99 protein-coding genes and 2 tRNA genes are annotated in these 115,343 nt (G+C 46.3%); 34 read left to right on the forward strand and 67 right to left on the reverse strand.

The window, feature by feature from the left end:
* Positions 1-97 precede the first annotated feature (97 nt).
* From A1OO_RS08460 to A1OO_RS08475, 4 genes are all read right to left on the reverse strand, one after another.
* Positions 98-174: transfer RNA gene (locus A1OO_RS08460), tRNA-Val, on the reverse strand.
* Positions 175-206: 32 nt separating this feature from the next.
* Positions 207-283, reverse strand: a tRNA-Val gene (locus tag A1OO_RS08465).
* A 189-nt stretch (positions 284-472) separates the two neighbouring features.
* Complete coding sequence (locus A1OO_RS08470) at positions 473-1,495, reverse strand: DUF3080 domain-containing protein (protein ID WP_241819076.1); 1,023 nt, start codon at positions 1,493-1,495, stop codon at positions 473-475.
* Between the two features lie 133 nt (positions 1,496-1,628).
* Positions 1,629-2,999, reverse strand: coding sequence for an MATE family efflux transporter (locus tag A1OO_RS08475; RefSeq protein WP_016962063.1), 1,371 nt, complete (start codon positions 2,997-2,999; stop codon positions 1,629-1,631).
* Positions 3,000-3,270: 271 nt separating this feature from the next.
* Between A1OO_RS08475 and A1OO_RS08480 the strand changes: the two genes are divergently transcribed.
* Positions 3,271-3,879 carry a riboflavin synthase gene (locus A1OO_RS08480; RefSeq protein ID WP_017002715.1) on the forward strand — a complete coding sequence of 203 codons (609 nt, stop codon included), beginning with the start codon at positions 3,271-3,273 and terminating at the stop codon, positions 3,877-3,879.
* A gap of 97 nt (positions 3,880-3,976) precedes the next feature.
* Here the strand turns inward: A1OO_RS08480 and A1OO_RS08485 are convergent, their stop codons facing one another.
* The 8 genes from A1OO_RS08485 to hutC all read right to left on the reverse strand — a co-directional run bounded on the left by A1OO_RS08485 (position 3,977) and on the right by hutC (position 12,630).
* Entirely contained in the window at positions 3,977-4,180 is a 204-nt protein-coding gene (locus tag A1OO_RS08485) for a CPXCG motif-containing cysteine-rich protein (protein ID WP_016962065.1), read from the reverse strand.
* A 318-nt stretch (positions 4,181-4,498) separates the two neighbouring features.
* Positions 4,499-5,149 (reverse strand): hexitol phosphatase HxpB, encoded by a 651-nt coding sequence (gene hxpB / locus A1OO_RS08490; RefSeq protein WP_017002716.1) that lies wholly within the window; start codon positions 5,147-5,149, stop codon positions 4,499-4,501.
* Positions 5,150-5,252: 103 nt separating this feature from the next.
* Positions 5,253-6,119, reverse strand: a complete 867-nt coding sequence (locus A1OO_RS08495) for a fructosamine kinase family protein (RefSeq protein ID WP_017002717.1) — start codon at positions 6,117-6,119, stop codon at positions 5,253-5,255.
* A 207-nt stretch (positions 6,120-6,326) separates the two neighbouring features.
* Entirely contained in the window at positions 6,327-7,862 is a 1,536-nt protein-coding gene (hutH, locus tag A1OO_RS08500; RefSeq protein WP_016962068.1) for a histidine ammonia-lyase, read from the reverse strand.
* A gap of 9 nt (positions 7,863-7,871) precedes the next feature.
* On the reverse strand, positions 7,872-9,566 hold the full coding sequence (hutU, locus tag A1OO_RS08505; RefSeq protein WP_017002718.1) for a urocanate hydratase: 1,695 nt from the start codon (positions 9,564-9,566) through the stop codon (positions 7,872-7,874).
* On the reverse strand, positions 9,566-10,570 hold the full coding sequence (hutG, locus tag A1OO_RS08510; protein ID WP_017002719.1) for a formimidoylglutamase: 1,005 nt from the start codon (positions 10,568-10,570) through the stop codon (positions 9,566-9,568). The genes hutU and hutG overlap by 1 nt, the downstream gene beginning before the upstream one ends.
* Positions 10,560-11,768 (reverse strand): imidazolonepropionase, encoded by a 1,209-nt coding sequence (gene hutI, locus A1OO_RS08515; RefSeq protein WP_017002720.1) that lies wholly within the window; start codon positions 11,766-11,768, stop codon positions 10,560-10,562. The genes hutG and hutI overlap by 11 nt, the downstream gene beginning before the upstream one ends.
* A 154-nt stretch (positions 11,769-11,922) precedes the next feature.
* Entirely contained in the window at positions 11,923-12,630 is a 708-nt protein-coding gene (gene hutC, locus A1OO_RS08520; protein ID WP_017002721.1) for a histidine utilization repressor, read from the reverse strand.
* A 281-nt stretch (positions 12,631-12,911) separates the two neighbouring features.
* Between hutC and A1OO_RS08525 the strand changes: the two genes are divergently transcribed.
* Positions 12,912-14,123 carry a glycerophosphodiester phosphodiesterase family protein gene (locus A1OO_RS08525; RefSeq protein ID WP_017002722.1) on the forward strand — a complete coding sequence of 404 codons (1,212 nt, stop codon included), beginning with the start codon at positions 12,912-12,914 and terminating at the stop codon, positions 14,121-14,123.
* Positions 14,124-14,209: 86 nt separating this feature from the next.
* Here A1OO_RS08525 and A1OO_RS08530 read toward each other — a convergent pair whose 3' ends face one another.
* Together A1OO_RS08530 and A1OO_RS08535 are read right to left on the reverse strand one after the other, a co-directional pair.
* On the reverse strand, positions 14,210-15,025 hold the full coding sequence (locus tag A1OO_RS08530) for a hypothetical protein (RefSeq protein WP_017002723.1): 816 nt from the start codon (positions 15,023-15,025) through the stop codon (positions 14,210-14,212).
* A 639-nt stretch (positions 15,026-15,664) separates the two neighbouring features.
* Positions 15,665-16,099 carry a hypothetical protein gene (locus A1OO_RS08535; RefSeq protein WP_017002724.1) on the reverse strand — a complete coding sequence of 145 codons (435 nt, stop codon included), beginning with the start codon at positions 16,097-16,099 and terminating at the stop codon, positions 15,665-15,667.
* 236 nt (positions 16,100-16,335) lie between these two features.
* On the opposite strand from A1OO_RS08535, the gene A1OO_RS08545 reads away from it, so the two are divergent.
* The 11 genes from A1OO_RS08545 (at position 16,336) to btuD (ending at position 27,933) form a co-directional block, all read left to right on the forward strand.
* Complete coding sequence (locus tag A1OO_RS08545) at positions 16,336-16,794, forward strand: RNA methyltransferase (RefSeq protein WP_016962077.1); 459 nt, start codon at positions 16,336-16,338, stop codon at positions 16,792-16,794.
* A gap of 302 nt (positions 16,795-17,096) precedes the next feature.
* On the forward strand, positions 17,097-19,025 hold the full coding sequence (gene thrS / locus A1OO_RS08550; RefSeq protein WP_016962078.1) for a threonine--tRNA ligase: 1,929 nt from the start codon (positions 17,097-17,099) through the stop codon (positions 19,023-19,025).
* A gap of 3 nt (positions 19,026-19,028) precedes the next feature.
* A complete protein-coding gene (infC, locus tag A1OO_RS08555) occupies positions 19,029-19,577 on the forward strand; it encodes a translation initiation factor IF-3 (protein ID WP_083248043.1) in 549 nt (182 codons plus the stop codon).
* Between the two features lie 102 nt (positions 19,578-19,679).
* Positions 19,680-19,874 (forward strand): 50S ribosomal protein L35, encoded by a 195-nt coding sequence (gene rpmI, locus A1OO_RS08560; RefSeq protein WP_016962080.1) that lies wholly within the window; start codon positions 19,680-19,682, stop codon positions 19,872-19,874.
* Between the two features lie 41 nt (positions 19,875-19,915).
* The gene (rplT, locus tag A1OO_RS08565; RefSeq protein ID WP_016962081.1) at positions 19,916-20,269 is read left to right on the forward strand and encodes a 50S ribosomal protein L20; all 354 of its coding nucleotides are present in this window, start codon (positions 19,916-19,918) and stop codon (positions 20,267-20,269) included.
* Positions 20,270-20,719: 450 nt separating this feature from the next.
* Positions 20,720-21,703 carry a phenylalanine--tRNA ligase subunit alpha gene (pheS, locus tag A1OO_RS08570; protein WP_016962082.1) on the forward strand — a complete coding sequence of 328 codons (984 nt, stop codon included), beginning with the start codon at positions 20,720-20,722 and terminating at the stop codon, positions 21,701-21,703.
* A gap of 19 nt (positions 21,704-21,722) precedes the next feature.
* Positions 21,723-24,110: a phenylalanine--tRNA ligase subunit beta gene (gene pheT / locus A1OO_RS08575; RefSeq protein WP_017002725.1), complete on the forward strand. Its 2,388-nt coding sequence runs from the start codon at positions 21,723-21,725 to the stop codon at positions 24,108-24,110.
* 410 nt (positions 24,111-24,520) lie between these two features.
* Positions 24,521-24,817: an integration host factor subunit alpha gene (gene ihfA, locus A1OO_RS08580; RefSeq protein ID WP_016962084.1), complete on the forward strand. Its 297-nt coding sequence runs from the start codon at positions 24,521-24,523 to the stop codon at positions 24,815-24,817.
* A 258-nt stretch (positions 24,818-25,075) separates the two neighbouring features.
* Positions 25,076-26,131, forward strand: coding sequence for a succinylglutamate desuccinylase (locus A1OO_RS08585; protein WP_016962085.1), 1,056 nt, complete (start codon positions 25,076-25,078; stop codon positions 26,129-26,131).
* 63 nt (positions 26,132-26,194) lie between these two features.
* Positions 26,195-27,181 carry a vitamin B12 ABC transporter permease BtuC gene (gene btuC / locus A1OO_RS08590; RefSeq protein WP_017002726.1) on the forward strand — a complete coding sequence of 329 codons (987 nt, stop codon included), beginning with the start codon at positions 26,195-26,197 and terminating at the stop codon, positions 27,179-27,181.
* Positions 27,178-27,933: a vitamin B12 ABC transporter ATP-binding protein BtuD gene (gene btuD / locus A1OO_RS08595; RefSeq protein WP_016962087.1), complete on the forward strand. Its 756-nt coding sequence runs from the start codon at positions 27,178-27,180 to the stop codon at positions 27,931-27,933. The genes btuC and btuD overlap by 4 nt, the downstream gene beginning before the upstream one ends.
* A gap of 35 nt (positions 27,934-27,968) precedes the next feature.
* Here the strand turns inward: btuD and A1OO_RS08600 are convergent, their stop codons facing one another.
* The 3 genes from A1OO_RS08600 to A1OO_RS08610 all read right to left on the reverse strand — a co-directional run bounded on the left by A1OO_RS08600 (position 27,969) and on the right by A1OO_RS08610 (position 30,868).
* Positions 27,969-28,427, reverse strand: coding sequence for a TerB family tellurite resistance protein (locus A1OO_RS08600; protein WP_016962088.1), 459 nt, complete (start codon positions 28,425-28,427; stop codon positions 27,969-27,971).
* 291 nt (positions 28,428-28,718) lie between these two features.
* Entirely contained in the window at positions 28,719-29,126 is a 408-nt protein-coding gene (locus A1OO_RS08605) for a VF530 family DNA-binding protein (protein WP_017002727.1), read from the reverse strand.
* 137 nt (positions 29,127-29,263) lie between these two features.
* Complete coding sequence (locus tag A1OO_RS08610; RefSeq protein WP_016962090.1) at positions 29,264-30,868, reverse strand: ABC-F family ATPase; 1,605 nt, start codon at positions 30,866-30,868, stop codon at positions 29,264-29,266.
* A gap of 564 nt (positions 30,869-31,432) precedes the next feature.
* Between A1OO_RS08610 and A1OO_RS08615 the strand changes: the two genes are divergently transcribed.
* The 3 genes from A1OO_RS08615 to A1OO_RS08625 all read left to right on the forward strand — a co-directional run bounded on the left by A1OO_RS08615 (position 31,433) and on the right by A1OO_RS08625 (position 35,817).
* A complete protein-coding gene (locus A1OO_RS08615) occupies positions 31,433-32,494 on the forward strand; it encodes an AraC family transcriptional regulator (RefSeq protein ID WP_017002728.1) in 1,062 nt (353 codons plus the stop codon).
* Positions 32,495-32,688: 194 nt separating this feature from the next.
* Positions 32,689-34,146, forward strand: a complete 1,458-nt coding sequence (locus A1OO_RS08620) for a coniferyl aldehyde dehydrogenase (RefSeq protein WP_017002729.1) — start codon at positions 32,689-32,691, stop codon at positions 34,144-34,146.
* A 90-nt stretch (positions 34,147-34,236) separates the two neighbouring features.
* Complete coding sequence (locus A1OO_RS08625; RefSeq protein WP_017002730.1) at positions 34,237-35,817, forward strand: AMP-binding protein; 1,581 nt, start codon at positions 34,237-34,239, stop codon at positions 35,815-35,817.
* Between the two features lie 282 nt (positions 35,818-36,099).
* Here the strand turns inward: A1OO_RS08625 and A1OO_RS08630 are convergent, their stop codons facing one another.
* The 6 genes from A1OO_RS08630 to A1OO_RS08655 all read right to left on the reverse strand — a co-directional run bounded on the left by A1OO_RS08630 (position 36,100) and on the right by A1OO_RS08655 (position 43,776).
* Positions 36,100-37,359: an outer membrane protein transport protein gene (locus A1OO_RS08630; RefSeq protein ID WP_017002731.1), complete on the reverse strand. Its 1,260-nt coding sequence runs from the start codon at positions 37,357-37,359 to the stop codon at positions 36,100-36,102.
* A 332-nt stretch (positions 37,360-37,691) separates the two neighbouring features.
* Entirely contained in the window at positions 37,692-38,060 is a 369-nt protein-coding gene (locus A1OO_RS08635; RefSeq protein WP_016962095.1) for a hypothetical protein, read from the reverse strand.
* Positions 38,061-38,106: 46 nt separating this feature from the next.
* On the reverse strand, positions 38,107-40,272 hold the full coding sequence (locus tag A1OO_RS08640; RefSeq protein ID WP_017002732.1) for a lipoxygenase family protein: 2,166 nt from the start codon (positions 40,270-40,272) through the stop codon (positions 38,107-38,109).
* Positions 40,273-41,070: 798 nt separating this feature from the next.
* Positions 41,071-42,054, reverse strand: coding sequence for a rhodanese-related sulfurtransferase (locus tag A1OO_RS08645; RefSeq protein ID WP_016962097.1), 984 nt, complete (start codon positions 42,052-42,054; stop codon positions 41,071-41,073).
* A gap of 210 nt (positions 42,055-42,264) precedes the next feature.
* Positions 42,265-42,678: an OsmC family peroxiredoxin gene (locus A1OO_RS08650; RefSeq protein WP_016962098.1), complete on the reverse strand. Its 414-nt coding sequence runs from the start codon at positions 42,676-42,678 to the stop codon at positions 42,265-42,267.
* A 261-nt stretch (positions 42,679-42,939) separates the two neighbouring features.
* On the reverse strand, positions 42,940-43,776 hold the full coding sequence (locus A1OO_RS08655; protein ID WP_016962099.1) for a calcium-binding protein: 837 nt from the start codon (positions 43,774-43,776) through the stop codon (positions 42,940-42,942).
* Positions 43,777-44,222: 446 nt separating this feature from the next.
* Between A1OO_RS08655 and hrpA the strand changes: the two genes are divergently transcribed.
* From hrpA to A1OO_RS08675, 4 genes are all read left to right on the forward strand, one after another.
* Positions 44,223-48,125 (forward strand): ATP-dependent RNA helicase HrpA, encoded by a 3,903-nt coding sequence (gene hrpA / locus A1OO_RS08660; RefSeq protein ID WP_016962100.1) that lies wholly within the window; start codon positions 44,223-44,225, stop codon positions 48,123-48,125.
* A gap of 336 nt (positions 48,126-48,461) precedes the next feature.
* Complete coding sequence (locus A1OO_RS08665; RefSeq protein ID WP_017002733.1) at positions 48,462-49,073, forward strand: murein L,D-transpeptidase catalytic domain family protein; 612 nt, start codon at positions 48,462-48,464, stop codon at positions 49,071-49,073.
* 193 nt (positions 49,074-49,266) lie between these two features.
* Positions 49,267-50,220, forward strand: coding sequence for a DNA ligase (locus A1OO_RS08670; protein ID WP_017002734.1), 954 nt, complete (start codon positions 49,267-49,269; stop codon positions 50,218-50,220).
* Positions 50,221-50,362: 142 nt separating this feature from the next.
* Complete coding sequence (locus A1OO_RS08675; protein WP_016962103.1) at positions 50,363-51,385, forward strand: substrate-binding domain-containing protein; 1,023 nt, start codon at positions 50,363-50,365, stop codon at positions 51,383-51,385.
* 13 nt (positions 51,386-51,398) lie between these two features.
* On the opposite strand, the gene A1OO_RS08680 is transcribed toward A1OO_RS08675, so the two are convergent.
* The 4 genes from A1OO_RS08680 to A1OO_RS08695 are packed head-to-tail and all read right to left on the reverse strand — an operon-like array spanning position 51,399 to position 57,152.
* The gene (locus A1OO_RS08680; RefSeq protein WP_017002735.1) at positions 51,399-54,278 is read right to left on the reverse strand and encodes an FAD-binding and (Fe-S)-binding domain-containing protein; all 2,880 of its coding nucleotides are present in this window, start codon (positions 54,276-54,278) and stop codon (positions 51,399-51,401) included.
* Between the two features lie 2 nt (positions 54,279-54,280).
* Positions 54,281-54,955, reverse strand: a complete 675-nt coding sequence (locus A1OO_RS08685) for a LutC/YkgG family protein (RefSeq protein ID WP_017002736.1) — start codon at positions 54,953-54,955, stop codon at positions 54,281-54,283.
* Entirely contained in the window at positions 54,952-56,382 is a 1,431-nt protein-coding gene (locus tag A1OO_RS08690; RefSeq protein ID WP_017002737.1) for a LutB/LldF family L-lactate oxidation iron-sulfur protein, read from the reverse strand. Before A1OO_RS08690 ends, A1OO_RS08685 begins: the two co-directional genes overlap by 4 nt.
* The gene (locus A1OO_RS08695) at positions 56,379-57,152 is read right to left on the reverse strand and encodes a (Fe-S)-binding protein (protein WP_017005947.1); all 774 of its coding nucleotides are present in this window, start codon (positions 57,150-57,152) and stop codon (positions 56,379-56,381) included. Before A1OO_RS08695 ends, A1OO_RS08690 begins: the two co-directional genes overlap by 4 nt.
* Before the next feature lie 151 nt (positions 57,153-57,303).
* Here A1OO_RS08695 and A1OO_RS08700 point away from each other — a divergent pair, with 151 nt between their 5' ends.
* Positions 57,304-58,209, forward strand: coding sequence for a LysR family transcriptional regulator (locus A1OO_RS08700; RefSeq protein WP_017002739.1), 906 nt, complete (start codon positions 57,304-57,306; stop codon positions 58,207-58,209).
* Positions 58,210-58,307: 98 nt separating this feature from the next.
* Here the strand turns inward: A1OO_RS08700 and A1OO_RS08705 are convergent, their stop codons facing one another.
* The 6 genes from A1OO_RS08705 to A1OO_RS08730 all read right to left on the reverse strand — a co-directional run bounded on the left by A1OO_RS08705 (position 58,308) and on the right by A1OO_RS08730 (position 63,998).
* Positions 58,308-59,132 carry an HDOD domain-containing protein gene (locus tag A1OO_RS08705; protein WP_017002740.1) on the reverse strand — a complete coding sequence of 275 codons (825 nt, stop codon included), beginning with the start codon at positions 59,130-59,132 and terminating at the stop codon, positions 58,308-58,310.
* 171 nt (positions 59,133-59,303) lie between these two features.
* Positions 59,304-60,023, reverse strand: a complete 720-nt coding sequence (locus A1OO_RS08710) for a DUF3581 family protein (RefSeq protein ID WP_016962110.1) — start codon at positions 60,021-60,023, stop codon at positions 59,304-59,306.
* A 146-nt stretch (positions 60,024-60,169) separates the two neighbouring features.
* Positions 60,170-60,619, reverse strand: a complete 450-nt coding sequence (locus tag A1OO_RS08715) for an NUDIX domain-containing protein (RefSeq protein ID WP_016962111.1) — start codon at positions 60,617-60,619, stop codon at positions 60,170-60,172.
* A gap of 77 nt (positions 60,620-60,696) precedes the next feature.
* Positions 60,697-62,325 carry a diguanylate cyclase domain-containing protein gene (locus A1OO_RS08720; protein ID WP_016962112.1) on the reverse strand — a complete coding sequence of 543 codons (1,629 nt, stop codon included), beginning with the start codon at positions 62,323-62,325 and terminating at the stop codon, positions 60,697-60,699.
* The gene (locus tag A1OO_RS08725) at positions 62,309-62,743 is read right to left on the reverse strand and encodes a hypothetical protein (RefSeq protein WP_241819077.1); all 435 of its coding nucleotides are present in this window, start codon (positions 62,741-62,743) and stop codon (positions 62,309-62,311) included. Before A1OO_RS08725 ends, A1OO_RS08720 begins: the two co-directional genes overlap by 17 nt.
* Position 62,744: 1 nt before the next feature.
* Positions 62,745-63,998, reverse strand: coding sequence for a hypothetical protein (locus A1OO_RS08730; RefSeq protein WP_241819078.1), 1,254 nt, complete (start codon positions 63,996-63,998; stop codon positions 62,745-62,747).
* 177 nt (positions 63,999-64,175) lie between these two features.
* Here A1OO_RS08730 and cobB point away from each other — a divergent pair, with 177 nt between their 5' ends.
* Positions 64,176-64,892, forward strand: a complete 717-nt coding sequence (cobB, locus tag A1OO_RS08735) for a Sir2 family NAD+-dependent deacetylase (protein WP_017002741.1) — start codon at positions 64,176-64,178, stop codon at positions 64,890-64,892.
* Between the two features lie 121 nt (positions 64,893-65,013).
* Here the strand turns inward: cobB and A1OO_RS08740 are convergent, their stop codons facing one another.
* The 4 genes from A1OO_RS08740 to potA form a co-directional block, all read right to left on the reverse strand.
* Entirely contained in the window at positions 65,014-66,057 is a 1,044-nt protein-coding gene (locus tag A1OO_RS08740; RefSeq protein WP_017002742.1) for an extracellular solute-binding protein, read from the reverse strand.
* A 130-nt stretch (positions 66,058-66,187) separates the two neighbouring features.
* Complete coding sequence (gene potC, locus A1OO_RS08745) at positions 66,188-66,958, reverse strand: spermidine/putrescine ABC transporter permease PotC (RefSeq protein WP_016962117.1); 771 nt, start codon at positions 66,956-66,958, stop codon at positions 66,188-66,190.
* On the reverse strand, positions 66,955-67,809 hold the full coding sequence (potB, locus tag A1OO_RS08750; RefSeq protein ID WP_017002743.1) for a spermidine/putrescine ABC transporter permease PotB: 855 nt from the start codon (positions 67,807-67,809) through the stop codon (positions 66,955-66,957). Before potB ends, potC begins: the two co-directional genes overlap by 4 nt.
* Positions 67,796-68,893 (reverse strand): spermidine/putrescine ABC transporter ATP-binding protein PotA, encoded by a 1,098-nt coding sequence (gene potA / locus A1OO_RS08755; RefSeq protein ID WP_017002744.1) that lies wholly within the window; start codon positions 68,891-68,893, stop codon positions 67,796-67,798. Before potA ends, potB begins: the two co-directional genes overlap by 14 nt.
* Positions 68,894-69,253: 360 nt before the next feature.
* Between potA and A1OO_RS08760 the strand changes: the two genes are divergently transcribed.
* Genes A1OO_RS08760 through A1OO_RS08770 form a run of 3 tightly spaced genes read left to right on the forward strand, consistent with a single transcriptional unit; the run spans position 69,254 to position 71,481 of the window.
* A complete protein-coding gene (locus A1OO_RS08760; RefSeq protein WP_016962120.1) occupies positions 69,254-70,063 on the forward strand; it encodes a hypothetical protein in 810 nt (269 codons plus the stop codon).
* Positions 70,064-70,840 (forward strand): glucosaminidase domain-containing protein, encoded by a 777-nt coding sequence (locus A1OO_RS08765; RefSeq protein ID WP_017002745.1) that lies wholly within the window; start codon positions 70,064-70,066, stop codon positions 70,838-70,840.
* The gene (locus A1OO_RS08770; RefSeq protein ID WP_017002746.1) at positions 70,837-71,481 is read left to right on the forward strand and encodes a DUF2987 domain-containing protein; all 645 of its coding nucleotides are present in this window, start codon (positions 70,837-70,839) and stop codon (positions 71,479-71,481) included. The genes A1OO_RS08765 and A1OO_RS08770 overlap by 4 nt, the downstream gene beginning before the upstream one ends.
* A gap of 76 nt (positions 71,482-71,557) precedes the next feature.
* On the opposite strand, the gene ttcA is transcribed toward A1OO_RS08770, so the two are convergent.
* The 11 genes from ttcA to ccoN all read right to left on the reverse strand — a co-directional run bounded on the left by ttcA (position 71,558) and on the right by ccoN (position 81,614).
* Positions 71,558-72,490, reverse strand: a complete 933-nt coding sequence (gene ttcA / locus A1OO_RS08775) for a tRNA 2-thiocytidine(32) synthetase TtcA (RefSeq protein WP_026023780.1) — start codon at positions 72,488-72,490, stop codon at positions 71,558-71,560.
* A 189-nt stretch (positions 72,491-72,679) separates the two neighbouring features.
* Positions 72,680-73,630, reverse strand: coding sequence for a universal stress protein UspE (uspE, locus tag A1OO_RS08785; protein ID WP_016962125.1), 951 nt, complete (start codon positions 73,628-73,630; stop codon positions 72,680-72,682).
* 141 nt (positions 73,631-73,771) lie between these two features.
* A complete protein-coding gene (locus A1OO_RS08790) occupies positions 73,772-74,515 on the reverse strand; it encodes an FNR family transcription factor (protein ID WP_026023781.1) in 744 nt (247 codons plus the stop codon).
* A 66-nt stretch (positions 74,516-74,581) separates the two neighbouring features.
* Positions 74,582-75,253: a sulfite exporter TauE/SafE family protein gene (locus A1OO_RS08795; protein WP_017002749.1), complete on the reverse strand. Its 672-nt coding sequence runs from the start codon at positions 75,251-75,253 to the stop codon at positions 74,582-74,584.
* Complete coding sequence (ccoS, locus tag A1OO_RS08800) at positions 75,253-75,453, reverse strand: cbb3-type cytochrome oxidase assembly protein CcoS (protein ID WP_017002750.1); 201 nt, start codon at positions 75,451-75,453, stop codon at positions 75,253-75,255. The genes A1OO_RS08795 and ccoS overlap by 1 nt, the downstream gene beginning before the upstream one ends.
* A gap of 2 nt (positions 75,454-75,455) precedes the next feature.
* On the reverse strand, positions 75,456-77,849 hold the full coding sequence (locus A1OO_RS08805) for a heavy metal translocating P-type ATPase (protein WP_017002751.1): 2,394 nt from the start codon (positions 77,847-77,849) through the stop codon (positions 75,456-75,458).
* Positions 77,846-78,337, reverse strand: a complete 492-nt coding sequence (locus A1OO_RS08810) for a FixH family protein (protein WP_016962130.1) — start codon at positions 78,335-78,337, stop codon at positions 77,846-77,848. Before A1OO_RS08810 ends, A1OO_RS08805 begins: the two co-directional genes overlap by 4 nt.
* A gap of 77 nt (positions 78,338-78,414) precedes the next feature.
* Complete coding sequence (ccoP, locus tag A1OO_RS08815; RefSeq protein ID WP_017002752.1) at positions 78,415-79,383, reverse strand: cytochrome-c oxidase, cbb3-type subunit III; 969 nt, start codon at positions 79,381-79,383, stop codon at positions 78,415-78,417.
* On the reverse strand, positions 79,380-79,553 hold the full coding sequence (locus A1OO_RS08820; RefSeq protein ID WP_016962132.1) for a CcoQ/FixQ family Cbb3-type cytochrome c oxidase assembly chaperone: 174 nt from the start codon (positions 79,551-79,553) through the stop codon (positions 79,380-79,382). Before A1OO_RS08820 ends, ccoP begins: the two co-directional genes overlap by 4 nt.
* Before the next feature lie 9 nt (positions 79,554-79,562).
* The gene (ccoO, locus tag A1OO_RS08825; RefSeq protein WP_016962133.1) at positions 79,563-80,174 is read right to left on the reverse strand and encodes a cytochrome-c oxidase, cbb3-type subunit II; all 612 of its coding nucleotides are present in this window, start codon (positions 80,172-80,174) and stop codon (positions 79,563-79,565) included.
* Between the two features lie 12 nt (positions 80,175-80,186).
* Positions 80,187-81,614, reverse strand: coding sequence for a cytochrome-c oxidase, cbb3-type subunit I (gene ccoN, locus A1OO_RS08830; RefSeq protein WP_016962134.1), 1,428 nt, complete (start codon positions 81,612-81,614; stop codon positions 80,187-80,189).
* A gap of 275 nt (positions 81,615-81,889) precedes the next feature.
* On the opposite strand from ccoN, the gene A1OO_RS08835 reads away from it, so the two are divergent.
* On the forward strand, positions 81,890-82,300 hold the full coding sequence (locus A1OO_RS08835) for a hypothetical protein (RefSeq protein ID WP_017002753.1): 411 nt from the start codon (positions 81,890-81,892) through the stop codon (positions 82,298-82,300).
* A 115-nt stretch (positions 82,301-82,415) separates the two neighbouring features.
* On the opposite strand, the gene A1OO_RS08840 is transcribed toward A1OO_RS08835, so the two are convergent.
* Positions 82,416-83,057, reverse strand: coding sequence for a hypothetical protein (locus A1OO_RS08840; protein ID WP_017002754.1), 642 nt, complete (start codon positions 83,055-83,057; stop codon positions 82,416-82,418).
* A 154-nt stretch (positions 83,058-83,211) separates the two neighbouring features.
* Between A1OO_RS08840 and A1OO_RS08845 the strand changes: the two genes are divergently transcribed.
* A complete protein-coding gene (locus tag A1OO_RS08845; protein ID WP_017002755.1) occupies positions 83,212-84,405 on the forward strand; it encodes an FIST signal transduction protein in 1,194 nt (397 codons plus the stop codon).
* Positions 84,402-86,489 (forward strand): ATP-binding protein, encoded by a 2,088-nt coding sequence (locus A1OO_RS08850; RefSeq protein ID WP_017002756.1) that lies wholly within the window; start codon positions 84,402-84,404, stop codon positions 86,487-86,489. The genes A1OO_RS08845 and A1OO_RS08850 overlap by 4 nt, the downstream gene beginning before the upstream one ends.
* A 126-nt stretch (positions 86,490-86,615) precedes the next feature.
* Here A1OO_RS08850 and A1OO_RS08855 read toward each other — a convergent pair whose 3' ends face one another.
* The 5 genes from A1OO_RS08855 to A1OO_RS08875 all read right to left on the reverse strand — a co-directional run bounded on the left by A1OO_RS08855 (position 86,616) and on the right by A1OO_RS08875 (position 92,875).
* Positions 86,616-87,509, reverse strand: a complete 894-nt coding sequence (locus A1OO_RS08855) for a LysR family transcriptional regulator (RefSeq protein ID WP_016962140.1) — start codon at positions 87,507-87,509, stop codon at positions 86,616-86,618.
* Between the two features lie 67 nt (positions 87,510-87,576).
* Positions 87,577-90,072, reverse strand: a complete 2,496-nt coding sequence (locus tag A1OO_RS08860; protein WP_017002757.1) for a nitric oxide reductase activation protein NorD — start codon at positions 90,070-90,072, stop codon at positions 87,577-87,579.
* Positions 90,073-90,105: 33 nt separating this feature from the next.
* Entirely contained in the window at positions 90,106-90,927 is an 822-nt protein-coding gene (locus tag A1OO_RS08865) for a CbbQ/NirQ/NorQ/GpvN family protein (RefSeq protein ID WP_016962142.1), read from the reverse strand.
* Positions 90,928-91,035: 108 nt separating this feature from the next.
* Positions 91,036-91,395, reverse strand: a complete 360-nt coding sequence (locus tag A1OO_RS08870; protein ID WP_016962143.1) for a ribulose bisphosphate carboxylase small subunit — start codon at positions 91,393-91,395, stop codon at positions 91,036-91,038.
* Positions 91,396-91,456: 61 nt separating this feature from the next.
* Positions 91,457-92,875 carry a form I ribulose bisphosphate carboxylase large subunit gene (locus A1OO_RS08875; protein WP_016962144.1) on the reverse strand — a complete coding sequence of 473 codons (1,419 nt, stop codon included), beginning with the start codon at positions 92,873-92,875 and terminating at the stop codon, positions 91,457-91,459.
* Positions 92,876-93,404: 529 nt separating this feature from the next.
* Here A1OO_RS08875 and fba point away from each other — a divergent pair.
* The 4 genes from fba to A1OO_RS08895 are packed head-to-tail and all read left to right on the forward strand — an operon-like array spanning position 93,405 to position 97,459.
* The gene (gene fba, locus A1OO_RS08880; protein WP_017002758.1) at positions 93,405-94,469 is read left to right on the forward strand and encodes a class II fructose-bisphosphate aldolase; all 1,065 of its coding nucleotides are present in this window, start codon (positions 93,405-93,407) and stop codon (positions 94,467-94,469) included.
* A gap of 49 nt (positions 94,470-94,518) precedes the next feature.
* Positions 94,519-95,445 carry a phosphoribulokinase gene (locus A1OO_RS08885; protein WP_017002759.1) on the forward strand — a complete coding sequence of 309 codons (927 nt, stop codon included), beginning with the start codon at positions 94,519-94,521 and terminating at the stop codon, positions 95,443-95,445.
* Between the two features lie 10 nt (positions 95,446-95,455).
* A complete protein-coding gene (locus A1OO_RS08890) occupies positions 95,456-96,508 on the forward strand; it encodes a class 1 fructose-bisphosphatase (protein ID WP_017002760.1) in 1,053 nt (350 codons plus the stop codon).
* A 39-nt stretch (positions 96,509-96,547) separates the two neighbouring features.
* Positions 96,548-97,459: an inositol monophosphatase family protein gene (locus tag A1OO_RS08895; protein ID WP_017002761.1), complete on the forward strand. Its 912-nt coding sequence runs from the start codon at positions 96,548-96,550 to the stop codon at positions 97,457-97,459.
* Here A1OO_RS08895 and A1OO_RS08900 read toward each other — a convergent pair.
* From A1OO_RS08900 to matP, 8 genes are all read right to left on the reverse strand, one after another.
* Complete coding sequence (locus A1OO_RS08900) at positions 97,456-98,511, reverse strand: FUSC family protein (protein WP_241819079.1); 1,056 nt, start codon at positions 98,509-98,511, stop codon at positions 97,456-97,458. The genes A1OO_RS08895 and A1OO_RS08900 overlap by 4 nt on opposite strands.
* Before the next feature lie 965 nt (positions 98,512-99,476).
* Entirely contained in the window at positions 99,477-99,938 is a 462-nt protein-coding gene (locus tag A1OO_RS08905) for a GNAT family N-acetyltransferase (RefSeq protein ID WP_017002764.1), read from the reverse strand.
* Positions 99,939-100,059: 121 nt separating this feature from the next.
* Positions 100,060-100,593 carry a phosphotransferase-like protein gene (locus A1OO_RS08910; RefSeq protein ID WP_017002765.1) on the reverse strand — a complete coding sequence of 178 codons (534 nt, stop codon included), beginning with the start codon at positions 100,591-100,593 and terminating at the stop codon, positions 100,060-100,062.
* A gap of 423 nt (positions 100,594-101,016) precedes the next feature.
* Positions 101,017-101,682 (reverse strand): class GN sortase, encoded by a 666-nt coding sequence (locus A1OO_RS08915; RefSeq protein ID WP_017002766.1) that lies wholly within the window; start codon positions 101,680-101,682, stop codon positions 101,017-101,019.
* The gene (locus A1OO_RS08920) at positions 101,679-103,826 is read right to left on the reverse strand and encodes a marine proteobacterial sortase target protein (RefSeq protein ID WP_017002767.1); all 2,148 of its coding nucleotides are present in this window, start codon (positions 103,824-103,826) and stop codon (positions 101,679-101,681) included. Before A1OO_RS08920 ends, A1OO_RS08915 begins: the two co-directional genes overlap by 4 nt.
* A gap of 373 nt (positions 103,827-104,199) precedes the next feature.
* Positions 104,200-104,604, reverse strand: a complete 405-nt coding sequence (locus A1OO_RS08925) for a PPC domain-containing DNA-binding protein (RefSeq protein WP_017002769.1) — start codon at positions 104,602-104,604, stop codon at positions 104,200-104,202.
* Entirely contained in the window at positions 104,604-104,894 is a 291-nt protein-coding gene (locus A1OO_RS08930) for a DUF3634 family protein (RefSeq protein WP_017002770.1), read from the reverse strand. Before A1OO_RS08930 ends, A1OO_RS08925 begins: the two co-directional genes overlap by 1 nt.
* 9 nt (positions 104,895-104,903) lie before the next feature.
* Complete coding sequence (gene matP, locus A1OO_RS08935; protein ID WP_016962157.1) at positions 104,904-105,353, reverse strand: macrodomain Ter protein MatP; 450 nt, start codon at positions 105,351-105,353, stop codon at positions 104,904-104,906.
* A gap of 248 nt (positions 105,354-105,601) precedes the next feature.
* Here matP and A1OO_RS08940 point away from each other — a divergent pair, with 248 nt between their 5' ends.
* Positions 105,602-107,275 carry an AAA family ATPase gene (locus tag A1OO_RS08940; protein WP_017002771.1) on the forward strand — a complete coding sequence of 558 codons (1,674 nt, stop codon included), beginning with the start codon at positions 105,602-105,604 and terminating at the stop codon, positions 107,273-107,275.
* 63 nt (positions 107,276-107,338) lie between these two features.
* On the forward strand, positions 107,339-107,857 hold the full coding sequence (gene fabA / locus A1OO_RS08945) for a bifunctional 3-hydroxydecanoyl-ACP dehydratase/trans-2-decenoyl-ACP isomerase (RefSeq protein ID WP_026023782.1): 519 nt from the start codon (positions 107,339-107,341) through the stop codon (positions 107,855-107,857).
* Between the two features lie 259 nt (positions 107,858-108,116).
* On the opposite strand, the gene rmf is transcribed toward fabA, so the two are convergent.
* From rmf to rlmKL, 5 genes are all read right to left on the reverse strand, one after another.
* Complete coding sequence (gene rmf / locus A1OO_RS08950) at positions 108,117-108,287, reverse strand: ribosome modulation factor (RefSeq protein WP_016962160.1); 171 nt, start codon at positions 108,285-108,287, stop codon at positions 108,117-108,119.
* 163 nt (positions 108,288-108,450) lie between these two features.
* Positions 108,451-110,295 carry a DUF3466 family protein gene (locus A1OO_RS08955; protein ID WP_017002772.1) on the reverse strand — a complete coding sequence of 615 codons (1,845 nt, stop codon included), beginning with the start codon at positions 110,293-110,295 and terminating at the stop codon, positions 108,451-108,453.
* A gap of 2 nt (positions 110,296-110,297) precedes the next feature.
* Entirely contained in the window at positions 110,298-112,226 is a 1,929-nt protein-coding gene (gene uup, locus A1OO_RS08960) for an ATP-binding cassette ATPase Uup (protein ID WP_017002773.1), read from the reverse strand.
* Positions 112,213-112,467, reverse strand: a complete 255-nt coding sequence (locus A1OO_RS08965; protein ID WP_017002774.1) for a glutaredoxin family protein — start codon at positions 112,465-112,467, stop codon at positions 112,213-112,215. The genes uup and A1OO_RS08965 overlap by 14 nt, the downstream gene beginning before the upstream one ends.
* Complete coding sequence (gene rlmKL, locus A1OO_RS08970; protein ID WP_026023783.1) at positions 112,467-114,605, reverse strand: bifunctional 23S rRNA (guanine(2069)-N(7))-methyltransferase RlmK/23S rRNA (guanine(2445)-N(2))-methyltransferase RlmL; 2,139 nt, start codon at positions 114,603-114,605, stop codon at positions 112,467-112,469. Before rlmKL ends, A1OO_RS08965 begins: the two co-directional genes overlap by 1 nt.
* Positions 114,606-115,343: the final 738 nt, after the last annotated feature.

Raw genomic sequence — 115,343 nt, forward strand, 5'->3', positions numbered from 1 at the left:
TGCCGACCCCTGCCATGTCAAGGCAGTACTCTAACCAACTGAGCTACGGACGCATTGCATTGTTATCTTTCGATAACGTTGTTTCTAAGGAGAAGCTTGGTGCGTCTAGGCAGACTCGAACTGCCGACCCCTGCCATGTCAAGGCAGTACTCTAACCAACTGAGCTATAGACCCAAATTCTGATTCCATCCTGGTTAGGGAAGGAATGGTGCGTCCGGGCAGACTCGAACTGCCGACCCCTGCCATGTCAAGGCAGTACTCTAACCAACTGAGCTATAGACGCATACCGTGCTGAACTTCAGCGAAGCTTTCCGTGAAAGCGGGATGAATATTAGCGAGTAGGAGGAACGCGCGCAAGCGTAAAACCTGACTTTTTTGTGCTTCTGCGTTCGTTTGACGATTTGGTGAACAAATTGGTGCCTCTGTGTGCACGAAAGCTCAAGTATTTGGTTTCTGAGAAGTAAGGCTCAGTCTATTTTTTCGCCTGATTGCCTACTTGTAGCTGACAACGTTTGAAAAGGCGTTGCCAATAGCCGACGTGATTTTTGATGGATAGCTGAAAATCTTGATAATGAGCGCCACCCAGATAGGCATCGCTATACGCTAAAAATGGCGTTGTTTTAGGCAGTTGTCCATCCAATGCCTCAAGAGCCGGTTGTACATCAAGGTATAGACTGTTGATTTTGGAAAGATAGGGCTGTATGTCACCCACGAAAAACGTGTCAAAAACATTTCGCAGATAATTGAGTCGTGTTTTGTCGCGGTTGGCTCCGCAAATCACTTTGCTATCATCGCGCTCAAGTTGCTGTGTGATTGTGTTTAGCCAGCGCGTACTTTCATCCATGGAATAAAACAACGCACCGAGATAGCGCTGTTTTTCGATCGGTTCTTGCATGGCGATGATACTGAGGTTGGAACTGGGCGATATAATCGCATTGGTGTATGCAGTGATGGCGAGCAAGGCATCGCTATGTGGAAGAGGGGCTTCAGGCGGGATCATTGCCGAGTTTGGCGGTGTGAGCTGTTTTCGCCATGCATCACTGGCAACAAAGGTATTCCAATATACGGTTTGTATTTGACGTTGCTTATGCGCCTGAATCTCTTTTAATGTTGCAGTGAGAGTTGGGTCTTCAACCAAGTCTAAACAACGTTCTAATGTACGAAGCAGTTTCACTTCGTAGTCCAACTGGCGAAACGCATCCTGAACTTTGCCAAGAATCGAATTCCTGTCTGCGACAAGTTGAAACAAGCCGCACTCTCTTAGTTCATAAGCATCCAATAAGCCCATGCGGACATCTTCGAGGGGCAAAACAAGATCCCGTTTTCTGGGGAGCGCAATAACAACGGCTTTATGCAGAGGAAGTCGTTCGGTATCGAGTACATTGGCGAGTCGTTGTTGATAGTTGGAGAAGTTTTCCACCGCCGGATCTGTGCCAAAGCAACCATTCAACGTCGCAACTATCAGGGTATTCACTAAAAGGAGTGAGATCTTCAAGCCAGCAGTATTCCATTATTTCAAATCACTATTAACGTTTACGAAGTATATGAAAAGCAGGATCGAAAATCGTGGCACACAAAGAAAAATCCCGACATGACGTCGGGATTTGAGAAGTGAGGAAGCGTTACGATTACTTTTCAGCCATCGCCAACTGATAGGACTCAGGCTGCTTGCGAATCCAATGTAAACGCATTCCTAGCATGATCGCGGCAGACGTTAGGCCAACGATAATACCTATCCAGAAACCGTAGGCGCCCATTGGCTCCACGATCCAGTCGGTCATACCTAAGATGTAGCCCATCGGTACGCCGAGGATCCAATACGCAATGAACGTGCGCTCAAAAATAGCGCGCATGTCTTTGTAACCGCGCAATGCACCCGCAGCGACCACTTGGATGGAATCGGTACATTGATAAATAGCTGCCAGCAACATCAGATTCGCAGCAATGGTGACAACCTCTGTATTCTTGGTATAGAGGTGAATAATAGGCTCTCGCAACAACACGGTGAGTGCTGCCGTGATCAACGCGGTGCCAAAACCAATCAGAATACCGAGTTTAGCGGCGCGTGCTGCACCCTCTATAGAGCGTTCGCCCAACTGATGACTAACACGAATGCTTACTGCCGTTGCCAAGCTCATTGGCAACATGAACACCATGGATGAAAAGTTGATGGCAACTTGGTGTGCCGCGACAACCATTGAACCTAGAGGCGCAATCAGAAGGGCAACAACGGCAAACAGAGTGACTTCAAAGAAAATGGCAGCAGCAACAGGCAAGCCCATTTTGAAGATACGCCAAAGCGCTGGAACGTCTGGTTTCGAAAATCCATTGAACGCTTCAACACGGTTAAGACGTTTGTTGACCTTGATGTAGATAAGCATTGCTACCAGCATCAGCCAGTACACGATTGCAGTTGCAACACCGCAACCGACACCGCCGAGTTCTGGGGCACCGAATTTACCGTAAACGAAAATCCAGTTTAGCGGCACGTTCGCTGCTAAGCCGATAAAGCCAATCACCATTGCTGGGATAGTGAGGGACATGCCTTCGGCTAGGTTTCGTAGTGCTTGGAACAACAAGAACGCGGGCACGGCCCAACTGATGGCATGTAAGTAGCCAATGGTTTTTTCAGCCAGTGCAGGTTCTACGTCCATATAGTTAACGATGTAACCGGCGTTAATCAGCACCAAGATAATAGGCACGGACATGATTAGCGCCATGTAGATGCCTTGTTGCACTTGAAACGGAATCTTACTTTGACGACCAGATCCATGCAGTTGAGCAATGATGGGAACCATGGCAAGCAAAATGCCGATACCGAACAGTATAGAGGGCAACCAAATGCTGGATGCAACGGCAACCGCAGCCATGTCTGTGGCGCTGACGCCACCTGCCATCACGGTGTCAACGAATCCCATTGAGGTTTGCGCAAGTTGCGCGATAAAGACTGGGATCCCCAACTTAATGATGGATTTGGCTTCTAGGCGATAATTTTGCACCTATAACTCCGAAATAGAAAAGAGGCAGGAAAAAGGACAGCGAATTATACGCCTGCCGAGACTTTCGGCAATCAATACAACGGAGAAAGTACTACATATTTATATATGATGTTGACTCAAGACGGTGACACTGGCGTAAGATGTTGTTTAACGAGTTTATTGTTTGCTTTTGATGATGGACGCCGATACGGGCGTACTGTCACTGGGTATCAGTTTTCGCGATAGATAGAATAGACAAAGCAGCGCTTTTTATGGGTATCAGGGGGCAAACATGTTTACAGGAATCGTTCAGGCTACAGCCGATGTTGTTCATATTGACAAGAAGACAGACTTTCAAAGCCATGCCGTGCGCTTTACCGAAGAGTTATTAAAAGGGATAACTCTCGGCGCGTCGGTCGCACATAACGGCTGTTGCCTGACTGTCACTAAAGTGGATGGCGATCTTGTGTGGTTTGATTTAATGCAGGCGACGTTAAACCTGACAAACCTTGGCACTTTGGTTGAGGGTGACAAGATTAACCTTGAAAGAGCCGCCAAGTTTGGCGATGAAATTGGCGGCCACTCCATGTCAGGCCACATCATGTGCACGGCGCAGGTTTCAGATGTGATTGATAGCGAGAACAATCGCCAAGTGTGGATGGAATTGCCTCAGCACATAACAAAATATGTGTTTGATAAAGGCTATATAGGCATTGATGGCATCAGCCTTACGATCGGTGAGGTGAGAGATAACTGCTTCTGCGTCAATTTAATCCCAGAAACGATGCAGCGAACAAACATGGGTTGGCGCAAGGTGGGAGACAAGGTAAACATTGAAGTCGACCCGCAAACACAAGCCGTTGTTGACACAGTAGAGCGAGTGTTGGCGGCCCGCATGTAATTGCGTCACTATTTTTTGTTCTATTCGACGTGAAGCACGAGACGTAAAAAAGCCAGCAATGCTGGCTTTTGACGTAACCTATATGTGTTTGGGCAATTTAAAAAATTTGCTCGTCATCCGCGTCGACAAATAAGTTGATCGTCTTGTGCTGCGAGTCAATCTGCAAATTGAGGTGAATAGCGTGGCAGCAAGATGGGCAATCGTCATAGAACTCTTGGTCGCCACCACTTGTATCCAATGTAATGCGAATCTTGTGTCCACAATGCGGACAGTCGATCCCTCTTTCAGTATAATTTTGCATGTCCAACTCCCTATCTGAACCGCGAGCTTCTCAACATGATGGTGAAAAGGTAGCTGTTGCCTGAACCAATCATGTGTTCCCATTCTAAGAAATGAAGAATCTTTGCTCAGTGAAATAAGGTCAAACTATGACCCGAGACCAGAATTCACGCTAAAGCATTCATTTGCATAATGTGTTTGATCGAAATGATTTTCTGGTTGTTATGGGTTACGTAACTAAACGTTGCTAGGTGTGTGTGGGTATGTCGAATTGCGAGCGGGATTCAGAGAATGGATGAAAAAAGGGCGTAATTTGGTGAAAATCACGCCCAATTCAGTGTTATCGCGTCAATATTTCCGTGGTTAATTCGTTAAGCGACGTAAGTTTGACGTCACTGATCACCCAGCGAGCTTGGTCGGCAACTGCATGTTCTGGCACAACAATGGTTCGCATTTGCGCTGCTTTCGCGGCTAATAAACCCGTAAACGAATCTTCAAGTGCTACGCAATTTTCAGGGGAGATACCAAGGCTGTCTGCGGTATTGAGATATACCTCTGGATGAGGTTTACCGTACTTCAAATGCTCAGCTGAGTGGCATTGCTCGAACCAGTCTTCCAAATCCAGCGCTTTGAGCGTGGTTTCTATCAATCGAAGCGGCGACGAAGACGCCAGTGCAATACGAAGGTTGGCAGCTTTGCATAGCTCGAGAGCGTGAATCACACCTGGCATAATGGGCTTGTGAATTGCGACTAGTTCGATCACTTTATCCAAAATCATGTCACACACTTGGTCACAAGATGGGCCTTGCCAGCCTTGTGTTTCGTAATAGTGCTTAACGATTTGATCGATACGGATGCCGGTGGTGTCGATGGTGTCTTGTCGGGTGAGTTGTACACCCAGTTCACTCAGTACAGCTAACTGAGCGTCTTGCCAGAAAGGCTCTGAATTAACGATCAGGCCATCCATATCAAAAATTGCAGCTTGAATCATAGGAAATACCATCTGTCGGGCGGAAGAAAAAGCGCACAAGATCGAAAAGGGCGCCAATATGCGCCCACAATTTAATTCAATTCGATGTAACTCGTAAACGACTTTATTCAGTTAACCCCAGTTTGTTGATCAAAGCCTCTGTCTCTTCGAGATAGTGCCCGCCAAACATCAGGCAATGGTTGATCATATGGTAGAGATTGTAGATGTCTTTGCGCTGCTCAAAGCCTTCATCAAGTGGGAACACTTCGTTGTAACCTCGATAGAAGTCTTGCGGGAAACCGCCAAAAAGCTGTGTCGTGGCGACATCAACTTCTCGATCACCCCAATAACAAGCGGGGTCAAAGACAACCGGGCCGTTAATGGTCGCTGATGCGTTGCCTTTCCACAAATCCCCGTGAAGTAAGCTGGCTTTTGGTTGATGGCCGACAAGCCGGTCTTTTACGGCTTCAACAATCGTCTCTACGTCGCCAAACGACATGCCACGTTCTTCGGCTAATTTTAGCTGCCACCCAATACGGTGATCCGCAAAAAAGTTAGCCCACTTTCTGTGCCAGCTATTTCGCTGTTCCGTTGTGCCGATGAAGTTATCAATGTCGAAACCGTATTCCAGTTGTTCACCCCACTGATGCAATAGCGCCATGTCTTTACCCAGCAAATAGGCGCTTTCGTCATCAAGCGGTTTCATGGGCAAATAATCCAACACCAATACAGCTTTCTCTTTAATCACGCCCATATAGATAACTTGCGGGACGGAAACCTCTGCACTGTTTGCTAAATGGCGCAAACCCTCTGCTTCCGCTTCATAGATTGGGAGGTTTTCACGTGAATTGATTTTGACGAAGAAACGAATTTCGCCGCTACTGATAGCGTAACATTCATTAATATCGCCACCGTCAATCGGCATTTTTTCTTCGACTTCAAACTGCTGACCGAGAGCGAGTGAAAGCTGAACAGAAAGCGAATGCCACATAGGGAACCTCTGCATTAAGCGTGCAAATTTGGTGTGATAACAAAATAGTAGCGCAATCTGTGCAGAGTGAGGTGTTGCAAAGCTTGCAATATATGATGGATATTCGGTTTTTGTAAAAAAATCAGCGGAGCCTTTACGGTAAAGGCTCCGGTAAATGTTCAGTGAGAGCTTAATCCGTGGCTTTTATAATCCAAAATACGGCCATGACTATCTGATGCTTGGCAACAACTGTGCTGGCATGAACTTGTTATGGCTGGCATTTTTGAGATGATTGTTGGCACTTTCTATGTCTGGCGCAAAGTAACGGTCTTTGTCGTAGAAGCTAACATGACTTCTTAGCTCCGCTTTGATCTGCTCTAGCTGTTTTGTGCTTTTTAATGGTGCGCGGAAATCCAAACCCTGACAGGCTGAAAGCAATTCAATGGCAAGAATACCTCGTGTGTTTTCAGCCATTTCGGTGAGTCGGCGGCCTGCGAAAGTCGCCATGGAAACATGATCTTCTTGGTTGGCAGACGTAGGTAGGCTATCAACTGACGCAGGGTGTGCGAGTGTTTTGTTTTCGCTTGCCAGTGCTGCCGCGGTGACTTGTGCAATCATGAATCCGCTGTTAACGCCGCCATTGTCGACTAAAAATGGTGGAAGCTTGCTCAGACCACTGTCGATCAGCAATGCCATACGACGCTCAGACAAGCTGCCAATTTCTGCAATGGCGAGGGCGAGATTATCTGCCGCCATTGCGACTGGCTCTGCGTGGAAATTGCCGCCAGAAATAATGTCACCATCGTCGCTAAACACCAAGGGGTTATCGGACACGGAATTAGACTCAATTTCTAGTACGTCGGCTGAATTGCGGATCTGTTGCAAGCAAGCGCCCATCACTTGTGGTTGGCAGCGCAGCGAGTAGGGGTCTTGCACTTTTTCGCACCCTTGATGGCTGTTGCCAATTTCGCTGTCGTTTTCTAATAAATGACGATAAGCCGCGGCGGCGTCTATTTGACTGCGATGCCCGCGTACGCGATGAATGCGCGGATCAAACGGGCGGCGACTTCCTAGCGCCGCTTCTACTGACAACGCACCACATGCTGTGGCGGATGCGTAAAGATCTTCCGCTGCAAATAAGCCTTCAAGCGCAAATGCCGTTGAAGCTTGTGTGCCGTTAAGAAGTGCCAGACCTTCTTTAGGGCCAAGGGTGATAGGCTCTAATCCCGCTATTTTCAGTGCAACAGCGCCAGAAATTATCTCGCCTTTATGTCTTGCTTGTCCTTCACCTAGAAGCACCGTGCTCATGTGAGCCAGTGGGGCGAGATCGCCAGATGCACCGACAGAGCCTTTCTTTGGAATACAGGGGTAGACGTCTGCGTTAATCAGCGTTGCCAATGCCTCAACGACGGAAAATCGAATACCGGAATAACCACGAGCGAGACTGTTTATTTTCAACACCATCATCAGACGGACGGTATGATCGTCCATGAAAGTGCCAATGCCAGCAGCGTGTGACAACACAATAGAGCGTTGAAGTGTTTCCAGATCCTCGGCATCAATGCGCGTGTTTGCCAACAAGCCAAAGCCTGTGTTGATACCGTAGACCACGCGCCCTTCGGATAGCACATTGGCGACAGTATCAATGCTTGGCTGCATGTGTTCTTTTACGCCGCTTGTGAAAGAAAGTTGTACGCCTTCGCGGCTGACCGCGCGAAGTTGTTTCAGGGTAAGTTCGCCCGGGGTCAATGTTAGTTTGTACATGGTTATTCCTTACTTAATCACGGGCACATTTGGGACATCAAGCAACGGTAAATCCAGTTGCTGTTCTTTGGCGCAGTTGATAGCAATGCCATAGCCTGCGTCTGCATGGCGCATCACACCTGTGGCCGGGTCGTTATGCAGTACCCGTCCGACGCGTTTGGCGGCATCTTCGGTACCGTCACAGACAATGACAACGCCAGAATGTTGCGAGAAACCCATGCCCACGCCGCCACCGTGATGGAGTGACACCCAAGTCGCACCTGAGGCAGTGTTTAAAAGCGCGTTCAAGAGCGGCCAATCTGAGACGGCGTCTGAGCCATCTAACATGCCTTCGGTTTCACGGTTTGGACTGGCGACTGAACCAGAATCAAGGTGATCTCGACCAATAACGATAGGGGCTTTCAACTCGCCATTTTTGACCATTTCATTGAACGCTAAACCAAGACGAGCACGATCTTTCAAACCAACCCAACAGATACGCGCGGGCAATCCCTGGAACTGAATGCGCTCTCTTGCCATGTCTAGCCATTGATGAAGATGCGGATTATCAGGGATCAGTTCTTTGACTTTTTGATCGGTTTTATAGATGTCCTCTGGGTCGCCAGACAGTGCGACCCAGCGAAAAGGGCCAATGCCTTGGCAGAACAATGGGCGAATGTACGCAGGCACAAATCCGGGGAAATCGAACGCGTTCTCTACACCTTTTTCCAGCGCCATCTGACGGATATTGTTACCGTAATCGAGCGTCGCCGCGCCGCGTTCTTGCAATGTCAGCATGGCTTTGACTTGCTCTGCCATGGAAATTTTGGCGGCATTTACTACGCCCGCTTCATCAATTTTGCGCTGTTCGGCGGCGTATTCCATGGTCCAGCCTTTTGGCAGGTAGCCATTGAGTGGATCATGCGCCGAGGTTTGGTCGGTAACCACATCTGGCGTGATACCGCGTTCCACGAGTTCTGCAAAGATGTTCGCAGCATTGCCTAACAAACCAATAGAAATAGGTGTGTTGTCGTCGAGTGATTGCTGAAGCAGGGCTAAGGCACCATCGAGGTCGATGGCCTTTTTGTCGACGTAACCTGTGCGTAGGCGATAATCTATACGGCTTTCATCGCAATCGACGGCGATCATTGAGAAGTTAGCCATGGTGGCAGCGAGGGGCTGTGCACCACCCATGCCACCTAATCCGCCCGTCAGAACCCACCGACCTTTCGCTTCGCCACCAAAATGCTTTTTCGCCACAGCGACGAAGGTTTCGTATGTGCCCTGAACAATGCCCTGTGAACCAATGTATATCCAACTTCCTGCTGTCATCTGGCCATACATCATCAAGCCTTGCTTATCGAGCTCGTTGAAGTGCTCCCAGTTTGCCCAGTGCGGTACCAAGTTCGAGTTAGCGATCAAGACGCGAGGCGCATCTTTGTGGGTAGGGAATACGCCCACAGGCTTACCGGATTGAACCAACAAGGTCTGGTCATCTTCGAGTCGAGTCAGCACGTCAACAATTTTGTCGAAACATTGCCAGTTTCTGGCTGCTCGGCCAATACCGCCGTAAACCACCAGCGCATGCGGGTGTTCAGCTACATCGGGGTGAAGATTGTTCATTAACATTCTCAGCGGCGCTTCGGTAAGCCATGACTTGGCGGTAAGCGTTGTGCCTGTTGGGGCTTCTATAGTCCGCGAGAGATCCAGACGAGGGTCGTTCATTACATCACTCCTTGAAAATGGGTAGGACCAGAAAGGCTGCGAGCAATTGTCCAAATAAGACGGGCAGCAAGGCGAGCAGTGTGGTTATCAATGTCATATCGCGGATTAAGTTCTGCGATATCGGCAAGGGTAAGTTTCATTGTTCCGTCGCTATTTTCAGCAGACAGAATGTCTTCAATTAATGACTCCACCAGTGGGTAAGCCACGCCATGAACGGCAGGTGCACTGACGCCTGGAGCGGTTGATGCAGGAAACACGTCAATGTCGATGGTGAGGTAAAGCGCATCGACCTGTGACATGAAACCCTGAAGTTTGTCTCGCACTGTCGATAGCGATTCCGCAGAAATATGCTTGTCTTCAATGGCCAAAACCGACAGTAATTCAGCACGATCAAAAAGAGCTTGAGTATTGCTGGCTCTGCTGACACCTATGCACGCATAGTGAAACGGCCAACCACGGTGTTGGCAGAAATCGGCAATCTGTGAAAACGGGGTACCTGAACTGCCTTGAGCGCTTTGCCCTGACGGCGCACGAAGATCAAAATGCGCATCAAAATTGATGATGCCAATACGCGGTGGGGTGGTCGTGTTTTTTTGTAGGCAGTGGTTGGCGAGCCCTTGAAACGTGCCCCATGCTACTTCATGGCCTCCTCCCACTATAATGGGGAAGTGCTTTTGTCTGAGAGCATCGGTAACGTTTTTTGCCAGTAGCTTCTGAGCTTTTGCGAGATCGTGATCGTCACAAGGCGTATTGCCGTTGTCGTAAAACGGACGTGAGTCGTACCACGGTAGGTTTGCCAACATTTTACGAACTTCATTGGGCGCAGCATATGCGCCGACGCGGCCTTTGTTGCGTGAAACACCTTCGTCGCACGCAAAGCCCATCAGCATAATGCCGGGCTCGCTCGCTTTGTCAGCAGGTTGAATTTTTTGATGAAGCCGCGCACCTTTGTCACCGTCTTCTTCATCAATGCGACCTTGCCAAAGCGACATATCAATGGTCATTGGCTTTTACTCCATTGAGGTAGCGAGCATGGAGGCCTGTCACTCCAATCTGGTAGCTCAGTTCAGCGGGCTCGGAAAGATCCCAAACCGCAAAGTCTGCATCGGATCCGATGGCTAGCTGACCTTTGTTCAGTCCCAATGCTTGGGCGGCATGTTTGGTGACGCCATAAAGGGTTTCTTTGGGAGTTAGGCCAAAGAATGTCGACGCCATGTTCATCATCAGTGTCAGGCTGGCAAACGGTGAGGTGCCGGGATTGAAATCGGTGGCTATTGCCATTGGGACGTGATTTTTTCGTAGCAGATCAATAGGTGGCTTTTGAGTCTCTCTTAGAAAGTAAAACGCACCGGGAAGCAAGGTCGCTACGGTGTTGTTAGCGGCGAGGGCTTCCACGCCACTTAAATCTATGTATTCAATATGATCGACGGAGCGCGCGCCCATTTGGGCAGCAAGAGCGCTACCGCCCAGATTGGAAAGTTGCTCAGTATGACCTTTGATTTTCAGGCCATGTGAAAGGGCCGCCTCGAACACACGCTGCATCTGTATCTTGCTAAAACCAATGCCTTCGCAGAACACGTCCACGGCATCGGCTAGATTATCTTCTGCGGCAGCGGGGATCATTTCATTGCACACCAGATCGATATAATCGTTGCCTCTTCCAGCAAACTCAGGAGGAAGTGCATGTGCGCCAAGCAACGTTGTCGTGACGTGGATGTTTGCTTCTCGTCCTACCATTTTCGCGGCGCGAAGCATTTTCAGTTCGTCATTAACCGTTAGGCCATAACCACTCTTGATTTCTACAGTTGTGACGCCGTCACTAATCAATGCTTTTGCACGTGGTAACGCGAGTTCAATGAGGGATTCAAGACTTGCTTTGCGTGTGGCATTAACCGTCGCAAGAATACCGCCACCTTGTGCGGCAATATCTTGGTAAGAAACGCCATTGAGGCGCTGCTCGAATTCGTTGGCGCGGTTACCAGCGAAAACCAAATGGGTATGGCAATCAATGAGACCGGGCGTGACAAGTCGATTCTCGAGTGAGACATGTGTGAAGCCGTCTGATGGCAATGACGAACCGAGGGCGCTAATAACGCCATTTTCAACCGCAATCATCATGTTTTCTTGCACTTGGTAACCTTGTTGTTCGGTTACGTCTGTGTGCAAACTGACGATACGGCAGTCAGTGAACATTGTTTTCATCTACCACTGCGCCTGTAATCTATATGTCTATACAAATGTATAGACAATTAAATCAACGGGTGCAAGATACTGTGTTACATGAATGTGATCAAAAGTGTAAATCTAAGTGGCCAGTGAGTATTTTTGAGATATTTGTCAGCATCTTGTCGCTGGCTTAATCGAGAACGGCTCTCGCGCTGAGCTTGTAGCGATCGCCAGGGTGATACAGTAACGCCGCACTGATCAATTGGCCTTCACTCCACGTTCTTCTATGCAGCAACAAGCAGGGGTGTCGGCTGTCCATACTAAGGTGTAAGGCAACGTGCGGGGGAGGGAGAATTGCTTCAACAGTATGCTCTATCGTACTCAGAGGGCATTGAGAAACCAGATACTGATTGGGTGTGATGGTTGAAAAATTCTGCTTTAAGTAATCGGGAGCGTGCGCGGGGTTCACCCAACGGATTTCAAGTTGAATGGGCATATCATCGGCGAAATGTACGATTTCACTTTTGTAGACTTCTGACCCTAGCATCATGCCTAAACGCATGGCGACATCCTCAGGCGAACTGATGCTTTGCAGTGAGACAATCTCACTGTGATAGCGTTGCCCGCGTTCCTGAACTTCGTCGGCGATGTTACGAATATCCATCAGAGGACTTTCAGCTTTCTTTTGACACACAAATGTACCAAGCCTTGGTGTGCGCTCTAGCCAGCCTTCATTAACCAGATCCCTCACCGCTTTGTTAACCGTCATTCGGCTTACTGAAAATTGTTCGCACAATTCCGCCTCAGTAGGAACGCGTGTCCCTACTGTCCATTCTCGTGATTCAATTTTCTTCTGCAGGTATTCCTGAATTTGTTTAAAGCGAGGCGTAGCTGTCATATGAACACCGTGACTATTCGTATATACAAATAAGAGTGTATGACTTGGCGGCGAAAATCAAGTGTGGTTTTTTAAGGGGCGAAGAAGTTATGTGCCTAGCAAGTCAGGGTGAAGGTGTTGCGATTCAAAGACAAGGCTGAACTTAACATCCAATCGTCAAGCTTTTGTCTCAAATTAGTCATATTGAAAGCACAGAATGCCGTTCGATTACGGTTATATCGCTATTCTTATATCGCAAATGTTATTAGATATCGCACTTTACCCTCTAGGGAGAAAAGACCATGAAAAATATCGTCAGCTTTGGCGTTCTATTTTCGATATTCGCAACAGGCAGTGTGATGGCTGCCGACCCTGTCACTTTAGGGCCTCGTCCTTTTTATCTGGTCGCCGACATGGACAGTGGTCCGCTCAAAGAAAAGCTTGAAGCATGCTTTTCAAATTCACCGAAGAAAAGCACCTTCTCAATTGGTCATCGCGGGGCTTCATTGCAGTTTCCCGAGCACACGAAGGAATCCTATGTGGCTGCAGCGCAAATGGGCGCGGGGATCATAGAGTGTGATGTCACCTTTACCAAAGACAAGCAACTGGTGTGTCGTCATTCTCAAAACGATCTGCACACCACGACGGATGTGTTGGCTTATCCAAAATTAGCCGAAAAATGCACCGTACCATTCACGCCTGCCAATCCTCAAACGGGCGAGAAAGCAACGGCGGAATGCCGCACGTCAGATTTCACTTTGGACGAATTTAGACAACTCAAGGGAAAAATGGATGGTGCGAATCCCATGGCGACAACACCAGAAGAATACATGAATGGTACGGCAGATTTTCGTACTGACCTGTATGCCAGTCGTGGCACCTTGATGACGCATGCAGAGAGCATTGCACTGTTGAAAAGTTTGGGCGTGAAAATGACACCTGAACTAAAAGAGCCCAAAGTTCCTATGCCCTACAATGGCTTTACGCAGCGCGATTACGCACAAAAAATGATTGATGAATACAAAGAGGCAGGTGTAAAAGCGTTGGACGTTTATCCGCAGTCTTTCAATACTGATGATGTGGATTACTGGGTCGCCAATGAACCTGAATTTGGTCAACAATCGGTCTACTTAGATTCACGTATGTACGATGATGAAAGCTGGAAGTCGTCGTTAAAAGACATGAAAGCGCTGAAAGAGAGCGGTGTGGGATATATATCGCCACCACTTTATGCATTGGTCACTGTCGATGAGAAGGGTAACATTGCGCCGTCTGATTATGCTAAACATGCCAAAGCAGCGGGGTTAGGCATCATTACTTGGACGTTGGAGCGTTCTGGTCATCTTGGCAATGGTGGCGGATGGTATTACCAATCAGTGAAAGACGTGATCAATAACGACGGTGATGTCATGACTTTGCTGGACGTATTGGCGCAAGATGTTGGGGTAGTGGGGGTATTTTCAGACTGGCCAGCAACCACCACGTTTTACGCAAACTGCATGGGGCTAGAATAGATAAAAAACGGCTTCATGCTGAATGCGATGAGGCCGTTTTTAGCGTTGACTTGGACGCTTTAAACGCCCAGATGTTACTTAATGGGTTACACCCACATAAATTCGTCAGCCACAGCTGGCATTGTTGTGTCACCACAACCACATCCGTTGTTATGGTCAGTTCCATGGCCCATATCACTACTGTGACCAGTATCAGGACCCATTCCGTGGTCTGTTGCCCAACCCATGCCCATGTCAGCATGTGAAAGTTGATCGACCACGTTGCCAAACACGTGATTGTTGGTAACCGCCCATGCGTCGACAGCGGGCTCAAGGATGCCTTCGTGAATGACAGTGTCGAACACAAAGCTTTGAGCGTCATCTAATAGAAACGGTGCTTGAGAAATGTCATTGTGACCGATGATGCCCGTTAATAGCTCACTGGATGCTTCTGCGACCATTTCGAGTGGGATTTGAAGTAATTCGATATCATGCTCAAGGTGCATCGCAAGATGTTGATCAGCAGTTTCTACTATCTCACCAATACCATCTTTAATGATCTCGGGGATACATTCTGTATTACCTTCGCAAACGGCATCAACCACGTCACCTGTTGTTGAGATGACGGTTCCTGTCGCTTGACCAACTTGCGCTACATTCATCATAAAGTGATGTGTGACGATTTCGGCTGCATCAGTAACGCCATCAATGACTGTCGCGACTGCTGCGGTAATGCCGTTGACTATCGGTATGTCGGCGGTGGCATCAGCGATTTTATCACCAACGTCGCTAATAAATTCATCAACGACGCTGACTGCTGTGCTGACCACATTGGCGATCCCCGTGGTTACATCAGCAATTGCATCGCCAACGGCGCTAATAGCATCCCCAATTCCCTTAAAAAAGTTTGTAAACCATCCCATGATATTTTTCCTTAATGTTGTGAATTTACCTTCACGTTCCTTAGATGCCTCGTACTGCTTGACCGAGACGTTTAGATAGCAACTCGTCGAAAAGCGCCTATCTGAGAGAGCATCAGACATCGAGACGAGTGGCAGACTTTTTTATTGCGAATGACTAACGCAACGAGCATTAATTGATATCAGCGTGATAAAAAACACCATTCAATATTTTTAGAAAATACTGCAGGTGTCTTTGCTATATCGCAAGGTGCGCTGGGGGGTGAAGGTGTATATTTAACGATGCATTTTATGCAGGGGTCAGTTGTCTCAGATACTTGATGGTAGTGTGAAATATTATTGAAACATTAAGCGTGATGAGATTGTAACTATCTGTTATTGCTTGTTGTAATCAGCCGAAAATAGGAAAAATCTACGATTTATGAGGGCTTTTAACAGTTTGATATGAAAGTGAGTGGGTCGCCTAGGAAACTTTTGACGACGAGGTGAAGAGAAAGACATTCATTTATCAGTCGTTGTTGATGCCTTTTTTCGTGGCGAAGTTATAAGCCGGAAAAAGAGGCCTCTTTGACGAACGCCATGAAGGCCCAAGCGATAGCAGTGCAACATTAAATTCCTCTACGTAGACGTAGGGGAATGAGTTCACTTTGACTGCGAATCAATTTCTGACAGTTTCATCGCGTACTTTATATAGGCACGGCGCTCATCACTCGGCAGCTTACGATTCACGGCGAGAAACGAAATGAAGCTATCAACAATAGGCTCTAGCTGGGTTTGAGCGGGTGCATCACAATCAATGTACCTTGGTAAAAGCTTATGCATTTGCTCGAGTAGGCTCGGTGTAACCGTATATTGGCGGTCCATTACTTGCGCATTGGCAAGAGCGCTAGACATCTTACGAAATGCGTTTTGTTCTCTGTCTTGTTGAGTGACTTGTGTTGAACAGGTCTCTGCAATGAGCTGGCTGTAATGTAAAGAGTGAGAAGACAACTCGGTCTCTGCTGTTTGACTGTCAGCAAAAGCAAAGAAAGGAAAAAGTAGCGACAAGAACAGGGGGGAAGTGGACGTTGATGGCATTACAAGAAAATCTCTGTATGACGATTTAGCAAGCGACGTTTATACCATTATTTTATGTCTATTCCTTTCAAAACCCGCGGCTTTTAATCAAAAACATCCCGCCCAAGTGCTTTTTATTGCCTCAATACTTTGGCGTTTCAAAGACTGTTTTTTCCTGAAAACGTTTTTCAAGCAGCAAGGGCTTTCAGAATTCATGTAGAATGTCGCCAATTTAAATTTTGGCGTTATTGGAAAAAATGAAACAAGGTTACAGCTGTATAGGGTTAGTAAACCCAAAATCACCCGAAAATGTCGGTTCTGTTATGCGTGCTGCTGGCTGTTACGGTGTGAACTCCGTGTTTTACACCGGAACCCGTTACGACAGGGCGGCAAAGTTTTGTACCGACACGAAAAACAGAGTGTTAGATACGCCGCTTATTGGTGTTGATGATCTCAAAGCCGTTGTGCCGGTTGGTTGTATTCCAATTGCCGTTGAGTTGGTGGAAGGCGCAAAACCGCTTCCTGACTACAAACATCCTGCTCGTGCGTTTTACATCTTTGGCCCAGAAGACAATTCGCTGAAGAAAGAGATCACCGAGTTTTGTGCGGAAACTATCTACATTCCTACGAATGGCTGTATGAACCTGGCTGCTTGCGTCAATGTCATCCTTTATGACCGCATGGCCAAGGGCACGAATTTCTCTGGGCACCTGTAACTGCTATACCAGCATATTGACATTGCGTAGGTATATACAGGAAACAGTAGTGTATCCAACACAATGAAAAACCGTGGTGATTTGTTGATTTGACACAATTGTGTATTGATACGAATTGATCACGGGCAGGGGCGCGGTTACAATCGCGTCTCGCTTCAGGTGCGCCCGTTTTGATTGGTATTAAAATGAGCACCTAACGAAGCACTCTCTAAGACGTCTATTCAATACTCCTCGAGTTCAGACGCCAATAACTAAAACAAGTGCTACTTCGTGTGTAGCACCACTGTAAATAGGACATAAAAATGCCTGTAATTACTCTTCCTGACGGTAGTCAACGTTCTTTTGACAACCCGGTTTCTACTTATGATGTTGCTTTCGACATCGGCCCTGGTCTTGCTAAAGCTTGTATCGCTGGTCGTGTTGACGGAAACCGTGTTGATGCGTGTGATTTGATTGAACACGACGCTAAGCTAGAAATCATCACCGCAAAAGACGCAGACGGTCTCGAAATCATTCGTCACTCTTGTGCTCACTTGCTGGGTCATGCGATCAAGCAACTGTTCCCTGATGCAAAAATGGCGATCGGTCCGACCATCGACAGCGGTTTCTACTATGACTTAGACTTGGATCGCTCGTTGACCCAAGAAGACCTTGATGCGATTGAAAAGCGCATGAAAGATTTGGCAAAAACCAAATATCAGGTCATTAAGAAGAATGTAAGCTGGCAGGAAGCGCGCGATACGTTTGAATCACGCGGCGAGACTTACAAAATTGAAATTCTGGACGAAAACGTTTCTCGAGACGATCGCCCAGGACTTTACCACCATGAAGAATACATCGACATGTGCCGCGGTCCGCACGTGCCGAACATGAGCTTCTGCCAAAACTTCAAGATCTTAAACGTTGCTGGCGCTTACTGGCGTGGTAACAGCGACAACAAGATGCTGCAGCGTATCTACGGCACAGCGTTTTACGATAAGAAAGAATTAAAAGCGCACCTTGTTCGTCTTGAAGAAGCGGCAAAGCGTGACCACCGTAAACTAGGTAAGCAACTTGATCTGTACCACATGCAGCAAGAAGCGCCGGGTATGGTGTTCTGGCACCACAATGGTTGGACTGTTTTCCGTGAACTGGAAACGTTCGTCCGCGAAAAACTGACCGAATATGAATACCAAGAAGTCAAAGGCCCGCTGATCATGGATCGCGTTCTTTGGGAGCGTTCTGGTCACTGGGACAAATACGCTGACTACATGTTCACCACGCAATCTGAAAGCCGTGAATATGCGCTTAAGCCGATGAACTGCCCAGGTCACGTACAGATCTTTAACCAAGGTCTGAAGTCATACCGTGATTTGCCGCTGCGTATGGCGGAGTTTGGTAGCTGTCACCGTAACGAGCCATCAGGTGCATTGCACGGTCTGATGCGTGTTCGTGGCTTCACTCAGGATGATGCTCACATCTTCTGTACGCCAAACCAAGTTCAAGATGAAGTGACATCTTGCATCTCTATGGTTTACGACACATACAAAACATTCGGTTTTGATGAGATTGTTGTGAAGCTATCTACACGCCCTGAACAGCGTGTTGGTTCTGACGAAATGTGGGACCGTGCAGAGAAGGCATTGGCTGAAGCACTTGAGTCAATGGACATCAAATTTGAGATTTTGGAAGGCGAAGGTGCTTTCTATGGTCCTAAGATTGAATTTACTTTGCATGATTGTTTGGATCGCGCATGGCAGTGTGGTACTGTTCAGCTCGATTTTGCTCTGCCTGAGCGTTTGGGCGCAACGTACGTTGGTGAAGACAACGAACGCCATACCCCAGTCATGATTCACCGTGCGATTTTGGGTTCTCTGGAACGCTTCATTGGCATTTTGATTGAAGAATACGCGGGTCATTTCCCGGTATGGCTGGCTCCTCAGCAAGCGATTGTCATGAATATCACCGACAATCAGGCTGATTATGTTCAGGAAGTAGCAAAAAAACTGCAAAAAGCAGGTTTTAGAGCGTCAGCGGACTTGAGAAACGAGAAGATTGGTTTTAAAATCCGTGAACACACTTTGAAGCGCGTACCTTATATGTTGGTTTGCGGTGACCAAGAAATGGAAGCCGGTGAAATCGCGGTACGTACACGCAAAGGTAAAGATTTGGGTAAATATAAAATTGACGAATTCATTTCTCTGCTCGAGAACGAAGTTCGTACCCGAACGCTCAATATTTTGGAGGAATAAGGTATTAAAGGCGCAACAAGAAAAGTCCCAGTTAAACAAAATGCTCATCGATTGAATGACGAAATTCGCGGTATTAGCGAAGTTCGTTTGACCGGCCTAGACGGCGAAGCCGTTGGCGTAGTTTCAATCGAAGACGCTCTAGCAACTGCTCAAGAGGCAGGTGTGGATCTGGTCGAAATTAGCCCTAATGCCGAACCACCTGTCTGTCGCGTGATGGACTACGGTAAGTTCATTTACGAAAAGAGCAAGGCTACGAAAGAGCAGAAGAAAAAACAAAAGGTTATTCAGGTTAAGGAAATTAAATTCCGTCCTGGTACCGATATTGGCGACTATCAGGTAAAACTACGCAACCTGGTTCGCTTTATTGAAGAGGGTAACAAGGTCAAGGTTACAATCCGATTCCGTGGTCGCGAAATGGCGCACCAAGAAATCGGTGTTGACGTTTTGAATCGCTTGAAAGAAGACACTGCTGAAATTTGTTTGGTAGAAAGCTTCCCAACGCGAATCGAAGGTCGTCAAATGATCATGGTTCTTGCCCCTAAAAAGAAGTAATTTCGGCATACAAGTAACGTAAGAGGCTATGCCTTCGGGTGTAGCCTCTTTGTTCGCCGGATTACATTGTTATTAACATGCAACAATGCGGAGTTATTCATCATGCCTAAGATGAAATCAAACAAAGGTGCAGCTAAGCGTTTCAAGAAAACTGCTGGCGGCTTCAAGTTCAAGCACGCGACTAAACGTCACATCCTGACTAAGCGTACTACTAAGAACAAACGTCAACTGCGTCCAAATGCAATTCTGCCTAAGTGCGAAGTTGCTGCAGTTGCTCGTATGCTTCCATACGCATAATTTTTCTTAGTTTATTAACGATTTAGTTTAGGAGAGAGTCCATGGCTCGCGTAAAACGTGGTGTACAAGCTCGTGCACGTCACAAGAAAGTTCTAAAACAAGCTAAAGGTTATTACGGTGCACGTTCACGTGTTTACCGCGTAGCTTTCCAAGCAGTTACCAAAGCTGGTCAATACGCTTACCGTGACCGTCGTCAGAAGAAACGTCAATTCCGTCAACTTTGGATTGCACGTATCAATGCTGCGGCTCGTCAGAATGGTATGTCTTACAGCCGTTTCATCAACGGTCTGAAGAAAGCGTCTATCGAAATCGATCGTAAGATCCTTGCTGATATCGCTGTATTCGACAAAGCTACTTTCTCTGTACTTGTTGAGAAAGCGAAAGCTGCTCTGTAATTATACAGAATAGATTTTGCAAGAAAGGGGAGCTTAGGCTCCCCTTTTTTACATCTGAAATTTGTATGCCTGATTAATGTTAACTGCAGTATTCTGAGGTTACTCAGGTATAAACCCAGTCTAATTCTCTTCGCTTTACCTCTTCAGCGTCCATTTTTACATGCTCCGATGCGGATAATTGAGTCTTCTCCTTTCATGAAAAGGCCAACTTCTTCGCGATTTACATGATTCAACCATAAATGTGGTGATGAAATAGGCATGACAAGCACTTGATGTCACTTTCAGTTTGGCTTTAGTTCACGGTTTATTTACTATGTACCGTTACGTCTATACCAATTCTCAGAGCAAAATTCGCCGATGCGAGTCGCGATTGGTTCACGTATTTTGTTACGAGAATTGGTATATCTTTTACTCCGTAAGTAATCGCCTGAAAGGGTGGATGAGGAAACGATGCAACAACTAGAAGACATTCTATCCAGCGCAACGGCAGCTATCGAATCGGCTGACTCTGTTGTGGCTTTGGATGAGGTACGTGTTAAGTACCTAGGTAAGAAAGGCGAGCTAACTACGCAACTTCAAGCATTGGGCAAATTGCCGCATGAGGAACGCCGTGAAGCGGGCGCAAGCATCAATAAAGCGAAGCAGGCAGTTCAGCAAGCGATCTCTGAGCGTAAAAATGCGCTAGAAAGTGCTGAACTTGAAGCGAAGCTGGCTGCTGAATCTATCGATGTGACCCTGCCTGGTCGTCGCATTGAAAATGGTGGCATTCACCCGGTAACTCGTACCATTGAACGCATTGAAAGTTTCTTCGGTGATTTGGGCTTTGACGTAAAAACAGGTCCAGAAATCGAAGATGCATTCCACAACTTCGATGCACTGAACATTGCAGAAGATCATCCAGCACGTACTGATCATGACACCTTCTTCTTTAACCCAGATTTGATGCTTCGTACGCACACTTCAGGTGTTCAGATCCGTACCATGGAAGAGAGCCAGCCACCACTACGATTCATTGCGCCTGGCCGCGTTTACCGTAATGATTACGACCAAACGCACACGCCAATGTTCCACCAAGTTGAAGGCATGCTGGTTGACGAAAATGTTAACTTTGCGCAGCTAAAAGGCATCCTTCATGACTTCCTGTGCAACTTCTTTGAAGAAGATCTTGAAGTGCGTTTCCGTCCTTCTTACTTCCCATTCACTGAGCCTTCTGCGGAAGTGGATGTTCGTCGTAAAGACGGTAAGTGGTTGGAAATCCTTGGCTGCGGTATGGTTCACCCGAACGTACTTCGCGCAGTAAATATCGACCCAGAGAAATACTCAGGTTTTGCCTTTGGTATGGGTGTTGAGCGTCTAACCATGCTGCGTTACGGCGTGAATGACCTGCGTGCGTTCTTCGAGAACGATTTGCGTTTCCTGAAACAATTCAAGTAAGCATTGGGGTAATTGAGAAATGAAATTCAGTGAATCCTGGCTTCGCGAGTGGGTTAAGCCTGCTGTCAATAGCGAAGAACTGGCACACCAAATCACCATGGCTGGCCTAGAAGTCGACGACATTGAAGCTGTTGCCGGTGAATTCACCGGCGTAGTCGTTGGTGAAGTGGTTGAATGTGGTCAACACCCTGATGCGGACAAATTACGTGTTACCAAAGTAAACGTCGGTGGCGAAGAGCTGCTGGATATCGTTTGTGGTGCATCAAACTGTCGTTTGGGTATTAAAGTTGCTGTAGCAACCGTTGGTGCGGTTCTGCCTGGCGATTTTAAAATCAAGAAAGCGAAACTTCGTGGTCAACCTTCTCACGGTATGCTGTGCTCGTTCACCGAGCTTGGCATTAACGTTGAATCTGACGGCATCATGGAACTACCTGCAGACGCGGTTCTGGGTACTGACTTCCGCGAGTTCCTGTCGCTAAACGATGTCACTATTGATGTTGATCTGACGGCAAACCGAGCTGATTGCTTGAGCCTTAAAGGCATGGCTCGTGAAGTGGGTGTATTGAACCGTGCTGAAGTATCTGAGCCTGCGTTTGACAACGTAGCACCGTCAATTGATGACAAGATTTCTGTTGCTATCGAAGCGCCTATCGCGTGTCCACGTTACTTGGGCCGAGTGGTTCGCAACGTGAACGTGAAAGCGGCATCGCCACTTTGGATGCAAGAAAAGCTGCGTCGTAGCGGTATTCGCTCTATTGATCCAATCGTCGACATCACTAACTACGTGATGCTTGAGCAAGGCCAACCTATGCATGCATTCGATCTTTCTAAGATTGAAGGTGGCATCGTTGCGCGTATGGCGAAGCAAGGCGAGAAACTGGTTCTTCTGGACGGTAATGAAGCTGAGCTAAACGACAACACGCTTGTTATTGCTGACCACAACAAAGCACTGGCTATTGCTGGTATCTTTGGTGGTGAGTTCTCGGGTGTGACTACCGAGACGACTGACGTATTGTTAGAAGCTGCATTCTTTGCACCTGATTCAATTCGTGGTCGTGCACGTAGCTACGGCTTGCACACGGATTCATCACACCGCTTTGAGCGTGGTGTTGATTCAAGCCTTCAGTACCACGCCATGGAGCGTGCGACACAACTGCTGATTGATATCTGTGGTGGTGAAGCGGGTGAAATCGTCGGTCAAGAATCTGAAGAGAATCTCCCTAAAGCGAAAACCATTTCTCTGCGTCGCAGCAAATTGGATCGCCTTCTGGGCCACGCCATCTCTTCTGACGATGTTGTGGAGATCTTGACGCGTCTGGGTTGTGACGTAGAAACCACAGAAGCAGGTTGGACAGCGAAAGCACCGTCATGGCGTTTTGATCTGGCCATTGAAGAAGACTTGGTTGAAGAAGTAGGGCGTATCTTCGGTTACGACAACATTCCAAACCAAGCGCCTGAAGCGCACCTGACCATGAACGAATATAAAGAGGTCAACCAACCTCTGAAACGCGTTCGTGATTTGCTGGTTGACCGTGGTTACCACGAAGCGATTACTTATAGTTTTGTTGAGCCTTCTCAACAGGCGCTGATCGTGCCAAACGTTGAGCCACTGATCTTGCCACACCCAATCTCTGCTGACATGTCAGCAATGCGTTTGAGCTTGTGGACAGGTCTGCTAAACACAGTGACGTACAACCAGAAACGTCAGCAACCACGTGTGCGTCTGTTTGAAGCAGGTCTGCGTTTTATTCCTGAAGCGACTGCTGAAAACGGCATGCGCCAAGAAATGATGCTGGCAGGTGTGATTGCCGGTGCGCGTTCTGAAGAGCACTGGGACATTGCGACTAACACTGTCGATTTCTTTGACCTTAAAGGCGATCTGGAAGCGGTTCTGGAGCTAACTGCTAATGAGTTGGCATACAGTTTCAAAGCGTCTAAGCATCCGGCGCTGCACCCAGGTCAGAGCGCGGCGATTGAAGTCGACGGCAAGATTGTCGGCCACATTGGTACGGTTCACCCTGAGCTTGAGCGTAAGTTTGGCCTGAATGGTCGCACTATCGTGTTCGAAATCGAGTGGGCTGCTATCAATCAGCGTGTGATTCCGGAAGCGGTTGTGATTTCTAAGTTCCCAGCGAACCGTCGTGACATCGCGGTGATTGTTGCTGATGACGTAGAATCAGAAGCAGTTGTACGCGCATGTTTAGATACCGACAATGCACTTATCAAAGGCTCTAAGCTTTTCGACCTTTATAAAGGCAAAGGCGTTGAAGAAGGTAAGAAGAGTCTGGCTATCGCTCTGACGCTACAATCTACTGAACGTACTTTAGAAGAAAGTGATATTTCTGAGGCGGTTGCGGCAGTTGTTGCGACACTTGGCGAAAAATTCGGTGCTCACCTTCGCGACTAATGCGAAAACTATCAATAAAAAGCAGCCTTCGGGCTGCTTTTTTTATGTCCAAAAGTTCTAACACCTATCGTTTTGATAAACCTAAGTTTTATCAAAACGATAACAGACCTTGGTTTTTAACTGTTTAAAACTCGAATAAAAACATCATCTAAACAGGATTTTGCCATCGTCATGTCTCATTTTTTATGCATGACGCAAGAATGAAATCCTCATAAACAGAGCACTGTTCTAAATAATGATATGGAAAAAAGTTGGCGCAAATCAGCCAGTTGGCTTACACTGTTCGTAAGTTACTGATGCGGAATATGCTGCCCGACAGTGGAGCAAGTGAATATTTCCAATGCAGTGCAATTGGTAGTGAAGATACGATGTATCTCATTTATGTTTAACATTTCTTGAGGGAATGACCTATGGCGCTCACTAAGGCCGATCTGGCTGAGAACCTGTTTGAAAATGTCGGGATGAGCAAGCGGGACGCCAAGGACACCGTCGAAGCGTTCTTCGAAGAAGTTCGAAAAGCACTCGAAGGTGGCGAGCAAGTTAAGCTGTCTGGTTTCGGAAACTTTGATCTTCGCGAAAAGAACGAACGTCCAGGCCGCAACCCAAAAACGGGTGAAGATATTCCAATTACTGCTCGTCGAGTAGTAACGTTCCGCCCGGGGCAAAAGCTGAAAGCACGCGTAGAAAACGCAAAAATCGACAAGTAATTCTCGATGGTAATTTTAGAAGAAAGTCTGTTCCGAAGACAGTTACTTCTTAGTTAATTTGCTTCTATGCCCTGGCATGTTAAGAACCGTAGCTTTTTGCTGCGGTTTTTTATTGGGTAAAAATCACGCACCACCTGATAAACATGCCTTTCAATCTCTCAATTCTTACACCACGTAATAACACAAACATGAATCCTAATATTGTTCGGGTATAGTAGTTAGCGAGATACGAAAATAATAAATTAGGAAGTTTTGAAAATGGACAGTCAACTCTCCGGTGGCTTTCTCAAGCACACTTTGTCTTCGCCGATGACATTCAAACCGTATTCATTTCAACTGCCAAATGGTCTCGATATTATTCATCATGACGTTGGCGTATTGGAGGTTTCACCAGAAAACGCGAATCGCGCCATTGTAATTTCTTCTGGTATTCATGGTGATGAAACCGCACCGATTGAGCTGGTTGATGATTTGGTGAGTGAAATACTGAATGGCGCGTGGGTTCCTCAATCACGCACTCTTTTCATCATTGCGCATCCTGATGCGATTCATGCTCACACGCGTTTTATTGAGGAAAATTTGAACCGTCTCTTTGCTGATGTTAACGCCGATCGCAATGCAGAATGTCAGCTGGCTAATCATCTTCAAGAGCATGTTCGCCGCTTCTTTGTCAATACCAAAGACAATGATGAGAAGTGGCACTTTGATATGCACAGCGCCATTCGTGATTCCAAACACTACATGTTTGCCGTCGTGCCTGCTTCAACAAAGACAACCGATGTTCGCCCTCTTATTGGCTTCCTAAAGTCGGCACAGATGGATGCTATGCTGTTAAGCCGCACGCCATCTTCAACATTCAGTTGGTGGAGTGGTGAGAATTTCGGTGCATTGGCCGCAACCTTTGAAATGGGTCGTGTCGCGCCTTTGTATCAAAACGATATGTCAGAATTCGCGCCGCTTAAACAAGCGCTGATAAACTTTCTATGTGATTGTGAAAACGTCGAAGCCGCGATTGAACATGATCTTTCTATCTATAAGGTGACGCGCACCATTACCAAAACCGACGATGCATTCTCTTTGGCCTTTAGTGGTGATGCAGCAAACTTCACTTACTTCAAGGAAGGCGAACAGCTGGCAGAAGAAAACGGTACGCTATACGTGGCGCAAAAAGGCGGGGAGGCGGCTGTGTTCCCCAATGCCAACGTCGCGGTAGGTCAGCGCGCTTGTTTACTGGTGACACCTTTTGTTCCGGATGAATCGAAACCCCTTTTTGTTAACGTGGGAAGCGAGCCAGGGCCGATCGCAATCAGTTAGCACTTTTCATTGTTCTGCGTTCTCTGTATGGTTGGCGGCTATTGACGTTTAAACTATAAAACCATGCATTTACTTCAACTTGTTCAGCGTCGCACTCGGCGCTGGCATACCGCTCTCATTACCGCTGTCGCACTGCTTATTGTGTGCTCATTGCTTTCACTGGCGGCAGGTGAGATCTGGATTTTCCCTTTCCATGTTGATTCTCCTCTAGCGCAACAATTGTTGATGGAGCTTCGTGTCCCGCGCGTTATTGCTGCCATCTTGATTGGCGCCTCTTTGGCGGTGTCTGGTGCGGTGCTGCAGGTGTTACTGGGTAATCCATTGGCAGAGCCCGGCGTGTTAGGCATTTCCGGTGGTGCAAGCCTTGCCCTTGTGCTTGTTATGTTTTTCTTCCCGGCGTTAGCCACTCAGTACGGATTAATGTCTGCTGCGATGCTTGGGGCGCTATCTTTTACTGGCGTACTGGTATGGTTAGCTCGCAAGCGAACTATGTCGACAGCAAGGCTATTACTGATTGGTGTTGCACTGGGTATTCTCTCCGGCGCCATCGTAACGTGGACATTCTATTTCAGTTCAGACCTTAACCTTCGTCAGCTACTTTACTGGCTGATGGGAAGCCTTTCAGGTGTGCATTGGGCGCAGCTAACGCTTGCCGTGGTGGTTGTGCCTGCTGTGCTTTGGCTGTGTACGCAAGGGCATAACCTGGATCTGATGATGCTGGGTGAAGCGCCAGCGAAGCAGTTAGGATTGAATATTCAAACGCTCAGATGGCAGCTGATCTTGATGGTCAGTGTGCTTGTTGGCGCGTCGGTTGCCATGGCCGGTGTGATTGGCTTTGTCGGCTTAGTGGTTCCGCATTTTTTGCGACTTTGGCTAGGGACAGAAAACAGGTATCTTCTTCCGCTTTCAGCGCTCGCTGGTGCTTCACTGTTGTTAGTGGCTGACACGATAGGGCGTATGGCAATTGCTGAAGCAGAGTTACCTGTAGGTGCAGTGACAACGTCACTTGGTGCGCCTCTATTTATCTGGATGTTATTGAGACGCGCATGATTGAAGCTAAGAATATTGCATTAGGTACGCGTCTTCTTCCGTTAAGTTTTTCTGTTGGGCAAGGCGAGATTGTTCATCTGCTTGGTGCAAACGGAAGCGGGAAAAGCACGTTGTTGGAATTATTGTCTGGTTTAACGGAAGGCCAAGGCAACGTTTCCTTAAATGGCATCGCACTGGCGGATATAGACAGCAAAACCTTAGCAAGACAACGAGCGTATTTGAGCCAACAACAAAAGCCTGCTTTTGCCATCGGCGTTTATCAGTACCTCAGTTTAAGTTTGTCCGCGTTGACCAAAAGTAATCCCATTGAATTAGATGCGGCCGTCAAAGACATATGCTCAACCTTGAGGATTGAAGATAAGCTGAATCGCAATACTGAGCAGCTTTCGGGTGGGGAATGGCAGCGCGTAAGACTTGCCGGTGTGTGCTTACAAATTTGGCCTGATATAAATCCCGATGGAAAACTGCTTATTCTCGACGAACCAGCAAGCGCACTCGACATCGCTCAGCAAAGCGTGATGTACAAGATGATTCGTCGCATTGCTGATCGTGGTATTGCGGTGATCATGTCCAATCATGATATCAATCGAACACTCAGTGATGCAGATAGGGTGATGTTACTTAAAAATGGCCACCTTGTATCTCAAGGTAGTCCTAGGGAAGTGATGCACGTGGACACGCTGGAAGCGGTGTTTGGCACTCGCTTACGTCGAGTAGAAATTGACGGTCAACTGCTGATGTTAAACACCTAGCACGATGTCTCGCACTAGGTTTGATGAACGTTAACTTAGTGTTTGGCGTCGGCTTGCGCTTCAAGTTTTGCTTTGATGAACAATGCGTGGTCGAGATATAACAATTCCGACGTTTTTCGGATCACAGACTCTTCTAGCGGATCGAGCTTACCGTCCGCATACGCGACTTCCCACATCGCTTTGACCAAGCTGAATCGCTGTTGCTGATCTAGCTGGCGCAACTTGTCTGTGTAGTCATAGAGTGACACGGAGTTTGATGCATCGACGCGCGCTTCATTGACGAGTGAGTTTGACGCCGCTTCTTCAATCCCTAATAACTCACCAAGCATTCGTGTTTTAGCTGCCTCTTCACGAGGGTCGAGTTCGTTATCGGCACTGGCGACTTCGCACAATAAACCTGCCATCGCACGTTGATAACGGTGTTCGTTTGAAGCGGCACTGCCACCTTCTTCAGTAAAGACTTCTCTTAGAATCGAAGACAGTTTTGAAAACATGTAGGTTACCTAGTGAAGTTTATTGATGAGCTTTATCAGTATGAATCAGCTTTTGAGTACATATGGCATATGGCTGAGTGAAGTCACACCCACCAATACATATAGAATAAGAGTATGAGGGATAATTTGAGAAGTTGTCAGCGACTTGCTGGTGCTTCTTATCTTTCAGACGGTGAAAAAGATGAGAGGTTCACTAAAAATATCGTCTTAGGCTCAATGACCTAGGGCAGAGCAGGGCAACACGTAACAAGAAAGCCAAACCCACAATAAAGTTTGGCTTTTTTTGAAATATTAACGGCGACTAGGACGACGGCCGGTTCTTTCTTTATGCGCAGATGCAGCTTTTGCTTGGGAAAGCAAAATGGACTCAACTGTCAGCTCCATCGGCTCTCTCGGCTTTAAACCATGTGCAAAGGTACGTGAGCGAGCTGGCATCTCAAATTCAGCTTCAGACGCTTTAGGCATGCGTTTAAAACGGTACAGGTAAAAGTTTTCTACTTTCTCTCTCGCCCATTCCGTTTTCTTTAAGTATTTCAAGCTGCTAGCGATGCTTGGCTTGGTATTAAAGCAGTTCAAACGCATTGCAGTATCAAGTATTTCCCAGCCGTAATGATCAACAAGCTGAGTGAGCATGTCTTCCATTTTTAGGCCATGCAGCGGGTTGTTTTGCTGCAGTTCAATTCTTTCTTGTTCAGTCATGAAGAGTTTCTCCATTACTCGTGGCTGGGATGGTGAGTTAATCCACCCTCCAAGCCACTAAGTGTTTATTCTAACGACAGTTTATGTCGCATGTTTCTACGTTGTACTTTTGCGTCGTACATTGTCAGTTTGTGGTGTTATGCCACTTGAAGCAATTTCTGTTGGTGATCGAGGTACTCATCATAAGTGCCTTGGAAGTTAACCAGCGTCTTGCCTTTCACTTCGATAATAGAAGTGGCAAGAGACGAGACAAACTCACGGTCATGGCTAACAAAAATAAGCGTACCTTCGTAAACTTTCAATGCATTGTTTAGCGCTTCAATCGCTTCCATGTCCATGTGGTTGGTTGGTTCGTCCATGACAAGCACATTGATGTCTTGCATCATTAACTTACCAAACAACAAACGGTTCTTTTCACCACCTGAACAGTTCTTCGCTTTCTTGTTCACATCATCGGCAGTGAACAGCAAACGGCCTAAAATACCGCGAACCATCAAATCATCGTGTTTCACTGTGCGCCACTGCGAGATCCAATCAAAGATGCTTAGATCGTTGTCGAAGTCAGCAGTGCTGTCTTGTGGGCAGTAACCAACTGATGCGTTTTCAGACCACTTAACAATGCCGTGGTTTTGTTCGATTTCGTTCACGAGGCAGCGCAACAGTGTTGTCTTACCCACGCCATTCTCGCCAATAACGGCTAAACGAGAACCAGCTTCAAGTAACAAGTTGCCGTTTTCAAACAGCAACTCGTCGTCAAAAGAGTGACCTAGATTTTGCAGTTCAAGGGCTTGACGATGCAGTTTCTTGCCTTCACCAAAATTAATAGACGGGCTCATGCGGCTAGACGACTTAACGTCGTCTAACTTAATTTTATCCATCTTCTTCGCACGAGAACTCGCTTGTTTCGCTTTAGATGCGTTCGCACCAAAACGGTTAACAAAGTCCTGCAATTCACTTATCTCAGCCGCTTTTTTCGCGTTACCTGATAAGAGCTGATCGCGGATCAAGCTAGACGCCTCAAGGAAGTACTCGTAGTTACCTGGGTAAATACGTAGCTCACCGTAATCAATGTCTGCCATGTGGGTACATACAGAGTTCAAGAAGTGGCGATCGTGCGAGATGATGATCATCGTACACTTACGCTGGTTCAACTCTTCTGCAAGCCAGTTAATGGTGTGAATATCCAAGTTGTTGGTAGGTTCATCTAGCAACAAGATATCAGGGTTGGCAAACAAGGCTTGTGCAAGTAGCACACGCAGTTTCCAGCCTGGCGCAACGTGTTGCATCAGACCAAAATGCAATTCTTCTTCGATGCCCGCTTGAAGTAGGATGTCACCCGCGCGGCTTTCGGCGGTGTAGCCACCCATTTCGGCGAATTCGCTTTCTAGCTCAGCGACCTTCATACCATCTTCTTCACTCATTTCTGGCAGTGAGTAGATGCGCTCGCGCTCTTGTTTAACTTCCCATAGCTTGCGGTCACCCATGATCACGACGTCGATAACGTTGTTTTGTTCAAAGGCAAATTGGTCTTGGCTCAGTACGCCAAGCTTTAACCCAGGGGTGATTGATACGTTGCCCGAGCTTGGCGTCAGCGCACCGCTAAGAATCTTCATGAACGTTGATTTACCACATCCATTAGCTCCGATTAAGCCATAACGATTACCGTTACCGAACTTAGCAGAAATGTTTTCGAATAATGGCTCGGCGCCGAATTGCATGGTGATGTTAGCGGTTGAGATCAAAGAAGTATTCCTAGGTATATAAGATTGGCTAATCGCTGAATGAGAGTTGCCAAATCAACAGAAATTAAAGCACGAATGAATAGGCGGGGAATTATACAGATTTATTTAACAAATAACAGATGTGAGAGCTAAGTCACGTATGGGTATTTAAGACTATGTTTGTGGCGGTTGCATGGTCTATTAGCTATGCGTGTCTAGATTTGAAGTAGGCTGCATGCTGTTTGACGAAAACGCCCTTCTTTTGCCTTAGTCACAAAGCATCAAAAAAGACGCATTTTTTCTAAAGGTTTAATGGTGTTCTACTGTGTACTAGCTCGTATCGATGTCTTATAGACGTGGTATGAAGCGCTCATCTCAACAATGTCAAAGTGACATTAAAGCACTGAAATTATAAATATTTATTTGCGAGAAATAGACGGCCAACTTGATCGGCTAAGCGAATGGACTCGCAAAGAGCATGCGCTAATCTAAACGTAATCAACACTTGCTTAACCTCCATTCGTTAACTTTACATCCTGCAACATTGTTGCAACAATTTGAGTGTTGTAGTTGGAAGTGGCTCAAATGAATGCATATTACTCTACGTTAAGTGGTTGGATTATCCCTGTTACTCGAGCAATGAAATCGCTAGATCTCGATCCAGTGAAAACATTGGAGATGTTTGATATCGACCCTGCAGAAGTTAACGATCCGGAAGGGCGGATTTGTGTCGAGAGTCTAGGGAATCTTTTTACCTTCTGTAATAAGCGTGTGGGAAACCGTCAATTCAATATAGAAGTGGCGCGTTCTTTTCACCCTTCGGCGTTGCACGCGTTGGGTTATGCCGTGCAGTCGGCGTTCAGCTTGCAAGAAGCGTTAGAACGTGTGAGCCAGTACAAGCGAGTTGTATCGAATTGCAGCAACATGGACACCTACGAATCGGGCGATGAACTTATCGTTGAACTCGTCGTATATCGCTATACCGATAGCGGTAGATTGGTGCTATCTCCAGACCTTATCGAGTCATTTCTAGCGACACTTGTGCAGCTATCGCGAGATTTGGTAGGTGGCGATATCGACCCTATTAAGATCCAATGCACCTTTGAGCGTTCAAGTGATGATTGCCCTGTAGTTTCTGAGTTCTTCAACTGCCCAATCGAATACGGCTGCGAACGCAATGCTGTAGTGCTTGATTTAGAGCAAGCCAAAGAGCGGGCATTTGGCAATAATCCCGCCATTAATCAGTTGCACATCGAAATACTCAATAAGTTCATGAGCCGAGTGGATAAGACAAACCTGACTTACCTCATCGAAAGTAAAATCCTAGAAGAATTACCCATGGGCGCACCTTCACAAGCCGATGTCGCGAAACAACTTGGGTTGAGTTTGCGTAATTTGCAACGCAAGCTGAGCGAACAGGGCACCTGCTACAAAGAAATTCTGGATAACACCCGTAAACGATTAACACTGAGCTACATTAAACAACCCCACATGAGTATCAGCGAGATTGGCTATTTGGTTGGTTTTTCCAATGTGGCCAACTTTAATCGTGCTTTTCGTCGTTGGGAAGGGTGTGCACCTGGGGAGTATCGTCACAATTATCTTTCTACAAACTCAATGATCGAGCACATCCATCCTAGAGCTTAACGACTCACACTCCCGCCCACTTTAAAGCCAAGTCGACTGGTCTTTGATCCTCTATTTTCACATTTCCTATCATCGTTTTAATTCTGCATCGTCGCGTGTGGGATAAGTCTTTGGCGCAAATTAACAATCAGATCTGATCTCGAATACTTCATATTGGAACCAAGCGCACTGCCGTACCAATACAAGGAGTTCCTATGAGTAATGCAGAGCAAATCCCAGATAGCGTGATAGCTGAAAGTTTGGTAGCAACGGCAAAAACGCAAATGGTCAGTTTGTTTGAGCGCCAGAAAATGGCGTTTGATAAAGACCGTTTTCCACGTTACGAACAGAGAGTGCGTGAGCTGAAACAGCTTAAGCAGGCAATTTTGATAAACAAACAAGATTTGCTTAATGCGCTAGAAACGGATTTTGGTTACCGCAGTCATGATGAAAGCATGTTGGGTGACATTTTCTCTTCTATTTCTTCTGTGGATTACACACTGAAGCACTTACAGCGATGGATGAAGCCACAAAAACGTGCCGTTGGCATCGTGTTTCAGCCGGCACATGCGAAGGTTGTTTATCAACCTAAAGGGGTGGTAGGTATTATTGCGCCTTGGAACTATCCGGTGTTTCTTACCATCGGGCCTTTAGTGGCGGCACTGGCTGCGGGTAATCGCGCCATGATTAAAATGTCCGAATACACGCCAAACACCAATGCTGTATTGGTGAAGTTATTAGCAGGTATCTTTGATTCCAGCAAAGTGGGCGTTACCTTGGGAGAAGCGGAAGTGGCGCAGGCTTTTTCTGGTTTACCGTTTGATCATCTTCTGTTTACAGGATCAACGGAGGTCGGTCGACATGTCATGAGGGCGGCGGCTGAAAATTTAGTTCCGGTAACACTGGAATTGGGGGGTAAATCACCCGTGATTATCGATGACAAAATCCCGCTCGGTGAAGCGGTTAAGCGCTTTATCTATGGGAAAACCATGAATGCAGGTCAAACCTGCGTGTCACCAGATTATGTGTACTGCCCTAAAAGTCGGGTGAATGAATTGGTTGCTGCCATACGGTTGCGACATGAATCGATGTATCCGTCACTTGATGGCTTTTCAAAACGAACGCGCATTATCAATCGACGGCAACATGGCCGATTAGTGGGCTATTTAGAGCAAGCCAAATCACTCGGCGCGGAAGTGATCCCTTTGGGGGAAGTGCCCACGGACCAGGATGAATGTTATATGCCGTTGACCTTGATCATTGGAAGTGATCGAACAATGACAGTGATGCAAGAAGAGATATTTGGGCCCATATTGCCCATTATTGGATACGACGACTTGAGCCAAGTGATTGATAGTATAAATGCCAACTCGCGCCCGCTGGGGCTCTACATTCAAAGTTTCGACAAACACTTTCAGAATACGGTATTGAACAACACCCATGCAGGTGGTGTGTGTATCAATGATGCGGCATTTCATGTGGTGGTGGATGACCTACCTTTTGGGGGAACAGGTGATTCAGGCTTAGGCAGCTATCACGGTGTAGAAGGGTTTCGAACTTTCTCTCATGCGAAGTCCGTGTTTAGTCGCGGTAGGCTGTTCTTCGCTGACATGCTATTTCCACCCTATGGAACGCGACTGCATCAATGGTTTTATCGGTTTTTTGTCCGCTAATCATATGCTCTCTTCGCTAGATTAGGGAGAGACCTCTGGCGAGACAGTTGCCCTAGCTTGGGTTTGGTTTGACGAAAAGGAGAATTCCCCGTGTTTCGAACTGACAGTGAAAATAACAGTAAAAACCTAGCGCGCTATATCGTGCAGGCATGTGAAGAGTACGGTGACAAAACAGCGTTCTATTGTGGGCCCGCACAACTTAGCTATCGTGATGTGGAAGAGAGATCGAGAGCGTTAGCGTGCTGGTTCCAAACTCATACCGCGTTGCAACCGGGTGATCGCATTGCCATTCAGCTACCTAACATTCTTGAGTTTCCTATTGTCGCGTTTGCAGCATTGCGAGCGGGCCTGGTGTTGGTGAATACCAATCCTTTATATACACAGCGAGAAATGCTGCACCAATTTTCTGATTCAGGCGCCAAAGCCATTGTGATTTTTTCTCCGTTTGCAGAAAAGCTTTCGGGGATTATTGATCAAACCGATATCGAGGTGGTGATTTACACCACCGCAGGCGAGTTACCAAATATTGAATGCCAAAAAGACATTAATCAGACCGATTTAAACAGCGCCTTGGCTGCCTGTGAAGGTGAAACATTAATGCCTGTTATCGTTCCGCCCGATGCCGTGTGCATGTTGCAATACACTGGGGGAACCACAGGAAGGGCAAAGGGCGCTTGCTTGACCCATCACTCTGTACTTAGCAATGCGATGCAATTGTCTGAAAGGTTATCTACCACGATTGAGCCGGGTAAAGAGATCTTTGTCTGTCCCTTGCCGCTGTATCACATTTACGCGTTTGCGGTGAATTTGATCCTGTTTTTCTCTCAAGGGCATGCCAACATCCTGATCCCAAACCCAAGGGATTTGGATAGCTTCGTTGCCTTGATTAAACCCCACAAATTTACAGGTATGGCTGGCATTAATACGTTGTTCGTTGGTTTGTGCCAGCACGCGGGCTTTCGTGATCTAGATTTTTCCCATTTGAAAATGACGGTATCGGGTGGCACCGCGCTTATCGATAGCGCCAGAATGGCGTGGAAAGAGGCGACGGGCGGGGAGATCACCGAAGGTTATGGCATGTCTGAAACATCGCCAGTGATTAGCATCAATTACCCCGGTAAAGAGCATTATGGGACAGTGGGGCAGGCTCTGATTGGAACACAGGTCGAGATCTGGGATGTAAATGATTCGCCAGTGCCGCAGGGAGATGTGGGGCAAATCGTTGTAAAAGGCCCACAGGTGATGAAAGGCTACTGGAAGAACCCTGAAGAAACCGCAGAGGTTTTAACCGCTGATGGTTACTTTAAAACCGGAGATATGGGAATGATTTTGGATGATAGCTGCATTCAAATTGTTGACCGACTCAAGGACATGATTTTGGTGTCCGGTTTTAACGTTTACCCCAGCGAGGTTGAACAAGTGTTGTGTTCACATCCTGACGTTATAGAAGTTGCCGTGGTTGGTGTGCCAGACCCGGTCACTGGCGAAGCCGTCGACGCCTATATCACAGCAAAAGAATCCATTGATATTGGCGAGATCAAGCAATACTGCCGTGAGAATCTAACTGCCTACAAAATACCAAAAAAGATCACTGTCGTTAACGAACTGCCTAAATCAGCCGTGGGTAAGATTTTACGACGTGAGCTGAGGGTGAAACCCAATGCGCTTTGATTAACCAACGCAGCAAATCCTTTCTTTGTCCTTTACTGTTGCTATCGCAACAGTTTTACGCCCCAGCATGAGCCTGTTGGGGCTTTTTTTGTGAATAGTTTTAGTCCATAGAAGGTGGCACATTGGGTACCGAGTTTATGTTTCTTAAAGCGGTGCAGCGGCACATACATCAGAACCATATGTTAACGTAACGACATAAAAAAGCCCGGTAAACCGGGCTGAGTCAAAGTGGTAACGTGTTTTTGGACGTGCTTATACAAAAAGCGTATTCAAAAACATCTATTAAAAACGATAGTTCGCTTGAGCCCCAAGGATCACGAGGTAACCTTTGGTTTGATAGTCTTGCTCTCCCACAAACAAACTCGTTTCCGTATAGCTTTCGTTTGATCTATCCATATATGCAAGGCCAAGATCAAAAGACCATTCAGCGCTGTGTTGGTAATTTAGGCCAGCGGCATACCAAAAGGCGTCTTGATCGGGAATGCTTAATGTCGTCGTGCCTGCCTTTTCATCTAATGCCACACCCGCTCTGAGTTTGATTGCTTGATTGAGCTGATATGTCGCACCAAAGGACCAGCGCCAGCTATCGTCGTACGTTTCTGGCTTGTTAAAACAGGTGCCACCAGTAACAGAACAACCCGTGCCAGTTGCTTTGAATTCGGTGTAGTCACTCCATTGTGTCCATAGCGCACTGTAGTGCACAGCGAATGTATGGTTCAGTTGATGAAAGCCGGAAAATTCAACGGTAGCAGGTAAGGGGACGTCTGATTGACTGTCTACAGATCCTCCGCCGGGGATAGCGACTAAGCCAGGGGTATGGTCAGTGAAATCACCACCGAGTTCCAGATCAACACCGGCGCGATAAGCCAAGCCAAAGCGATTGTTCTCATCAAGTTCAACCAATGCACCCAAATTCCAGCCTAACGCCCAGTCATCAGCTTCCCAACTAAGAATTTTACTTGAAGGAGACACAGGATTTACTGCGCCGTAATGGCGGTTAACTTCACCGGTTGCATAGATAAGGCTGACACCAGCACCCACACTAAACATAGGATTGATACGGTAAGAGATTGAAGGATTAAGATTTACTGACAGCAATGAGGTGTCGCCACCAATGTCACCTGCGGCAAAATCATCTTTTAAATCAGTTCCTAGCCCATAGTTTGAGTAAAAGCCAAGCCCGAAGGCCAGTTGTTCATTGAGAGGTTGGACATAGTAGGTGGAGGGCACAAATTGTGAGGGCACCGTGTCATCGGATGAAAGCGCATCTGAACTTCCTGTGACATCAATATCCGCATCGAAGTAGATCATGGCGCCAGAAATTTCGGCCTGCTTAAACAGGGCCATGAGTGCTGGATTTCGTCCCATGGCAGCCGCAGAGTCGCCAATCGCCGCTTCACCTGCGTACGCGCGTCCTAGCCCGCTGACAGAGTCAAAGGCGATCTGATAGCCAGCTGCGTTTGCATTACCAAAACTTAGTATTGATGCAACGAGCAGTGCCGCTTGTGACAACTTAACTTTAGGGGAGTGTGACATTAACATTTTGACCTCCATGGTTTCGATTAGTTAATGCAAATGCTTTCCGTGTTATAGAAAGGTGCATATTGATGTTAAGTGCCAACTGAATAATCGGTTTGTCTTGGTGTGCCAGAAGACTATCAGCAACCAAAGAATGCCTTTGTAGCGGCAGGTGTAGAGTGCCGAAATAGTGCCAAAAGGTATGATATGACGTGATTTCTTAGCAATTTGCTGCGTAGACCATACACCGTTAATTGGGGAGCATAAAAAGCGGGGAGATCGAAGGTATCGCTCAACGGCGCAAAAAAATGAGGCCATGATGATATGGCCTCATTGTATGTTGGTTCTAACCAATATTAAGCATGGATATAGCGAATAAAATATTCCATCAACTGGAACTCTTGCTGCAAGCCAGCAAAGGCTTTTTTGAAATCAGTGCCAGGTGGGCTGGTTTCAACCATTCCTTTTGCAAATTCCGCTATCTGTTCATCTTTTACTGTTTTTGAGTACGTCAGGTTTTTCTTTATTGCGACGAACACGTCTTGCTCAGGGGACGATAATTCGAACTCCTCAGCCGCAGCAAGCGATTTAGCATTGTCTGTCGTTGACGCTAATGCACGTTTTGGCTGCTTCCAAATGTTGATTTGAGACAGCGCCAGACAAGATCCCCCTGCAATGAGAAGGGTTCGCATCGTTGCTCTTCGTGTTAAATCAATTTGTTTCATATTGGGTCTCCAAAAACTTCAATGTCAAAGCCGTCGTTCCAAGTCATTAATTCCAAGGACTGACCGTGATGGTTGAAGGCATTCTCAAATCATAACTCCAGCGGCGTTCTGAGTTCTTCGCACGTATTTCGTCATCGAGATCCTGAAGTTGTGATTGGAAAACATCGAGTAACGGATAGACATTGTAATCATGCTTGAACTGGCCTTTGGGGTATTTACCCAAAGAGCGGTGCCAGTCTTCGGGCAGATCCGTAAAGATACGAGAAAAGAAGAACAACCCTGCGCCAACATTCATTGGTGGACATACGTTGAGCCAATCTCTTTCTGAATAAGGGTGAGTCGGCTCTATAGGGTGACCACGATAAAAACCGAGTGCGCCTAACTTCATGAACGATGCAAGACTGGTGAAACCATGGTTGACGGACATCCAGTAAACAATCCTTGCGACAATATCGACAAGTTCTTCGATTGAATCTGCATTGTCGGGGAAACCGCGAACTCTGCCTTCATGAGTGGTTTCATAAAGGAAAGCTTGAACCTCATTGTCATCACGGACATCTTGGTCAGAGTGGTAATACAAGCGAAGGTAGCCATCGACCCATTCATGGATGATGGGCATTAAACGATTGTCATCATGTTGTGGGTAGTCGTCCAATTGAGAGAACGCAGGATCTTCCATTCGATCAAACGGTGTGCTGTGTTCGAAGAAGTGGTAATGGTTTTTCCTTCGCACAGTGGCGTTTAAAAATGTGGTGCTACTGAAACCAGACAGACGCTGAATAGCGCCAGTCAACAGACCGTTATAAGGGTTGCCATAAGGGTCGGCCTCGCCAATAACTTGAACACCTACCTCTTCAAAGATCCCTGTATGGTTATTGGTTACCAGCGCCATCAAGTGCGTGTCCAGCAGTGGACGCAAAGGATGGTGATTGGGGATGTTTCGGAAATAGGCAACAGGAATTGGACCGAGGTAAACGTGCGTAGACAAGTGGTCCACCACCGCGGCCATGGATGTCATTGTCGTGATGCAGTTCTTCGCCATTTGCCATGCCCAGTAGTTATCTGCTGGGGTGATAATTCTTGATGCTGGGGATTTTTGATTGCCATAGCCAAAGATATTGAGGAAGAACCAGTTGTAGTTGTCCCAAAATGAATGGCCGATAGGGGTTTGAGTTGGCTGTATGGCAATTGTTTTTAGTGTGCCTCCGTTCGATGGGATAGCGAACAAAGCAATACCGGCATGTAACCTTGCACCTGAATTATCCCAGTTACGTGGCGCGACGGTTTCATCATGGAAATCTTTGAAATCCAAAATGAACAGTCGGTCTTCTGCCATCGCTTGGTCTAAATCATCAGACTCAAAACCCGCGACGCGTTTGAAATGTTTGTCCGTAACTGGAAAGTTTCTCTGATGTTGTGTGTAAGGCTTCAGATAATTGAACACTGGCGTAGGCGCTGCCGTCATCAACCATCCAACAACATCATCAGAACGAAAATCATTGTCATATGACGCTTTTGGCCATTGATTAATCCGCTGCTCATACTGTGGGTGCGTGGTACAAAAGTCGGGATAGAAATCCAATTCATCCACGTTGTTGCACTTTCTGCTCGGAAAAGTCAGCAGAATAGGATCCATGATTTCAAAGGTGATACGCCCTGGTCTGTTATCGGCCAGAGAGCTATAGATAACGGTGAGGAGGTTGATAAACTTTGCCGCGATATCCGGAGAAAGCACTATCGTTAAAAAGTTTTTTTCAAGATAGGCAATAGTGCCTTCAAACAGTCGGACGCCTGCAAAGTCAGGGTCAGCATCATTCACACCGAAGTTATACTCAGCTTCTTCTAAGCCACCTCGGTAACGCCACTCATTAGCATCTTGTACGTCAGTCGTGGTGACGTTTCCGTGTATAACAGCGCCAGGTAACTTGGCGTATTCAAAAAAGTTATCTATTTTTGCTTGCTCAAGCGCTTGCTGCCTTTCACTCAGCGTAACGCTATCATATTGCGGCAGTGAAACCATGGGGTATGGCGCTAACCATTTCTCGATCCCGCCAAGCCCAACCTCCGGCCCTCCTTGCACAAAATCTGTGCCGTCGTAACACTGTTTGTTGAAAAATCGAGCAGACCGGGTCAAATTGCTGGTGCTGCTGTCGGACTCTGGGCTTGGTGCATTAATTAGTGCTCTGAGCTCCGCTATTTTATCATCACTCATTGTTTCATCCCTTGATTGCTGGTGGATACGTCACTGATTGATTTCAATCGCAATAGATGGTGACGATGTCGTTTCGCCAATCACCGCAGTTTGGACTGAAAAAAATCACAACCTGTTGTTATGCAGTCATTGCGTCTATCTCAAATAACCACTGCGCAGGTGCACATTCGCAGAGGGGCTGCTTCTTATTGGTGGATATGTAATTAAGAAGCCGCTATGTCACGTTAACAACAGTCACGAAAATACCTGTTATCCAAACACGAAGAACTCTTGTCCTAACAGGCACATTAATGAAACGTTGATTGATTGCTGAAATTCCCTGACCTACATCGAGTGTAAATATTTTTTACAATTTTCATTTCTCAATAATGAGAGTGGCAGGTTAATCGATTACATTTCGTATGAGATTTAAGTGTGGGGTGTGTGACTTGCTGGGCGAATAGCGATGGATGTGTGTTGTTTATGCTGAACGTAGTAGCTGTCACGGTAAAAAAATATACACCGAAGCAGGATGGGTGGCTTTGTTCATCAAGAATTTGCTTGGGAATGCTTTTAAGCCGAAGACAGGGAGCATGGCATGTTATCGCGCTTTTTTATCGCTCGCCTTGCTCACAGTGAGCAAAGATATCTAAATCTGGCTGATACAGCGCAGTGGAAACAGACATCATGCCAAGTAAGGTATGGAACAAATCATATCGTTCGGTAAAAATTGAGGTGATGGAGACTGAGGGGGCGTGATTCTCAAAAGCTTAACAGAGCAAAACTGGCCGAGGGGATCGGCCAGTGTTTTTAATCGTTTTATTTACGGCGCGAGCGTTGCTTTTCTTTTAGCGATAACTTTTGTGCACGTTTTAAGTTTTTATGCTTGATGGCGTCAGCGCCGACATGGACTTCACCGCGTTGTTTAGCGAGTTGAACTTGTTTTTCTCGCTCTCTAAACCCTGCTATTTGTTCATCAGTGTGAGTGCCAAAACATTTCGGGCAGCTTACGCCGTGTTCAAACTGAGGACTCTGTTTGTCTTCTTGCGTGATTGGCAGGCGACACGCATTACAAAGCTCATAGTCGCTTTGTTCTAACTGATGATTAACGGCAACGCGACCATCGAAAACATAGCAATCACCATTCCAAAGGCTGTTTTCTTCTGGCACTTCTTCAAGGTATTTCAGAATACCCCCTTCAAGGTGATAGACCTCGTCAAACCCTTGCTCTTTCATGTAGGCTGTTGATTTTTCGCAGCGAATACCGCCGGTACAGAACATGGCCACTTTTTTGTGTTTCTTCGGATCCATGTTCTCTTTAACATAGTCGGGAAACTCACGGAAGGTTTCAGTGTGTGGGTTAACTGCGCCTTCGAATGTACCTAGCTCAATCTCGTAATCGTTGCGCGTATCAACAACAAATACTTCAGGATCGGCGATCAGCGCGTTCCATTCCGCTGGTTTGACGTAAGTGCCAACCACATGACGGGGGTCGATGCCTTCTATCCCCATGGTGACGATTTCTTTCTTCAATTTCACTTTGCTGCGGTTAAAAGGCTGCTCATCAGAGAACGATTCTTTGAAATTGATACCGGAAAGGCGTGGGTCTGCGTTAAGGTTAGCGAGGAAAATATCAATACTTTCACGAGGCGCAGCAACCGTGCCGTTAACCCCTTCTTGTGCCAGCAGTAAAGTGCCTCGTATTTGGTGCTTTTCCATCAACGCCGTTAATGGCGCTTGAAGGTCTTGGTAATCTTTTAATTCAACAAACTTGTATAACGCGCAGACAACAAACTGACTCACAAGGTTTCCTTTCTGTGACTATTTGGTAATTGAGACGCATTGTAGCCGAGGTTATTGTTAACAAACATGTATAAATTGTAGGGATATTAAGCGTGGCCTAAAACGACTAACAGGGCATAACAGCATTTGTGTTTGCAATAGGCGTCTAAATATAAAAAACGCCGAGCACAAGCCCGGCGTATACCTGTTTGAAAATGACGCAGGACAGTCCTAAATCAGAGATAAAGACAGAGTGATTTCAGTGCCGGTAAACAGTCGTGAAATTGGACACTTTTGCTTTGCGATTGCACCGAGTTCTTGCAATATCTCGTCTGTGAGCCCTTCCGCTGACACCTTAGATTCAAGCTGAATCAAGGTGATCTTTGGGCCGTCATCTTCACCTAAATGAACTTTGGCCGATGTTTTAATCGTTGGGTCAAAATGCTTCTCTGAAAGCAGTGCTGAAAGAAACATGGAATAACATCCAGAATGCGCTGCGCCAACGAGTTCTTCTGGGTTAGTGCCTGCACCATTTTCAAATCGTGATGCAAACGTAAATGGGCCCGTTACGTCCCCATACTTCATAGTGCCTTTGCCTGATTTCAGCGTTCCTTCCCAAACCGCGCTTGCATGTTGTGTAGGCATCTTTTTCTCCTTGAATGATCGTTTCAACTGACATTATTGAGTTGTTAACGAAGGGTGGGGCACGTTGCGTTGGCTTTCGTTAACATATCTATTGTTTCCATCGGCAAAGATTCACGCAAGAAACAAAATATTTAGCGAAGACAAAGTATTTTTGCCATTGGACAAGGTGAATGCGATTTGCAGGAGGCGTTGACCGAGAAAAGAACGAAAGAAAGGCAAACTACAGCCTTTCTTTTTTAGGAAAGGAAAGGGATTTAGCCGCTATGCGTTGTAGAAAATAAAATCATCATTCGAGAAATCGGTTAGCTGTGCATTGTTAAATGTGACTGCATGCGAATCGGAGAGGTTCAAAACAACGGTTGATCCGACTTGATTGATGTCTAAATCATCAAAGTCATCTGCCATATTCAACAAAAACACCATGTCATTGTCTTGCTCAAAATCAACGATACGATCTTGGCTTTGCTCGCCTTCCATTAGCCCAGAGAACATGAAGTAATCTTGCCCGTCACCACCAATATAGAAATCATTGCCACTGGTACCGACGAGATAATCAGTGCCGTCATTTCCGAACAAGCGATCGTTACCAATGCCACCAATCAGAACATCGTTACCAACGCCACCAAGTAAATCATTATTACCAGCCAGACCGATGAGAATATCGTCGCCGCTACCACCTCCTAGGTAATCGTCCCCTGCACCACCATAAACAATGTCATGTCCTGTGCCACCCGTAAGAGTGTCATCACCACCGAACGAGGCGATGTGATTGAGAAACGCCGGGTTTTCCGCAATGAATTGCTGAACGCTTGAAAGTGCCATGTTCACGTCTTCAGGTGATACCCATGAGAAATCTTGCTCTTTGAGCGATTCATACAGCGCACTCAAGGTACCTTCCAACGCCTCGGCTTCGGCTTCGAAATACTCATCGATGGGAATGTCATCCCCGAATATAACGTCATCGCCGCCAAAACCAATGATCCCGTCGTCTCCGTCCAGCCCATTTAAAAAATCACTGCCGTTCATGCCTTCAAACGTATCGTCTTCGTCAGATCCTAAAGCGACATAATCAAAGTCAATTCCATACACTGTTGTCATTGTTATCTCCATCGTGGTCCAGCTAGGTATGTCGTACGATAAAGTGTAATTGGCATGCAAATTTTGGCTGTCTCACATAGATGATAATCGTCATGAGGAAGAGAGTTGATACGACCGTTCTATCGTTAAGATTGTTTCTTTCGCGATTCACTATTCCTGTGGGTAGAGCTAGTGCGGATTGGCGCATAACCCAAATGCGCTAGCGAGGTGATGAAAGCTTAACGATATGCAGTAAATACAGGGCTCTGCTGATTTCATGCTAACGCTTTATTTCAAGTGATATTCATGGATTAGACGAGAGATGACGTGACAGAGATTGAAGAGGGCGTTTAAGAAGGTCTGTGGTAGAATCGTCGCAATTTTTAAGACGGTATTGCGCACATTTGTTCTGCGACTACGTACCGTGTATGTATCTTCATTATTAACAGCATTTCTTGGATACCGTTTTGACCGCTTCAAATCATCAAAATAACGAAAAAACCCTGTTCGCGGCACTAGACGATTGCATGATCAAAGACAGATTTCGTCTGAGCAAACGCATCAAAGGGGCACAGCGCATTAAGAAAGACGAAGCCCGTCAGGCCGTCTTTGAAGAGCTGGCTTTAGACATTGCGCGTTCAATGCAAGTGCGTATGCAACGCCTGCAATCTATGCCAAAAATTTCTTACCCAGAGCAACTGCCCGTTAGTCAGAAAAAAGATGACATTGCAGAGGCCATTGCCAATCACCAAGTGGTGATCGTGGCGGGTGAAACCGGCTCGGGTAAAACCACCCAGTTGCCGAAAATATGTATGGAGTTGGGGCTGGGTGTCTCTGGTCTGATTGGCCATACGCAGCCAAGACGTCTTGCCGCCCGTACCGTTGCGAATCGTATTGCGGAAGAGCTCGACACTGAGTTGGGCAAAACCGTCGGTTATAAAGTGCGGTTTAACGATCAAGTCTCGGCGGAATCGAAAGTTAAGCTGATGACAGACGGTATCTTGCTGGCAGAAATACAGCATGATCGCTTTCTGAGTCAGTATGACTGCATCATTATCGATGAAGCACACGAACGTAGTCTGAATATCGATTTCATTCTGGGTTACTTGAAGCAATTGCTGCCGAAGCGCCCAGACTTAAAACTGATTATTACGTCCGCAACCATTGATCCGGAACGTTTTTCTAATCACTTCCGTGGTGCACCCATCATTGAAGTATCTGGCCGTACCTATCCGGTTGAAGTGCGTTATCGTCCATTGGTTGAAGACAGCGATGATAACGATCGCGATCAACTTCAAGCCATTTTCGATGCCGTGGATGAGTTGCATGACGAAGGGCCGGGCGACATTCTGATCTTCATGAATGGCGAACGAGAAATCAGAGATACTGCGGATGCGTTGGAAAAGCGCAATCTTCGTGGCACTGAAATTTTGCCGCTATACGCACGTTTGTCATCGGGTGAGCAAAATCGCGTGTTCCAGACGCATTCAGGACGCCGAATTGTTCTTGCGACCAATGTGGCGGAAACCTCGCTGACTGTGCCGGGTATCAAGTATGTTATTGACCCGGGTACGGCGCGTATTTCTCGTTATAGCTATCGCACCAAGGTTCAGCGTTTGCCGATTGAAGCCATCTCGCAAGCGAGTGCCAATCAGCGTAAAGGTCGTTGTGGACGTGTGTCTGACGGTATTTGTATTCGTTTATTCTCCGAAGACGATTTCTTGTCGCGTTCAGAATTTACTGATCCAGAGATCCTGCGTACCAATTTGGCGTCCGTTATCCTCCAAATGACCGCGATTGGGCTTGGCGATATTGCGGCTTTCCCATTTGTTCAGCCACCGGATAGCCGAAACATTTCAGATGGCGTGCGTCTGCTAGAAGAGCTTGGTGCACTGAAGCAAGGCAAGAGCCACGATGAACACAAACATCTGACTGAAACGGGGCGTGCACTCGCAAAATTGCCTATCGATCCTCGTTTGGCACGCATGGTGTTGGAATCAGCACGTATGGGTGCGCTGAAAGAAGTCATGGTGATTGCGGCGGCGTTGTCGATTCAAGATCCGCGTGAGCGTCCATCGGATAAGCAGCAAGCGTCTGATGAGAAACACAGTCGATTTAACGACAAAGAATCTGATTTTGTGTCGTTCGTCAACATGTGGGATTACATCGCAGAGCAGCAAAAAGAGCTATCGGGTAATCAGTTCCGCAAGCAGTGTAAGAAAGAATACCTTAACTATTTGCGTGTTCGCGAGTGGCAGGATGTGCATTTCCAAATCCGTCAGGTTGTCCATGAACTTGGTTTTAAAATCAACCAAGAGCCAGCAGATTATCAAGCCGTACACACGTCACTGCTGGCCGGTTTGCTCTCACACATTGGCCTGAAAGATCAAGAGAAGAATGAGTATCAAGGCGCTCGTAATGCGCGTTTCGGTATTTTCCCTGGTTCTGGCATTTTCAAGAAACAGCCAAAATGGGTCATGGTGGCGGAACTGGTTGAAACCTCCAAGTTATGGGGGCGTGTTGCCGCAAAGATCCAACCTGAGTGGGTTGAGCCTCTTGCCAAGCACTTGATCAAGCGCAGCTACAGCGAACCTCATTGGGAGAAGAAGCAAGCGGCTGTCTTTGCTCATGAGAAAGTCATGCTGTATGGCATTCCTATCGTGCCTAATCGTAAGGTGAATTATGGCAACATTGATGCTGTATTGAGCCGCGAGATATTTATACGGTCAGCGCTGGTGGAAGGCGATTGGGACACCAAACACAAGTTTTACCATCAAAACCGTAAGCTGTTAGAAGAAGTCGAAGAGCTTGAGAAAAAATCACGTCGCCGCGATATTTTGGTCGACGATGACACGCTTTATGAATTCTACGACCAGCGTATTGAACATACAGTGGTCTCTGGGCGTCATTTTGATTCCTGGTGGAAGAACGTTAGCCGAGACGAACCTGAAAAGCTGAACTTTGAAAAAGCCATGCTGCTGGCAGGGGATGCCAGCCACATTACAGAGCTGGATTATCCTAATTTCTGGCATCAAGGAAACTTGAAACTCAAGCTTTCTTACCAGTTTGAGCCAGGGGAAGATCACGATGGCGTCACGGTTCATATCCCGCTACCTGTTCTGAATCAGGTTGAACCCGAAGGATTTGACTGGCAAATACCTGGGCTTCGCCATGAATTGGTGGTGGCACTGATTAAATCACTACCTAAGACGTTACGACGTAACTTTGTGCCTGCACCGAACTATGCGTCTGCATTTCTTCAGCGCGTGACACCGATGGAAGCACCGATCCTTGATGCGCTTGAGAAAGAGTTGAAACGCATGACGGGAACAACCGTGCTGCGTGATGCTTGGCAACTCGCACAGCTTCCAGAGCATTTGAAAATCTCTTTCCGCGCGGTTGACCATAAAAACCGCAAACTTAGCGAGAATCAGGATCTGTATGCGCTAAAAGAGAGCCTGAAAGAGAAAGTACAAGAAACCTTGTCACAAGTTGCCGATGATGACATCGAACAGCAGGGTTTGACGACATGGAGCTTTGGTCAACTGCCACAGATGTATCAGCAAAAGCGCGGTGGCTTTGAAGTTCGAGCATTCCCAGCAATCATCGATAACAAAGATTCGGTAGGGATTAAGCTGTTCGAAACGGAAGAAGAACAACGTCAGGTCATGCAACAAGGCCAGCGTCGTTTGATCTTGTTGAATGTGCCTTCACCGATCAAATACTTGCATGACAATTTGCCAAATAAATCCAAACTTGGGTTGTACTTCAACCCATACGGTCGCGTATTGGATTTGATTGATGACTGTATTGCGTGTGGGGTGGATAAGCTGATTGAAGCGCAAGGTGGTCTGAAATGGGAACCTGATGCATTCAACGCGTTGAAGGAATATGTTCGCGCAGAATTGGGTGACACTGTGGTAGATATTGCGAAACAGGTAGAGCAGATTCTGACAACGGCGTTCAACATCAATAAGAAGTTGAAGGGGAAAATTGACTTCACTATGGCGTTTGCACTGTCGGACATCAAGGCACAGGTCGATGGCCTTATCTTTAAAGGTTTCGCGACTGAGTGCGGTTGGAAGCGTTTGCCAGATATCCAACGGTATTTAAATGCGGTTGAACGTCGTTTGGAAAAATTGCCAATTGACCCGAACAAAGACCGTCTGCACATGCTGAAAATTGAATCCATTGCGGGTGAGTACAAAGAGTTACTCAACAAAATACCGAAAGGGCAGAAAATCCCCGAAACGGTAAAAGAAATCCGATGGATGATAGAAGAATTACGCGTAAGTTACTTCGCCCAGCAATTAGGGACTCCTTATCCGATTTCTGATAAGCGGATTAAAAATGCGATCAGCGTCATATAAGGTCTTTACAAGGCTGTTTCATATCAGACGCACCTTACCTTAAAAACAGAAAGCCAGCAGTTATGCTGGCTTTCTCACTTTTTGCCGTTGTGGCAAGATCTTCACGACAGAATGCTGACAAGCGGCAAGTACATGCCTTCAAAGTCGGTTTGATCTGGCTTAAATGATGAATATCAGTCAGCCAGAAAAAATACTAATTCTAACTTATTGAATAAAATAACCATTCGTTGCTATGCCATGGCTGGCACGAATTTTGGTACTCATTTAATACTTCCCAACGTAACAGTGACTTTTGGGAACTCGATATGAATGATGTGCTAATTAATAGGGAATAACATGTTTAGGGCAGTAAAAGCGCTGTTTGCGCTGACATTATTTGTTTTTTCGGCAAATGCTTTTGCCTCGCATCTTCCTGGTGCGAAGACCATGTATAGCGAGCTAAAGCTATCTCATGAAGTCTCTTACGATAAGTTCGAGAAAGCGTATAACCACTTCAAGACGCACAAAGACGATACGTCAATTTTCACTTTGATTGATTACAGCAAGCCGTCTTCACAAAAGCGCTTTTGGGTGTTTGATGCGGCTAAACGAAAAACGCTTTTTTCATCTTATGTTTCTCACGGGAAAAACAGCGGTAGTCTTTATGCCAAAGATTTTTCAAATCGTGTTAATTCTCGTCAAACCTCAATAGGCGTCTATCGAGCTGCGGAAACGTATTATGGCAAACATGGTTATTCCTTGCGTCTCGATGGGCTATCGAAAGGGCTTAATGACAATGCGCGCAAGCGTGCAATTGTCATCCATGGAGCGGCATATGCTCATCCCAAAGTCATATCGAAAACGGGTCAGCTTGGCAGAAGTTGGGGTTGTCCTGCATTGCCGAGTTATCTGTCGAAGAAAGTGATTAATACCATCAAAAATGGTTCTTACATTTATGCATTTGGCTGAGATCACTCGCTTATAACATCACTATTATTGTCCGAAATTATTTGGTGCGAATCGAGAGAACGCGCCATTTCTTTGCATCAAACTGCAACAACAAATGCCTAACTATATAGGCAGTCCCACAATAATTCATTCAAGTGGCACTTCATCGTTGTATAAAGAAAATGATAAGCAAATTATTGCTTATGGAATGGCGATGAAAAAATATGTCATGGCGGGCGCTATCTCGTCGATATTGAGTTACCAAGCCTGCGTGCTCGCACAAGAGAACCAATCAAAATCGGACTTTTCAAAGCAGAGTTATTTTCTTGATGGTTTTTCTCGCAACAACCTTGACCAAGAGAAGGTTGCACTGTCAACGCATGCATCACGACTCGTGGTTCAGTTGGCGACGGATTATCAGCAAGGGATGGCAATCGACTGGGCTGATTACCTGTTTAGTGAAAAGCTTGATGGCATTAGGGCGATATGGACTGGCGATCGGCTTATAACCCGTCAGGGAACACCGATTTCTGCACCGTCATGGTTCACTGATGATTTACCTGATTATGCTGTTGAAGGTGAACTATGGGCAGGCAGAAATCGCTTCGAGCATGTGATGTCAGTGGTTATGGATGACAAGCCTGATGACATGGAATGGGGATCCATTCGTTATATGCTGTTTGATCTTCCTAATCAGCCTCATGATTTTGTGACAAGGTTTGACGCATTGGCTCGCTTTGTTGATCAAACGGCTGCCGAGCATATTCAATATGTGGCGCATTTTCCTGCACTCAGTGAATCTCACGTTCAATCGTTGTTAACGAAGGTTGACCAGAATGGCGGCGAAGGTTTGATGCTCAGAAAGATGACTGGTGGGTATGACTTGGGCCGCAGTGACAACGTATTGAAACTCAAACTTGCCATCGATGCCGAAGCCTTGGTGATCGGGCATGTTGAGGGGAAAGGTAAGCATGAAGGGAGAATGGGATCGATTGTGGTGAAAACGGACGATGGAAAGGTGTTTAAAATCGGTACAGGTTTTACGGATAAACAAAGAGGAACCCCGCCTGAAATTGGAAGTCTTGTGACCTATCGTTACAACGGTTACACGAAAAATGGTATTCCTAAATTTGCACGTTATGTGCGTATTGATAAGAGCAAGCAATAGCCAATCATAGAAAAGTGCTGTTAGACAAAGCGATATACCTTAGTAACCTCACACTTTGCATATTAACCGTGGCAAATTTCTGAATGTGTTCAAGAATTTAACCAAGCGGCTATTTTCGTCGTTCGGTTAAGGATTTTGGGTTATGCAAAAAAAACGTCGGCCAACGATGCAAGACGTCGCCGAGATAGTCGGCGTGACAAAGATGACGGTGAGCCGCTACTTGAAATACCCCGACAAAGTGGCCAAATCGACAGGTAATAGTATTCAAATTGCCCTGGATGATGTCGGTTACATTACTAACCGTGTGCCAGGTATCTTGTCTAATCGCAGTAGTCGAACGATTGGTGTTGTTCTTCCTTCCCTTAGTCACCCAGTGTTTCAACACGTGATCAAAGGCATAGAGAAAGTAACGGAAACTGTAAACTATCAAGTGATGGTGGCGCATGGCGGATACGATGTGGATATTGAAGAGCAGCGAATTCAGTCGTTATTGTCTTTTAATGTGGATGGATTGATCCTTGCTGACAGTGAACATTCAGAGCGTGCATTGAAGATGATCGGCACGGCTGGTATTCCGTTTATTGAAGTGTTGGATGCTGATGAAGTCATGAGTACGGAAGACGACGCGAGCACAATGTCTGTTGGCATCGATAATGAGCTTGCTGCTATGTCGATGGTTACTTTGATGATTGAGCGTGGTTACGAGAACATTGTGTGCTTGAGCGCCAAAAAGGGCATTCGCACGCAGAGTAAGCTTCAGGGGTATGTGAATGCGATGGAGCAAGCGGGCTTGCAGGCGAGAAGCTTAACGGCTAAATCAGAGTCTTCCGTTTCCGTTGCAAAAAAGATGGCGCGAAAAGTGATGGAGCGCTATTCGGACACTGATGCATTTTTCTGTACTGATGATGAGTTGGCGGCCGGTGTTTTGCTAGAGTGCCAGCAACTTGATTTACGTGTGCCAGAAGATATAGGTATTGCAGGTATTCACGCATTAGATATCGGTCAGTCTATGATGCCAAGGCTGGCAAGCATCGTCACGCCAGATGTTGAAACGGGTGAGCAAGCAGCGTTGTCACTATTGGCAATGATAGAAGGGCGCAGTTTGTCGACAAAGCCCTTAGCGTTCGAGCTTGATGAAGGCGAGAGCTTACTCTCGCCAACCTAGTTGCCATTCAGGATCAGGTGACGCTGCTTTTTATCCTCGCTGGCTTGTTCGCAGTATGAGCAGTCTGGCGCTTTGTCGACACTTCATCTAATAAATACAAAATGGAACGATACGAAATACCACTGTGATGGGTTAAGCCTATTTCACAGGTTCGGCTGTTACTGAAGCCGCGAGAGCAGCCTTCTGGGATTTGCATCTTCAATGGCGCGACCGCTGCGGCATTGAGCTCAGGGGTGAAGAAGCCTTTATCACCGGCAAATCCACAACATTCGATATGCTCAGGCACGATCACTTCTTTTGCGCAGGCTTTAGCCACTTTCAATAATGTATCTGCAAGCCCCATCTTTCTGGTGCTGCATGTGATGTGGAGCATGACCGTTTCGTCTACGGGCGTGATATTAAGGTCATCAATAGCATGTTCCAGTACGAAGCTGGCTGGCTCGAACACCTCTAAAGGGAAAGTGAACAGTTCTTTGCTCAGTTTTGCGCAGGGGCTGGTATCCATCAATATAGGGAGTTTTCCCATCTCGCTGGCTTGCCATAATGTCGCCTCTAAACGATAGCTTTTGTCTTTGCTGATCGTTGTCATCCCTTTGCTGTTATAGGGCATACCGCAACATTGGTTACTGAGATTTTTTGGAATGATGACCTGATATCCTGCACGCTCAAGGAGTGACATTGTCACTTCTGTGAGTGGCCGATGCTCGTCACTGCCGATTTCATTGCTCATGCTTCTGCTGGCGCAAGACGGAAAATACACCACTTTTTTAAGGCTGCGCTCCGTACTCGATTTTAGCTTGTAGCGGTTTGCGGTTGGGAAACGATTTTGCCACTCGGGCGTGTTTCCCTTCGTCAGTTTGCGCAGTCCGTTAACGGTTGAACCCAGCGCTTTCTCTCCGGTCGTCTTTTGTAACCATTGGTTTGCTGATAGTCCGACGCGCGTGAGTGAGGTTACTGTGGAAAAATGCTTTGCTGTCCAACGTGCAATAGGGGTGAAACGTTTGTATTTTTCAGTGCGCAATTTCTTGATGAGATCGCCAGTATTAATGCCAACGGGGCAACGCTCTGCGCACAATCCAGTAGCGGCACAGGTGTCCACACCGAGGTAATCAAACGCTTTTTGCAATTCAGCTTTTCTGGCAGGTTCATTAATGCCATCAAGGCGGCGTAGTTCGCGATAAATCACAATCCGTTGGCGAGGCGACAAAGACAGCGTGCGTGATGGGCAGACGGCTTCACAGAAACCACACTCGATACATCTGTCCACTAAGTCATCGGCTTTGGGCATGGGTTTAAGGTGGGTGATATGCGCTTTTGGGTTGTCGTTAATAATGACGCCTGGATTTAACAGCCCTAGCGGGTCAAACAGAGACTTGATCCGTCGCATTATCTGGTAGGCGTCTGCCCCCCACTCAAGCTCAACATAGGGTGCCATGTTGCGTCCTGTGCCGTGTTCCGCTTTTAGTGACCCTTGGTATTTAACCGCCACAAGTTGTGTGACGGCATCCATGAATTTCCCATAGCGCTCAACCTCAGTTTCGCTGTCAAATCCTTGAGTGAAAACGAAGTGCAGATTACCTTCAAGAGCATGACCGAAAATAATGGCTTCATGGTATTGGAACTCACTGAATAGCGCCTGAAGTTCACGAATTCCTCCTGCCAATCTCTCAACGGGAAAAGCGACGTCTTCGATAATCACCGTGGTGCCTGCTTGCCTGACTGCACCGACTGCGGGGAACATACCTTTTCGAATGCCCCATAACGTACCGACGGTTTCTGCTTCCGAGGTGAACGCCACTTGATGCAAAATGTCGTAAGCGGCGAGTGTCGCCATGATGGTTTTACTTTGCATGTAGAGCGTGTCTTCATCGCTGGCGCGTGTTTCCACCAGCAGGGCACAGTGTTCCAGTGTCAGCACTGGCATGAAATCGGGCATGCCCGGGTTGTTTGCCACGGAACGAAGTGCACGACCGTCCATCATTTCGACGGCCGAAACGGGGGTTTTAGACAATGCGGTCACCGCATTAGATGCGGTTTCAATATCATCAAACACGAGCAGCGCAGAGGCTTTGAAAGGATGTTCTATCACTGTGTGGTAAGTGATTTCTGCTATAAACCCGAGCGTGCCTTCTGAACCCACCATTAAGTGCGTTAGCACGTCGATAGGGTCTTGGTAATCAATTAACGCATTCAGGGCGTAGCCTGTGGTGTTTTTGAGTCGATACTTGTGCGCAATACGTTCTTTCAAGGCGTGATTCTGTTCGACATCGGCACACAGAGATTCAATACCTTGAATCATCTCACGATGGCTGATTTTGAATTCATCGACGGATTGGGCATTTGACGTATCAAGCAAGGTACCATCGTGGAAGACGATTTTCATTGAATCCACGGTTTTGTAGGTGTTTTGCGCCGTGCCACAGCACATGCCGCTAGCATTGTTGGCGGCAATGCCACCAATCTTACAACTGTTGATCGATGCCGGATCTGGGCCGATCTTCCGCATAAATGGTGTTAGGTAACGGTTGGCGTCTGCGCCAATCACACCTGGCTGAAGCCGTATTTTGTACCCATCATCAATAATCTCGTGTTCTCGCCAGTTGTCCGTAAGCGTAATCAATACTGAATCTGAGACCGCTTGTCCAGAAAGGCTGGTGCCCGCGGCACGAAAGGTGAACGGTGCTTTCATTTCAACGCAGGTGTTGATAATGAAAATGACATCATCGAGATCGTCCGCCTGCACAACCATTTCAGGGATTAATCGATAAAAGCTGGCGTCTGTTCCATAAGCTAACCTACGCGTGTTGTCCGTGATCAAACGCGATGAAGGAATACGTTGGTTTAGTTGATCAAGTAGCTGTGCCTTGGTGTTATTTGCCAGCGTCTGGCTCATGGTTACTCCTTAACCATAAATACGATCAATCGCTTGGGGCCATGTGCGCCGTAAGCGAGCGTTTGTTGAATATCGGCAGTTTTTGATGGCCCAGAGATCAGCAATAGGTTCGTCGGTGGGCAGGTGTCCCATCCTGCTTGTTTCCAAAACGGAGAAGTCATCAAGTCACTGAAGTTAGAAACAATGTCACATTCCCGCAGTATGGCAATATGTGTGGGTGGAACGAGTGACAAAGCTCGCGGTTCTTTTGCCCCCGTGATAACGGCAAGAGTACCGGTATCCGCAATAGCGGCTGGAATGACAGTTAGGCTCGCATCAATATGATTGAACAGGTCATTTTTGATCTGATCGATAGACTGGTCGTAGGTTTTGATATCACATTCGATATCGGCGGCCTGCAGAGCCGCCGTGAATGGATTATCTCTGCCCAGCAACACGTTTTTGAAGCTATTGTCATCGAGACAGGCGACCAATCGCGCCATTAAATTATTTTCCGAGACGCGGATAATTTCTGTGTGAGCCGTTGTCATGCATGTTGCCAAGCGATCAGCGCGAGCCTGAGCGTCGTCATCTTGCCATGCTTGCCATTCTGGTAGCGACGCGTTGACCGTTTGCTTTGGCGCTGCATTGAGTTTGGCAAATATTGCTGTGCGAGCTTGTTGGCTTTGGTTCGTCATTTTTTGCTCCCGTTACGCTTGGCAATTTTTGCTTTCAGTGACGTCGTGGCGAGTTTGGGCTTCACGCGACATTGCGTCCAGTGACCCAAGTGCTTAGGGATTGCGCCGTTCATCTTTCGGGCGATACTCAACGCATTGTGATACAGCGAGGGATGGCTCGCTGCGAATGCAAAGCCCTTCATGGCTATCTTTTCAATATTGCTGTTGTCGGCGTCTTGACCATTTAACGCTTCATGCCCGTCGTTCGCATTGTGCTTGGCTTCTTGACGCAACCTTTGCAGCAAGGATGGAATAGGGATTCGGACAGGGCAGACTTCTTCACATGCGCCACACATGCTGGATGCGGTAATAATAGATTTGGTACTTTCAAGGCCCATCATGTGAGGGGAGATGATTTTACCGATCGGCCCCGGATAAACCGTACCGTATGCATGACCGCCAATGCGGGTATAAACAGGGCAATGGTTCATACATGCGCCGCAGCGAATGCATTGAAGCGTTTTGCGCAGTTCTTCGTCGTGGTAAGCCTGAGTGCGGCCGTTATCTAGTAAAATCAAATGCACTTCTTTTGGCCCATCCAATTCGCCGTCTTTACGGGGGCCACTGATCATATTGAAATACGTCGTGATGTTTTGTCCCGTCGCAGAACGCGTGAGGGCACTGTATAGCGGCGGTATATCCGATAAGAACTCAACCACTTTCTCAATGCCTGTAATGGCGATGTGAACGTCTGGGATGGTGGTGCACATGCGCCCGTTGCCTTCATTTTCCACCAAACACAGTGTGCCCGTTTCAGCCACAGGGAAATTGACCCCTGAAATACCAAATTCTGCATCTTGATAGGCTTGGCGCAGCATTTTACGCCCGGTTTTGATTAGCTCATCGACATCCGTGGTTGGTTTGAAATCACGGATGTTGTGTTCGAACGTGTCAGAAACTTGCTGCTTGTTCTTATGAATTGCCGGCATGATGATATGAGAAGGTGTGTCGCCATCGAGCTGAACAATGTATTCGCCCATGTCGCTTTCAAGGCAATGCACGCCCTGTTTGTCCATGTGGTGATTAAGGCCAATCTCCTCACTCACCATCGATTTACCTTTGACGATAAGCTTTGCTTGATGCTTCTTTGCCAGCGCACTAAACAGCGCATTGGCTTCATCAGAGTTCTGTGCCCAATGAACCTGTATGCCGTTTCGTTGGCATTGTATTTCAAGCTTTTCTAGCAGGTCAGGTAGCTTGCTTAAACATCGCTGACGAATCGCTTCTGCACGGTCTCGCACCGCTTTTTCTTCATCTGCATCGGGAAAGGCTTCACGTCGCTTACCACGAAGATAATCCATGGCGCCTCGGAAGTTCTGTCTTAGCTCTTTGTCAGCGAGTGCTTCTTTTGCTTGCTGATGAAAATGCTCTGGTGTGTTATGACTCATGACGCACCTCCGTCAGCGTGTGTGCGTTTCGCCAAAAAACGAGCGATGTGTTGCCCCTTGAATGATTTACCTTGGTATTCTAGCGCGCCGTTAATGTTAAGCATGCAACCCCAATCGGCACTCACGAGTTCAATCGCGCCACTGTTGATCAGGTTGTGGGTTTTGTCTGTGACCATGGCTTCACTGATGTTGGGATGACGCACCGAAAAAGTCCCGCCAAACCCGCAACACTCTTCCTCATATGCTGCTTTTTTAATGTCCACGTTACTGAGTTGACCGAGCAAGTGCGCAGAATAATGGTGTACGTTCATTTCACGTCTTGCTGCGCAAGAAGTGTGAACAACCACGGCGGTAGGCTCGCCTTTGTCTTCGAACTTTACGCGACACACATTAGTGAGAAATTCGGTGAACTCGAACACCCTTTGCGAAAAGGCCAGCGCTTGCTGTTCAATGGGGTGACCGGCGAAGAGTTTAGGGTAGTGATGAACCATCATTCCGCCACATGAACCAGAAAGGATCACGATGGGGATAGGTTCTTGAAACAGGGACATTTGATGTTGTGCCACATCGCGTGATTCTTGGGTGTAGCCAGAGCTATAAGCAGGTTGTCCGCAACAGGTTTGTTTGTCGACAAATACAACCTCGATGCTTTGCTGCTCAAGGACGGAAATCGCGTCTATCCCTGTGTCTGGGTCAAACATATCAACCAGACAGGTTGCGTAGAGATAGACCTTGGCAGGTTTCGCTGGGTAAATCCGAGCAGGTTGCATAAATCGTCCTCGCAACAGTGTATCCATGTATAACGCTAGCTCATTGATTCTGTCAGGCTGTGCCTATTTATTAGACATTGAGAATATGCAATTGCCATAAGTGAATAAATAGCATTAAATGAATTAATTGTTTCCTTAATGGATATAATCAATGCGTTCAGATGATGTGATTTTGTTTGCGGAAGTGGCGGAGCTTGGGTCTTTCAAGCTTGCAGCAGACAAGCTTGGTTTAGCAAATTCCGTCGTGAGTAAGCGTATCCAGCGGCTTGAGATGGATTTGAAGGTTCAATTACTCCATCGAACCACGCGTAAGCTATCTCTCACTGAGGCGGGAATAGCCTTGCTTCCCACAGCAAAACAAATGGTTCAGCTGAACCAAGATGTGACTGACTCTGTGACTCAACTCTCTTCTGAGATTAAAGGGCATCTGCGTGTTTCTGTTCCTACCATATCGGGAGATTTATTGCTGGCCGAAGCTATTGCTGAGTTTGCCAGCCAACACAATGGCTTAAGGATCGATGTCAAACTCAGCAACCGTTTTGTTGATTTGATTGATGAAGGGTTCGACTTAGCCATTCGTACCGGCTACCTTGAAGATTCAAGCTTGATCGCACGTCATATTATCGATTCGCAATGGTTGGTGTGTGCCGCTCCTGTGTATATAACACGGCGGGGCAAGCCGAATTCCCCAGATGCGTTGATAAACCACAATTGTTTACATTACACCTACCAAACGACAGGTGAAGGGGATTGGGAGTTCTTCGTACCTGGAACAGAAAGTAAACGTATCGTTAAGGTCAGCGGAAACTTTTCGACTAATAATGCTGCAGCGCTGAGAAAAGCGGCATTGGCCGGCCACGGTATCGTGTACGTGCCAAAATGTTTGGTGTATCACGATCTGCAACAGGGCACATTGATTGACTTGTTACCCCATCAAGTTGCTAAGAAACTGGGGATCTATGCTATCTACCCCCATACGCGCCATCCGCCAGAGAAACTGCGCGCATTGATAGAACATATTCGATCGCGGTATCTTGCTATGGCGCACTATTTCTAGCTTGCGGCGAAAAGTTTGATATTTTGAGTTTTTTCAATAGAAATCAGACGAAAAAAAAACCGCCAGCATTGGCGGCTATTTGATCTGATGTTGGCTTGTTAGGCGAGGGAGCTTGCTAGCTCTCTGCCGACCCCACGGGTGTTTTCGACCAACTCTATGAAATCTTCGTTTAAACCCAGCATGCTGTATTCTAGCTGATGGTTAAGCCACGTCTGTTGCGCTTCTCTATCCGCTAACCCTTCCCAGTTGCAATCAATCTTTCTTGATAGATTAATGATGGCGGCTAGTTGTGAAAATTCGTCGCCTTGCACTGCAGAGTATTGATGCGAAATTGCATCGATGAGAGTGTCGGCAAATTTCCAATTCTTTGCGAGCATGCCGCCTAACTCAGCACCGTCAGTACTTAGCACAATTTGCTGCGCTTCTGGTTTCGTTTTACCCATATCCATGTGCAGTTCGACTTTTTGCGCCTGGTCGGGATAGACCGTATAGATCAACAGATCACCGATGTTGTGCAGCATACCGGCTGTAAATGCTTCGTTTTGGTCTGATTTAAGTTCTTTTGCTATCGCTTTACAAAATGTAGCGACTTCAAACGTTGTTCCCCAGAAAGCATTGAGATCTAAGCCCTCTATTTTGGGAAATGTACTCATCAGTGCAGAAGCCGTCACGAGTGTGCGAATGGGTCCTAATCCAAGACGAATAACCGCGTCGTCCACAGAAGCTACCGTTCGCCCGCGACCAAAATGTGAAGAGTTAGACAACCGTAATACACGGGCACTTATCACTTGGTCCATAGCAATTTTGGTCGAGATTTGATTCATGTCTGAGCCGTCGCTATTAACGAGATCCATGAGTTCTTGGACGACCTTGGGAATCTTAGGGAGTTTGTCTACATGAGAAAGCAACTTGTCAATTGTCATATTCGGCTCCAGTGCGATGACCGTAACTTAAATATAGAACACGGTCTCAAATGTGGCGCGAATATTTATAAGTAAGACATTGACGGGTATAAAAAACCCCGAATAACTCGGGGTCAATATTACGTATTTATTGCCTGCTATAAGATACGCGTATTGACGCGATCTAATGAATTAAACTGGCAGCGCAGATAGGAATACAGATTTTCGGCTATTAAATTTGTCGACGAGTGCATCAACGGCAGAATGTTCAAATGGACGTAGGCCGCTGCAAACCAATTTTTTTCTGCCTTCACCAATGATCTGACCATTTTCTTTGAAGCAAAAGGCCAAACTTACCGTTCCGCGCTTTCCATTCACTTCCATCACTGAATCCGTCAGCTCAACGGTAGGCGCTGAGAAGTTTAGATGGTGGAAGTTTAGGTGCATGCTTTCATAGATAACCAAAGGGCGGTCGGGGTTGATCATCATCCCGCTCTTTTCCATCAAAGGCACCATGATGTGCGGGAAATTCATGCCAGAAAATTTCACATAATGTTCTGCCACGTTAGCAGCGAGTTTTTCATCAACCAAGTTGTCGCCTTCGCGCGTCATGGTCAGATAGCATTTGTCATTCGCATCTAGCACTTCGATTGTACCGAGTGCATCTTCTTTGAACGTCAGGGACATGTTGTCTGAGATCATGCCGCCAAACGAGATGTGCATTTTTTGGCTGATACCGGCTTTTGCCAGTAAGACAGAGAAAAGGAGATCACCTGGAACACAGAATCGTTTTGAGTCTTCGTCGTGAATAGGATTAAAATCGCCCGCGACCAATTTAGCAAAATGGCTCGCCTGCTGACGCGTAAATGCAAACTGATTATTGTTCTGACTAAAATAGTTGTTTAACTGCATGAGCTCTACTGTGGTTTTCCACTGTTTATCTTGTCCGGCATTGTAACTGAGTCACAGGCTTGCAATGGTCTAGCCAGTTCACTGTTCAGCAAATTATATAAATAAAATTCATGGTTGTTGCCTATGTGCTTGAGTATCTGTAGCACCTACATAATGTGGCCTTGGTATATGCGGTCAAACTGGCGGGTCTGGAAGGCTTCAACCATGGTTTTTGGAAAGAAAAGCAGACTGGGCAGTCTTTCTAATGGCATCCATATTGTGCCAATCTGATTTTTGTCTGGTTGCGATGGGGTTGCTACATCACGAAAATTTGTCGCCTCAACAAACAGTTCAATTTGGTGAAGGTGTTGAGGAAGGAATGTTGTATCTAGCTTATCTGCTATGACTTCTCTGACGAATAACACATCGCCCATGTCTGCTTCACCGCCAGTTTCTTCAAGCAATTCTCTCTTAAAGGCGATGTCGAGTGTTTCGTTATGTTGAATGCCTCCGCCTGGTAAAATATACCAAAGGCCACGCTCGTCTCTATGTTCGGCGAGCAATAGGGTGTCATCGCGATAGCATACCGCTCTGACTGATACGCGCAATGGATGCATTGTTTCTCCTACGAGCAAGGGACATATTGGATTTAGACGATAGCGTAACGCTTCTTTTCCGATGATCCAAGGTAGGATTATTTGTTGGCTGGGGCGGCTACTTTCTCTCGTTGATAAAAATGAAAAAAGTTTTTGCCGTTATTTTTGACGTAATACATGGCTTCATCAGCTTGTTCAATCAAAGGCCCAACAGCAGTGTCATTGTCTGGGAAAAGGCTAATCCCAATGCTTGAACCAACGGCAGTAGTCTGTTCATGACCTATTTGGATAGGCTGAGATATCTGGAACTGTAAGTCTGTGGCAATGTCAGAGACAGCGGTATCGTAGTTAGGGTTGTAGGAAAAACCGATCAGAAACTCGTCTCCACCCCAACGGGCGACGACATCTGAACCACGGAAAAATTGTTTAATTCGATGTGCTACCTCGATGATCACTTTGTCACCCGCATCATGACCGTAAGTGTCGTTGACATGTTTGAAGCCATCTAAATCAATCATTAAAACGGCAAAGCTACGTTCTTTTTTCTCCGCCTCCATGGTTGAGTTTTCAAGCTTGGTCATGCCTGCTCTGCGATTGAGTAATTGTGTAATTGGGTCGTGTTCTGCTTCGTAAATAATATTCTGTTCACGCTCAGCGCGCTCGGTAATGTCATACAGCACCACCTCTAATAAACTGTCATCAGGGTTGTTGATGTCTTCAACTTTGGAGAATAGGCAATGTACCCAACGATCTGTAGCTCTAACTTTGTGCTTCAGTTGAATATCTACGGCGCTGAATTGGTTACCTGGTTTGGCCCAGAATTCTTCAATAAACTCTTTTATCACTTGTGGGTCGTTAAAATAGGCCGTGAAGTCAGTTTTGGAGAAGCGTTCGGTATCAACAATGAAGGTTTGCCCTAGGAGTCTCAGCAGCGCGGGGTTTGCGACAATGAGATGATCGGTGGCATCTATCAATCCGATACCAGCACTCGCGCGCTCAAAAATAAAGCGGAATTTCTTTGAAAGGTTCTCGGTTTGCGATCTGAGATCGCGCTCGTTATCGATCTGATTATTTACCGCATCGAGCATATGGTTGATATCACCAACTAATGCCCCGATTTCATTGTGCTTGTGACCAAAAGGGATCTCAATGCGTGTGGAATCACCTGGCGTGATCAAGTGGAATCGATTTGCCACGTTTTTCAATGGTTCGGTGAGGATACGGTTAACGATGACCAGCGTTAAAAAAGCAATGATGATTGAGTAGAGCACAAGCACGATGACTTGGATTTTCGCGAGTGCAATCGCATTGTCTTCGATGTACTGCTGGTTTGGGTAAATCAGCAGGTCGCCGACGATTTCGTTTTCATTGAATGGCGATTTGATTGGAAATATCACGGCGATGTCGGTTTGCTTTAAATCGCCACTACCTTCAAATGATGCCGATAGGCCTTCCTGACTCGTTAGCCGCGCTGCTGAAATAATGTCATTGGCTTCTAACCCACGTAGCACTTCCTCTGCGAGCTCTTTGTTTCCTAGGTACATGGCGATTGAGGCTGTTTGCTCTACCGTCGTGATAACTTGTCGAATTTGATTTCGAGAACGATCGACTTCATCGTGATAAGAAATATAGAACCAGACAATGGATGCAATGACGGAGAAAATGAGTGCACCACTTGCTACCCCTGAGGCAACACGAATATGAACTCTTTTATTGAGAATCTTCAAACCGGTATACCACTTTCAAGCCTTGCGAGAGTTCTGCTTCATTGATGTACGCTATGGCGTTTTTATTATTTTTAACGTAATCAGCGGCATTTTCTGTCGACGAGATTGTATAAGGGGGTTCGGATTTACCAGCAAAGAGCAATCGCGCCCAGTAAGCATTGATTTGGGCAGCAGACTTTCCAACTAATTGTCGATAAAACGCCTCTCTCTCAGGACTACTGTCTGGCAAGTCAGTGGTCAACACCATCATGCCATCTGGATAATGGCTACTGCGACCCATGTAAAGGTCGATAAGCTGGCGACTAGACAGGTTAGCGAGAGGATTCTCTTGATTCACAACGACGACCAGTTCTGCACGGCTAGTAGGTACCCATGCTAAGGAAATGATTGTGAGCATTGCTAATACAAGTATCTTCATATCAGAACACAAACGTTAGGCTGATCGAGTATGTATCAATATAGTCTGGCACAGTGGCATTCAATCCTTCCACCGTGGTCAACCACGCCCCAAAATCTTGGTTGTTCAGCCATGTTCTTTCTATTTGTCCTTTTAGTGCAACCTGAGAGCTGAGATCAATTCGTGCGCCAAAGCCCAATGTTTCTTGGTTGATAACACGAGCATCGAGAAGAGATTTGGTATAGCCATAAGCCGCCGCAATGTCTGGTATTGCAAGCCCCTGTGAATTTGGTGGCGTTAAATCATACATATCTCCAACCGATTTTGTTTTAGATACAAAACCAAATGCGGTGACATTGGAGAAGGTTTTACCGACACTTAGATAACCGGCAGTAAGATCGGGGAAAAAAGGCCATTCTGCATCGGTATAACTCAATTCTGATTGTATGGTCCAGTCACCCGTTTCGTAGAGTGCGCCTAGTGAGTAGTAGTAAAAGCGCGAATCAACAAAATTAAAGTCGGACGCAATAGTGCCAACTTCTGGCCAGAAAAACATGAGTGCAGGGTCTTGTTCGAGTCCAGCTGTCACGCTAGTAGATGGATCGCCTTGTTTGACAACAGTTGTTGTAGCTGTTGCTGAAAAAAGCCAATCTTTAACGGAGTAGGAGAGCTTTGTTCCGATTACTGGAGACAGTGACACCTCATAAGGTTCGATCACTGTTTCAATGGTAATGTCTGATTGCCCAGCAAATAACCGAGCTTCAAACAGTCCATGCTCCCAAGGAACACTATAGGCAACATCAACGCCATCAATTGAGGAGATGGGAATGTTCGCATAGAAATCAGTGATTGGTTTCGTCCATAGGTAGGCAAATCCGACATCACGATACTCGGACAACATGTAAAGCGGCGTCGCGATTCGACCAATGCGAAACGTAAGATTTGGCGTTGCGTTGTATCGTAAGAATGCCCAAGTGATGCTTTTATCTAAATCATTTTCAATGCGATCTTGGAAAACACCTTGGACGACGAAGTCAACGTCGTCTGCAATGTTCGCATTGAGTTGAAGCCCGAAGGCTGAACCCGTATCAAACTCCCAGCCACCGTATTGTGCTTCTTTCGTCAGATCGTATTTATAACCAAAGTCATCAGTACCTGATTTAATGTAGGTTGCGTTGCCAAAACCGCTTATTTTCACGCTCTCGCTCGCCGAAACGGCAGGAACCGTCAGCAGGGAAAGCATGGAGATAAATAGGGGTTGTGTAAAACGCCGCAATGGTTAATCTCAATCTCGTATTTAAGGCATAGATTAAATATAAGACAGAATTTTGATTTCATGTGTAAATTCAGTAAATCATGTCAAATTCGACCATGGTCTAGCATGCTGAACCTGTTTTGCTCAATTCAACAATGTTATAAAGGTTAAAGATCAAATCGAGAAAGGATGCTCAATATGCAATTCCCGTATAAAAACATAGTAATACTGACAGGTGCAGGAATTTCCGCGGAGTCGGGTATTCGAACTTTCCGTGCGCAAGATGGATTATGGGAAGAGCACCATATCGAGGATGTAGCAACGCCTGAGGGCTTTACGAGAAACCCCGCACTGGTTCAAACCTTTTACAACCAGCGCAGAAAACAGCTTCAATCAGGTGTTGCACCTAACTTGGCGCATGAAGCGCTAGCGCGATTGGAACGCGAACTTGAAGGCAATGTCACTATCGTGACGCAAAACATCGATAACTTACATGAACGTGCAGGTAGTGAAAATGTGATCCACATGCACGGAGAATTGCTTAAGGCACGTTGTAGCTATTCAAAACAAGTGGTCGATTGGACAGGGGATATCATGGTTGATGATGCTTGTCATTGTTGTCAGATGCCATCTCCGATGCGCCCTCATGTTGTTTGGTTTGGTGAAATGCCTATCGCCATGGATAAAATCCATGATGCGTTACTCAGCGCGGATCTGTTTCTTTCTATTGGTACGTCAGGGTCGGTTTACCCGGCAGCGGGATTTGTTCATGAAGCAGCGATCGGTGGAGCGAAAACCATAGAAGTCAATCTTGAGCCGAGTGCTGTTGAAAGCGAGTTTGATGAAAAACGTTATGGCAAAGCGAGTATTCTGGTTCCGAAATTGGTTGAAGAACTACTCGCGCTTCAATCCTAGCGTCCAGATTGGACACATTGGTGCCAATCACTATTATTCGTTTGATTATTTGCTAAAAAAAGCGGCTGAGAAGCCGCTTTATGTTTTTGTATTATCTGCAGTCATGGGACCACATGCCAGATTATTGGCCTGCTTTTAGCCGCTGGAAATACTCTTCATACAGCACGTTTGCCGTGCCAACTGAACTTTGCCATTCGCCTTTATCCATCACTTCTTGTGGTGGATAAATACTTGGGTCGTCTTTAAATGCTTTTGGAAGAAGCGGGTAGGCCGCTTTTACTGGCGTTGGATAGCCAATTTCAATAGCAAGACGCGCCGCAATTTCGGGGCGAAGAAGGAAGTTGATCATTTTGTGCGCAGAATCCGCATTCTTTGCTGTTGCTGGAATGGCAAGGTTGTCCATCCAGAAAATCGCGCCTTCTTCTGGCCATACGATATCAACAGGTGCGCCTTCGCTACGAGCGATATAAGCAGAACCGTTCCAAAGCATACCCAGTGCTACTTCACCCGCCATGTAAGGGTTAGCAGGGAAGTCTGAGTTGAATACCAGCACGTTTGGCATGATTTTCTTCAGCTCTTCGTAAGCCTGCTTGATTTCTTCGGGGTTGGTAGTGTTTGCTGAATATCCAAGCTTGGTGAGAGCAATGTGGAAGAACTCTCGAGCGTCATCCATCATCAACAACTGACCTTCGTAGTTAGGACTCCAAAGGTCCGCCCACGAATTTACGCTGTCTTTTTCGACATAGTCGGTGTTGACACCAATACCTGTCGCACCCCAGATGTAAGGGACAGAGTACTCGTTATTTGGATCAAAAGGTTTGTTGAGGTTGTTTGGATCCAAACCGTCGAAATGGCTTAGCTTGCTCTTATCAATAGGTTGTAACATGCCTTCATCACGCATTTTCTTCACGTAATACGTGGAAGGAACGACTAAATCGTAACCGTCAGGGTGCGTTTTGAGTTTGGCATACATGCTTTCATTTGACTCATAAGTTGAGTAAATGACTTTGATACCGGTTTCTTCGGTAAACTCTTCAATAACTTCAGTCGGAATATACTCAGACCAGTTATAGAAGTAGAGTTCATTTTCTGCCGAAATAGCAGTGTTTGAGAAAAGAGAGAAAGCTAGAGAGCTTCCCAGCACAAACTTAGACCAGAGTTTCATCAACAACTCCTGTGTTTTTCGTAGGTATTGGTTAGTTAGAATAACGGGTGTACGTCGTCACCCGTGACTGAAAAGTGCGAAAATCGACAGGGCAAGCGTAAGAGGAGGTCCGACACTTGCCCTTTGACGACTATCTCACCTTGTCGCGTGCCAGTAGCTGAGAGCAAATAACCAGCACGAGAGATACGATAAGCATGAGTGTAGCGAGTGCGTTCACTTCAGGCGATACGCCTACCTTGACCATCGAATAAATCTTCAACGGCAAGATTTCGTAACTTGGCCCAGTGACAAACGAGCTGACAATCACATCATCCAATGAAAGGGTAAAGCTTAATAACCAACCTGCTGCAACCGCTGGGGCTGCAAGGGGCAGAATGATCTTGGTCAGGATAACCCACTCACTTGCTGCTAAATCTTTCGCTGCTTCAAGCATGCGTAAGTCAAAGCCATTTAAGCGGCTGTATACGGTCACCACAACAAATGGTAAGCAAAAGGTGATGTGCGACAGCAATAGGGTAAGAAAGCCCAATTGCGCACCGATCAACACAAATAGCGCCAGTAGCGAAATCGCCATCACAATATCAGGCGACATCATGACCACAAACAGCATGCCATTGACGAACTTTTTGCCACGAAAACGATAGCGATACAGCGCAACTGCGGTCAGGCTACCAATAATGGCCGCTGCCGTTGCTGAAAATACCGCAATAGTCAGTGAGTTACCTGCAGCCTGTACCAAGCTGTCGTTGCTTAGCAGTTGGGTATACCACTTGGTCGTAAAACCTTTCCATTCGATACCGAACTTACTTTCGTTAAATGAGTTAACGATAAGAATGACGATAGGAATGTACAAGAACGCGTAGACCAGCGACATAAAGCTGGTTTTGAAGAAACGATTCATTCCAGCTCCACCTTCTTGTTCATTAGTTTGCTGACACGCCAGTAGGCCAACAGCATCAGTCCCATCAATACTGTCAGAGAAATACTCGCGGCTGAACCAAACGGCCAATCACGAACATTGAGGATCTGACTCTTGATGACATTACCAATCAATAGGTTCTTCGCGCCGCCAAGGAGGTCTGACACATAGAACATGCCAAGAGCAGGAAGCAGAACCAATAGACAACCAGCAATAATACCCGGCATGGTCAGTGGCAAAATAACTTTAACGAACGCTTGAAATTTGCTGGCACCTAGATCTTTCGCTGCTTCAAGGTAGCTGTTATCTAACTTCTCAATGCTTGAATACAACGGCAGGATCATGAAAGGTAGCAGGATATATACCAAACCAATCATGACCGCATATTCGGTGTACATGATGCGAAGCGGTTTCTCAATTATGCCTAGTGTGAGTAAGCCGTCATTGAGTAAGCCACGTGTACCCAAAAAGATTTTTAAACCGTAAGTGCGGATTAGGGAGTTCGTCCAAAACGGAACGATCACCATAAACAACATGAACGGGCGCATATGTTTAGGCATGCGCGCGATAATGTAAGCGAACGGATACCCAATCAATAGGCATAGCGAGGTAGCAATGGCTGCCATGTAAAAGGAATGCCAAACTACTTTCGCATAGAGCGGATCCATCAACTTGGCATAGTTGCTCAAGGTGAAAGTCATCTCTATGAGGTTTGCGTCATCGCGAGTCAGGAAACTGGTGACGATAATCATCAGGTTCGGAATTAATACGAACAGCAGCAACCAACCTACAATGACGCCAATAATGGCGTTTTGGAGATTAAGCTTCTTCATCAGGCAGTACCACTTCCCAGCTTTCAACCCAGGTAATCGCCACTTTCTGATCTAATGAGTGGTCAACATCAGGATCGTCTTCGTTGAAGAATTCACTTACCATGACAGACATGCCAGATTCAAGTTCAAGCACTGAATCCAACGTCATGCCTTTGTAGTTACGTTCACGAACATAACCAACAATGCCATTGCTGGACTCTGTTGCGCTGATTTCTTCAATACGAAGATCTTCGGGGCGAAGTAGAACCTTAACTTTGTCACCAGCACCGACATCAAGTTTGCAGTAGACCTGACATTCTTGACCTTCTACGGTTGCCGTAATGCGTTGCTCATCAATGCGTGCAATAACGTGTGCGTCAAATACATTGATCTCGCCAATGAAGCGCGCGACAAACAAGTTCGCAGGTTCTTCGTAGATTTCACGAGGCGTGCCATCTTGAACTACGTCACCTGATTGCATGACGATAATGCGGTCAGACATCGATAATGCTTCTTCTTGATCGTGAGTCACGAAAATGAAGGTGATTCCCAATTTACGCTGGAGCTGTTTAAGCTCGTTCTGCATTTGCTTACGCAGTTTGTAATCCAGCGCCGAGAGGGACTCGTCAAGCAAAAGCACTTTAGGCTTATTCACAACAGCACGAGCAATCGCAACGCGTTGTTGTTGGCCGCCTGACAGCTGATGAGGATTGCGAGGAGCGAATTTCTCAAGTTGAACCATGCGCAGCGCTTCCATGACACGCGGTTCGATTTCAGTTTCGGCAACTTTCTGCATGCGCAGACCGAAAGCGACATTTTCGAACACAGTCATGTGAGGGAATAGCGCATAGCTTTGGAATACGGTATTGACGTGACGTTGCTCTGCGGGGATTGCAGTCACATCTTGGTCGTCAATGATAATTTGGCCATCGTCTGCATCTTCAAGACCAGCAATCAAACGAAGTACTGTGGTCTTGCCACAACCGGACGGACCCAGGATTGTCAAAAACTCGCCGTTGTTTATCTCAAGATCAAAATTTGAAATGATCTCTTTACCATCGAAACTCTTACAGAGTCCCTTCAGTTGTACAACGGGTTTTTTCATTGGTTGTGTCGCGTTCAATTCTACTCTCTCTCCTTACACCACGGGCGATTAGCTAGAAAAAATTCCCCTAAAAAGTAGACGGCGCATGATAGACGTGCAAACCATGAAGTTAAAGCGTTTTTTTGTACTTTAGAGGCAAAATCCTGCCCAATAATTGTGTGACAACCGAGATGTGCGGAAACATCAACCAAATTCCGGCATGTGATGCCCATCGCGAAATTTCGTGAAACAGGCGTCCAGTAGTATAGCGCTTTAATTCGTTGCCTAAAAATACATCACTTTGAGACGAGTTGAAAAAATATCACCTATAACTTTATAAAGACGGAAATTTCTTAGGCTAAAGACAAAAGTTACTTTGCTATGAATAAACAACAATTGAGCAACGCACTCCATGTTGGCGGCACGTTAGAAAATGCGCTGACAGGAAACTATACCTTGAGTGCTTCCAGTGTGGTTCAGGAAGCACTCAAATTAACACAAAAGCATTTTTGGCGATTCCTACCCGCGACCTTGTTGCTGGCAGGGGCTAATGTTGCCATCTTCTTCATTGCGCTTTCGATCATGCTGGACTCCCCAGCAGTCTTGTTCGATGCCCTGTTGGGTAAACAACCGATGACGGAGGATCTTTTGGCTTCAGGTCGAATTGCCATCTTTGCAACGACGGTGCTGAGTGCACCTTTGTATGCCGGTGCCAGTTTGATGGGGTTGAGCCACGCTATTGGTTTTCGAACCAAGCCGCGTCACATCATTAAAGGTATGGCGTATGCACTCGCCGTCACAATGGCCATGTGCTTTATTTCAGCACTGCAAAGTGTCGGTAATCAAATCATCCCGTTGCTTGGCATTTTTCTCGGTATCGCGTTTTCTATGACGATTTTACTGATATGCGAAAAACGGTTACGTCCTTTAACTGCGATGATTGTTTCTTTTAGAGCGATCACAAAAAAACTGATACCATTGACCTTGGTTTACATCGTCATTGCCGTTCTGTTTGTGTTTTCTTACGCGACAGGCGGGATAGCGTTACTGTTTGCACTGCCGTTTATGTTTAACGTGAAAGGGGTGCTGTATCGCGAGATGTTCGGTGTTGGTATTGAAGTGACCGTGTCACAAGAAGGGGATGATGATTCTTCTTCAGGAGACGGTAATAAAGAGGTTTTCAACGCATAAATGAAGCTTTCCCATGCTGTTTTGGCTTCGGCTCTGTTTATATCTGCGTGTAGCGACGCCCCCCAAACTCAAATCACTAACTTAAATCAACTCCAACCGGCTTCTCCACCACCAGAAATGGTGCAGAAGCCTGATTTTGGTGATTACAAAATTGTTGAAGAAAAGAAAAAGGCATTCGTAGCATTCCTTAAGCCTGGTGTGACTTACATTAATGGCCTGATAGAAAACGCACGAACACGTTTAAGTAGCCTGTCCGGCGCAGCAAGTATTAACCAAGATGATCAGGCTTTCCTTGCCAAGGTCGCTGATCTCTTTAATTTACCTTTACCCGAAAATGGCCCTGACCAAGCGTGGTTTAAAGAGGCGTTAAAACGTGTCGATATTATTCCGGCTGATCTCGTGCTAAGCCAAGCGGCAAAGGAGTCGGGGTGGGGTACGTCACGCTTTGCTCGTGAAGGTAATAATTACTTTGGACAGTGGTGTTACACTTCTGGCTGCGGCATGGTGCCAAGTGCACGTAGCCAAGGTAAAACACATGAAGTCGCCGTGTTTAAAGATACTTTCCAATCCATCCGTGCTTATTTTCTTAATGTAAACCGTAATAAAGCTTACGCGTCTTTACGTGATATTCGTGCTGACCTTAGAAAAGACGGCAAGCCGGTCACGGGAGTTACTCTGGCTAATGGATTAGAAAGCTACTCAGAACGCGGTCAGGCATATGTCGAAGAAGTGCAAGGCATGATTCGATATAACGAAGAATATTGGAGCCAAGGATGATCAAAGGACTTACGGCTGCTGTTGTGGCAGCTGTAATTTCACTGCCTGTTGGCGCAGCGCAGATTGAATTTAGCTACAGCAAGCTGTTTACTCAGCTCAAGCATAACAATAGTGATACTCACCCTGATGTGAAAGTGGGCTATTTTATGGTGAAGCCTCAAACGGGAGAGGTTTGCACTATCACAAAAGCTTGGATGACAAAAAAGAAGCACTACGAGGAGTTTGTCATTCCCGCTTCGCAAGAGCTCCCTTTGCCGATCGATAGTAATTTGCGAAGAGTAAACCCTGATGTATTCATCGAAACTGCAGGTGATGCGTTTTGCGATGTGTCATTTCAAGTGATGGCAAAGAATGCCTTTGAGAATGAGATGTCAGTAGACGACGTTAGGGTGCTTGTGCCTCAGATGACGGCAATGATGCAGGATTTAGGCGGTATGTTCTCGTCATGGTTTATGCCAGACGTAGAGGGTGTATCGTTACACTTCGCAGAGCCGCAATCATCACTGGAAACCAGTAAAGGCCGAATTATCGATATGGAAGGCAAAGTGGCCGTCGTGCGACTGGCAGATTTACAAGACGACGAGCGCGTTTTGTTTAGCCAGCAACCAATAAAAGTGACGCCTTGGATACCGCAAAGTTAATCTGTTTTTAACGAATAAATACAACAAAGCCCGCAGTTAGCGGGCTTTGTTATTTAAGCTTTGTGTGAATCAGCTATTAGCTAACCTGAACAACGTTGAGCGCCAAAGCAGGGTCCACTTCAATCACATCGTCTTGTGATGGGGAAACATCTGTAAATTGCTCTTTATCAAAAGCGGTATCGCCGCCGTTAATGACACCTGAATGTTGGTCAACATTTTTGAAATCAAATAATTCAAAGTCAGCCAGATGTGAAGGAACCACGTTTTGCATTGCTGTAAACATGGTTTCGATACGTCCTGGGAAGCGTCGGTCCCAATCACGCAGCATCTCTTTGATCACTTGGCGTTGCATGTTTGGCTGTGAGCCGCACAGGTTACAAGGAATAATTGGGAATTCTGCCGTTTGCGCGTAGCGCTCAATATCTTTTTCGCGGCAATAAGCCAGCGGGCGAATAACCACATGTTCGCCGTTGTCAGAAACCAATTTCGGTGGCATGCCCTTTAGCTTACCGCCATAGAACATGTTTAAGAACAAGGTTTCTAGAATGTCGTCACGGTGATGGCCAAGGGCAATCTTGGTTGCGCCAATCTCCTTCGCCGTACGATACAAAATGCCACGACGCAGACGCGAACAAAGTGAACAGGTCGTTTTACCTTCCGGTACCTTGTCTTTCACGATCGCGTAAGTGTCTTCTTCTACTATCTTGTATTCGACGCCAAGATTATCAAGATACTCTGGTAACACATGCTCAGGGAAGCCCGGTTGTTTTTGATCGAGGTTAACCGCGATCAGTTCAAATGACACCGGTGCGCTTCTCTGCAAATTTTGCAGAATTTCGAGCATGGTGTAGCTGTCTTTGCCACCACTAAGACAAACCATAATACGGTCGCCTTCTTCGATCATATTGAAGTCAGCAATTGCTTGACCCACATTTCGGCGAAGACGTTTGTTAAGCTTATTCTGGTTGTATTTTTGTGATTTGGTGAGTTCTTGATTTGACATGGTAATACTGAGTGCCTCTGAAATTTCTCTACGCCATCGAATCCGCGACTGGAAAATCGCTGTGGGCAAAAAGCCCGACCCTCGATGCTCAATGCGAAGGTTTGGCGCGTATGATACGGATTTCGGGGCAGGATGCCAGCATGATTAAAAAAGAAAAGCGCCCGCAGGCGCTTATGTACACATGTGAGTAAAGCACTATTCTTCAGACAAGTTTGGTGCCAACGGGCTGACATACCCATCTGGCTTGATGGCAAGAACATCGCAATTTAGCTGATCAATCGTGTGTTCTGCGGTATTACCAATAAAAATGGCAGACAACCCTACACGACCTGTTGTACCCAATATTACCAGTTCCGCATCGAGTTCTTTCGAAACGGCAGGGATAACATCCTCTGGCAGTCCTTCTTGGCAGAAGGTTTGCGACTCGTCTATACCGTGCTTTTGTCGCAATGCCTTCATTTCAAGTAAATGATGACCCCGAACAGCATCGGTATAAGAAGCTGGGTCGAATTCGGGTAACTCAATGGTGACGTTAACAGGTGTAGCAGGGTAGGCATTGACAAGGTTCACCTCAGCGGTGAGAAGTTTAGCCATGGCTTTGGCTTCATCAATCAACTTATCGTTGAGAGGGATGTGCGTTTCGTTCTCTGAAGACACATTAACAGCGGTAAGAATTTTTCCGTATTCCGGCCAAGCATGTTCTTTCACCAGTAAAACAGGACAAGGGCATTTACGCAGTAAGTGCCAATCTGTCGGCGTAAAGATCACGGAGCCTAACTTATCGTGTTCGTGTGTGGTTTTAACCAGTAAGTCATGTTTGCTATCAAAAACTTGTGCAATCATGCTTTCGTAAGGTCGATTGTGCCAGACCACATGTGTGGTCACGTCAATGCTCTCCGTGTCATGTTGGGCAACCAAAGATGCCACCCATTCTTCGCGTTGACGAAGTACGCCAGTTCTCATGGCTTGACGCTCTTCTGATGACAGCATTGAGGTCATTTCATAGGAAAAGTCATAGATAGCAAGAAAGAGTGTAATTTTGACATCCGCAGAAGACTTTCTAGCGATGTCCAGCGCACGCGAGAGTGCGGGCTGTTCTTCGTGGTCGGGATCTATAGCCACGAGCAAGTTGGTATATCTGTTCATAACACCTCCAACTTATTGATGCGTTACTTTAATGTAACGCAATCTAGGCGGATGGCGCGATAAATTCAGAAAGATAAACGTAAAAAAAGAGAAATGGCGCGTATAGCGCCATTTCGTATTCAGTCAATTTGTCAGTATTGATTACTTACTGACACCTGCGAGGCGACTTAGCTCATCATGATCAAGAACGGTAATGTACTTACCCTTCACGCTCAACATTTCACTTTTCTGGAAACGACCAAGCAAGCGGCTGATGGTTTCCACCGTCAGACCAAGATAATTGCCAATATCACCACGTGTCATGGTCAAACGAAACTCTTTGGCTGAAAAACCACGCTGAGAGAAGCGCGTAGAAAGGCTATGTAAGAATGCAGCCAAGCGTTCTTCGGCATTTTTCTTGGACAACAGTAAAATCATTTCCTGATCGCCTTTGATCTCGCTACTCATCAAACGCATGATTTGTTGGCGAAGTTTAGGCATTTTGCCCGAAAGGTCATCAAGGGTTTCAAACGGGATTTCGCACACCATTGAGGTTTCAAGTGCTTGAGCGAAACTTGGATGGGACATGTGATTAATGGCGTCAAAACCAACAAGATCACCGGCAAGATGGAATGCAGTAATTTGCTCATCACCTTGTTCGGTGATGGTATAGCTTTTGATCGTACCTGAACGGATTGCATACAAAGAACGAAGTGGATCACCTGCTTGAAACAGAGGCTGTCCTTTTTGAATTGGCTTCTTACGTTCAATAATTTGGTCAAGCTGATTTAGCTCACTTTCACTCAATGTGAAAGGAATGCAGAGCTGACTGATACTGCAGTCCTGACAATGGATTGCGCATCCGCCTGATTGAACTCTTTTAGTCATTATTTTGTCTTGAATCATGAGCCTGCTTAGCCAAATTGATTTGAGTCAATATTTTACCACTTTCACGTGATAAATCGACCCTTACTACAACTGATTGTATACAGAATAAGCGGTAACTATTCCGTACATTAGCAGTATTAATGATGAGAACTTTCGAAAAATCATGTTGTTAAGTAACTTCTTTAATGACTCTGCGGAGGTGCCAACAAATAGCATTGCGGGCAGGGTACCCAAGCCAAATGCGAGCATTATCAATAAACCATGAAACGCATTTCCTGATACTGCCGCCCAACTGAGCGCAGAATAGACAAGTCCGCAAGGTAGCCATCCCCAAACCATACCAAATGGTAAAGCCGCGAAGGGTGATTTTAAAGGAAGTAGTTTTGATGTTAGCGGAGAAATATGCCGCCACAGACCTTTGCCTAGTCGCTCAACGTAAGACAACCCATTCCAGAATTGACCAATGTACAGCGCAAGTAAAATCATCATGATAGCGGCAGCTAGTCGCAACCAAATCAAACTTTGGCTAACGTGACTAACACCGACAACACCAGAAACAAGACCGCCACCAATTGCACCAATGATACCGTAAGATAAAAGTCTGCCGCCGTTATAGAAAAGAAGGTAAGGCAATTTATTCTGGCTGTTTGGTGTGCCGAATGAAACAGCGGCTGCTACACCACCGCACATGCTCAGACAATGCCCGGCTCCCAAGATGCCAACCATAAACGCTGCAACAAGATCAGAGATTGGCATTACTTGTTTTCACTTCGCTCTGATGTGGCTGATGTGTTTTTTGTTTCTGGCGTAAGCTTTTCATCGTCATCAAGAAGAATATTCATGCCTTGACGTTCTAGATCTTCAAATTGTTCGGATTTGACCGCCCAAATGAAGACGCCAACAGCAACACAAACAAGCATGATGGCGATAGGGATCAGAATATATAGGCTTTCCATAACTACTTGTCCTTGAATCTTTCGATGAGGTCTTTCTTGAACAGGCGCAGAGAGTTCGTGACAACGATAACAGAACTTGCAGACATGCCTGCCACTGCCACATAAGGTGCGACAAATCCCATCACAGCAAGAGGAAGAATGACAAGGTTGTAGCCTAACGCCCAAGCGAGATTCTGACGAATGATTTTTTGAGTGAACGCGGCAAGATGACGAGCATCAAGCAGCTTAGTCAAATCATCTCCGAGAAGAACCATATCAGCAGACGCTTTTGCTACATCTGTGCCGCCACCCATAGCCACAGAAAGATGTGCCCCTGCCAGAACAGGCGCATCGTTAACGCCATCCCCGATCATCATGGTGATTTGATCTTCAGGGAGTGATTTTAAGTAATCGAGCTTACCTTGAGGTGATACGCCTGATACAAGCTCATCAATACCGAGCTGATTTGCCACGGATGTCGCGGTTGCTGAGTTATCACCAGTTAACATGGTGACAGCGATACCCGCTTCGTGGAATTTATTGATCAAGGTTTGGCTACTTTCGCGAATAGGGTCGACCAATTGAAATGACGCTATCTTTTTGCCACTGCAAGATAACCAAATTTGATGATTGCATGTTTCTGCTGCTCGCGTATCAGAAAGGGCAAACTCAGGCTTACCAATGCGCCATTCCTGAGTTTGATAAGTGCCTTTAATGCCTTCGCCGATAACGTTTTCGACCTGTATCACGCCAGACGCCACGTTGATATTTTTAAAGGCATCGGCGATAGGGTGATTCGCATACGACTCTAGGGCTGCTGCGATCGCTAATGCTTCACTCTTCTCTATATCGCTATAAACAGCTGTGTCAGCCAAAGTGACGTTGCCCTCGGTGAGGGTGCCTGTTTTATCGATAATCACACGATTAATCTTGGTCAAGGTTTCAAACACATGACCTCGACGAAGGAGAATCCCAAGCTTTCCGAATGTAGAGGTAGAACAAGTCAATGCAGTTGGTGTTGCCAAAGAAAGTGCACACGGACAAGTGGCGACAAGCACAGACAACATTATCCAAAACGCATCTTCAGGGCGATGGCTTTGCCAATACCACCATGTTAATGCAGAAATGAGCAAAATGACGGCGACAAAGTAACGTGCAACGATATCAGCAATTTCAGCGACACGCGGTTTAGCGAGTTGCGCTGCGTCTTGTAGCTGAACGATATGAGCGATCAAAGAGTCTTTTTTCTCCGCCGTTACTTCAACATTCACATTGCCGTCAATGTTAAGCGTACCAGCATACACTTTGTCGCCAAGCTGTCGTGACTCAGGCATGGATTCACCCGTAAGCATGGACTCATCGACGGTGGTAATACCTTCAACAATGACACCATCTGAAGGGAAGGGTTCGCCGGGGAGAACACGAACGACATGGCCAACGGTGAGAGATTTTGCTGGGATTTGTTCGCCAGAATCTAATGTTGCCAAACGCGGGATGAGTTTAAGCAGGTTTGCACTGGCTGCTGCCGCTGTTCTGCGTGCACGCATCTCAAGAAACCTTCCTATCAGCAGGAAAAAAGTAAACATGGCGATAGATTCGAAAAACACTTCGCCTGTGCCGGTCACTGTTGCGTACAAACTGGCAAAATAAGCAAACAACAAAGCGATGGAGACAGGAACATCCATGCCTAACGTTCTTGCTTTTAGATTGCGCCAAGCATTGATGTAAAAAGGCATGGCGGAATACAGCAGAACTGGCGTGGCAAAAATAAGGCTAACCCAGCGAAAATAGTTACGAAATGACTCGTCCATGTCGCCAAATACTTCAAAGTACATGGCAATCGCCAACATCATCACCTGCATGGTTGCCAATCCTGCAACCCCTAGCTTGTAGAGGTATTGCTTCATGGTGCGGTGATATTGTGCTTCTTGATTATCAGCTTCAAACGGAGCGGCTTTGTATCCTAAAGCATGAATTTTACTCAGAAGGGTGCTTAATTTTGCTTTGGACGGATCCCAGCGTAACGTGGCGCGATTTGTTGTTGTATTGACTTGAATGCGAGAGACGCCGTCTTGCGTGCTAATTTGTTTTTCGATCAACCAAGCACACGCTGCACACGAGACGCCATCGACAGAGAGTACAACTTCATCAATCCCGTTTTCATGACGGACAAACTCTTGCTGCACGTCTTCGTTGTCGTAAAGGCTGAGAGATTGAAGTTCGTCAGGAATAAGGTTGGCTTTTTCTGCTGGCGCGGTGCGATATTCGTAGTAAGAGGTTAGGCCGTTAGCAACGATGGTGGTGGCAACAGCCTCACAACCCGGGCAACACATTGTACGGTTTACGCCCTGGATCTCTACGTTATAAGAGTCGCCAGTAAGCACTGGCTCTCCACAGTGATAACAATCTTTTGTCATTCCTTGCTCTGACCATACAACTTAACTGGGTCTGAAGATGGGAAGTTAGCGCGGCCATTCAGTGCCCAGCTACCATCAAATGCATTGATTTCAACATACCAAGGCCCTTGCAGCGGTTCTACAAGAGCTAGACGATAACGACCATTTTGGTCTGAGTTCACCATTTTCTCAATATCTTTGTCGGCGAGAGTACGGTGTTGAAAAGTCACTTTGATCGTAGGGAACTGAGCCAACTCACCTTTGTCTAGGATAACAATGGCGTTGTCATCGGAAAGTGTTAAGCGTGCAGACAGTGACAATGCATCTGCTTGGCGAAGGCGAGAGAGATCTTGATTAATCCCTTTTCCCTCTTTGTAATAGTCTTCGGCGACGAGAGAAACCTGATTTTTACTGAAAAGTGTAAAAGTGAATAAGCTCGCAACGACGACGCTGCCGGGCAAGGCAATCAGGAACCAAGGCCAAAACTGCTTATACCATGGTTTGTTCATATCGCTTTCCTGTGTTTACGAATGTTCTTGGGTAAAAAAGCCCCCGCAAGCGGGGGCCTAACAATGACAACTTATTATTAGTTTTGCGGGTTTCCTAGCTGCCAAACATAAGCTGAAAGAAGCTGGATCTTATCTTCGTCCAGAATGTCTTTCCAAGCTGGCATCACACCTTGACGGCCATATCGAACAGTGTCTTCAACGGCTTTACGTGAACCACCAAACAACCAAATATTGTCTGTTAGATCCGGTGCACCAAATGCTGGGTTACCTTTACCGTCAGTGCCGTGACAAGCTGCACAAACAACGAAGCGTGCTTTACCTTTCGCGGCTTCTTCAGCGTTGACCTTACGACCTGAAAGGCTCAACGCATAGGCAGAAACTTCAGAAACGCCATCTTCGCCAAATGCCGCCAACCATGCAGGCATGTTACCGACGCGGCCGTGCAGAAGGGTGGCCTTAATGGTTTCTGGTTCCCCGCCATACAGCCATGCACTGTCTGTTAGGTTAGGAAAGCCAGATTGACCGCGAGCATCCGAGCCGTGGCATTGTGCACAGTTCTGAATGAATAGGCGTTGGCCAACTTTAACGGCTTCTGGGTTCTTCGCTATTTCAGTGATGTCGAGAAGCTCATCCGTACCCGGCTTGTAAGCCAGCTTGCGGAATGTTTCACCAAACACGGCGTTTGCTGCATTAAGCTCACGTGCGTATTGGTCAATCCCTTGGCTGTTTGCCAAAAGCTCACGAGATTCTTCGATGTTACTGACATTCTGCGCAGAACTCTGCCAACCAAACAAACCCTTATAGTTCCCTAAGCCTGGGTAAAGAGCCAAGTAAACCACGCCAAACACAATAGTGGCCCAAAACATATAGGACCACCATTTCGGTAGCGGGTTGTTCAGCTCACGAATACCGTCGTATTCGTGTCCCATATCCTCACCGTCAGCAATACCTTTTAGGTCTTTACTGCACCATATAACCAGTGCAGCACAACCAATTAGCGTCGCGACGACAATGACAGTGATGAATAGACTCCAAAATGTTGTCATTTGTTATCTTCTCCTGTCTTTTTAAGTCCTTTTTCCTCGTCAGCGAAGACAAGGTTTGCAGCTTCGTCAAATTCCGTTTTACGACGACCGCTGTACGCCCAAAGCGCAATCACAATGAAGCACACAAAAATCACAAGTGTCCAGATACTGTGGAACGATACAATTTCCATAACAGTCCCTTACTTCATTGCATGGCCGAGAGATTGTAGATACGCAATCAACGCATCCATCTCTGTTTTTCCTTGAACGTCAGCTTGCGCGTTCGCTATTTGCTCATCCGTGTATGGCACGCCAAACATGTCTCGGAAAACCGTCAGTTTTTTCTCTGTCAGATCCCCAGTTAACACATTTTCAGCTAACCAAGGGAAACCTGGCATGTTTGATTCAGGCACAACCGCACGTGGGTTGATTAGGTGAACGCGATGCCACTCGTCAGAGTAACGTTCGCCAACACGCGCCAAATCAGGACCAGTACGCTTAGAGCCCCACAGGAATGGATGCTCCCAAACGCTTTCACCAGCAACAGAGTAGTGCCCATAGCGCTCTGTTTCGGCACGGAATGGACGGATCATTTGGCTGTGACAAACGTTACAACCTTCTCGGATGTAGATATCACGACCTTCCATTTCCAGAGCCGTGTAAGGGCGCAGGTTGTCGACAGGTTCAGTGGTTTGCTTTTGGTACAGTAGAGGGGTTATTTCCACCAATGCACCCAAGCTGATCGCAATGATCGTTAAGATTGCAAAAAGACCAACGTTCTTCTCTACAATTTCATGACGACTAGAACTCATTCGTTGGTCTCCTTATGCGGGTTCTTCAATGGCTTTCAAGCTAGCTTCCGGCGCAGTGATGGTTTTGTAGGCGTTGTATGCCATCAAAAACATGCCTGAAAGGAAGATAACGCCACCAACAAAGCGAACAAAATAGAACGGGTAAGAAGCTTCCAGCGACTCAACGAAGCTGTAAGTCAATGTTCCGTCAGTATTCACCGCACGCCACATCAGACCTTGCATTACACCTGAAATCCACATCGCGACGATATACAAAACAGTACCGACGGTTGCGAGCCAGAAGTGAACGTTAATTAGGCTCAAAGAGTACATACGCTCTTGACCAAACAATTTAGGAATAAGGTGGTAAACAGCACCAATCGATACCATCGCAACCCAGCCTAAAGCACCTGAGTGTACGTGACCAATGGTCCAGTCAGTGTAGTGGGATAGGGCATTCACTGTCTTAATGGCCATCATTGGCCCTTCGAACGTAGACATACCGTAGAACGACAGAGATACGATCAAGAAGCGAAGGATTGGGTCATAACGAAGTTTATGCCAAGCACCAGATAGCGTCATGATACCGTTGATCATGCCACCCCAAGAAGGAGCAAACAGAATGATCGACATAACCATACCCAAAGACTGAGTCCAGTCTGGAAGTGCGGTGTAGTGCAGGTGGTGAGGACCCGCCCAAATGTAGAGCGATACTAGCGCCCAGAAATGCACAATCGATAGACGGTAGGAATAAACTGGGCGACCTGCTTGCTTAGGGACAAAGTAATACATCATACCCAAGAAGCCAGCGGTCAAAAGAAAACCTACGGCGTTATGTCCGTACCACCACTGAATCATGGCATCAATGGCACCGGCGTAAATCGAATAAGACTTCATGCCTGAAACAGGGATCGCCATACTGTTGACGATATGTAACACCGCAACGGTTAGGATGAAGGCTCCGAAAAACCAGTTCGCGACATAAATATGGGATGTCTTTCGCTTAATCATGGTTCCGAAGAAAACCACAGCGTATGCGACCCATACAACCGCTATTAAGATATCGATTGGCCATTCCAATTCTGCATATTCTTTACTGGTGGTATAACCCAACGGTAACGAAATTGCTGCAGACAGAATAACTGCTTGCCAACCCCAGAAGGTAAACTCAGCCAGCTTGCCTCCGAATAAACGCGTTTGACATGTGCGCTGAACAACGTAGTAAGACGTTGCGAACAATGCACTTGTACCGAAACCAAAGATGACTGCATTGGTATGCAGTGGTCTTAGTCGGCTATATGTCAGGTAAGGAATATCGAAGTTTAGCGCGGGCCATACCAACTGAGATGCAATGAGAACACCAACACCCATGCCCACAATGCCCCACAATATTGTTACTAGGGTAAATTGACGGACAACGCGGTAGTTGTATTCCAGTTCAAGCTGCTTATCTTGGCTCATATTGCATGCTTCCACTTTTTGATTACTACACTCACGTAAAAACAACGTGACTTTTACGTCACAATGCCACCCAGGAGCAATGCAATGCGAATAGTGATTGATTTATACCCACTTGATGCATTCCATTGCTATTTCTTTGTAAAAGTGGCATTTTCGGTATCGATAATACTTCACTTAATCAGTTAAATACAGGCCTCTACCCACAGACGGTTTACCCTTAGGTAACATTTATATTAAAACTTTGAGCTCTGTAACACGGGAAAAGTAAAGATCTTATGGCTGCAGAAAAATTAACCACCGCTCGTTTAATACAAATATTAGTCGTTATGGCTGTACTTATTGCTGCTTTTGTTTGGCGAACCATTGACTATTCTAGTTCAAAAAACACACTTACTTGCACGATGTTGGCGGATAAATGCCAAGTTTCACTGAAAGGTGAAAAGGTTCATATTCAATATGATAAACAAGGGGATGCAGGGGGTTCTGTGGTGGTTTTCTCACCAGCAACACCGTCGTCTTTGCAAGTGAATTTAGATTCAGATAATAGTGTTTTGATTGCGCATGAAGTCATCGTAATGGGTAATAAACGTGCTTATATTTATGCTTTACCTGACAGTGTTAAATATGGGGCAGCGCATAAATTCATTTTGCACATTGATCAAGATCAAATAGAAATTAACTTTTAACATTAAATTAATGTTTGTGCGATTTAAGTTAACATTTTGGCTATTGGATGACTATTTTGATCGAATTGACTGAATCTAGTAAAAAAGCAGCGACAGATGGCTTTTTTACTGCAAATCAATCTGAGGAATTCTTAAAGTAGAAAGCTTGTCGATGTACCGCTTTAGCCTGCTGTGAGGTCAAGTAATGTGTCAGATTTGACGCACTCGTTGCAATATCGCTCTGTGTTGTGTCGTTATCCTCTTCGTCCTTGTCATTTAACGACACCAAAACATAGTTGACTCTAAATCCATTACATTTTTCGTCATCATGTGCGCGTGAACACAAAGCCAAATGTAATGCTTTAAGTGAGTCGGGCGCTTGAGGCTTCTGGGCAACAATGACATAAGTAATGCTGAGTTCTTGCAGCGGCTCTTGTGAAAGTTCTGAGGAAGTATTTTGAGGTCGAGCACAAGAAAAAAATCGCTCATCAAGTGGCATCTGAATGTCTTCGATTTCGGACTCTGAGACCATGACCACAATGCCATCGATTAATGATACGCAGCGTTGTGTCCATTCTATTTCTTCTGCAAGCATGGCTTGATTCTTCGGTGAGCAATAGCGGTAACGCACCCTAGGTTCTTCTGCCGCAATGGCATAGCCTTCTTGATCGTCATCAGTCAGATAGACGACGATATTTCCTTTTTCGGCCAATCGCTTGCTTATACGTTGACCAAGAGGTTGCTGTGTATTAATGACGAGATATAGCTGGCTGTCCATCGCGAGCAAAATTTTGACTTACAATGTCACAATTCTATCGTCTATTAATAGAGAATTCAGTGATTAAACGAAAAGAATGAAGCGAAAGACTGGTCATAGCAGAAGGGAGAACGCTATTATTAATTTAATTGCCGCGACACTATAGAAATCACCCATGAGAATTGCGACATCGTCGTCTACCGATTTAAATGCCGCTTCTGCCGTCAAGGCTATCAAGGAAGAGATTCGCAAGAAAATCTCGTCTCCTTCGCTGATGCTTGTCTACTACACCGAAACCCAAGACGTCCAAAGCATCAAAAATGAATTTAAGAAGCAATTTCCTGATACCTATATCATAGGGTGTTCGTCATGCAGAGGCACGATGACAGATAAAGGCTACGTGGGTGGCCACAACATTGCAGCTTGGGCAGTTCAAGATGAATCTGGTGCCTATGGCAGCGCGCTGTGCAATTTATCCTCAGAAAACGACGTGTTTTTGCAAGCTAAGCAGGTGCTCCAACGCGCCATTGATAGTAGTGGTCGTCCTGGAGAGCTCCCTGCGCTTATCACACTCCATACCACGCCAGGACATGAAGAAACCATACTCCGCGCGATCACCAGTGAGTTAGGCGTAAACGTCCCCATTATCGGTGGTACCGCTGCCGATGATGGCGTGAGCGGCAATTGGTCACTGTTTGATAGTGACAACGTCACGAGTAATGGCATTGCCATGGCGGTGTTTTTTCCGTCTGCTCGGGTCAGCTATTCATTCCATAGTGGATATGCCCCGCTAGGGGACAGTGCTGTGGCAACACGAATAGACGGCAGAACCTTGTTGGAATTAAACGGTCAGCCTGCCGCAGAGGTTTATGCGAACTGGTTTCAGAGCGCGACAGGAAGAGTCATTGATAACGACGATTTGTTCGCTCAGTCAACCTTGTTTCCCTTAGGTCGCCAAACGGGAATAATCCATGGAATGCCGTATTACACACTCTCGCATCCTGCGTCTGTGTCGGAGGACGGTGGCATCCAAATGTTCTGTAACCTCGGTGAGGGTGAAACCGTACATTTTATGTCTGGAACCACAGAAATGCTGGTTTCCCGTGCAGGTCGCGTTGTTGATTCTGCCAATGACCATGACAAAAACCCCCGTGATCCAATCGGAGGCATCGCCATCTATTGTGCAGGGTGTATGCTCCACGTAAGAGATTCATTGAACGATGTTGCGGCGAACATGAGTTTGTCTATGCACCAAGCTCCTTTCATCTGCCCATTTACGTTTGGTGAGCAAGGGCAGTTTCTTGGAGGAGAGATTGCTCATGGAAATTTGATGATCTCTGCAGTTTTGTTTCACAAGGATGAGTTATGACAAGCGCTGTATCAGAGAAGTTACAGGAAACGTTATTTGAATTAAATCGCGTTGAAGAACGAGAACATAAATTCAAAGAAGAGAATCGCGCCATCCTTTCTGCGATCTCTGCGATGTCTGGTGCCAGCAATAAAATTGAAGTGTTCAATACGCTACTTAAAGTGATTGAACGTTATGTCGCGTTTGATAATGCTTTGGTGCTTACGCGTAACAAAGATACCGAAGACAGATATTCCTGTTTAGTGTCGACGTCTCATGAAGTGGAGAAATTTCATTGGCGAGACGGTGGAACATTTTCACGTTGCGTGAACGGTCAGACTGTCATTTTATATGCCCCAGAGCGTGTTCAAGAATTTAGCTTGTTGGAGCCGATAGATTTTGAATCCTGCCGATCTGCCCTGATCACGGGTATGACAGTCAACGCCAGCGAATCAATACTATTGCTATTTTCTTCCAATAGGGGCGGTTTTGATACCAAAGCGCAGCAAGTTATCGAGCGTTTTCGCCCGTTGATTGAACGCACCATTATTGATATCGACTATCGAGAGCGTTTGCAGTGCCTTGTTTCGGTCAAGACGCAAGAATTGACAGCGAGTCGTCAGCGCTTTAGGGACTTCGCAAAAACAGCCGGTGATTGGTTCTGGGAAATTAATAACAATCTGCAGTTTACGTATCTCTCTTCTCCATCCAACGAATCGTTATCAGCCGAGCCTCAGGCGATCATGGGTCAACTCAATCGACAACCTGACGTCAAAAATAAACTGCTCGATTTAATTCAAGTAGAGGAGCCATTCTCTGAAGTCGAGTGGAAAGTCTACAACCAAGGGGCGGAGCAATGGATAAGCCTTTCTGGTCGGCCTTACTATGATAAACGCGGAAACTGCATGGGTTTTCGGGGCACCGCAAAAGACATCACGATACGGAAGCAGCGTCTGCATGAGCTGCAACAAGCCAGGCAGCAAGCAGAATCTGCTAACGCGGCAAAATCTCAGTTTCTTGCGATGATGAGTCATGAGATCCGCACGCCCCTCAATGCCGTGATGGGGTTGTTAGATGCACTACAACAATCACCCATCAATGAAGAGCAAGAATCGTGGGTGTTACAAATGGACAAGTCTGCCCAACTGCTTCTGACGATTATCAATGACGTACTTGATTTATCGCGTGTAGAGTCAGATCGGTTTGCTTTGCACCCAGAGAACATCAATCCAAGAGAAAGCGTCACGGTGGTGTTTAATCAACTGAAAGAAGTCTCTTCGGGCAAAGACATCAAGTTGGACGTTGAGGTTGCTGACAACGTGCCCAAGCTCATCTATCAAGATGGGAACCGTTTTACGCAAATATTGTTGAACCTTGTAGGCAATGCAGTCAAGTTTACTGAGACAGGAAAAGTGCAGGTTTTCATGCACGCCGAGGGGAACACACTCAAGCTTGCCGTAAAAGATACGGGCATTGGCATAAGCCATAATAGGAAGAAAGATATCTTCCAGCCTTTTACTCAGGCGGATGGCAGTATCACACGCCGATACGGTGGTACAGGGTTAGGCCTTTCTATCTGTAAGAAACTGGTATCGATGATGAAAGGGTCTATCGACTTTGACAGTCAACCGGGTGTGGGTACGACGTTCTATATTGATATTCCTTTGATCAAACCGTTGCCACAAGAAATCGTACATAAAGACAAGTCGGAAGAGAGCAAATTGAAGCCAATGAATATATTGGTTGCAGAAGACAGCAAAGCAAACCAAATGGTCGTCAAATTGATGCTGGAAAAAGCGGGTCATCACGTTGTAGTGGCAAACAATGGTCAAGAGGCAATTGATATGATCGACGAGGGCAAAACCCAGTTTGATATTATTTTAATGGATATGTCGATGCCAGTGCTTTGCGGCATAGAGGCAACAAAGCAGCTTCGTGCGAAAGGATGTCAATTGCCGATTATTGCACTTACGGCTAATGCCATGAATGAAGATAAAGAGAAGTGTCTTCAAGCAGGGATGGATGATTTCGTTACCAAGCCAATCCGCTCTGTCGTGCTTAGACAGACGTTACAACGTCACGTATCTGGTGATGCTACAACCTAAGCGATTCAGGTTACTTTAGGAATAATTTGAACGCATCTCACCTGTTTATTAGTGACGCCGTCACCTATTTTTTGTATTTTAATACATTGAGTTAGGATTTTTATGATGCTTTTTGGTCTGATGTCACTACAGATCTGGTGCAACCCGCAGTAAGTAATCTCTAAACGCTATGGCAATCGGAGACAGTTTCTTTTCTTTTCGGTGCACCAGATACCAGTGCCGTATTATCGGCATATTCTCAACATCAAGTACCTTCAGTCGGTTTGCCTCCAATTCAAGCTCAATGGTATGACTCGACACGATCCCCAAACTCAATCCCGCAGATACTGCCTGCTTAATCGCCTCACTCGCGCTCATTTCTGCCGCGACAATTAACGATAATCCGTGATTGTGGAAAAAACGCTCAATGGAAAAACGTGTTCCTGAACCTTGCTCACGAACGACCATGGGCTCTCTAGCAATGCGTGACAGCGGTATGTTGGTTTCTTGGCAAAGTGGATGATTAACTGGCGCGACAACAACAAGGGGATTTTCCATAAATACCGTCGCGTTCAATTCAAGCTCTTCTGGTGGCTTTCCCATAATGGCTAAATCACAGCCATTGCTCTTGAGATCTTTCAATAGGTTTTCTCGATTGGTCACTTTGAGACTGAGTTTGATGTCAGGGTGTTGCTGGGAAAACGAAGCGAGTAAACGCGCTGCAAAGTAATTGGCTGTGCTGGCGACGGTAATATTCAACTTGCCAGTAGAAAGCGTCTTCATGCTATCAAAGACATCTTCTGCATCACGCAGTTGCTGAGATATCCGCTCGCAATAGCCAAGCAGTTCTTCACCGGCCTCTGTCAAAAACAAGGATTTACCTAGCTGCTCAAACAAGGCCAAGCCAATGTTGTCTTCGAGTTGCTTAATCTGCATAGACACAGCGGGTTGCGTGAGATGTAGCTCTTCGGCGGCTCGTGTATAACTAGAGTGCGTTGCTACCGCTTGGAAGATGTTCAGTTGTCGCAGGGTCAGATGCATAATACGTCCTTGTCTTAATCCGCACGTGTTGTTTCAGTCATTCCCTATGTACTGAAAAGAACGCTCTCTAACCCGCTCGCTTGGTAAGAGAGGCAAACAGATTTGGAAGAACATCGGGCAGTTGCGTCACACGATCCACTACAGTGTAATGACCTTGCCCAAAGACCTGACAGACATAATTGTCCGCGTTCGGATCGATCGTCAGGCAATAGGGAATGACGCCCTGACTGCAAAGCTCCTCGACTGCACGTCGGGTATCGGCTTGAAGATAAAGCGGATCACGAACATCAATGTCGGCAGGCTCTCCATCACTCACCAATAACAGTAGTTTCTTACGTTGTGGTTGTTCAGCCAAAAATGTTTTGGCATGACGCAACGCTGCGCCCATGCGTGTCGATAGGCCGCCTTTTATGCCCGCTAGCCGTGATTTGGCAGCATCATCGTATTCATCTTCAAAGTCTTTTACTCTCTGATATTGGACATCATGCCTTCCATTTGATGAAAACCCGTGTATGGCAAACGCATCACCAATACCATCTAGTGCGCTTGCCAACATGACCGTAGCTTCTTGAGCGACATTGAGAATGGTGCGGCTCTCAATGTCGTTGGGGATAGCATCAAGTGTTGATTGTGAAAGGTCGAGTAGTACCAATACAGCGAGGTCTCGTTCTTGGCGTTTAAGGCGCTGATCAATGTTCATGTCTGGGAGTGCGCCACGTCTAAGCTCTTTCATGGCTTCAATGGCCGCGTCTAGGTCCAATCCATCGCCTTCATATTGCTTGCGTAACCGAATTAAGCCTTTAGGTTGCAGCGCTTCTACCATAGCCTTAATTCTTCGTACCAAGATTTGACGTTTGGCAATAATACGGTCGATATCTTCAGCATTACCCTTAGGTACGCGTCTCTCTGTGAGGGTTACCCATGCAGGACGATGCGCATCTAAGCCGTAGTCCCATTCTGGATAGAAAAATGGCGGAGAGGTCCGTTCTTTTGCTTCTTGTTCATTCATGCTGACATTTTCCGGATCGCCATCTCGGAAAAACTCAGATTCCAGCACCCAAATTTCTTGCGCGTTTTCATCTGCCAATTCGCAGTCAATTTCGTTCACCATCTCCATGACAGAGACCGTTCGTTTAACCTGGCGTTGGTGTTGGATCTCCCACCGAATGATATCAGCAGTTGTTTTTCGCCAAAGGTATTGATTGTCGTCTCGATAGACGACAAATGGGCGCAATGACAATGGGGCGACTGACCTTTCACATTCATCTATAACCTTAAGCTCACTAGCCAGCCAGCAGCCTAACTGTTCAATACCTTCAAAGTGCCCATCAGGCATGTCACGGTTCATCAATGCTGTGAATTTTCTGAGTGATAACTCAACGAGCGGGTGAGGATGTGTTTCTTCAATGTCCATATTGAGTAAAGCGACGCTGATACATTGAAGCGTTAACATAGGGTTTGAAGATTGTTGTGGAGACTGTCGTATTGAAAGTAGAGGCGAAGATTGACGGTGAAGCCCTAACCACAGTGATTTAAGACCCGGGAATATCCGTATCGCCAATGCTTCAACGCGGGCATCTTCAAACAATTCAATGCATACACGTTCAAGGGCGTTGTACTCTTTACTGACACGAGGGCGGCTATATCGAAGATGAGCGGCACAATGGGCTGCCATCGCGCGATACACTTGCTTTTCTGATTTGCGACAAGGCAATGACGGTGAGTTTGAATGGTCATCGCTATCGATAGCATCCGGTAGAAGAATAACGCCATTTTCAATCGTGGCGACAGCGTTGCTAATCACACCCGAATTTACTTTCGCGTTTGTTGAATCTTCAATGGCATATCTATCAATATTGCTAATGGCCGTATAGCAGCTGGCAATAGGCCGCATGAAGAATTCTTTACCCCAAACGGCGCGTAAGAAAAACTGTAATTGTCGCTGAATGTCAGAAAATAGTGTCCCACGACGTTGTTGTTGAAGCACGGTTTGGCTTTCTGTCGATGATAATGAAAAGTAAGCATCAATAGCCGCAGCATTGTTTGCATGGGCGTTTACCCCAAAATTAGCCCAATACTTGAAACCAGATAAGGGCAACACATCTAACAACATCGGCGCATTGTCCAATAGCGTTTTTAGATTGCGTGGCGCCTTTAAAGCCAACGTTTCAATGAGTGCCAAATATGCAGTGAATTCTTCCCATGAGTTTACGTGGGGCGCTACCTTCGGTAAGGACTCCAGAAACTGAATCAATCGCTCTGCACTGACCCATTGCCCCAGTTCAGACAAGCTATGTAGAACGTTTTTAGTGACATTGTCACTTGTGTCACCATGATGATATTGATAAACGTTAGGGATAGAATAAACCCAAGCTTGAATGAATATATTTGATTGTTTATTAGCGATAAATTGTTCAATTTCACTCAAATATTGTCGCAACTCATCCGGACTAAATAAGCGTTGAGCATTATCTAAAGCTTCATTTACAAGCGTGTTAAGGGCACCATGGCTTTGCAACATTGCCTTGGTTTGCTGAATAGATAAAACTGGCTCGTTTGTCATGGTCTTCGCTCCCTCAATCAACCTCTTATTTAGTTAGAAGCATCCCGATACGGTCGCATCCAAGGTCTCACGAATATCAGGGTCATCGCTCAATGGACGAACTAGGGCCATATGACACGCTGAAATGGCAGGTATCCCTTGAGAGATCAGTTGAGCGGTGTAAACCAGAAGCCGTGTAGAAATGCCTTCGGTTAACCCATGTCCCACTAGGTTTCTGGCATGACGCGCGATTTGAATGAGCCGACGCGCTGTATCTTGATCAATGCCAGTTTCATGACAGACAATCTGCATTTCGGTTTCTTCGTCAGGATAGGTAAATTCCAACGCGGCAAAGCGCTGCTTGGTGGACGTTTTCAGATCTTTCATCAAGGTCTGATAGCCGGGGTTGTAAGAAATCACCAGCTGGAAATCTGGATGAGCGGTTAGCAGTTCGCCTTTCTTTTCTAACGATAACGATCGCCTATAGTCTGTCAGCGAGTGAATCGCGACCGTGGTATCTTGCCGAGCTTCAACCACTTCATCGAGATAACAAATTGCGCCTATACGAGCAGCGAGGGTAAGCGGACCGTCTTGCCAATATGTTCCGTTGGCATCAAGCAAGTAGCGGCCAATAAGATCAGAAGCCGTCATGTCTTCATGGCAGGAAATGGTAATTAATGGTCTACCTAAACGCCATGCCATATGTTCAATAAAACGCGTTTTCCCACAGCCTGTAGGACCTTTTAGCATCATAGGAATACGGGACTGATAGGCGGCTTGATATAGCGTAATCTCGTCACCTGCTTCCTGATAGTAGGGTTCTTTGTCAATGGTGTATTGATGATGCGAAGGCATCGCTTGTATTGGTTGAGTCATTACTGGCCTCCGTGTTGTGATGTCATCTTGGCGGGAAAAAGGACTGGGTCAGAACGGGAGTGGATAGAATACTCTGCCCAGTCAAAGGACTTATCATGAAAAAATTGGCTATTCGAAACCAGGGGCCCGATAAATCACCATCGATGCCCCCTGACTTTGCGCCAAGTTGTCGTATCCCACTAATCTCACGTGGTGATCAGGGTTTAAGTTATGGCAAAGCTGTGCCTCGTTGAGAATGGTATCCACATCAGTTTCACCAAACATCGGCAACTTCCACATGTACCAATACGCACCACTGGCTTCCTCTGGCTCCGAATGCTCAATAGCAGGGTTCCAACCTTTGCTGACAATGTATTGCACTTGTCGACGGATCTGCTCGGCGGTCATCCGCGGCAGATAAGAAAACGTTTCAAATTTTCGGCTATGTTTGTCCGTTAAACGCGACGGGTAATCCATCACTTCGCTCATGGTATGGCTCCTTTAATACTTGGTATTGTCACTCTTCACGTTATGCATAATCGACAGAGGATCAGGCATGAACGACATCCAGCTTGTCGACGGTATCAAATTCAAATTTGACCTCTTTCCATGTTTCCATCGCCGCTTTTAATTCCGGGCTATGTTTGGCGGCGGCGGTAAGAATGTCTTTCCCTTCGCGCTCAAGTTCACGGCCTTCGTTTCTCGCTTGCGTACAGGCTTCTAATGCAACACGGTTTGCCGCTGCACCTGCTGCATTACCCCAAGGGTGACCGAGTGTGCCTCCACCAAATTGGAAGATGGCATCATCACCGAAAATCGACACCAGCGCCGGCATATGCCATACATGGATTCCCCCTGAAGCCACGGGTAATACGCCGGGCATAGAACCAAAATCTTGATCGAAGAAAATACCTCGTGAGCGATCTTCTTTAATGAAACGATCACGCATGATGTCAATCCAACCCAGCGTCGCTTCTCTGTCTCCTTCGAGTTTACCCACCACGGTTCCTGAGTGAAGGTGATCACCGCCTGATAGACGAAGACATTTCGACAGCACCCGAAAATGAATGCCATGACGCGGATTTCTATCTAATACGGCGTGCATCGCTCGGTGAATGTGCAACAACATGCCATTCTCGCGGCACCAGTTCGCGAGTCCCGTGTTAGCGGTAAAACCTGCCGTCAGGAAGTCATGCATGATGATGGGCATATCGAGTTCTTTGGCGAACTCGGCACGGCGGTACATTTCTTCTGGAGTAGCGGCGGTAACATTGAGGTAATGTCCTTTGCGTTCGCCAGTTTCTCGCTCAGCGCGATGAATGGCTTCCGCGACATATTCGAATCGATCACGCCAGCGCATAAAGGGTTGAGAGTTAACATTCTCATCATCTTTGGTGAAATCAAGCCCTCCGCGTAGGCCTTCATAGCAAGCTCGTCCGTAGTTCTTGGCGGAAAGGCCCAGTTTTGGTTTAATCGTGCAGCCAAGCAGGGCGCGTCCATATTTGTTCATTTTGTCGCGCTCAACTTGAATACCATTTGGCGGTCCGCCACAGGTTTTCACATAAGCAATTGGGAAGCGCACGTCTTCTAAGCGCAAACCTCTCAGTGCTTTAAAGCCAAATACGTTACCCACGAGAGAAGTCAGCACATTGACCACTGAGCCTTCTTCGAACAGATCGATGGGGTAAGCCACAAAAGCATAAAAAGCGGTATCGTCTCCAGGCACATCCTCAATGGCATAGGCACGTCCTTTGTAGTAGTCGAGATCGGTAAGTAGATCTGTCCATACCGTTGTCCACGTACCTGTTGATGATTCTGCCGCAACTGCTGCTGCGGCTTCTTCGCGAGGGACACCCGGTTGAGGCTCAATTTTAAAGCAGGCGAGAATATCAGTATCTGCGGGTATGTAGTCAGGCATCCAATATGTATCGCGATAATCCTTCACGCCAGCTTGATAACTTTTAGCCATAATATTTTCCTTTTATGTATTTGGAGACTGTTTCGCCATCCACTTGTTGGCTTGGTTTAATTGTTGGTGATAAAGAGATTGAAGTGAAATAGCATCTACTTATACCTACGATAAATATTAATATCGAGTAGGGTGGTGATATATATTCTGAGAGGTACTTATCACTATCTTATTGATTTATATAGGAGGGTTTTTATCATCCCACATTAGACAAAAGTGAATTCCCACTGTGCTGGTGGATTATCAAGTCATTGATTTTAAATCATATAACTCAGTATCTACATGGCTTATAAGTGTAGCTTATCCTTATCTTTGTTATTTCTGATTGGTGTGAGTGACGTTTCACCCTTATTGTGATTTCACTAGGGGAATGCATATTGCTTAAAGTTTTATATTTTTTAAACCAATTTGTCATCTATTTATCAAATATAAAATAGAAGCCAAATATATTAATAGTGATGATTAATACAATATGACAGAGGCTATTTTCAGATAAAAATTTTCAAATACAGCAAGCAAGGAGAGAATAATGGCATTGATCAGCTTAAGGCAATTACTCGACCACGCAGCCGAGCACAGTTACGGTGTTCCGGCGTTCAACGTGAATAACATGGAACAAGTTCACGCTATCATGCAGGCCGCAGAAGCGTGTGACAGTCCTGTCATTTTGCAAGCATCGGCTGGGGCGCGAACTTATGCTGGCGCAGGCTTTTTACGTCATCTTATGTTGGCGGCTGTTGAGCAATGGCCCTCTATTCCGATTGTGGTACATCAAGATCACGGCGCTTCACTGGCCGTTTGCCTTCAGTCTGTTCAGCAAGGATTTACCTCCGTCATGATGGATGGCTCGTTGCTGGAAGACATGAAAACGCCAGCGAGTTATGAATATAACGCCGATATCACGCGTCGAGTCGTTGAGATGTCACACGCTGGTGGTGTGTCAGTAGAAGGCGAGTTGGGTTGTTTGGGATCACTGGAAACCGGCACAGCCGGAGAAGAAGATGGCTCTGGTGCTGAAGGTGTACTTAGTCACGATCAGTTGCTGACCGATCCTGAAGAAGCCTTAATGTTTGTTCAACAAACAGGGGTTGATGCGTTGGCCATTGCCATTGGCACCAGTCATGGCGCATACAAATTTAGCCGACCGCCAACGGGCGATATTCTTGCCATTGACCGAATCAAAGCCATACATGCGATGATCCCCGACACGCACTTGGTCATGCATGGTTCTTCCTCTGTCCCTCAAGACTGGCTAGAAATTATCAACGAACATGGCGGCGAAATGGGAGAAACCTATGGCGTTCCCGTCAGTGAAATTGTTGAAGGCATTAGACATGGCGTGCGAAAGGTCAATATAGATACCGATCTTCGCATGGCAAGCACTGGTGCTGTGCGACGTTTTCTAGCGAACAATCCTAGCAATTTTGATCCGCGTAAGTTTCTGTCCGCCGCAACACAAGCCATGCAAACACTCTGTCAAGAACGCTATGAGGCATTTGGTTGCGCAGGAATGGCATCAAAAATCACGCCAACAAATTTAGAGGTCATGGCATTTCGTTATGCAAATGGCGAGCTAACGCCGTCTTTCCATTGAATCAGGATTAGAGATTGAAAATACGAGAAATACGCCAAGGAGTGCAATTATGTCAGTTAAACATCCTATTGTTGCTGTGACAGGATCATCTGGAGCAGGGACATCGACGGTGAAAAATGCCATGGAGCAAATATTCCGTCGCAATCATTTTGATGCCGCAGTGATTGAGGGCGATAGTTATCACCGCTATGACAGAGTCGAGATGCGCGAGCGGCTAAAACGCGCTTACGAAAAAGGCAAAAATTTGAGTCATTTTGGTTCCGACGGCAATGATTTCGTTGAGCTCGAAAAAACCTTTAAAGCCTATTCTGAATCGGGCACGGCACTTCGTCGATACTACATTCACAATGAAGAAGAAGCATTGCTTCACAGCCAGAAAGTCGGGACGTTTACGCCTTGGACACCCATTCCTGAAGGCTCTGATCTTTTATTCTATGAAGGTTTGCATGGCGGAGTGGTGACAGAGAAAAGCAACGTGGCGCGGTTTGTCGATTTGTTGATCGGTGTGGTTCCCATTGTGAATTTAGAATGGATACAGAAAATTCATCGTGACACACATGTGCGGGGTTACAGCCGTGAAGCCGTGACGGACACCATTCTTCGTCGCATGCATGATTATGTGCACTTTATTACGCCACAGTTTTCACTAACGGATATCAATTTTCAGCGTGTTCCTATGGTGGATACCTCTAACCCATTTATCGCCCGTGATATTCCTACGTTGGATGAAAGCATGGTAGTGATTCGCTTTAGAGATCCAAAGAAAACGGGCGTCGATTTTTCGAATCTGCTCAACATGGTTCATGGTTCATTTATGTCACGTCGCAACAACATTGTCGTCCCAGGCGGCAAGATGGGATTAGCGATGGAGTTGATTATGCAGCCACTGATCGAAGAGCTGGTTTTGAACGGTTCAAATCGTGTAAGTGTTGCCACAACCCATGACAGATTCGCCAAACGCGAGCCAGCAATTTAAGGAGTTCAGTATGAGAAAGGGCATGACGTTTACACGCTTTATTATCGAAGAGCAGCGCCGAATTCCAGAATCGACTGGGGAGTTTACTTTGTTACTCAGTGCCATTGTCACCGCGTGCAAAGAAATATCAGATGACGTAAATCGCGGCCAACTGATTAACGTTCTTGGCAGCGCCGAAACTGAAAACGTTCAAGGTGAGACACAGAAGAAACTCGATATTATCTCTAACGACATCATGTTACGCGCACTGGAATGGTCGGGTCATCTCGCAGGTATGGCCTCGGAAGAGATGGAAGAGGTCTATCCCATCCCCTCGAAATACCCCACGGGAAAATACTTGTTGGTTTTTGATCCGCTGGATGGTTCTTCAAACACCGAGGTTAATGTTTCGATAGGTACTATTTTTTCGATTTTGCGTTGCCCAGAAAACATTTCTGCGCCACGTGAAGAGCACTTTCTACAACCTGGCGTTCGGCAAGTCTGCGCGGGATATGTGCTTTATGGTCCCGCAACGAATTTGGTGCTCACGACAGGTCAGGGGGTTAACGGGTTCACACTCGACCAAGATATTGGCGAGTTCATCTTGACGCACCCAAAGTTGCAAATCCCAGAATCGACCAGTGAATTCGCAATCAATATGTCCAATCAGCGTCACTGGGAACCAGCCGTTAAACGCTACATCGATGAAGTTGTTGCTGGAGCAGATGGTCCGCGAGGACGAGATTTCAATACGAGATGGGTAGCATCCATGGTGGCAGAAGTTCACAGAATTCTGATGCGCGGCGGCATTTTCATGTACCCCAGAGACAATAGAGAGAATGTAAAAGAGGGAAGGTTGCGCTTATTGTACGAAGCCAACCCGATGAGTTTTATCATTGAACAAGCGGGCGGCGCTTCAACAACGGGTCGTGAAAGAGTGATGGGAGTTTGCCCGGATAAACTTCATCAACGTATTCCCGTTATGCTCGGCGCAAAGGAAGAAGTAGATCGCATTGACCGCTATCACACTGAAATGGATGAAGAAATAGAGTCAGAGTCACCATTTCGACAAGAGGCTAATTGATTCCGATTTTTATGGCGCTGATATCACACCGGAGGTGTTATGGACTGCCGAACAGAGAGTCAGAGAAACGAAGTACTGACACATGACCACGTAGAGCAGCTACTTAACATGCCAATTGGCACAGCTTGGCAGGTACTGAGAGATATTGTCAGCCAAGCTGCCCAAGACATAATGTTACCTAAGTTTGCTTTGAACGCCTATCAACAAGAGGTTTCACACAAAGAAGATGACTCACTGGTAACGCTTGCTGATAAACAAATGCAGCAGCGTTTGATCGAGACGTTAACGAGTTACTGGCCTCACATTCCTGTATTAGGCGAGGAGCAAACTTCGCAACAGCATGCATCAGTAATAACGTACTTAGACAGCGCAGCTTGGGTGTTAGATCCCATTGATGGAACGGGAAATTTTGCCGCCGGCATCCCGTACTTTTGTACATCTTTGGCGTTGGTGGTTGAAAGCAAGGTGGTGTTGAGTCTGGTGCATGACCCAAATCGAGATGAATCGTTTTTTGCTTTCCAAGGAAGTGGCGCACATCTCAATGGACAAATATTACGACCAAGAGTCATGTTCAACAATTCACTAAATCATGCCTCAGCATTGATAGATTTTAAACGCCTACCGACTAACTTGGCATCGATACTCGCAATAGATCCGCCGTATCGTTCTCAACGAAGTTTCGGTGCAAGCGCACTTGATTGGTGTTGGATAGCGGCCAGTCGGTGTCAGGTTTATCTGCATGGCAGTCAGATGCTTTGGGATTACGCCGCGGGCGAATTGATACTTCGAGAAGCAGGCGGGTGTTCATCAAGTTTTGACGGCAAACCTGTTTTTGAAAAAAGCTTGGCGCCACGAAGTGTCATCGCTGCAATTGATCCGGATTGTTACCGCCAATGGCGAGATTGGCTTAACGGTCGGGGAGACTTACGCTTAAAACTTCAGATCGACTAGTCGAGTTTTGCTTTTCGCGCATGGAGCCCATGAGTCATGATGAGCGCGATAGCCACCCAAAAGCAACCGATTAAAGTATCGAGGAAGCGCCAACTCATCAGTTGTAAATCACCCTTAGGTAACAAGGCGAAGTTTATTGCCACCATCACAGTCACCGTGATGACGAGGCTGAAAAGTAAATAGCTTTTACGCAGACTGTACGGGATCCAAAAAGCAAACAAGGCAACAACGATGGCCAAGCCAATTTGGTCAATATAACGAACCGCAATATAGGCAATCAAAATTCCCAAAAGGGTGCCTAGAATACGATCCCAAAGATGGTGCCATGAAAGTCGATCATCAATATGCATGACAAATAATATGGTCAAGCCAACCCAGCCAGGCTGAGTCACATGCATCCAATCCGCGCTAATGGTAGCGGCCAGTATCGTTAGGGGTAAAGTGAGTCCATATAAAGGTCCATTGGTGTCTCCCTTAATGATTTGGAAAAATTCGTTGTTGGGTGAATGCGCAATCTCATCTGTTTTGTACATCCATCCTTGCAAGAGAATCAGCATTAAGGCTAGCAAGGCGCCGGCAAAATACGCGATGCCAATGGATGCCGAAGCGGGAAAACCCAATTGGGCTAGCAGCAATGCCGTGGCGAGATATTTGCCGAGTAATCCCCAATAGGCATGTTCGGGTTTGGGTTGACCAGCAAGGAAGCCAAAGATCATCAGAGCTGCGATGGCAAGTTGAGAATGGCCAACCAAAGTCAAACCTAAAGCGGCAGAGACAATGACGGCGAGCACGCCGATTACGATAGCTGCCATTTGTTTGAGTGCTTGGCTGCGTGGGTCGAGCAACAACGCCAAAAGCGCGCCCAATGTCATAAAGGCAGCTCGCACATAATCTTGAGCGAGAGCGCCATACAAAATCGGCAGACTCATACCCAAAGAAAAAAGTAAGCCTCTGGCTCGCTCATAGGGAAACATATCAAATTCTGTGCTGATGAACGGAGTAAGATGAGTATAGAAAGCGTCGAGAAATACGGTTGGCCGAACGTGTTTCACTATCAAGCATCCGGCGTGCTTTTCAAAACAACGAGCCGATGATGTTTTGAAATAAGTTAAGCTGCCAGCTGCTTGTTACTTATAATTGTTAGGTGATGAAGAAGTCAGTTGGAACCAGTTTCCAGATGAACTTCTTAATACGCTAGTAATTATATACTTTATGGTAAATAGACAATTACGTTCAATAGACTGAATCTAATGAGTAAAGAGAGGACTTGATGGCATGAGGGAAGCACATTTCACGCTACTGCATATCTTATTTAACATAATATACATAATGCGTAGTGTGGTGTGAATGATAACATAGTGCGGTTTGGCGTTTATCTGGTCTATTGCTCATTCTTTCAGCGACTTTAAGCTTTGTCTGTTTGATCTTTGTTGGCGTTGTGCCGTTGATGTTTCTTTTTGGTTTGTGCGGATTGCGATTTTGGTTCTAACTTTGTTGTCATGTTCTTTGGTGTTCGGCAGATTGAATGTTTTCGTCAACTGGATTCACTTGCTCGCGCTTGGAGTTCGCGATGCTCTGAACCATTGCTAACTGCATTAGCTGTTTATAAAACGTGGATACCGACGCGGGATAAATGGAAGTATTAAAACCGGCTGCTACGGTTTATTTTAACTCTCGTGCCACTTATTCGATAAATGCGAACACACGCTTTATATTCAATATCAGCTCTCTTGCATAAACTACCTTCATTTTCTGGCAACATTTCAAACGCTGACCAGCTAAAGACCCGCTCAACTTATGCGGATGCTCAATTAAATCATCAAAATTGCATGCGGATAGCCCATCGGTAAGCTGGCCAGTCATATCATAAAATGTATATTATCGAGATGGCAATATGACTATTTAGCAATGAGCGAGATATTTTTAGATTTCCTACCTGTGTAATTTATCGATTTTGTAGACATAGTTTAGTAAGAAATCATCCAAAAAGTGACGCGGTAACACTTTAATTTATCTATCAAGTTAACGACTTAACCCGCACTGATACATCGACTCCCCGACTTTCAACTTGCTCAATCTCCTGCCAACCCAGCTTCGCGTATAAGCCGCCGTCGAGTTGTTCGGTTTGTAGGTGTAGTTGTTGAACGCCATTCGTTAATGCGATTTCTTCGATCATGGTGACAAGCGCTGAGGCAATATGTTTTCCTCGATATGGGAAATCAACATATACACCTCCTAACCAATGTTCTTTGTCTGGGTAGATATTCATTTCATGGAAGCGTAAATGCGCTGCACCGACGGCAATGTCTCCGTCCATGGCGAGAACAAGTAGTGGGATTTTATCGGTGTTGAGGTAGTCACTGAGCTTGTTCGTGAAATCTTCTAGTGACGCGTTTGAGAGTGCGCCCCATTCATTGAAGTACCACTTGGCGACAAGCGGCAGAAACTCAGGTCTGTCTGCGAGATAAATAAAGGTCATCGTTTTCCAACCGCGTATTTCTATATATTCAATACATTAACAAAGTATGTTGGTTATAAAAAGAGACGCTCTGTTGGAATGCCCAGGTTCAAAACCTGGGCGATAAAATGAAATTCATCGATTACACGTCGTGTTTTTGCTCATACATAGTGGCAGCAACAATAGTGGCGAGTTCTTTTACTGAAGTTGAGGTGCTGTCGATTTCCAAATCGTAGATAAGGTGCATTGGTGCGGTTGCAAAGCTATGTCTGGCTTGTTCAATGGTACGATCATTTCGTGCGGCCGCACGACGTTCCAGTTCTGAAAGTTCGCAATGCACACCGACGTAGAAACGGTCATGCTGTTCGAACGCGAGATCGATTTGTAATGCACGCTTTGAGGTGGAAATAACGGAATCGAAAATGACGTTGTTCCCTGCTTTTAGTAACGTGTCGACACATAGCAGCGCGTTCTGCAGCAAGGTGCTTGAGTCGACGTCTTGCCAATCGTTTTCTGACTGACATTGTGCTAACACTGAAACTGGCAACGTAGAGGTGAAAGTATCTAAAGAAAAATAGAGCCAGTTATCATTTAAAAGCTGCTCTTGAAGCTCTCTTGCTAGCGATGTTTTACCAGCCCCTGAAGGGCCATCAAGTACGATAAGATGTTTAATCATAAGGTCGTATACCGCTGAAAGTTAAGAGTGATCGCATGTTGCAATGAAACAATATGCCCTTGATTACATCTTTTTCCTAAACGGTAAATTTAGAAAGAAATACCACTCAATCAGCGTTAAAAATGCGAGCCATACACATAGTGTTGCAACAGTGAAACACTATGCTTTATCAGGATATTTCCAACCCGTACATCAAATCACAGACAGCTAAAAATCGGCCTATAGTATTGTTAATTAGTACTATTAATCAAACCAAGGCAATATCACAAATAAGAATGGAAAGTAAAATTCTGTTTATTTGGTGTTTAGCTTAACTTCGAATCCCCTCTTTCTTTCCGTCAGGGACTTACCGTGTTTAATCCTCGGTATTTGATTAGTTTTAGATGCATACTTTTAAGTTATAGTGCGTTATGGTTAAGGTATTTAAAGCCACAACTTATTCGTGTGGTGACGAGTATAAAATTCCGTTGGGGAGAAATCATCTAAGCCAATTTCAGGGTCAATCGGTTTAGCGACGACAATATACCGCATTGGCCCGTTAAATGTTAATGAATCAAACGGATAGCATGTGATCAGTGTGATACGATCATCTGCCGTATTGGCTGCCCACTCAGTTTCCGATTCATGCACGACGGCCACATTCGTCACTTGATAGTACAGCTTGGTTCCCGCACGCGTTTCTAGGTTGAGTTCGTCCCCTAGAGTTAACGAGGCCAGCCCCGAGAAATGGGTGTCGTTATGACCAAAGACCACCACGTTCCCTTTTCTACCAGGTGCGGCGGTTTGTGTTTGTAACGTCGGTCCAAACGCAAGGTTTCGCGCATTCGCACCAGACAACACCCAATTAGACGTTTGATCTTGCATTGACAGCTTCGCTATCGGATATGTGTCTGCCCACGGCCAAGGTTTGTGGTTGTCACCGGTTAGCTTTTGTTGCTCCCAGGCATGGCTGATAAGAACTTGTGCCAACTGCGCCTTGGCTTTGATATACAGTCCATTAGCCATCAAAATCGCGCCACATGTCACTGTGCCAATGAGCAAACAGTGTGCCGGTGTTTGCGGTAAAAAACGGCGAATCCCTTTATTCATAATAAGCGCCCTTTTTCAAAGGAAAACTCTCGTCTACGCCCCGTCATTAACCACGCTGATAGACTCATAAAGACCATACAAAACCCGAGAATAACTAACCCAGTACTACCCAGCCCACTTTGTAACAAGGGTTGTACGTTCTTGGGTTGATGAGGTGCTATTTGATGCGGCGTGGCCGTCTCGCTCATTGGTCGACTTGGGGTTTTATCAACGGCAACAAGGCTAGTGTGTTTAGTGACGATGTGGTGATCCAGCCCAAGCTGCGTGATACGAGACTTTTTCACTTCGTTATTTAGCGCCTGGTTGAGCGTAATGCTTTCGATCTGATTACGAGCCCAAAGCACGTCAATGCCATTCGCCTTTTCCGCATTGATGTCTGCCAGACTGATCTCATACGTCCATTCATCATCTGTCAATTGACCACTTAGCGTCAGCGTCTCGGCATCTTCAGGGATAGCAAACGCCAAGGTTAACGGTTGGCTTTGATAGAGGTCGGAAAATGGCGAGGGCCAAGCATCAACGGGCTTTCCATTTTGCCATTTCACGTCGATATCTTTCATTATCGGGCTTGATAACTTGTCAAAAAGAGGCTTCATAACCGCATTCACTTCGTTCAAACTGCTGACATGCGTAAACGTACCCTTGCCACTGACTGCCGCACGCTGCATAAACGCACTGTTAGGTGCTGAGCCGATGCCTACTGTAAATAAGCGGCGGTCTCCTCGCCCTTGGTCAATCAGACGATACAGTTCCTCTTCGTTGCCAATGGCGCCATCAGTGATAAATACAATTTGATTTAAGTAGCCATCCAGAGCGGCAGAATCATAGGCAAGCGTAACGGCATCGACCATTTCCGTACCGCCATCGGCTTCCAAACGTTTAACGCCGCGAATGACATTTTGGATATTGTCATTGTTCGCTGGTAACGCATTGGCTGACAAACGCTTGGCTTTGTCGTTAAACACGATCAGGTTGAAATAGTCGTCAGAATCTAAGCGGCTCAACGCATAGATAACCGATTCTTTGGCTTGGTCCATCGCATCACCATACATAGAACCCGAAGTATCCAGTACTAAGGTGATGTTTTGGGGGATCGGGTTAGACGTTTTTGATTGCGGCGGCATCGCCATTAGCAGGCCATAATTTTCATTGTCGCCGTGTTGAACAAACATCGCAGCCACTGGTTCTGCCCCTGCTAACGGACGCCATGACAGTTCGAAATCTCGATCTGCAATCGCCATTTCACTGAGAGTGACCGAATAGCGACCGGCCGTAACTTCAACAACGTTGATGTTTCCTGTTTGGCTTTCGATTAACCCGACAGGCAACCCCATGTTGAGGTCAATATCGAGATTAAATGCGATAGCGTCATCGATTAATGGATCTCTGTATTCAGAGGATATTTCGTTGGCATCGGTCACTTGAGCCGTTGCTTCTGCCCAGCCGTTTTGAAGATCAGCCAATGCTGACGAAGCCGGCTTAATGGTTTCACTGGCTTGCTCTCGTCGCGTCTCGTCAAGATTAGGTGCATGACTTTCCGATACTGAAGACAGTGGCAACCCAGGTATATAGCGCTGCGTAAACGTGGTTGGAAAGCGAAGACTGAATTCTCCATCTTCATAGTGAAGCGTTTCTTGATATTCAATCTCAACGATAATGGTCTCGTTCGGTGCAATGTTTGCCATCTGCGTTGAAAACAGATTTGAACGGTGTTGTTCAATCAATGATGCTTTCTTGCCGATGGCAGCCGCTTGATTGAAGATCTCTCGGGCTTTCTGCTTTTCTTGAATTTCGCCTTCGATAACACGTTCGCCGACGCGAATTCTTAACCGATCAACGGCGGCATTTTGTGGCAACGGGAATAGATACCGCGCGTTGACCCAATCCTCGGTTGGATTAGAAAATACCTGCCTAACGGCTACGCGATTGATCAACCCATTAATCACCATGCTGGCATCGGTTGAAAACTGGGGTGCTTCTGTCCACAACGTCGATTCACTATTTGCTGACTGAATGTATAAGCCTCCTTCTTCTTCTGCAGCGAAAGCCAGTGCAGGCATGAGAAAGATGAGTAGTGCGGTGAGCAGCCAATCAGAGGTTGGCCCTTGAAAGAAGTGAGTTCGAATGAATGTCAGGGTTAACATTGCCACGTCCTGTATCGTTTTTGATGGGCTTATTACACCAAAACAATCTGTCACTTTCGGGGGGCAATTAAGGATGAATAAAGAACAAATGTGGCAAGATTATGGCAAGCCAACACTAAAAGTTATAGTGCGTTATGTGTTCGACTAATAAACGCATTACTGGCTATATTGCTAAGTGAACAAACGAACCCGAGTAGGCATTAACACCTTGAAAGTATGCAATATTAGATACTATCTCAACGACGTTTAGTCACTGAAACTAGCGTTCTATGCATGCCACCTTGTCTTTTACCCGAAGATTTTCTAACCATGGCACATAACTATTCACAATGTCATTAATAAATCATTGTCTGCTTTACCTTTATTATATCGTCTACTGTTTGCCTACGACTAACTCGGTGTACCCAGTCCCGCCGTCAAACTCACGTGTAAAAGACATATTCGGAAACGAGAACAAACATACTTCGGCAGTGTGGCTGACGATACTGCCTTCCATTAAATGCCCGCCTACCATTTCGCCCTGCTTATTTGCGACAGCAATATGAAGATGCACATGATCGGGCGTAAGCGTGCCTGACACTGAGATAATTTCAACATCTTCATGAATGTCGATAGTGGATTTTCCGTCTGCAGTTCTGATCACAAGTCGCGATAAACACCCCACAACGGAGGCTACACACCCTGCTGGAATATTATGATATTTAATGGCGTCGAGAATTGACAGTTTGAGGTCAGCCCCTCGCGTTAAACGAAAGGCTTGAGGTGTAACGGCATGCATTATTTGAAAGACTTATAAGGGAAGACGTTGCGAATTCGTTGCTGCGCTTTGTTATCGATACTTTTCGATATGACCAATTTAACGGGTTTAAATCGATTACGATAAACTTCCACTGTTCCGGTAATCGGATTGCGCTTGGCAATCTCTGCGCAGTCGTGCAAGAGTCCGTGAGGGATTTTACCTCGTGTCTTTATGATCTCACCGTCTTTGAATTTGATGAGAAGAATGGGACGGTCAATGGCGATAAACACAAACAGCGCGATAAAACTCCCCGCCAGAAAGTACTCCATGAATTCACCTTACAAATCTAACAAACTATTCAAATCTTTCTTCAACGCATCAACTTTCTTGTTGGCGTTTTGCGAACGATTAGCTTCACCAATCAAATACTCTATCGTATCTGACAATGTGGCATCGAGTTCTTGCGCTTTCACAGACAGTTTTTCCCACACACGAAAATCGAGGTCAATAGACTTCTTGCGCGTGTGCTCTTGTTCTGCATTAAAGTGACGTTTCCGCTTAGCGCGAATGGCTTGCTTGAGCTTAATATCGAGCGCCGGTGACATATGCTCACCAATCCATTCGATCACTCGAGTGGGTTCGTGTTCAAGTGCCAGAAGAGATTTAATCGATACATCTATCTCGCTGGTATCGACATAGCGGGATACATTGAAGCCCTCTTTGTGCTTCTTAACCAGATAACTCCATTTCCATCCGGCTTCGAGATTTTCAAGTTGTTGATATTTCATATTATTAATTTTTTATTGTGAGAGCTAAAGTGATGTGAAATTACAGTTACAGCGTAACAGTAGATTACTTTTTAATCAAATTTTACCTGTTATATCTTATTGATATTTTCGTCGCTTCGCTCACAAAGTGAGCCTTTATTTTTAATTATTTTCTCGAATCATGACAAGCGGTTATCTTCGCTACTTTGCAGGGTCTTATTCCTTTATAATGGATATATCTAAATCTCCAAAGGCAGAAACCCAGACGTATGCAAGAAGTTACCTGGCAGTCCGTTGTTCCCCAGTTCTCTCACGTAGAGCAGCACATTGAAAATTACGCTTCGATAGACGCCGTTGCGCCCAGTGCTCTGCAACCTCGACTGAAAAACAGCATTCAACGGCTTGTCCATGAGTCGCACTTCCCTCGCCTTTTGCTGGTCACCGCGGCCGATGTTCATGACTACTTTACGCTAACGGAGAAGATGGTGGTTGACCACCTTCCCAAACCGGACATGCCTGTTGTTATTGCTGAAAACTTTGATGAAACTCAGTTATTTGGTGCAGTTTATCCTAACAACGACAGCGTGACAACGTCACAAAAAATGGAAGGTTTACTCCATAAAGCGAATGGTGGCGTGCTGATTATTTCGCTAACCGGCATTATCAGTCAGGCCAATATTTGGAATCGATTGAAAAACGTCATTGCGACAAAAACGTTGCATTGGAAAAGCGCCAAGCGAGATACCTATTGCGAATTGCCACATCCTGAAACCATCTCTGTCAGTGTCATCGTTATTGGTGATCGTGGATTAATGGCAGACTTCGCAAGTGGCGAACCAGAGCTACACGGTATTGCGAGTTATTGTGAATACGAGCAAGACATACATCTTTCAGAAGAAAACATTGATACCTACCTTGCTGTGGTTAAAGGCTTCCAGCAGCAATTCGGCGTAAAACCTCTGACCACAGGTGCAATCAAACGCTTTATGCAGGCTGGTGCACGTCACGCTGAAGACCAAGAGCGCATGCCCCTTTGCCCGTTGTGGGTTCAAACTATTTTGCGTGAAGCTGATTATCAATCACTGACAGACGTCATCACTGATGAAGACTTAGATGCGGCGATTTCAGCCAAATACTTCCGTGAGTCTTATCTGCCACTTCGTGCCGTTGATGACATTCACAAAGGCCAAGTATTTATTGATACTGAAGGCGAACATATTGGGCAGGTAAACGGCCTGACCGTGGTTGAGATGCCTGGACATCCAATGGCGTATGGCGAACCGGCACGTATCTCTTGTGTCGTGCATTTCGGTGACGGTGACATTGCTGACGTAGAACGCAAAGCAGAACTGGGTGGCAATATCCACGCGAAAGGCATGATGATCATGCAAGCTTTCGTGAGTGCTGCACTGGATTTGGACGAGCCATTGCCTTACTCCGCCTCTATCGTATTCGAGCAGTCTTACTGTGAAGTGGACGGTGACAGCGCATCGTTGGCTGAACTATGCGCCTTTGTGAGCGCTCTGTCTCAACAGCCGATCAACCAGAGCATTGCCATCACGGGCGCTGTCGACCAATTCGGTCGTGTACAAGCAGTTGGCGGTATCAATGAGAAAATTGAAGGCTTCTACCACATCTGTGAGCATCGCGGCTTATCCGGCTCTCAAGGTGTCATTTTGCCAATGACAAACCTCAATGCACTCTGCCTTAGTAAGGACGTCACCGAAGCCATTCGTGATGGTAAGTTCAACATCTGGGCCGTTGAAAATGTTGAAGAAGCATTCCCATTGATCACCGGTGTGCCATTTAGTGGCGAAGAGGACGATGAAGAAACCGAAACACTGCTCGATAAAATCGCGCTGCGAATCGAACTCTTCCACCATGGTGAGCATCGTCACACATCACTAATAAATAAGCTTAAAAACATGTTCAGCCGACACTGATCAGAGTTGTCTAGCGTACACGTGTACGCTAGAATAATGACATCTTTTTGCAGGAGCAGTACAATACTAATGAAACGTCACTCATATGATCGCGACGACCTAATTGCCTCAAGTCAGGGCGAGCTTTTTGGCCCTGGCCGTCCTCAGTTGCCAGCTCCAAACATGCTGATGATGGACCGAATTGCAAACATCACCGATGAAGGTGGTGATTTCGGTAAAGGTTTTATTGTTGCTGAACTCGACATCACACCTGACCTTTGGTTTTTTGATTGCCACTTCCCTGGTGACCCAGTAATGCCTGGTTGTTTGGGCTTGGATGCAATGTGGCAGCTGGTTGGTTTCTTCCTTGGCTGGATGGGTGGCGAAGGTAAAGGCCGAGCTCTGGGTGTAGGCGAAGTGAAATTCACTGGTCAAATCCTCCCTACTGCGAAAAAAGTGACGTATGAAATTCAGATGAAGCGTGTCATTAACCGTAAATTGGTAATGGGCGTTGCTGATGGCCGTGTACTGGTAGATGGCAAAGAAATCTACGCGGCGAAAGATTTGAAAGTAGGTTTATTTCAAGATACCTCTTCATTCTAAACATGCGCCAATCTTTCATTAAACCGCCCCTGTGGCGGTTTTTTTGTTTAGTGCTGCAGATCCCTCTCTTCTCGCGTTTGTCCGTTCTGGTGCGAATCAGCTTCACCCACACGGTTTCCACCCACAGACTTAAGTAGAGATATCGACACCTCCAATCCTGTATTGAACAATAATTTAAAACCCATTAGTTATAGTGCATTAAACGGATAAGAAAAAGCCCCGAATTCGGGGCTTATTTGGATGGATTGCAAGAAAGAGATTATTTCATTGACGTCGCTTTAGTATCTCGACCATCACGCCAACCGCCTAGCCATTGGCTGCGTGCGTCCGTGGCTTGATAAGGACATGTTTCAGAGGATCGACCGCTTACGCCGGCTTGATAGCCTTTAGCTTGTGCTCGCTCTAAACGATCTCGCTTCTGTCTTTTCATATTTCCGCCCTCTTATCCTTCGACAAATGTATCTTTGCGATGCGGCTTAACAGGGTCACTGTTAATGAACCGCACCATTTAAGATTCATTCAAGGTTAATAAATAATCAAGCATCGACTGGCTCATCCGACAAATATTTGTGAGGACGAGCCAAAAATGAACATTACTTTCTACGTCTCAACAGTCCACCTAGACCAAGAAGAGCAAGGCCTAGCACACCAAAACTACCACCGCTGCGAGTGATCGTATTTGTTTCGTAAGGACGAGGGGTAATATCACCGCTTTCACGTGTCAGTTTCACGGCCACCAGCGCTTCTTCGCCATCACATTTTGCGTCATGGGCTGTTGAACTATAGCCACCAGCACAATAGAAAGCAGACGCTGCAATATCACCATTTACTGCAATATCATAAGCTTCAGCGATACGGTAAGCATTAGCTCCCGTTGCACCATTGGTCAGATCATCCAACAACCAACCGCGCGTATTGTCGAAATCGGCCAAATTTGGCGCAGAGCCATGCAGATATACATAGCCACGCTGGCGTCGAGCGCGATCACGGGAGGATTCAATATCGACCTTACCCACCAGCTCATTATTGTCGTTAATCGCCGCCGCAGTCGCGTTGTAGCCATTAAAGAACAATGAACTTTGAGCAGTGGTTAAAAGTGTCGTTGATGTGCCTTCATTAACAAACACATTTTCTGCGTATGCACCGTTATTCAGCCTGTAGTTCTTAGCCACACCTACAACGACATTGTTTGCATTAATGTCGTTGGCTTCGGTGTAACTATAGATAATATCGCCATTTTGGCGGATTTCTATGCCAGGAATAAGCGACATACCCCAGCAAGTGCCAGCGGATGAATCTAGTTTTAGTGTCGCAAAACACGCATCAAAATCGGCGGTTGGCGTAAACTTCACGGCACGAGCATAGAAGTCACTATCATCATAAGTGCTAAAACCAACCATTGTCGGCGCAGTGTCCGCCCCTACAAGCGCTGCAGCACGAACACTTGCCTGAGCGGTATCGTCTGTATTGCCAGTTGCACCATTCGGGAAGCCAGCAATAACTCGTGCATTATTGGCATCAGTCGCGCCGAGCAACCAAACAGATGCCTGATTAGCAAACTGATAGTACTGACAAGCACGGTTGCTATAGTCAACAGAGCTTGAGCAGCTATTTAAATCGGAAAGCCCAGAATCCTCTGGAGCCTTGTTGCTATTGTTTGGTTCTGCCATGTTATGCGTTGAGGCCGAACCAAACACAATCGTCGTGCCGTTAGCATCTATTGAGCCATTGGCATTGGTTTGACCGATTTGTGGAATAACACCTGTTGCGCTTGATGGAGGAAGAAGTTCTGTGCTTCCTGAAAAGCCTCGACGAACAAATGCACGAGCGTTATAGCTACCTTCGTCGAAATAAGGACTGCTGGAAGCCCCCATCGCCTCCCCAGAATCAGTCACCGCATTAACGACAACATTGGTAGAATCCGTATTTGGGTTTGTCAGCGTTGTACCGGAAACACCTGAACCAAACGGATTAACCTGAGAGCCATCTAAAGTAGCGACACTATTGCTGGTATAACCTGCATGCCAAGCATCAATTTCTTTGTTCAAGCCGCCAGTACAAATATTGGCATCATAGTCTTCACTATCACACACTTCACTAGATGCTTTAATGCCATACCATCGCTCATTCGCCCACGTATCGCAGGTGTTGTAGCCAAGGTAGTTAAAACAGTAACTATCCAAGTCATTATAGCTATTAATGAAATGCTCTACGTCTACCATGTAAGGCAGCTCTTGAGAGTAGTTAAGTCCCACAGGGCCACTTAACACCTCAACCGCAACTTTATCGCCATTAGGCGAAATCGCGGTAGCAGTGGCAGAGTTGGATTCTGATGGAGTGTCTATTTTGGTGACAGAGTACAACGCCGCATTCGCGATCATTGGAAAACCAGCCATCGCAAGCGCGACAGCTGAAAGTTTAAATTTGTTGAACTGCATTACTATTCCTTCTGCATCTCTTCGAGTTCTTCCCATCGTTCAAACGCTGTTTCTAACTCAGCTTCCACATCGCCCAGACGCTGCAAGACAGGCTGTGTTTCTTCGGCGCTTTTCTGGAAGAACGCAGGATCGTTCACCGATTCCTGTAACTGCGAGATTTCATTCTCTAAGTTTTCAAGAAGCTGTGGAAGCGCTTCTAGCTCTCTTTGCAACTTATAAGACAGTTTTTTGCCTGGCTTATTGTTTTCAGCTTGTTTTATAGGCGCTTCTTCTTGTGAAGCTTCCTGTTTCTTTTGTTTCTCTTGAGGTTTATCTGCACCAATCGTCTGACGATAATTATCGCGTTGCTGCATCGCATCGTGATAACCACCGACGAATTTGTGAATAACACCCTCACCTTCAAACACCCAGCTATGAGTCACGGTGTTATCGACAAACTGACGATCATGGCTCACTAACAGCAAAGTACCCTGATAGTTGGCAAGCAATTCTTCCAAAAGTTCCAACGTTTCGATATCCAAATCGTTGGTTGGTTCATCGAGAACCAATAAATTACAAGGCTTAAGGAAGATACGCGCGAGTAGAAGGCGGTTCTTCTCACCACCAGATAAGGCTTTTACTGGTGTTCGTGCACGACGTGGGTGGAACAAGAAATCTTGCAGGTAGCCAAGCACATGTCGCTTACGCCCACCCACTTCGACTTCCATCTTGCCTGCCGCAAGGTTATCGACCACGGTTTTCTCTGGATCGAGCTTCTCTCGGTATTGGTCAAAATAAGCCACTTCGAGCTTAGTGCCGACATGGAACTTGCCAGTTTCGGATTCCAGATTTCCCAACATCAACTTCAGCAACGTACTTTTGCCACAGCCGTTAGGCCCAATCAATGCAATACGGTCTCCACGCATCACATTAAAGCTAAAGTCTTCGATTAAGTTCTTTCCATCAAACTTAAAGCTAATGTCTTTCGCTTCGAAAACGATTTTTCCTGACTTAACCGCTTCATCAACCAGTATATTGGCATTACCCAACACTTCGACACGCTCAGATCGTTCGCGACGAAGTTGCTTGAGGGCACGTACACGGCCTTCGTTACGCGTACGACGCGCTTTGATCCCCTGGCGAATCCAGGTTTCTTCTTGCGCGAGTTTTTTGTCGAACTCAGCGTTTTGATCAGCTTCGACACGAAGCGCTTCTTCTTTGGCATCAAGGTATTTTTCGTAATCGCCAGGCCATGAGCTCAATTGACCGCGGTCGAGGTCAACGATGCGTGTTGCCATAGAACGAATAAATGCACGGTCGTGCGAGATGAAGATGATCGCGCCTTTGAAATCTTTAAGGAAGTTTTCCAGCCACAAAATCGTCGCCACGTCCAAATGGTTCGTTGGCTCATCTAGAAGTAATACATCAGGCTCACACACCAGTGCACGCGCTAAAGCGGCTTTACGCTGCCAACCACCAGACAATTCGGACAACTTCTTAGAACCATCCAATTTAAGTGCATCAAGCACCATGGTCAGTTGGTTTTCAAAATGCCATGCGCCAGAATGGTCTAGCTGATCTTGAACCCTTGCCAATCGGTTGATGTTCTTCTCGCTAGGATCCGTTTCCATCAACCCGAGCAATTCGTGGTACTGCTTAAGGAGCGCCCCTGCTTCTGCTAAACCTTCAGACACATAGTCAACCACAGTGCCTTCGGAATCACGCGGAGGATCTTGCTCTAAACGTGACACTTTCAAATCTTGCTGGCGGTTAATACTGCCGTCATCAAGCTGCACTGTGCCATGGATGACTTTCATTAGAGTCGATTTACCCGCGCCGTTTCGGCCGACAAGACAAACCCGTTCATTGGGCTGCAACGCAAATTCTGCGTGGTCGAGTAAAGGATTATCGCCGTAAGCGAGCTGAGCGTTGGTGATGTTAATCAATGCCATGTTTAACTAACCATGTTGTTAGAGCGAAAGAATCAAAAGGCCAGCTCAGTTCTTCAATGACTGAGCCGTCTTTCGTTTGAAGTGAGATAACAGGAATAGTGACGCCGTAACGAGAGTACAGCGTGTCATCAAATGCAATGTCTATAACGTTCAAAGCAGCGGTGTTATCCGCTGCTTGATATAAAGCCATTGCCTCTTCACAAAGGTGACACCCTTCCGTGCTGTAGAGGATTAAGGCCATTAACCTTCCTTGTGGGTAATAATCCAACAGTTGTGGATCTGCTTGTTACGTTCAAAATCCAATGGAATAGAACGATGAGTAATGTTTTGTGCTGACAAACCCAGTTCGCCGAGCGCTTCGAGATCCATCTTGAAGTTACGTTTGTTGTTAGAGAACACAATCTCGCCGTCAGTTCGAAGTAGACGTTTCAGATCAGCCATCAGTTTGATGTGGTCACGTTGCACATCAAAGTTATCTTCCATACGTTTTGAGTTAGAGAACGTTGGAGGATCGATGAAAATAAGATCGTATTGACCTTGTTCTGACTCAAGCCACTTTAGGCAGTCCGCATGAATGTATTGATGCTGATTCCCCGCTTTACGATTCAATTCCATGTTGCGTTCAGCCCACGCGAGATAGGTTTTAGACATATCTACGGTGGTTGTTGACTTCGCGCCACCCACAGCGGCATGAACCGTTGCTGTACCGGTGTAAGCAAACAAATTGAGGAAGTCTTTACCTTTCGCTTTATCACCCAACATCTTGCGGGTGTTACGGTGGTCTAGGAACAAACCTGTATCAAGGTAGTCTTGAAGATTAACTTCCAGCGTCACGTTGTATTCGTGAACCTTCATAAAACGCTTGGCTTCACCCAGCTTCTGATACTGGTTAGTGCCTTTTTGCTTCTCTCGGGTTTTCAAGATGACGTTGTTTGCGTTAACACCAGTCACGGCAATAGTCGCACGCACAGTGTCCATCAAACGACGACGGGCAGTCTCTTCCGGGATTGTTTTAGGCGGCGCGTATTCTTGAATAACGATGTTGTCGTTATAACGGTCAATCGCCACGTTGTAATCGGGTAAGTCAGCGTCGTACAAGCGATAACATTCAACGCCCTGCTGTTTCGCCCACTTCTCGAGTTTCTTGAGGTTCTTGCGTAAACGGTTAGAAAACTCTGGGGCAACATCCGGCATTTGCACTTGCACTTGGCCATCTGGTGACGTTGTCACCTCACCACGGGCAGTGATCTGGTACGTCTTCATTTCACAATCAAGTGCACCGTTACGCAGGTTATAGGTGCTCTCTGCACGCATGCGAATGCAGCTCAGGAGTTCGTTAGAACCAGAGTAGATGTGTGCGACGGAACCTTTGAATTGCGTTTTAAGCTGCACGCCCAACTGGGTGTACAGCGCAATAAGACCCGGAGTAGTACCAAGACGCTCGCCATATGGCGGGTTACAAATGATGTGACCCGTGCCAAACCCTTCTGGGTTTTGCAGTGTACTTGCGTCTGCTTCTTCAAACTGAATAAGGCTACCAACACCTGCGCGGTTCGCATTCGCTTTTGCCGTTTCAAGCACACGACGGTCGTTATCAAAACCAAAGAAGCGCGTTTCGCACCTTGCAGGGCCTTTCTTGGACTTAACGGTAACTTCCGCATGCACTTCCATCCACTCTTCGCGGTTGAAAGATTTCAGTGATTCAAAGCCCCAACGTTTACGTTTCAATCCTGGCGCAACTTGCGCTGCCATCATTGCTGCTTCAATCAGTAACGTGCCTGAACCACACATAGGGTCAAGCAAGGGTTGCTCTGATGTCCAACCGCTTTTCATCACCAATGCCGCGGCATTGGTTTCACGCAAAGGAGCCATACCTGCTTCGGTACGGTAACCACGCTGGTGCAAGCCACTACCTACCATGTCGATACCCAGCAGGCCATCTTCACGAGACAAGCGCATGTGAATACGAAGGTCAGGTTGCTCACGGTCAATGCTTGGACGCTCACGATCCGCCTTAATAAAGCGGTCTACGATGGCATCTTTAACTTTCAGCGCACCGTACTGACTGTTGCGAATTTCACGGTTAGTACCGTTGAAATCAACAGCAATTCGCTTTTTCTCGCTAAAGTATTCTGGCCAGTTAATGGCAGTTGCACCCAGATACAGGTCCATGTCATCACGTACGGCAAATTCGCTGAGTACAAGAATAAATCGTGATGCTGTGCGGCTCCATAAACAGCACTTGTAAAGGGTTTTCTCATCGGCAAGGAAACGTACGCCGGCATTAACCGCTTTAACGCTGCTTGCGCCGAGTTGTTCGAGTTCTTCTGCAAGCAGGTTTTCGAGACCGCGAGAGGTAATAGCTAAATATTGATTCATGGAAATGTATTCTGAGGGATTTTGCGCGCGATTATACCTGATTTCGTGACGTAGCGCTCTATTGGCAGCCATTTCTTTTCCATTCAATTTAGCCAAAGAGCAAGGTCTTGTAGCGCCAAGCTATACCTATTACTTATCTAAAAGCGCTATTTCAAAAGAAGGCTTTTATTACACTCAACGCCTCATCTTCCCCTCACTTTCGCGTTATCCACAACGAAGAAAACTGTTTCCCACAAGAAACCAATATCACAATATGCTTAATCGTTCTGGATGGGGATCACAACCCAGCCTCAAGCCAGATTGTTAATCTATATATGTACAAATAGTAAGCACACACTTATCCACAACATTAATGAATATGTAGCATCAAAAATAGTCTTAACGCCCCATTCATTCCTAACAAGAAAGTTACTATTCACACCAAATCTGGTATATACCACTGTGATGAATCAATGGCTTACCTTTCGATAAATGGGGAAATTTAGTTATTATCGTTTCTAAAATAGACCTGTTTTCGCCAATTTATAGCGATAATTGAAAGCGGATAAACATTGTATTGATGCAAATTGCGTGAGATAGATCACTTTTATTGGTGGGAGGATTCTCGTTGATTTAAAGAGACTTTCTCACAATTGCATATAAATGAGACAGCCCTTCTTTTTCATTGATAGATAAAAGCAGGTGAATCAAAGCCTGGGATAAGGCTATTCAGACAGAGCAGTTCTGTATGGCTTGTAT

Origin of the sequence: Enterovibrio norvegicus FF-33, from assembly GCF_000286835.2 — a bacterium.
Taxonomy (GTDB): Bacteria; Pseudomonadota; Gammaproteobacteria; order Enterobacterales; family Vibrionaceae; genus Enterovibrio; species Enterovibrio norvegicus_A.

Coding starts and splice junctions, on each gene's coding strand:
- A1OO_RS08480 (WP_017002715.1), top strand. CDS start 3,271: ATGTTTACAGGAATCGTTCAGGCTACAGCCGATGTTGTTCATATTGAC.
- A1OO_RS08485 (WP_016962065.1), bottom strand. CDS start 4,180: ATGCAAAATTATACTGAAAGAGGGATCGACTGTCCGCATTGTGGACAC.
- hxpB (WP_017002716.1), bottom strand. CDS start 5,149: ATGATTCAAGCTGCAATTTTTGATATGGATGGCCTGATCGTTAATTCA.
- A1OO_RS08495 (WP_017002717.1), bottom strand. CDS start 6,119: ATGTGGCATTCGCTTTCTGTTCAGCTTTCACTCGCTCTCGGTCAGCAG.
- hutH (WP_016962068.1), bottom strand. CDS start 7,862: ATGTACAAACTAACATTGACCCCGGGCGAACTTACCCTGAAACAACTT.
- hutU (WP_017002718.1), bottom strand. CDS start 9,566: ATGAACGACCCTCGTCTGGATCTCTCGCGGACTATAGAAGCCCCAACA.
- hutG (WP_017002719.1), bottom strand. CDS start 10,570: ATGACCATTGATATGTCGCTTTGGCAAGGTCGCATTGATGAAGAAGAC.
- hutI (WP_017002720.1), bottom strand. CDS start 11,768: ATGAAAACAATGTTCACTGACTGCCGTATCGTCAGTTTGCACACAGAC.
- hutC (WP_017002721.1), bottom strand. CDS start 12,630: ATGACAGCTACGCCTCGCTTTAAACAAATTCAGGAATACCTGCAGAAG.
- A1OO_RS08525 (WP_017002722.1), top strand. CDS start 12,912: ATGAAAAATATCGTCAGCTTTGGCGTTCTATTTTCGATATTCGCAACA.
- A1OO_RS08530 (WP_017002723.1), bottom strand. CDS start 15,025: ATGGGATGGTTTACAAACTTTTTTAAGGGAATTGGGGATGCTATTAGC.
- A1OO_RS08535 (WP_017002724.1), bottom strand. CDS start 16,099: ATGCCATCAACGTCCACTTCCCCCCTGTTCTTGTCGCTACTTTTTCCT.
- A1OO_RS08545 (WP_016962077.1), top strand. CDS start 16,336: ATGAAACAAGGTTACAGCTGTATAGGGTTAGTAAACCCAAAATCACCC.
- thrS (WP_016962078.1), top strand. CDS start 17,097: ATGCCTGTAATTACTCTTCCTGACGGTAGTCAACGTTCTTTTGACAAC.
- rpmI (WP_016962080.1), top strand. CDS start 19,680: ATGCCTAAGATGAAATCAAACAAAGGTGCAGCTAAGCGTTTCAAGAAA.
- rplT (WP_016962081.1), top strand. CDS start 19,916: ATGGCTCGCGTAAAACGTGGTGTACAAGCTCGTGCACGTCACAAGAAA.
- pheS (WP_016962082.1), top strand. CDS start 20,720: ATGCAACAACTAGAAGACATTCTATCCAGCGCAACGGCAGCTATCGAA.
- pheT (WP_017002725.1), top strand. CDS start 21,723: ATGAAATTCAGTGAATCCTGGCTTCGCGAGTGGGTTAAGCCTGCTGTC.
- ihfA (WP_016962084.1), top strand. CDS start 24,521: ATGGCGCTCACTAAGGCCGATCTGGCTGAGAACCTGTTTGAAAATGTC.
- A1OO_RS08585 (WP_016962085.1), top strand. CDS start 25,076: ATGGACAGTCAACTCTCCGGTGGCTTTCTCAAGCACACTTTGTCTTCG.
- btuC (WP_017002726.1), top strand. CDS start 26,195: ATGCATTTACTTCAACTTGTTCAGCGTCGCACTCGGCGCTGGCATACC.
- btuD (WP_016962087.1), top strand. CDS start 27,178: ATGATTGAAGCTAAGAATATTGCATTAGGTACGCGTCTTCTTCCGTTA.
- A1OO_RS08600 (WP_016962088.1), bottom strand. CDS start 28,427: ATGTTTTCAAAACTGTCTTCGATTCTAAGAGAAGTCTTTACTGAAGAA.
- A1OO_RS08605 (WP_017002727.1), bottom strand. CDS start 29,126: ATGACTGAACAAGAAAGAATTGAACTGCAGCAAAACAACCCGCTGCAT.
- A1OO_RS08615 (WP_017002728.1), top strand. CDS start 31,433: ATGAATGCATATTACTCTACGTTAAGTGGTTGGATTATCCCTGTTACT.
- A1OO_RS08620 (WP_017002729.1), top strand. CDS start 32,689: ATGAGTAATGCAGAGCAAATCCCAGATAGCGTGATAGCTGAAAGTTTG.
- A1OO_RS08630 (WP_017002731.1), bottom strand. CDS start 37,359: ATGTTAATGTCACACTCCCCTAAAGTTAAGTTGTCACAAGCGGCACTG.
- A1OO_RS08635 (WP_016962095.1), bottom strand. CDS start 38,060: ATGAAACAAATTGATTTAACACGAAGAGCAACGATGCGAACCCTTCTC.
- A1OO_RS08640 (WP_017002732.1), bottom strand. CDS start 40,272: ATGAGTGATGATAAAATAGCGGAGCTCAGAGCACTAATTAATGCACCA.
- A1OO_RS08650 (WP_016962098.1), bottom strand. CDS start 42,678: ATGCCTACACAACATGCAAGCGCGGTTTGGGAAGGAACGCTGAAATCA.
- A1OO_RS08655 (WP_016962099.1), bottom strand. CDS start 43,776: ATGACAACAGTGTATGGAATTGACTTTGATTATGTCGCTTTAGGATCT.
- A1OO_RS08665 (WP_017002733.1), top strand. CDS start 48,462: ATGTTTAGGGCAGTAAAAGCGCTGTTTGCGCTGACATTATTTGTTTTT.
- A1OO_RS08670 (WP_017002734.1), top strand. CDS start 49,267: ATGAAAAAATATGTCATGGCGGGCGCTATCTCGTCGATATTGAGTTAC.
- A1OO_RS08675 (WP_016962103.1), top strand. CDS start 50,363: ATGCAAAAAAAACGTCGGCCAACGATGCAAGACGTCGCCGAGATAGTC.
- A1OO_RS08680 (WP_017002735.1), bottom strand. CDS start 54,278: ATGAGCCAGACGCTGGCAAATAACACCAAGGCACAGCTACTTGATCAA.
- A1OO_RS08685 (WP_017002736.1), bottom strand. CDS start 54,955: ATGACGAACCAAAGCCAACAAGCTCGCACAGCAATATTTGCCAAACTC.
- A1OO_RS08690 (WP_017002737.1), bottom strand. CDS start 56,382: ATGAGTCATAACACACCAGAGCATTTTCATCAGCAAGCAAAAGAAGCA.
- A1OO_RS08695 (WP_017005947.1), bottom strand. CDS start 57,152: ATGCAACCTGCTCGGATTTACCCAGCGAAACCTGCCAAGGTCTATCTC.
- A1OO_RS08700 (WP_017002739.1), top strand. CDS start 57,304: ATGCGTTCAGATGATGTGATTTTGTTTGCGGAAGTGGCGGAGCTTGGG.
- A1OO_RS08705 (WP_017002740.1), bottom strand. CDS start 59,132: ATGACAATTGACAAGTTGCTTTCTCATGTAGACAAACTCCCTAAGATT.
- A1OO_RS08710 (WP_016962110.1), bottom strand. CDS start 60,023: ATGCAGTTAAACAACTATTTTAGTCAGAACAATAATCAGTTTGCATTT.
- A1OO_RS08715 (WP_016962111.1), bottom strand. CDS start 60,619: ATGCATCCATTGCGCGTATCAGTCAGAGCGGTATGCTATCGCGATGAC.
- A1OO_RS08725 (WP_241819077.1), bottom strand. CDS start 62,743: ATGAAGATACTTGTATTAGCAATGCTCACAATCATTTCCTTAGCATGG.
- cobB (WP_017002741.1), top strand. CDS start 64,176: ATGCAATTCCCGTATAAAAACATAGTAATACTGACAGGTGCAGGAATT.
- A1OO_RS08740 (WP_017002742.1), bottom strand. CDS start 66,057: ATGAAACTCTGGTCTAAGTTTGTGCTGGGAAGCTCTCTAGCTTTCTCT.
- potC (WP_016962117.1), bottom strand. CDS start 66,958: ATGAATCGTTTCTTCAAAACCAGCTTTATGTCGCTGGTCTACGCGTTC.
- potB (WP_017002743.1), bottom strand. CDS start 67,809: ATGAAGAAGCTTAATCTCCAAAACGCCATTATTGGCGTCATTGTAGGT.
- potA (WP_017002744.1), bottom strand. CDS start 68,893: ATGAAAAAACCCGTTGTACAACTGAAGGGACTCTGTAAGAGTTTCGAT.
- A1OO_RS08760 (WP_016962120.1), top strand. CDS start 69,254: ATGAATAAACAACAATTGAGCAACGCACTCCATGTTGGCGGCACGTTA.
- A1OO_RS08765 (WP_017002745.1), top strand. CDS start 70,064: ATGAAGCTTTCCCATGCTGTTTTGGCTTCGGCTCTGTTTATATCTGCG.
- A1OO_RS08770 (WP_017002746.1), top strand. CDS start 70,837: ATGATCAAAGGACTTACGGCTGCTGTTGTGGCAGCTGTAATTTCACTG.
- uspE (WP_016962125.1), bottom strand. CDS start 73,630: ATGAACAGATATACCAACTTGCTCGTGGCTATAGATCCCGACCACGAA.
- A1OO_RS08790 (WP_026023781.1), bottom strand. CDS start 74,515: ATGATTCAAGACAAAATAATGACTAAAAGAGTTCAATCAGGCGGATGC.
- A1OO_RS08795 (WP_017002749.1), bottom strand. CDS start 75,253: ATGCCAATCTCTGATCTTGTTGCAGCGTTTATGGTTGGCATCTTGGGA.
- ccoS (WP_017002750.1), bottom strand. CDS start 75,453: ATGGAAAGCCTATATATTCTGATCCCTATCGCCATCATGCTTGTTTGT.
- A1OO_RS08805 (WP_017002751.1), bottom strand. CDS start 77,849: ATGACAAAAGATTGTTATCACTGTGGAGAGCCAGTGCTTACTGGCGAC.
- A1OO_RS08810 (WP_016962130.1), bottom strand. CDS start 78,337: ATGAACAAACCATGGTATAAGCAGTTTTGGCCTTGGTTCCTGATTGCC.
- ccoP (WP_017002752.1), bottom strand. CDS start 79,383: ATGACAACATTTTGGAGTCTATTCATCACTGTCATTGTCGTCGCGACG.
- A1OO_RS08820 (WP_016962132.1), bottom strand. CDS start 79,553: ATGGAAATTGTATCGTTCCACAGTATCTGGACACTTGTGATTTTTGTG.
- ccoO (WP_016962133.1), bottom strand. CDS start 80,174: ATGAGTTCTAGTCGTCATGAAATTGTAGAGAAGAACGTTGGTCTTTTT.
- ccoN (WP_016962134.1), bottom strand. CDS start 81,614: ATGAGCCAAGATAAGCAGCTTGAACTGGAATACAACTACCGCGTTGTC.
- A1OO_RS08835 (WP_017002753.1), top strand. CDS start 81,890: ATGGCTGCAGAAAAATTAACCACCGCTCGTTTAATACAAATATTAGTC.
- A1OO_RS08840 (WP_017002754.1), bottom strand. CDS start 83,057: ATGGACAGCCAGCTATATCTCGTCATTAATACACAGCAACCTCTTGGT.
- A1OO_RS08845 (WP_017002755.1), top strand. CDS start 83,212: ATGAGAATTGCGACATCGTCGTCTACCGATTTAAATGCCGCTTCTGCC.
- A1OO_RS08850 (WP_017002756.1), top strand. CDS start 84,402: ATGACAAGCGCTGTATCAGAGAAGTTACAGGAAACGTTATTTGAATTA.
- A1OO_RS08855 (WP_016962140.1), bottom strand. CDS start 87,509: ATGCATCTGACCCTGCGACAACTGAACATCTTCCAAGCGGTAGCAACG.
- A1OO_RS08860 (WP_017002757.1), bottom strand. CDS start 90,072: ATGACAAACGAGCCAGTTTTATCTATTCAGCAAACCAAGGCAATGTTG.
- A1OO_RS08865 (WP_016962142.1), bottom strand. CDS start 90,927: ATGACTCAACCAATACAAGCGATGCCTTCGCATCATCAATACACCATT.
- A1OO_RS08870 (WP_016962143.1), bottom strand. CDS start 91,395: ATGAGCGAAGTGATGGATTACCCGTCGCGTTTAACGGACAAACATAGC.
- A1OO_RS08875 (WP_016962144.1), bottom strand. CDS start 92,875: ATGGCTAAAAGTTATCAAGCTGGCGTGAAGGATTATCGCGATACATAT.
- fba (WP_017002758.1), top strand. CDS start 93,405: ATGGCATTGATCAGCTTAAGGCAATTACTCGACCACGCAGCCGAGCAC.
- A1OO_RS08885 (WP_017002759.1), top strand. CDS start 94,519: ATGTCAGTTAAACATCCTATTGTTGCTGTGACAGGATCATCTGGAGCA.
- A1OO_RS08890 (WP_017002760.1), top strand. CDS start 95,456: ATGAGAAAGGGCATGACGTTTACACGCTTTATTATCGAAGAGCAGCGC.
- A1OO_RS08895 (WP_017002761.1), top strand. CDS start 96,548: ATGGACTGCCGAACAGAGAGTCAGAGAAACGAAGTACTGACACATGAC.
- A1OO_RS08905 (WP_017002764.1), bottom strand. CDS start 99,938: ATGACCTTTATTTATCTCGCAGACAGACCTGAGTTTCTGCCGCTTGTC.
- A1OO_RS08910 (WP_017002765.1), bottom strand. CDS start 100,593: ATGATTAAACATCTTATCGTACTTGATGGCCCTTCAGGGGCTGGTAAA.
- A1OO_RS08915 (WP_017002766.1), bottom strand. CDS start 101,682: ATGAATAAAGGGATTCGCCGTTTTTTACCGCAAACACCGGCACACTGT.
- A1OO_RS08920 (WP_017002767.1), bottom strand. CDS start 103,826: ATGTTAACCCTGACATTCATTCGAACTCACTTCTTTCAAGGGCCAACC.
- A1OO_RS08925 (WP_017002769.1), bottom strand. CDS start 104,604: ATGCATGCCGTTACACCTCAAGCCTTTCGTTTAACGCGAGGGGCTGAC.
- A1OO_RS08930 (WP_017002770.1), bottom strand. CDS start 104,894: ATGGAGTACTTTCTGGCGGGGAGTTTTATCGCGCTGTTTGTGTTTATC.
- matP (WP_016962157.1), bottom strand. CDS start 105,353: ATGAAATATCAACAACTTGAAAATCTCGAAGCCGGATGGAAATGGAGT.
- A1OO_RS08940 (WP_017002771.1), top strand. CDS start 105,602: ATGCAAGAAGTTACCTGGCAGTCCGTTGTTCCCCAGTTCTCTCACGTA.
- rmf (WP_016962160.1), bottom strand. CDS start 108,287: ATGAAAAGACAGAAGCGAGATCGTTTAGAGCGAGCACAAGCTAAAGGC.
- A1OO_RS08955 (WP_017002772.1), bottom strand. CDS start 110,295: ATGCAGTTCAACAAATTTAAACTTTCAGCTGTCGCGCTTGCGATGGCT.
- uup (WP_017002773.1), bottom strand. CDS start 112,226: ATGGCATTGATTAACATCACCAACGCTCAGCTCGCTTACGGCGATAAT.
- A1OO_RS08965 (WP_017002774.1), bottom strand. CDS start 112,467: ATGGCCTTAATCCTCTACAGCACGGAAGGGTGTCACCTTTGTGAAGAG.
- rlmKL (WP_026023783.1), bottom strand. CDS start 114,605: ATGAATCAATATTTAGCTATTACCTCTCGCGGTCTCGAAAACCTGCTT.